Source organism: Mycobacterium sp. (assembly GCF_046330795.1).
Classification (GTDB): Bacteria; Actinomycetota; Actinomycetes; order Mycobacteriales; family Mycobacteriaceae; genus Mycobacterium.
On the sequence record NZ_JAXLSA010000001.1, the window covers coordinates 744586 to 859928 of the forward strand.

Below are 115343 nucleotides of genomic sequence, written 5' to 3' on the forward strand. Positions count from 1 at the left end.
GACATCTCGTAGAGCTTGTCGCCGCGCTCCCGATATCCGATGAGCTCACCGTCGACATAGAGCCGGCCGCCATTGATCTGCTCGAGGTGGTTGATGCACCGCAGGAAGGTCGACTTGCCCGAACCGGACGGCCCGATCAGCACCAGCACCTGGCCGCGGCCGATCTCGAGTGTGACGCCCTTGAGCACCTGAAGCGCGCCGAAGTTCTTGCACACCCCCTCGGCCTTGACCATGGGGACCTTGCCGGTGGCGGAAGCGGTCATACGTGGCCCACCTCTCCGAGCTGTTCGGCCTCGTTGAGCGCCTCGAGCTGCTTGGCGGTCAGCTTGCGCGAGGCGCCGCGGGAGAAGTACTCCTCGAGGTAGTGCTGCCCGACCATCAGGATGCTGGTGACCAGCAGGTACCAGGCGGAGGCGACGATCAGCAGCGGAACGGGTTCGAAGATCACCGCGGAGATGTTTCGCTGGGCACCGAACAGGTCCTTGGTGAACGGCACCGCGGCCACCAGCGAGGTGGTCTTGAGCATGCCGATGAACTCGTTGCCGGTGGGCGGGATGATCACCCGCATCGCCTGCGGCAACACCGTGCGCCGCATGGTCATCCACCACGACATCCCCAGGGCCACCGAGGCTTCGTGCTGCCCCTCGGGCACCGAGGAGATGCCGGCCCGGATGATCTCGGCCAGGTACGCGGCCTCGTTGAGGGCCAGACCGACGACCGCGAGCCAGAAGTACGGTGCCAGGCTCTGGATGTTCAGGTGAAAGAAGTTGGGCCCGAACGGGATTCCGAGCTGGATGTTCTTGTAGATGGTGGGGACCAGGCCCCAGAACACCAGCTGGACCCAGACCGGGGTGCCGCGGAAGATCCACAGATAGACCCACGAAACGGCGCGCAGCACCGGATTCGGCGACAGCCGCATCACCGCGAGCATCACCGCGAGCACGATGGCCAACACCATCGACAACACGGTGAGCTCGAGGGTCACCACGACGCCCTTGACGATGCGCTCGTCGAGGATGTACTTGCCGAATACGGGCCAGCGGTAGGCCGGGTTGGTGGCCGCGCCGTAGAGGAACAGCGCGGCCAGGACCAGCACGACGATCGCCGTCACCCAGCGCCAGGGATGCCGCAGCGGAACCGCATCGATCGCGGCGGGCGTGGCAGGCCCGGTGCCGGGCGGCGGCGAATCGTCGGTGCTCATCGATTACGAAACCGGACTCAGTTGATCGCGCCGTTGATCACCGGTTTGTCGATCATGCCCTTCTCGACGCCCCAGTTGGTGGCGATGGTCTTGTAGTCGCCACTCTCGATGAGATGCTCCAGCGCCTTCTGCATCGCCGCGGCCAGGGCCGAACCCTTCTTCACCGGCCAGCCGTACGGCGCCGAATCGAAGATCTCACCCGCCTGCTCGAGCTTGCCGTTGCTCTGCTTGATCGCGTACAGCGTCACCGGCGAATCGGCCGACATCGCGTCGGCCTGGCCCAGTACCACGGCGTTGGTGGCCTGGTCCTGACCGTCGAACTTGAGGATCTCGATGGCCGGCTTGCCCTCGTCGGTGCACTTCTTGCTGCGGGCCGGCAGTTCTTCGGTCTCCTGGACCGTGGTGGCCTGCACCGCAACCCGCTTGCCGCACGCGGTGTCCGGGGTGATGTCCGCCCCGGCAGGCTTGGCCCACAGCGAGCCGGCCGAGAAGTAGGTGACGAAGTCGACGGTCGCCTCACGTTCCTTGGTGTCGGTGAACGACGACATCCCGACGTTGAAGGTGCCGCCCTGGATGGACGGGATGATCTTGTCGAAGTCCGCCTCGCGGTAATCCGGCGTCAGGCCGAGCGTCGCAGCGATCGCGTTCATCAGATCGACGTCGAATCCGATGATCTTCCCGCTGGGATCCTTGAACTCGTTTGGCGTGTAAGGGACATTCACGCCGACGACCAACTTGCCCGACGACTTGATGTCCTCGGGCACCATGTTCGCGATCGAATCGACCTTCGAAGCCTGGGCCGCGGTGGTCTGCGTGGCCGGAGCCTGGGTATCGGTGTTCTTCGTACATCCCGCGAGCGCCAGCGTTCCCGACAGGGCCACGACGGCGACCGCGCGCAATCCGAGTCCGGACCAACGGCGGACCTGGTTTCCAGCTTCCACTTTGTCTCAACTTTCTGGTCGGGCCGTTTCGTGTGCCCCAAGCAGTGCACGTTAACGACCGTGGAGCCATCTCGCACTGCCGGTAACGGAACAGTAATAAAGCGGCCGCAATCGTGGCAGCAGAACAGGACTTTCCAGCGCAGCGCGGTCTACGCGGGGCCTCGCTGTGCCACACTTTCCGGCATGGAATCCCCTGTGCTCACCGAAGTTCGAAGCCTCGCACCGCACCTTTGGAAGTCCACCCTGCTCTCGGGTGTGCTCGCCGTCATCATGGGTGCACTGATGCTCGCGTGGCCCGGCAAGACTCTGGTCGTCGCGGCCACCCTGTTCGGCGTGTATCTGCTGATCAGCGGTATTGCCCAGGTTTTCTTCGCGTTCTCGCTGCACGTGACCGCCGGCGGCCGGGTGCTGCTGTTCATCAGTGGTGCGGCCTCGCTGGTCCTGGCCGTGCTGGCGTTCCGGCATTTCGGTGAGGGCTATGCGGTTCTGCTGCTCGCCATCTGGATCGCGGTCGGCTTCATCTTCCGGGGCGTCGCGCACACCGTGTCGGCCATCAGCGATCCGGCGCTGCCGGGGCGTGGCTGGGAGATCTTCTTCGGCATCATCAGCCTGATCGCCGGCGTGGTGATGCTGGCCTGGCCGGGCCTGTCGCTGCTGACCCTGTTGATGGTGGTCGGTTGGTACCTGGTGTTCATCGGCGTGTTCGAGATCGTGATGGCCTTCGTCATCCGGAAACAGACCAAAGCCCTGACCTCGTAGCGGGAACACCGGCGATAATCACAGCCGAGGCGTGACCGTCACGCTGGTAATGCCGACTACGAAGTACTACAGTCCGTAGTACTTCGTAGTCGCAGTTCCCCAGCCGGGAGTTGGTGCCAATGGACGCCCTCGATGTTTCACGGTGGCAGTTCGGAATAACGACGGTCTATCACTTCATCTTCGTGCCGCTGACCATCGGCCTGGCGCCGTTGATCGCGGTGATGCAGACCATCTGGCACGTCACCGGTCGCACCGAGTGGTACCGCCTGACCAGGTTTTTCGGGAAGCTGTTCCTGATCAACTTCGCCATCGGGGTGGCCACCGGGATCGTCCAGGAATTCCAGTTCGGAATGAACTGGAGCGAGTACTCCCGGTTCGTCGGCGATATCTTCGGCGCGCCGCTGGCCATGGAGGCCCTGGTCGCGTTCTTCTTCGAATCGACCTTCATCGGCCTGTGGATCTTCGGCTGGACGCGCCTGCCGCGGGCCCTGCACCTGGCCTGTATCTGGATCGTCGCGATCGCGGTCAACCTGTCGGCGTTCTTCATCATCAGCGCCAACTCGTTCATGCAGCATCCGGTGGGCGCGTCCTACAACCCGGCCACCGGCCGGGCCGAATTGCACAGCATCATGGCGCTTTTCACCAACAACACCGGCATCTGGGCCTTCCTGCACGCGGTCACCGCGGCATTCCTGACCGCCGCCACCTTCGTCGCCGGGGTGTGCGCCTGGTGGATGGTGCGCAGCCGTACCCGTGGTGCGCCCGCATCATCGGATTCCGACGCCGCCACCATGTACCGGCCGGCCGCGATCCTCGGTTGCCTCGTCGCGCTGGTCGCCGCGGGCGGGTTGGTGTTCACCGGCGACATCCAGGGCAAGCTGATGTTCCAGCAGCAACCGATGAAGATGGCCTCGGCGGAATCGCTGTGCCACACCGAAACCGACCCGAAGTTCTCCATCCTGACCGTCGGCACCCACAACAACTGCGACGGCATCACCCGTGTCATCGAGGTGCCCTACGTGCTTCCCTTCCTGGCCGAGGGCAAGTTCAGCGGGGTCACTCTGCAGGGTGTCGAGGACCTTCAACAACACGCGGTGGACAAGTTCGGCCCCGGCAACTACCGCCCCAATCTGTTCGTCACCTACTGGTCGTTCCGCGCGATGATCGGATTGTTGCTCGTCCCAGTGCTGTTCGCGCTCACCACGCTGTGGCTGACCCGCCGCGGCCGGACACCCGATCAGCGCTGGTTCGCCCGGTTCGCGTTGTGGACGCTGCCGACACCCTTCCTGGCGTGCTCGGCGGGCTGGGTGTTCACCGAAATGGGCCGCCAGCCCTGGGTGGTGGCCCCCAATCCGACCGGCGACCCGATGGTGCGCCTGACGGTGCAGGACGGGGTGTCGCACCACCACGTCGGGCTGGTCTGGTTCAGCCTCATCGGTTTCACGCTGGTCTATGCGGTGCTCGCGGTCATCTGGTTCTACCTGTTGCGCCGCTACATCAGTGAGGGTCCGCTCGAGCACGACGCCGAACCGGCTCCCCCGGCACCGCCCGATGATGCCGACGTGGCGCCGCTGTCGTTCGCCTACTAGGGAGGTGGTCAACATGGGACTCCAGGAGTTCTGGTTCATCCTCGTCGCGGTGCTGTTCGTCGGCTTCTTCCTCCTGGAGGGCTTCGACTTCGGCGTCGGCATGCTGATGGCACCACTCGGTCGGATGGGCGCCGGGCCTCTTGCTCGCGGAACAACGCCGCTCGCCGAAGCCGGCGTCAAGGAGAAGCACCGGCGGGCGGTGCTGAACACGATCGGCCCGGTGTGGGACGGCAACGAGGTCTGGCTGATCACCGCCGGCGGCGCCATGTTCGCGGCATTCCCCGGCTGGTACGCCACGGTGTTCTCCGGGCTGTACCTACCGCTGTTCGTGATCCTGTTCGCGATGATCCTGCGGGTCGTCGCGATCGAGTGGCGCGGCAAGATCGACGACCCGAAGTGGCGCGCCTGGGCCGACATCGGGATCGCGGTAGGTTCGTGGCTGCCCGCGATCCTCTGGGGCACCGCGTTCGCGATCCTGGTGCGCGGCGTTCCGGTGGACGCCGACAAGCAGATGCAACTCGGATTCACCGATGTGATCAACCCCTACACCCTGCTGGGCGGGTTGGCCACCGCCGGCCTGTTCCTGTTGCACGGTGCGGCTTTCCTCGCCCTGAAGACCGCCGGCGAGGTGCGGACGAACACGCTGGCGTTGGCACGGACGATCGCGCTGCCGGTTCTCGGACTGGTCGCGGCATTCGGGCTGTGGACCGAAGCGCTCCACGGCAAGCCGTGGACATGGGCGGTCTTCGGAGTGGCCGCGGTCAGCCTGGTTACTGCGATCTTGTTGCTGCTGAAGGGGACTCACGACGGGTGGGCGTTCGTCGCGACCACCCTGACCGTCGTCGCGGTGATCGTCATGCTCTTCGGCGATCTCTACCCGAATCTGGTGCCGTCGACCCTGAACCCGGAGTGGAGCCTCACGATCCACAACGCTTCGTCGAGTCCGTACACACTGAAGGTCATGACCTGGGTGGCCGTAGTCACCGCGCCACTGGTGATCGCCTACCAGGCGTGGACCTACTGGGTGTTTCGCGCGCGCATCACCGCCGACCGGATACCGGATCCGATCGGGTTGCCGGGACGCGTGTCCTGACCGGATCCGCGCGCCGGGGACCCATCGACCCGAGACTCTGGCGGGTGTCGGCGTCCACCCGTCGGCACCTGGTTGCCACCGTCGGGTGCAGCGTCGTGATCAGTGTGTGTTCGATCGCCGCGGCGATCGTGCTGGCGCACCTTGTTGCCGGCGTGATCACCGAACCGGCGACGCGTAGCGTGCGGCACTGGGCCGTCTCACTGCTGATCCTGTTGGTGCTCTATCTGTTTCGCGCGCTGGGCACCTGGGTTCAGGCCCGACTCGGCCAGCGCGGCGCCGCGGCGACGATCACCGGGATCGCCGATGGCGTGCTGACCTCGGTGACCGCCGACGATCCCCGCCGGGCCGCGGAATTGCACGACGACGCCGCAGCGGTGCTGTTGCGTGGGCTCGACGGCCTGCGACCGTATTTCACTGCCTATCTGCCGGCGCTGTTCCAGGCGTTGATCCTGACCCCGGCGGCCGTGATCGCGATGGCCTGCTTCGACGTGCGGTCCGCCGTCGTGGTGCTGGTGGCGCTGCCGCTGATCCCGGTATTCATGGTGCTGATCGGACTGGCCACCGCCGATCGTTCGGCGGCGGCCCTGCAGGCGATGTCGACGCTGCAGTCCCGGTTGCTCGACCTCGTCGCCGGCATCCCCACCCTGCGCGCACTGGGCCGCGCCGACGGACCACGCGACCGGATCGCCGAACTCGGTGCGACCCATCGCCGTTCGGCCATGGCCACCCTGCGCATCGCCTTCCTGTCGACGCTCGTGCTCGAATTGATCGCCACCCTGGGCGTGGCGCTGGTGGCCGTCAGCGTCGGCCTGCGGCTGGTCTTCGGCGAGATCACCCTGGCCAATGGGCTCACGGCGCTGCTGCTGGCGCCCGACGTGTTCTGGCCGCTGCGCCGCGTCGGCGTCGAGTTCCACGCCGCGCAGGACGGAAAAGCGGCGGCCGACAAGGCATTTGCGCTCCTCGACCGCGACGGGGGCGTGCCCGCGGCTGGCGGGTCCGCGACCGTCGACGCCCGGGGCGCCACGATCCGGGTCGCCGGACTGTCGGTGGACGGGCGTGACGGACCGGCGCCGGCGGCGCTGACGGTCGACCTCGAGCCCGGCCGGCTGACCGTGCTCACCGGGCCCAACGGCGCCGGCAAATCGACCACCTTCCAGGTGATCACCGGCCTGACCCGGCCGAGTAGTGGAACCGTGCGCGTCGCCGGCGTCGACGTGACCGACCTCGACCTGCGCCGGTGGTGGGCGCAGCTGGCCTGGCTGCCGCAGCGGCCCGTCCTGATCCCGGGGACCATCGCCGAGAATCTCACGCTGTTCGGCGAGCTCGTCGACCTCGAAACCGCCTGCGCGGAGTCAGGTTTCGATGCCGTGATGGCCGGCCTCCCCGACGGTGTGCACACCCGCATCGGGCGCGACGGCGTGGGCCTGTCGCTGGGCCAGCGGCAGCGACTGGGGCTCGCACGGGCCCTCGGTTCCACTGCCCCCGTCCTCCTTCTCGATGAACCCACCGCCCACTTGGATGCCACCACCGAGTCCCGCGTGCTGCGCGCGCTCACCGCCCGTGCCCGCCGCGGCGACACCGTCGTCGTGATCGCCCATCGTCCGTCGGTGCTCGCCGTCGCCGACCACATCAGCGAGGTGGGTCAGCGTGCGCACGTCTGAACCCCTCGTCGCGGCGCTGCGGCTATTGCGGCCCCGGATGTCCCGCCTACTGCTGGCCATCTCGTTCGGCATCGTGTCCCTGGGCAGTGCGCTGGCACTGGCGGCCGTATCCGCCTGGCTGATCACCCGCGCCTGGCAGATGCCGCCGGTGCTCGATCTGTCGATCGCCGCAGTGGCGGTCCGGGCGCTGGCGATCACCCGCGGGGTCATGCACTACTGCGAACGGCTCGCCTCGCACGACACCGCCCTACGGGCAGCATCGAACGCCCGCGCGGAGATCTACGGCCGGCTCGCGGACCAACCAACGGCCCCCGCCGCCCGGCTCTCCGGCGGTGATCTCGCGGGCCGACTCGGCGCCGACGTGGACGAGGTGTCGGACGTCCTGGTGCGCGCGATCCTGCCGATTGCGGTGGCCGCGGTCCTCTCGGTCAGCGCGGTGGCCGGCATCGCGCTGATCTCCGCGCCCCCGGCGGCCGTCCTGGCCGGCTGCCTGCTCGCCGCCGGGGTGGGTGCGCCGTGGTTGTCGGCCCGGGCGGCGACCCGCGACGAACGCGTGGCCCGGCTGCAGCACGCCGGGCGCGACGATGCGACGATGCTGGCCCTCGACCATGCCGCCGAACTCCGGGTCAGCGGCCGGCTCCCGATCGTCATCGCCGAAGCCGCACAGCACCAACGGGATTGGGCCCGGGCGACCGACCGGGCGGCCATTCCCGCGGCATTCGCGGCCGCCGTTCCGGTCGCCGCCGTCGGGATCAGCGTGCTGGGTGCGGCCGTCGCCGGGATCGCGCTGTCCGCCGCGGCCTCCCCCATGACGGTGGCCATCCTGATGCTGCTGCCGCTGTCGGCCTTCGAAGCCACCACGGCGCTGCCGGCGGCGGCCGTCTCCCTGACCCGCGCGCGCATCGCCGCGGCCCGGCTCGTGCCGCTGAGCCTCGAGACGGTGACCCGGAGGCCCTCGGCCGGGCCGGTTCCCGCGCACGCGACCCTGCGGGCCGATCTGCACCCCGGCCCGCCGGTGGAGTTGCCGTCCGGCGCGCGGCTGGCCGTCACCGGCCCCAGTGGGGCCGGGAAGACCACGCTGCTGATGACGCTGGCCGGGCTGATCGCCCCCCGCGCGGGGTCGGTGACCCTCGCCGGGACCCCACTGTCCAGCTACGACGACGCCGCACTGCGGTCCGCGGTCACGTTCTTCGCCGAGGACGCCCACATCTTCGCCACCACCGTGCGCGACAACCTGCTGGTGGTCCGTGGTGACTGCACCGACGCCGAGATCCTCGGCGCGCTGGGCGCCGTCGGGCTGCGGGACTGGCTGGATGCTCTGCCCCACGGTCTGGCGACCGTCCTCACCGGCGGTGCGGCAGCGGTGTCGGCGGGCCAGCGGCGCCGGTTGCTCCTGGCCCGCGCGCTGTTGTCGCGCAGTGCAATCGTCCTGCTCGACGAACCGACCGAGCATCTCGATGCCGACAGCGCCGATGCCATCCTTCGTGAGGTGTTCACCCCTGGGGCGCTCTTCGACGCCGATCGCACCGTCGTGGTCGCCACGCATCACCTGCCGCCCGATCTTGGCTGTCCACGCCTGAACGTCGATCCGGACAGGTACCCTGGCTGCCAATCCGCCGCATCAGGACTGACGGGAGTGTTACGCCATGACTGAACCAAGCGATCCGGCCGCCACGCCGCAAAATCCCACGGAGACTTCGGGTCCTGCGCCGTCGGCGCCATACGGGGCGGGCACGCCACCCCCGGGATACCCGCCGAACTATGCGGCCGGACCGTATCCCGGTGCCTATCCGCCGCCGCCGGCCCCCGGCGGCTACCCGCCCGCACCGCCGCAGCCCTACGCGGGCTACGGGGCCCCCGTGCCGGCCGCTCCGAAGAATGGCCTGGGCATCGCGGCGTTGATCCTGGGCCTGCTGTCGTTGCCCGCCGTCTTCAGCGTCGTCGGCGGTTTCGCCCTCGGACTCCTCGCCGTCATCCTCGGTTTCGTGGGACATCGCCGGGCCCGCTCCGGTGAAGCCACCAACGGTGGGATGGCCATCGCCGGCGTCGTGCTCGGCATCCTCGGCATCGTCGTCAGCGCGGTGATGATCGCGGTCGGCGTCTGGGGCTTCAACAAATTCGGTGGCCGCGACCTGATGGACTGCATGCGCGACGCCGGCAACGACACCTCGGCGCAGCAGCAGTGCCAGGACGAATTCCGCGGCAATCTGGAGAACCAGTTGAGCATCACGCTCACCCCGACGCCATAGCCGGCGCGCCGGCAGATTTCGCCGAGCGCGACGTAATGGCGTGCGCTACTCGATCTTTCGCGCCCAAACGTACGTTTCGGCGTATTCAGCGCTTGGGGAAGTGTTTGACGATGCCCTCTTGGACGGCCGTCGCCAACAACTGACCGGCGGCGTCGAAGAAGTGTCCGGTACCCAGGCCGCGCGAGTCGGCCGCCACCGGTGACGTCGTCGAGTACAGCACCCACTCGTCGAACCGGACCGGGCGATGGAACCACACCGAGTGGTTCACCGTCACCGCGAAGATCCGGTCGTGGCCCCACGAGAGACCGTGCGTGGTGATGATCGAGTCGAGCACCGTGGTGTCCGACGAGTAGACCAGCGCGGCGTTGTGCAGCACCGGATCGTCGGGCATGACGCCCTCGGTGGTCATCCACACCCGGTTGTGCGGCAGCCGCTCCCCCTTGTCCCGCATGATCCAGGCCGGGTCGTTGGTGTAGCGCCATTCGATGGGCCGCAGGGCCTCGACGAACAGCGGCACCGTCTGCTCATAGCCGACCAGCAGGTCGTCGATCTTCGCCAGCCCGTCCGGCGGTGCGACCTGCGGGGCGGGCACCCCGTGTTCGAGGCCCCGGCCGCCCGACAGGTAGGAAATCAATGCCGTGGCCAACAACTGGTCACCCTGGACCACGTCCACGCGGCGGTTGGCGAACCGCCGCTCGTCACGCAACCGGACGACCTGGAACTCGAGGTCCTGGGTCGGATCACCGCCGGCGATGAAATGCACCGACAGCGCACTGGCCGGCAGGCTGGGGGCGACCGTTCGGCTGCCCGCGACCAGCGCCTGGGCCATCATCTGACCGCCGAAGGTCCGAATCGGATTCTTGGACGGATGCGTACCGAAGAAAGTGTTCTCGTCGGCCCGCCGGAGGTCCAGTACGGCCAGCAGCTCCGCGAAGTCCGAAGCTGCCGGCAACATGTCTCCTCTAGTGGTCGTCCTCCCCGATCCGGTGCACATGGATCAGGTTGGTCGAGCCTACTGTGCCCGGCGGAGCGCCCGCGACGATGACCACCAGGTCGCCCCGCTTGTAGCGGCTCATCTGCAGAAGTTCGCGGTCCGCCCGCCGGATCATCTCGTCCGTCGATTGCATTCCGTCCACGATGAAGGTCTCGGTTCCCCAGGTGAGCGCCAACTGGGACCGGACCTCCGGCAGCGCGGTGAACGCCAACAGCGGCAGCGGGGTATGCAGCCGGGCCAGCCGCCGCACAGTGTCGCCGGACTCGGTGAAGGCCACCAGGGCCTTGGCGTCCAGTCGCTCCCCGATATCGCGGGCGGCGTAGGAGATGACCCCGCGCTTGGTGCGCGGCACATGCGTCAACGGCGGTGCGGCGGTGGAGTTCTCCTCCACCGCCGAGATGATGCGCGCCATCGTGCGGACCGCGTCGAGCGGATACTTGCCCACCGAGGTCTCCCCCGACAGCATCACCGCATCGGTGCCGTCCATGACGGCGTTGGCCACGTCGGAGGCCTCGGCCCGGGTGGGCCGCGAGTTCTCGATCATCGACTCCAGCATCTGGGTCGCCACGATCACCGGCTTGGCGTTCTCCCGCGCCATCTGAATGGCGCGCTTCTGGACCAGCGGCACCTCTTCCAGTGGCAGCTCGACGCCCAGATCGCCGCGGGCCACCATGATGCCGTCGAAGGCCAGCACGATCGCCTCGAGGTTCTCCACCGCCTCCGGCTTCTCCAGCTTGGCGATCACCGGCACCCGTCGGCCCACGCGGTCCATCACCTCGTGCACCAGCTCGACATCGCTGGGTGAGCGCACGAACGACAGTGCGACCAGGTCCACACCGAGATTCAGTGCGAACTCGAGGTCCTCGATGTCCTTCTCCGACAAGGCCGGCACCGAGACGTTCATCCCCGGCAACGACAGGCCCTTGTTGTTGCTGACCGGTCCGCCCTCGGTGACCGAGCAGACCACGTCGGATCCGTCGACGTGCTCCACCACCAACGCGACCTTGCCGTCATCGACCAACAGCCGGTCCCCGGGTGCCGCGTCCCGGTTCAGACCCTTGTACGTGGTGCCCACCCGATCGTGGTCGCCGACGACGTCCTCGACGGTGATCCGCACGGTCTCGCCGGTCTGCCACCTGGTGGCTCCCTCGGCAAACCGTCCCAACCGGATCTTGGGCCCCTGCAGATCGGCCAGGATGCCGACTGCCCGGGCGGTGGCGTCGGAGGCCGCACGGACCCTGTCGTAGGCCGCTTTGTGGTCGCTGTAGTCACCGTGGCTCATGTTGAGCCGGGCCACATCCATGCCCGCATCGACCAGTGCACGCACCATCTCATCTGTGCCGACGGCAGGTCCGAGGGTACAAACGATCTTTCCGCGTCTAGTCACGACGCCTCAGCATAGTCGCGGGTCGTAACCATCTCGACCGATACAGTTGCCGGCACGGATTGTCCACATGAAGTTCGCAACGTCGTCGTCTATACGGTCGTCATCTATACGACCGCCAGCGGCAGCGCCGACGGCCGCACCGGTGCCGGAAGGTCGGACTCGCCCATCAGGAACACATCGACGGCGTGCGCCGCACTGCGCCCCTCGGCGATCGCCCAGACCACCAGCGAGGCGCCGCGGTGGGCGTCACCGCAGACGAACACCCCCGGTGCGGTCGTCTGCCAATCCGATCCGCACGCCAGCGCGCCACGCCGGTTGAGTTCCAGGCCCAGACCACCCAGCAGCGGCATGTGTTCGACTCCGTCGAAACCGATGGCCAGCAACGCCAGGTCGCACGGGATCTGCAGCGACTCACCGACCGGCGTGATGGTGCGCCGCCCGGTCCCGGGGTCTCGCGTCACCTGGACCTCGGCGATCTCCATGGCCCGCAGGTTGCCGTCCTCGTCGCCCACGAATCGCTGAACGGCGACCTCGTAGCGCCGATGCCCGCCCTCGGCGTGGGCCGGGGAGGTCCGCAGCACCAGCGGCCACGTCGGCCACGGCGACACCGAATCGTCGCGCAGCTCCGGTGGTTCGGGGTTGTAGTCGAGTTGGGTGACCGACGCCGCACCCTGGCGGTGCGCGGTGCCCAGGCAGTCCGCGCCGGTATCGCCGCCGCCGATGATCACGACGTGCTTGCCGGCGGCGCTGATGGGTGACGGTCCGTCGCCCTCGCATTCCCTGTTCGCCGGCACCAGATGTTCCATCGCCAGATGTACGCCGTGCAGGTTGCGGCCTTCCACGTCGTTGTCCCGGCCGCGCAGCGCACCGACGGCCAGCACCACCGCGTCGAATCGGTTGTGCAACTCCTCCGCCGAAAGATCAACGCCCACTTCGCAATCGGTGACGAACCGGGTACCCTCCGCCCGCATCTGCGCCAGCCGCTGATTCAGCGTCGACTTCTCCAGCTTGTACTCGGGAATGCCGTAGCGGAGCAGACCGCCGAGTCGGTCGTCGCGCTCGTAGACGGTGACGTGGTGCCCCGCGCGGGTGAGTTGTTGTGCCGCAGCCAGTCCGGCCGGGCCCGAACCCACCACCGCGACGCTCTTGCCGGTCGAGATCGCGGCCGGTTGGGGTTCCACGGAGCCGTCGAGCCACGCCTGGTCGACGATGGTCTGTTCGATGCGCTTGATGGTGACGCTGCCGCCGGTCTGCTCCTCGGCGATCGACAGCACGCAGGCCGCCTCGCACGGCGCCGGACACAACCGCCCGGTGAACTCCGGGAAGTTGTTGGTGGCATGCAACCGCTCACTGGCGGCGTCCCATCGCCCGCGCCGAACGAGGTCGTTCCACTCCGGGATCAGATTGCCCAGCGGGCAACCCGCGGTTCCGGAATGGCAGAACGGAATCCCGCAGTCCATGCAACGCCGGGCCTGCTGGCTCACCTCGGCGGCCCGCGCATGCGCGTCCTGCGCCTCGTAGACCTCACGCCAGTCGCCGACGCGTTCGTCGACGGGCCGCTTGTGGGCCTCGACCTTGGTCACCTGAAGAAATCCCTGCGGGTCAGCCACGGGTCGCCTCCATGATCGCTGCGTCGACGTCGCGGCCCTCGGCCCTGGCCATCCGGGTGGCCCGCAGCACCTTCTGGTAGTCGGTCGGCATGATCTTGGTGAACTGCGCACTGCGCCGCGGCCAGTCCGCCAGCACCGATGCCGCCACCGTGCTGTCCGTGAAATGCGCATGGCGCGCGACGATCTCGCGCAGCCACGCCAGGTCCTCGGGTTCGAGGCGCTGCAACTCCACCATCGCCGTGTTCACCTGCTTTGGGTTCAGGCCAAGTACGTACGCGATACCGCCGGACATGCCCGCTGCGATGTTGCGCCCGGTCGGGCCGAGCACGACCACCCGGCCACCGGTCATGTACTCGCAGGCGTGGTCGCCGACGCCTTCGGTCACCGCCAGTGCGCCGGAGTTGCGCGCGCAGAAGCGCTCACCCACCCGGCCGCGCAGATACACCTCGCCGGACGTCGCGCCGTACATCAGGGTGTTCCCGGCAATGACGTTGTCCTCGGGCAGGAACAGCACGTCGTCGGGTGGACGCACCACGATCCGCCCGCCCGAGAGTCCCTTGCCGACATAGTCGTTGGCGTCGCCGACCAGGTCGATGGCTATGCCCGGCGGCAGGAACGCACCCAGTGACTGGCCGGCCGAACCGGTGAGCCTGACGGTGATGGTGTCGGCCGGCAGGCCCTGTGCCCCGTAGCGCCGGGTGACCTCCGAGCCCAGCAGCGTGCCCACGGTCCGGTTGACGTTGCGGACGGGCAGTTCCAGCACCACCGGATGGGCGTCCTCGAGAGCACCCTCGGCCAGCGCCACCAGAGTCTGGTCCAGGGCCTGGTCCAGACCGTGATCCTGCTCGCGGACCCGCCGGCGTTCGGGGTACTTCGCCCCGGGTGCGTCGCCGGGAACGGCGAACAGGCGGCTCAGGTCCAGCCCCTTGCTCTTCCAGTGCGCCACCCCGTCGGCGGTGTCGAGCAACTCGGCGTGCCCGACGGCCTCGTCGATGGTCCGGAACCCCAACTGCGCCAGGTACTTCCGGATGTCCTCGGCGATGAACCGGAAGAAGTTCTCGACGAACTCCGGTTTGCCGTTGAACCGGGCCCGCAACTCGGGGTTCTGCGTGGCCACTCCGACCGGGCAGGTGTCGAGGTGACAGACCCGCATCATGATGCAGCCCGACACGATCAGCGGGGCGGTGGCGAAGCCGTACTCCTCGGCGCCCAGCAGCATCGCGACCATCACGTCGCGCGCGGTGCGCATGCCACCGTCGCACTGGACGGTGATCCGGTCGCGTAATCCGTTGAGCACCAGCGTCTGCTGCGTGTCGGCCAGCCCGATCTCCCATGGCGCGCCGGCATGCTTGAGCGAGGTCAGCGGGGCTGCGCCCGTGCCGCCGTCGTAGCCGCTGATCAGCACCACGTCCGCGTGCGCCTTGGACACCCCGGTGGCCACGGTGCCGACACCCACCGAACTGACCAGCTTGACGTGGATGCGCGCATCGGCGTTGGCGTTCTTCAGATCGTGGATCAGCTGAGCCAGATCCTCGATCGAATAGATGTCGTGGTGCGGCGGCGGTGAGATCAGACCCACACCCGGGGTCGAATGCCGGGTCTTGGCGATGCTCGGGTAAACCTTGTAGCCCGGAAGCTGGCCGCCCTCACCGGGTTTGGCACCCTGGGCCATCTTGATCTGAATGTCGGTGGCATTCACCAGGTAGTCGCTGGTGACGCCGAACCGCCCGGAGGCCACCTGCTTGACCGCACTGCGCAGCCGCGGATCGTAGAGGCGTTCCACGTCCTCGCCACCCTCACCGCTGTTGGACCGCCCGCCCAGGTTGTTCATCGCGATAGCCATCGTCTCGTGCGCCTCGGCCGAGATCGAGCCGTAGCTCATCGCGCCGGTGTTGAATCGGGTACAGATCGCATCGACCGACTCGACCTCGTCGAGCGGAACCGGTTCACGGACACCGGTCCGGAATCCGAACAGGCCACGCAGCGTGCCGCCCTCGCGCGACAACCGATCGACCTCGTCGGTGTAGTTCGCGAACACGTCCGCACGCCCGGTGCGGGTCGAATGTTGCAGCAGGAACACCGTTTCGGGGGTGAACAGGTGCAGCTCACCGTCGCGGCGGAACTGGTACTCCCCGCCGACGGACAGCCGGCGGTGCGCCCGCTCGGTCGGGTTCTCCGGATAGGCGCGGCGATGCCGGAACCTGACCTCGTCGGCCAGCACGTCCAGGCCCACGCCGCCGAGTTGGCTGACGGTACCCTCCAAGTACTCGTCGACCATCGCCTGGTCCAGGCCGATCGCCTCGAAAGCCTGTGCGCCGGTGTAGGAACCGACGGTGGAGATGCCCATCTTGCTCATCACCTTCATCACGCCCTTGCCGAGCGCCTTGAGGTAATTGCGCACCGCCGCAGCGGGCTCGATGCCGGTCAGCTCACCCTCGCGGATCAGGTCCTCGATCGACTCGAATGCCAGATATGGGTTGACCGCCGCGGCACCGTAGCCGATCAGCAGGGCCATGTGATGCACTTCGCGGGCGTCACCGGTCTCCACCACCAGCGCGACCTTGGTGCGCTCCTTGGTCCGCACGAGATGGTGATGAACGGCCGCCACCGCCAGCAGCGACGGGATGGGCGCCAGCGTGTGGTCGGAGTCCCGGTCGGAGATCACCAGCGTGCGAGCGCCTCTGGCGATGGATTCCGATGCCCGCAGCCGCAGATCCTCGAGCGCCTCGGACAGACCGGTCCCACCGCGCTCGACGTCGTAGAGGCCCTTGAGCACCGCCGTTCGCAGCCCGGGGTGGTCGTCGTCGTCGTTGATGTGGACGATCTTGTTCAGTTCGTCGTTGTCGAGAATCGGCCAGGGCACGTGGATCTGCCGGCAGGAGGCCGCGGTGGGGTTGAGCAGATTCTGCTCCGGTCCCATTACGCGCGCCATCGAGGTGACGATCTCCTCCCGGATGGCGTCCAGCGGCGGATTGGTCACCTGGGCGAACAGTTCGATGAAGTAGTCGTAGAACAGCCGCGAGCGCTGCGACAGCACCGCGGTCGGGGTGTCGGTGCCCATCGATCCGAGAGGCTCGGCGCCGGATGCCGCCATGGGCGCCAGCATGATTCGCAGATCTTCCTCGGTGTAGCCGAAGGCGATCTGGCGTCGGACCACCGATTCGTGGTTGGGATGCACCCGCGCACGCTCGGGCAGCGACTCGAGGGTCAGCAGTCCGGCGTCCAGCCACTCGCCGTAGGGTTCGGCTGCGGCCAGTTCATCCTTGATCTCCTCGTCGGGCACCAGCCGGCCCGCTGACGTATCGACCAGGAACATCCGTCCCGGCTCGAGCCGGCCCTTGGCGACCACCTCGGCCGACGGCACATCGAGCACCCCGGCCTCACTGGCGAGGATGATCCGGTCGTCGATGGTGCGCCACCACCGGCCCGGCCGTAATCCGTTGCGGTCCAACACTGCTCCCACGACGGTGCCGTCGGTGAAGGTGACGCAGGCCGGCCCGTCCCAAGGCTCCATGATGGAGGCGTTGAACTGGCAGAAGGCCCGCCGTTGCGGGCTGATGGTGGCGTTGTTCTCCCAGGCCTCCGGGATCATCATCATCACCGCGTGCGGCAGACTGCGACCGCCGAGGTGCAACAGTTCCAATGTCTGGTCGAACGATGCCGAGTCCGACGCATCGGGGGTGCAGATCGGCGAGAGCCGCGACAGATCGCCACGGATGTGCGCGCTGGCGAGCATCGCCTCACGGGCGTGCATCCGGTTCCGGTTCCCGCGAACGGTGTTGATCTCGCCGTTGTGGGCGACGAAGCGGAACGGGTGGGCCAGGGGCCACGACGGGAAGGTGTTGGTGGAGAACCGGCTGTGCACGATGGCGATGGCACTGGTACACCGCTCGTCGGCCAGGTCCGGGAAGAAGTGCGACATCTGTGGCGCCGTCAGCATGCCCTTGTAGGTGATGGTCCGACTGGACAGCGACGCGAAGTAGACGCCCGTGCCGGCGGCCGCGACGTCCGGGGTGACATGACCGGCGCGCTTGCGCACCGGGTACACCAGCCGGTCGAGCGCCAGCCCCGCCGGGCGCACGCCGTCGCGTTCCGGTGCGGCCACGAACAACTGGGCGAAATGGGGCATGCAACCCAGCGCGGTGGGTCCGATGTCGGCGCCCTCGGCGTCCACGGGCACCGTGCGCCAGCCGAGCACCTCGATGCCCTCGTCGGCCGCGATCGCCTCCACTCGCGCCATCGCCGCGGTTTGGGCGTCCGGGTCCTGCGGCAGGAAGCAGATGCCCGCGGCGAAGGTGTTCGCGTCCCCGATCGGCGTCGGAAGTTCGAAATCGACCACGGCGCGCAGCAGCTCGACAGGCAGCTGCAGCAGGATGCCGGCACCGTCACCGCTGTTGGGTTCGGCGCCCGCGGCCCCACGGTGTTCGAGGTGTTCGAGGGCCTTCAGGCCGTCGGCGACGATGCTGTGCGAGCGGCGACCCTTGATATCGGTGACCATCGCCACACCGCATGAGTCGCGCTCACGCTCGGGATGGTAGAGACCCTGGGCCTCAGGCAGCGCCGAGAACAGCATGTACACGCACCTCCGCAGCATGACCGCGGTAGCGAGAGTTGTTGTGCTGAAGGGCTTCTTGTCCTCAGGCAGGTCCGCAGTCGGTGTATCGATACGGGACTGCGTCGGCCCGCGAGCGACGTGGGCGAGCACCGTGGGTGCTGCGAACGCCGTGTTCAGAGTGTATCAGCGGGACGACCCGGCTACCCGTCGAGAATTGTCGGCACCAGCGGGAAGCCTGGCAGGTTCCGCATGACGGTCCACACGACGGTCAGCGCGACCAATACGGTCACCGTCACCGGACCGAACACCGCCCGCCCCTGCCGCATCCTCAGCAACACCCAGAACGCCAGACTGGGCAGCCCGACCAGCAGGAAGACGTTGTCGACGACGGCAGCAGAGAGGTCACCGTGCAGCAGATCGTGCACCATTCGGAGGCCCCCGCAGCCCGGGCAGTTCCAGCCGGTGGCCAGCTTGAACGGGCAGCCCGGGAATGCCGATCCGGGGCGGTGCGGGTCCACCACACCGACGTAGGTCAGGGCGCCCAGCAGCACACCGCCGGAGCCCAGCGTCGTATAGAGCTGGGCTCTATTCAGCACAAGGTGGGCTTTATGCGCCATTGCGCAATGGACGCCCTTGAGCGTCGCGGACACTACCGCCGAAAATCATGATGGCGTCCACGATGCCCCAGATCACCGGGACAAGCGCTGACAAGCCACATGTCAGCCAGGACAACAGCCAAGTACAAACCAATCCGACAACCAGTTGCATAACGCCGGTAGTTGTTTGGCCGACGTAGAGCCGCCCGAATCCCAGGAGCCCGAACAGCCCGATGAGCTGAAGCAGGCCCGCGATCACCTTGGACTTGTCCGAGAACGGTTCGCCGGTTATCGGATCCCGGCCGAACGGTGCGGCCGGATCGAAGTAGACGCCCGGCGGTGGCGCGAACGCGTACGGATCCTGCGGCGGCGGATAGTAGGGCCCGGGCTGCGGTGGCGGCGGCGGATATCCCGGAGGCGGGGGTGGGGGGAACCCGTCGGAGGGGTTCGCACCGTAGTTCGGATCCGTCATGGCATCAGCATGCCAGACCGGCCGCCCGGCCCAGGGACGTCAGCGCCGCCGACGGAACAGACCCCGGCGCCGGGGCGCAACGGGTTCCTCGGTCTGCTCGACCTCGGGTTCCGGCTGTTCTGCTTCGGGCTCGGCATCGGCGTCCGGCGCAACCTCGGGTTCCGGGGTGTCCTCGGCCTCGGTGACCGATTCCTCGGCGCCCTCCACCTCACCGGCAGGCTCCGCGGCATCCTCAGGGACCGGAGCGTCTTCAGGCGCAGCTTCCGGTGCGTCCTCGGGTTCCGGGGTGTCCTCGGCCTCGGTGACCGATTCCGCGGCGCCCTCGGGTTCCGGTGCGTCCTGGGATTCCGCAACGTCGTCGGCCTCGGTGACCGATTCCTCCGGATCCTCCGCGTCAGCTTCGGCAGGCGTTTCGTATGCAGCTTCGGCCGTGTCAGTTCCCGTATCGGCGGCCTCGTCCGAGGCATCCTCGATCACGGTCGATGGGTCGGCGGAGTCTGCCTCGGCTGCCGCGTCGTCCTCGTCCGCCACCTCGTCCTCGAGCAACTCCTCCTGCTCGGACACTGGCGCCGCCACCGCAACATCGTCCGACAGACCTTCGAGTTCTTCTTCGCTGATCGGGTCGTGGTCCTCGTCGATGACGTCGTCCTCGGCGTCGTCGGCGGACTCCACCTCGACACCCGGGGCGATTACCTCGGTCTCGACCACGGCTTCGTCCTCGGCGTCGGGCTCGACATCGTCCGCATCCTCGCCGACGAAATCCTCGGCGGCGAACTCGTCCTCTGCCTCGGACGCGCCCGAATCATCGAGCGCCTCGAATTCGTCGACCGACTCCGATTCGTCCGCGGAGTCGAGCAGGTCCAGATCGGCGTCCTCGTCGCGGGCCGTGACATCGAGCGCCCCGCTGTCCTCGAGATCGAAGTCCTCGGCCTCCTCGGACGCGTCGTCCGCGTCCCCGGCGGCGTCCGGGTCGGCAGCCTCCTCGTCCTCGGCGCCCGCGACGGTCGCCGCGGCCACCACGCCGGTCCCCGCTGCGACCGCGGCCAGCTCCGCGGCCAGCGCCGGGGCCAGCTCCGGCTCGTCGTCGAACTCGTCCGCGTCATGCCGGCCGCCCAAGCTGCTCGGGTCTTCCCGGCCCTTCTTGGCGAGGATCAGGTACACCACCGCGCCGAGGAAGACGAAGGTCGATGTGAACGAGTTGATCCGGATTCCGGCGATGTGTGTCGCGGTGTCGTCGCGCAGCAGTTCCACCACGAACCGGCCCACGCAATACAGCGCCACATAGAGGGCGAACAGCCGGCCATGACCCATCTTGAACCGGCGATCGACGAGGAGCAGGACCACGAAAACCAGGAGGTTCCAGAGCAATTCGTACAAGAAGGTCGGGTGGACCACCGCGGCCACCTGACCGGTCGACACCCCGTTGAGCGAGTGCACGTCGATGATCCCGGAGGGATCCTGCCGGTAGAAGATCTGCATCCCCCACGGAACCGTGGTCTCGCGGCCGTAGAGCTCCTGGTTGAAGTAATTGCCGACCCGGCCGATCGCCTGCGCAAGGATTATCCCCGGCGCGATCGCATCTCCGAACGCGGGCAGCGGGATTCCGCGGCGCCGGCAGGCGATCCACGCCCCGACGCCGCCGAGCGCCACCGCGCCCCAGATGCCCAGGCCGCCGTCCCAGATCCGCAACGCGGCCATCGGGCCGGCGCCGCCCGGACCGAAGTAGGTCCTCCAGTCCGTCATCACGTGATAGAGCCGGCCGCCGATCAGACCGAACGGCACGGCCCACAACGCGATGTCGTAGATGACGCCCCGCTCACCGCCCCGGGCGACCCAACGCCGATCGCCGACCAGCAGCGCCGCGATGATGCCGACGATGATGCACACCGCGTAGGCCCGAATGGGAACGGGACCCAGGTGCCAGACGCCCTGTGCGGGGCTGGGGAAATAGGCCAGGGTTGTCGTCGTCACGCGCTCACCCGCTGTCGCACTCCTTGCGCAAGTTCCGCCGTCAGGGCGCTCACTGCGTCGACGCCGCCGTCCAACGCGGACACCAGCGCCGAGCCCACGATCACGCCGTCAGCATAGGACCCGATCTCGGCAGCCTGCTCGCGCGACCGCACGCCCAGGCCCACCCCGACCGGAATGTCGGAGATCGCCCGGACCCGTGCGACGAGTTCGGGCGCCGCGTTGGACACCGCGGCGCGGGCGCCCGTCACACCCATGGTGGAGGCGGCGTAGACGAACCCGCGCGAGGCGGCAACGGTCATCGCCAGCCGCTCCGGGGTGGACGACGGGGCCACCAGGAAGACCCGGTCCAATTGGTGGTGATCGGAGGCGGCCAGCCAGGTATCGGCCTCGTCCGGAATCAGATCGGGCGTGATCAGACCCAGCCCGCCGGCGCCGGCCAGGTCCCGCGCGAACGCGTCGACGCCGTAGCGCAGCACCGGGTTCCAGTACGTCATGACCACGGCGTGACCGCCGGCCGCGGTGATCGCCTCGACCGCGCGCAGGGCATCCCGAACCCGGACACCGCGGCTCAATGCCGTCTCGGTGGCGCGCGCGATGGTGGGACCGTCCATCCCCGGATCCGAGTACGCGATGCCGACTTCGATGATGTCGCAACCGGACCGGACCAAGGCGACCATGGCGTCGATCGAGGTGTCCACGTCGGGATATCCGGTGGGCAGGTAGCCGATCAGCGCGGCACGATTCTCTTCTCGGCAGGCAGCGAAGATTGGTGCCACACCGCGGGTTTCACTCATCGGTGCCGCCGTCGAGCAGACCGAACCACTTTGCCGCCGTCGCCACGTCCTTGTCGCCCCGGCCGGACAGGTTCACCACGATCACCGCGTTCTCGCCCAGCTCGGTGCCGAGTTGGAGCGCACCGGCGACGGCGTGGGCCGACTCGATCGCCGGAATGATTCCCTCGGTGCGGCACAACAGACGGAAGGCCTCCATCGCTTCGCTGTCGGTCACCGGCCGGTACTCCGCGCGGCCGATGTCCTTGAGGTAGGCATGCTCGGGGCCGACGCCGGGGTAGTCCAAACCCGCTGAGATCGAATGCGATTCGATGGTCTGGCCGTCCTCGTCCTGCAGCAGGTAGGAGTACGACCCCTGGAAGGCTCCCGGCGATCCGCCGGTGAAGGTCGCCGCGTGCCGGCCGGTCTCCACGCCGTCGCCGGCGGCCTCGAAGCCCACCAGTCGAACACCCGGGTCGTCGATGAAGGCGTGGAAGATGCCGATCGCGTTCGATCCGCCGCCCACGCAGGCGGTTACGGCGTCGGGCAGTCGATGGACGCGCTCCTGGATCTGGACCCGGGCTTCGAGGCCGATGACGCGCTGGAAGTCGCGCACCATCATCGGGAACGGATGCGGCCCGGCGGCGGTGCCGAAACAGTAGTAGGTGGAGTCCGCGTTGGTCACCCAGTCCCGGAACGCCTCGGTGATCGCGTCCTTGAGGGTTGCCGACCCGGTGTCGACCGACACCACCTCGGCGCCGAGCAGTCGCATGCGGGCCACGTTGAGGGCCTGACGGGCGGTGTCGACGGCGCCCATGTAGATGACGCACTCGAGATCGAGCAAGGCACACGCGGTGGCAGTGGCCACGCCGTGCTGACCCGCGCCGGTCTCGGCGATCACGCGCTTCTTGCCCATCTGGCGCGCCAACAACGCCTGCCCGAGCACATTGTTGATCTTGTGAGATCCGGTGTGGTTGAGGTCTTCTCGCTTGAGGAACAGTCGAGCCCCGCCGGCGTGCGCGGAGAGCCGGGTGGCCTCGTACAGCGGCGACGGGCGACCGGCATAGTTGGCCTGCAGCTCGTCCAGGGTGTCGAGGAACTCCTGATCGGCACGCGCCTTCTCGTAGGCAGCGGTGACCTCCTCGATCACCGCCATCAACGCCTCGGCGACGAACCGCCCGCCGTACGCACCGAAGTGCCCGCCCGAATCGGGTTCATGACCGCTGGGCTCCACGATGCCCGCACTGGCGGGCGGGAGACCGGGGTTCTTCGGTTCGGCCACCGGGCTAGCGGGCCGGCTTGGGGCAGGACGGATGGGTGCCCGCGGTGACCAGATCCGCCACCGCGCTGCGGGGATCACCACTGGTGACCAGACCTTCACCCACCAGGACCGCATCGGCCCCGGCGCCGGCGTAGGCCAGCAGGTCGCCGGTGCCGCGCACCCCCGACTCGGCCACGCGGATCACGTTGGAGGGCAGCCCCGGCGCGATGCGCGCAAAGCAGTCCCGGTCGACTTCGAGGGTCTTGAGATCACGCGCGTTCACGCCGATGACCTTGGCGCCGGCCTGCAGCGCGCGGTCGGCCTCTTCCTCGGTGTGCACCTCGACGAGTGCGGTCATCCCCAGCGACTCGGTGCGATCCAGCATCGACTCGAGGGCCGACTGCTCGAGCGCGGCGACAATCAGCAGCAGCATGTCGGCGCCATGGGCACGGGCCTCGTGGATCTGGTAGGGCCGAATCACAAAGTCCTTGCGCAGCACCGGAATCGACACGGCGGCGCGCACCGCGTCCAGGTCGTCCAGCGAGCCGTTGAACCGGCGCTCCTCGGTGAGCACGCTGATGATCCGGGCGCCCCCGCTCTGATACGCGCGTGCCAGGTCGGCGGGATCGGGGATGTTGGCCAACTGACCACGGGACGGGCTCGCGCGCTTGACCTCGGCGATGACGGCGATCCCGGGCTGGCGCAGCGCCGCGACCACGTCGCGGGGCGGTGGCGCCGCGTGTGCCGCGGCCTTCACGTCCGCCATGCTCACGACGGCTTCCCGGGCGGCGACGTCTGCGCGGACTCCTTCGATGATGGAGTCGAGAACCGTCGCCGAACTCATGCCCGCCGCCCCTTTCGCTCGTGGCCCTCGCTGATCGTGATGTCGAAGAATCGCCGAGATTTCCGTTTACAAAGGGTAGCCGCCGTGGCGGGCTGCCCCGTCACCGACCCTCTGCAGTCGGATCCTGCCCGTCGTCGAGCGCATCCCACAGTCGGCGCTCCGACACCTCGGACGCGTCGGTGGCGTCGTCGGCCTGCGCCGGGGCCGAAGCGGACCGGGCGGCCGACCGTCGCGCCGACGGTGTCACGTACTTGTCGGAGGTCACGGCACCCCCGCGGGCGCGCGCGGCGGCGCGCATCAAGATGGCCGCGGCAACCAGCGCCAGCACCGCGGCGATCAACGCCAGCACCGCGCCGCCGTACCGGCGTTCGCTGCCCACCAGGAACATCACCGGTATCCCCGCCAACTCGGCCGCCCGCGCCGACACATCGGGAACCACCCACTGGGCGATCGCCAGATAGCCCGCCGCGGCACTGGCCAGCGCCACCAGCAGCGCCAGCACCCGCAGCGGCCAGCCCCGGATCGCCAGTCCGGCAACCGCGGCGGCCACCAGCAGCAGCGCGAGCGGGATCAACGCCGTCGACCAGGTACCGCCGCTCAACGTCGTGGTCCTGGGCTGCCCCAGCCCGTCGAAGGTCGTGATCGACACCCAGGGCAGCCGGGCGGCCCCCCACAGTCCGAGTCCGGCGAGCACCAAGAGCAGCTGGGCGGTCCGGATGAGCCGCCGCGCCTTGTCAGTCATCGGATTCCCGAGCCGCGCCCGCGGCCGTCAGCGTCTGGGCCGCCGCGACGGCAGCGAGCACCGCCTTGGCCTTGTTGGTGGCCTCGTTGTACTCGTAGGGCCCGTTCGAATCGGCGACCACGCCGCCACCGGCCTGCACATAGGCCGTGCCGTCGCGCATCAGCGCGGTACGGATCGCGATGGCGAAGTCGGCGTCGCCGGCGAAATCCAGGTACCCGACGACACCGCCGTAGAGGCCGCGGCGGGTCTTCTCGACCTCTTCGATGAGTTCCATGGCCCGCACCTTCGGGGCGCCCGAGAGCGTCCCGGCCGGGAAGCAGGCCGTCACGGCGTCCAGTGCGGTGCGGCCGTCGGCGAGCATTCCCGTGACGGTGGAAACCAGGTGCATGACGTGGCTGTAGCGCTCGATGTGGCTGTAGTCCTCGACGCGCACGGTTCCCGGGACGCAGACCCGGCCCAGATCGTTGCGGCCCAGATCGACCAGCATCAGGTGCTCGGCGCGCTCCTTCTCGTCCTCCAGCAGGTCCTTGCCGAGCAGCTGATCCTCCTCCTCGGTGGCGCCGCGCCAGCGGGTGCCGGCGATCGGATGCGTGGTGGCCCAGCCATCCTTGACCTGGACCAGCGCCTCGGGGCTGGACCCGACGATCGAAAAAGCCGTCTCCCCAACATCATTGGGAATATTGAGCAGATACATGTACGGGCTCGGATTGGACACCCGCAACATCCGGTACACGTCGATCGGATCGACGTCGGTGTCCATCTCGAAACGCTGGGACGGCACCACCTGGAAGGCCTCGCCGGCCTCGATGTCGCCGACGAGCTTCTCGACGATGGCGGTGTACTCCTCGACCGTGCGCTGCGAGCGGTGCACCGCGGCCGGTCGGGTGAACGTCGCCACCGTCGACGGCAGCGGCTGACCCAGCGCATTGGTCATGGTGTCCAGGCGCCGGATCGCATCGTCGTAGGCCTCGTCCACGTGTGCGTCGGTGCCGTTCCAGTTCACCGCGTTGGCGATCAGGGTGATGGTGCCCTCATGGTGATCCACCGCAGCGATGTCGGTGGCCAGCAGCATCACCATGTCCGGCAGCTGCAGGTCATCCACGGCGAGTTCGGGCAGGCGCTCGAGTCGGCGCACCAGGTCATAGGCGAAGTAGCCGACCATCCCACCCGACAGCGGCGGCAGATCCGGCAGCCCGGCCGTGGCCAGCAGGTCCAGCGAGTCACGCAACGCCTGCAGGGGATCACCGCCGGCGGGCGCGCCCTGCGGGGTGCTGCCCAGCCACACCGCCTCGCCGTCGCGCACGGTCAGCGCCGACGGGGCGCCCGCACCGATGAACGACCAGCGCGACCACGACCGTCCGTTCTCGGCCGATTCGAGCAGGAAGGTGCCCGGACGGCTATCGGCCAGCTTGCGGTAGGCCGACAACGGGGTCTCGCTGTCGGCGAGCACCTTGCGGATCACGGGGACCACGCGGTGCTCGGCCGCCAGGGCGCGGAAGTCGGCCCGCGTGGTGGTGATGTCCTCTAACACCCGGTCATTCTCCCAGACCGGCCCGCGAGGTCATCCTCGTCGCCCGGTTCCCCCGCGGGGCCTGCGCATGACGCCGGGCCTCGCACTCGCGGAACGACACCGCTCGCCGAACCCGGCGGGCGCATCACGCCGGGCCTCGCACTCGCGGAACAACACCGCTCGCCGAACCCGGCGTAGCGTGACCCACCATGAAACGAGGCGATCGTGTCGACGACTTTGTGCTGCCCGACCAGACCGGCACCGACCGGCGATTCAGCGAGATTCTTGCCGGTGGGCCCGTGGTGCTGTTCTTCTACCCCGCCGCGATGACACCGGGCTGCACGAAGGAGGCCTGTCATTTCCGTGACCTGGCCGGCGAGTTCGCCGCCGTGGGCGCCCAGCGGGTCGGAATCAGCATGGACAGCGTCGACAAGCAGGCGCAGTTCGCCGACAAGCAGCGCTTCGACTACCCGCTGCTCTCGGACGCCGACGGCCGCATCGCCGACCGGTTCGGGGTCAAGCGCGGATTGCTGGGCAAGCTCATCCCGGTCAAGCGGGTCACGTTCGTGATCGACACCGATGCCACGGTTCTCGACGTGATCGCCAGCGAGACCTCGATGGACAGCCACGCCGACAAGGCGCTCGAAACACTGCGTGCGCGAAAGTCCGCCTGATGGTTCGCATCCACGTCGAACGCACCATCGCGGCGCCACCGGACCAGGTGTTCGCCTGGTTGGCCGACCCGGCCAATCTCACCGCGGCGCGGTTGATGCTGAAAGCCGGCTGGCGTGCGGACGCGCCGGGCCCGCGGGTGGGCGCCGTCCGGGAGGCCTTCGCGGCCGGGATGTGGTTCAACGAGGAGATCACGGCCTACGACCCGCCGCACAGCTACTCCTATCTGATCGTGAAAGTCTTTCCGCCGCTGGATCATCAGGGCGGCACGATGACCTTCACGCCGTCGGGCACCGGCACCCACGTCGACTGGGAAACCACCTATACCCATCCTGCAGTGGCGGGCGGCCGATTCACCGAGGCATTGACATCACGGGTCCTGCGCCAGGGATTCGAACAGATCCTGGCCGGTTGCGCGAAGGCGCTCGAGACCTAGCGGAATCATGATGACCGAACCCGTCCTGCGTCTGTCGGACGTGACCTTCCGCCGCGACGGCAAACAGATCATCGACGGCATCTCACTGACGGTGCAGCCCGGTGAGCACTGGGCACTGCTCGGACCGAACGGGGCCGGCAAGAGCACGCTGCTGGGTTTCTGTGCGGCCGTGACCTTTCCGACCAGCGGCACGGTGCAGGTACTCGGCGAGCAGATGGGGAAGACCGACCTGGCCCGGCTGCGGCACTCGATCGGTCACGTGAATCCGCGGCACAAGCTGCACAGTGCGCTGACGGTCCGGGAAGTGGTGCTGACCGGGATAACTGCGACCATCGACATCCCGATGCGTTGGACGCCCTCGCCGGACGAGCTGGCCCGGGCCGACGCCATGATCGCCACCGTCGGGATGACCGCACGTGCCGACGACACCTGGCCCACCCTGTCCCAGGGCGAGCGCGGACGCAGTCTCATTGCGCGAGCACTGATTTCGGCGCCCGAGCTGTTGTTGCTCGACGAGCCCACGACGGGGCTGGATGTCGCGGCGCGTGAACAACTGCTCGAGACCGTCGACTCCATGGGCGATGCGCACCCGGAGATGGCGTCCATCCTGGTGACCCATCACCTGGAAGAGTTGCCGACGTCCACCACACACGCGCTGCTGATCGCCAACGGCCGCACGGTGGCCAGCGGCGCCGCCGTCGACACCGTCACCACCGCAAACGTGACCGCGGCATTCGACCACCCGATCGACGTCAGCTACACCGACGGCCGCTGGGGCGCCCGCACCAAGGCCACCCGCATCGAGGTCTGACGACAGCCAGCGAGCGTCCGCGTTTGTACACCACACACGGCGGCGGTTTCAAGCGGTCTATGCAACAAGGGGTGGTTGGGACAGTAGTTCGTTGAGTGCTTCGGCGGGTGTTTTCCAGTTCAGTGTTTGGCGGGGGCGGCCGTTGAGTTCGGCTGCGACGTAGTCGAGGTAGTGCGTGCTGTAGATCCTGAGGTCGGTGCCTTTCGGAAAGTATTGGCGTAACAGGCCGTTGGTGTTCTCGTTGGTTCCGCGTTGCCAGGGCGAGTGCGGATCGCAGAAGTAGATGTCGAGTTCTGCGGCTTTGGCGATCGCTTTGTGGTTGGCCATTTCGATGCCCTGATCCCAGGTCAGTGAGCGCCGCAGGTGCGCGGGCAACTGAGTGATCTTGTCGATGATGGCCTCCTGAACGGCCAGCGCACCGTGATCAGCCGGCAGGTGCAGCAGCATCACGAACCGGGTCTGCCGCTCCACCAGGGTGCCGATCGCCGAGGCCGAGGCCGTGCTGCCCAGGATCAGATCACCCTCCCAATGCCCAGGCACGGCACGGTCAGCGACGGTCGGCGGTCGGTCGGCGATGTTGATCATGTCCGGGATCCGGGTACGCCGGGTGCCCTGCTGATGCTGCGGTCGGCGCACCGCACGTCCGCTGCGCAGACACTGATGCAACTCGCGGCGCAACGCGCCCCTGCCCTGCACGTAAATCGCCTGATAGATCGCCTCAGGGGACACCCACATCTCCGGCTCGTCGGGGAAATCACGGCGCAGCCGCTCCGAGATCTGCCGGGGACTGTGCCGCTGTTCCAGCCGAGTCTGCACCTGCTCACGCAGCCTGTCACTGCCGGCCAGCTTGCGGTCCTTGGGCCGGCTGGCCCGCCGCGCCGCCGCGTCGTGGGCGGCCACCGCGTCGTAGCGCACGGTGGCGCTGTTGCCACTCTGACGGGCCCCGAAGGCCTCCTTGCGCCGATACCCCGACCCGCGGCCGTCATTGTGGTGGCGAGCATTGACATCGAGCTCGTGCTTGATCGTCGAGGCGTGCCGACCCAGGCGTCGGCCGATCGAACGCATCGACTCGTTGCGGCCCACACCGACCTGGATCTGGATACGTTCCTCGAGAGTCAGCCGGGGCCGGGGCCCATCGCTCTTGGGTTTGCCCACATACGGTTTCACCCCACCAGCGTCACGGAACCAGCGCCGCCCGGTATGACCCGACACACCGGCAGCCACCCCAGCTTCAGCGGGCGTCAACCCCGAGCGAACCAACTCCCAGAACTGCCTACGCTTCACACTCGACAGAACTCCAGCCACCGACAACACTCCTCAAACAGAAGGGGTGTTGCAAAGATCCCTGGAAATCGCAGGCGCGTCACCGTACAAACACGGGCGCTCGTGGGGATGGTGGGATTACTCGGGGGCGAGCAGCTGGTCTGCGTCGAAGCAGCTGTGGTCGCCGGTGTGACATGCCCCACCCACTTGATCGACCTCCAGGAGCACCGCGTCGCCGTCACAATCCAGCCGGACCGAATGCACGCGCTGGGTGTGCCCCGACGTCAGGCCCTTGACCCACTGTTCGTTGCGGGAGCGCGAAAAATAGGTTGCCTCACGGGTTTCCAACGTTCGGGCCAGGGCGTCTTCGTCCATCCACGCCACCATCAACACGTCACCGCTGCCGCGCTCCTGCACGACGGCGGTGAACAGGCCGTCGGCATTGTGCTTGAGTCGAGCCGCGATCGCCGGATCCAGACTCCGTTCGTTCATCGGACCGTGATCCCTTGCGCGCGCATCGCCGCCTTCACCTCACCAATGCTCAGCTCACGGAAATGGAACACGCTCGCGGCCAGCACCGCATCGGCCCCGGCCAGGACCGCCGGGGCGAAGTGTTCGACCGCGCCCGCACCGCCGCTGGCGATCACCGGGACGGTCACCGCGGCGCGCACGGCCCGCAACATCGGCAGGTCGAACCCGGCCTTGGTGCCGTCAGCGTCCATCGAGTTCAACAGGATTTCACCCACCCCGAGTTCGGCTCCGCGCCTTGCCCATTCGACGGCGTCGATGCCGGTCCCACGGCGACCGCCGTGAGTGGTTACCTCCCAGCCCGATTCGGTGGGGGCCGATCCGGCGGGCACGGTACGGGCGTCGACCGACAGCACGATGCACTGCGAGCCGAACTGCCGCGCCATCTCCGCCAGCAGGTCTGGTCGGGCGATGGCGGCCGTGTTCACCGACACCTTGTCCGCCCCGGCGCGCAACAGAACGTCGACGTCCTCGACGGCGCGCACTCCCCCGCCGACAGTCAGGGGGATGAACACCTGCTCGGCGGTGCGCCGCACCACCTCGAGCATCGTGGCCCGGCCCGACGAGGACGCGGTGACGTCCAGGAATGTCAGTTCGTCGGCCCCCTCGGCGTCATAGGCCGCGGCCAACTCGACCGGATCCCCGGCATCGCGCAGGTTCTCGAAGTTGACGCCCTTGACCACTCGGCCGGCATCGACGTCCAGGCACGGAATCACCCGGGTGGCGACATCGCTGGTGGTCATCGGTAATCCTCCGGTACGCCTGCAGATTCCACGATCTCGAGCATCTGTGCGTGCACTCCGGGCGCGCCCGCCAGGGCCGAACTCGACGCCGGCGTCCACTGCTCGCCGGTCAGGTCGGTGACCACCCCGCCGGCCGCGCGGATCAGAGCCACCCCGGCGGCATGATCCCAGACATGGTGGCCGAAACTGATTGCACCGCCCAATATTCCGGCAGCCACATAGGCCAGGTCGATGCCGGTGGCGCCGTGCATGCGCACCCGCGAGCACCGCCGGCTGAGCTTCTCGAGCACCGTGGCGCGATAACGGCCGGGGAACACTCCCCGGGACTCCACGTTGAACGTGCCGATGCCGACGATGGACTGGGCCAGCGCGGATTCGGACAGCGGTGCGAGCAGTTTCCCGTTATTGCGGACCGGGCCACCGGGCAACGACGTGAACCGCTGCCCGACGAACGGCACCCAGGTCAGTCCGAGCACCGGCGTGCCGTTCCACAGCAGGGCGAGCAACGTGGCCGCCATCGGTGAGCCTGCCGCATAGTTGAAGGTGCCATCGATGGGATCGAGCACCCAGACCAGTTCGGACTCGACCGGCTCGCCACCGAATTCCTCCCCGTGTACGCCGATGCCGGTGCGTTCGGTCAGCTCGGCGACCACGCGCCGTTCGATGGCCAGATCGATCTCGGTGGCGAAGTCGTTGCCCTTCTTGGTCACCGCCGAGTCGGCCCGGTGCCCGGCGATGAACTGTCCCGAGACACCATCGAGGATCTGGGCAGCGGTCTGCAGCCAGGTGGCCAGCTGCTCAGGAGACGGTGTCATCGGCGCTACTTGCTGACCGCCGCGAGCGCCTCGGGCAAGGTGAATCGATTGGCGTACAGCGCTTTTCCGACGATGGCACCCTCCACGCCGCGCTCGGCCAGGGTGGCGATCGCGCTCAGATCGTCCAGGCTGGACACTCCGCCCGAAGCGATCACCGGGGCGCTGGTGCGGTCGGCCACCGCGCCCAGCAGATCCAGGTTCGGACCCGCCAGCGTGCCGTCCTTGCTGACGTCGGTGACCACGTAGCGCGAACACCCTTCGCGATCAAGGCGTTCCAGCACATCCCACAGATCGCCGCCGTCGGTCTCCCAGCCGCGGCCGCGCAGCCGGTACTGCCCGTTCTCGAGCTGGGCATCCAGCCCGACGGCCACCTTGTCGCCGTACTCGGCGATGGCGGCGGCGCACCACTGTGGATTCTCCAGTGCGGCGGTGCCGATGTTGACCCGCGCGCAACCGGTGGCCAGCGCGGCCTCCAGCGATTCGTCGTCACGGATTCCACCGGACAGCTCGACGGCCACATCCAGCTGACCGACCACCTCGGCGAGCAGTTCACGGTTGGTGCCGCGTCCGAAGGCCGCGTCCAGGTCCACCAGGTGGATCCACTCGGCGCCGTCGCGCTGCCAGGTCTGCGCGGCCTCCAGTGCCGATCCGTAGTCGGTCTCGCTGCCGGCCTTGCCCTGCACCAGGCGGACCGCCTTGCCGTCGACCACGTCCACGGCCGGCAACAGGATCAGTTTGTTCGTCAACGTCAAAGTCCCTCAACCCAATTCGCGAGCAGCGCCGCACCGGCGTCGCCACTCTTCTCCGGATGAAACTGTGTGGCCGCCAGGACGCCGTCCTCGACGGCGGCCAGGAACGGCACGTGATGCGTCGCCCAGGTCAGCAACGCATCGGGATTGCCCTCCCACGCCTGGGCGGCGTAGGAATGCACGAAATAGAACCGGGTGTCGGCGTCCAACCCCTTGAACAGCGCACTGCCGGGAGCCGCCTGCACGACGTTCCAGCCCATGTGCGGGATCACGGGCGCGTCGAGGCGGGTGACCGCGCCGGGCCACTGACCGCACCCGACGGATGCGACCCCGAATTCCACGCCGCGGGCGAACAGGATCTGCATGCCGACGCATACACCGAGCACCGGACGGCCGGCGGCCACCCGTTCGGCGATGATCTTCTCCCCGCCGATGCCACGCAGCCCCGTCATGCAGGCTTCGAAGGCACCGACGCCGGGGACCACCAGACCGTCGGCATTCGCAGCAGCATCGGCGTCGGCAGTGACCTCGACATCGGCACCGACGCGTTCCAGTGCCCGCTGCGCCGAGCGCAGGTTCCCCGACCCGTAGTCCAGGACAACAACTTTCACAGGCTGCCTTTGGTGGAGGGCACCCCGGAGACCCGCGGGTCGGGCTCGACGGCCTGCCGCAGCGCGCGGGCGACCGCCTTGTACTGCGCCTCGGTGATGTGGTGCGGGTCGCGGCCGTACAGCGTGCGCACATGCAGGGCGATGCGGGCGTTGAACGCCAGCGACTCGAACACGTGCCGGTTGATCACTGTGTGATATGGCGTGGAGCCGGGCCTAGCCGAACCCGCGATGGTGAAGTCCACCATGTAGTCGGGCTCACCGGTGTGCACGAAGTACGGCCGGCCGGAGACGTCGACGGCGGCGTGCGCCAGCGTCTCGTCCATCGGGATGTAGGCATCGCCGAACCGGCGGATCCCCATCTTGTCTCCGAGCGCCTGGCCCAGTGCCTGGCCCAGCACGATCGCGGTGTCCTCGATGGTGTGGTGACCCTCGATCTCGATGTCGCCCTTGGCCTTCACGGTCAGGTCGAAGCTGGCGTGGCTACCCAGGGAGGTGAGCATGTGATCGAAGAACGGCACGCCGGTGTCGATGTCGGTCCGGCCGGCGCCGTCGAGGTCGATCTCCACGACGATGTCGGACTCCTTGGTCCTACGTTCGACCTTGGCGACCCGGTTGCTCATGATGCTCCTACCGTCGAGGCCAGCTGGGCGCTGGCGGCCAGAAATGCGTCGTTCTCGGCGGCCAGCCCGATGGTGGTCCGCAGGTACCGGGGGATGCCGACGTCGCGGATCAGCACCCCGGCGTCCAGATATCGCTCCCAGGTGGCCGCGGCGTCCTCGAACTCGCCGAACAGGACGAAATTCGCGTCGCTGTGAATGACCCGGAAACCCATGTCGGACAACGACTTCGATACCCGATCACGTTCGGCCGCCAGCGTTGCGACACTGGCGAGCGTGTCGTCCGCGTGGCGCAGCGCCGCCCGTGCCGCCGCCTGCGTCAGCATCGACAGGTGATACGGCAGTCGCACCAGCAGCAGGGCATCGATCACAGCGGGCGCAGCGATCAGATACCCCAACCGGCCGCCGGCGAACGCGAAGGCCTTGCTCATGGTCCGGCTCACGATCAGCCTGGCCGGATACTCGTCGATCAGGGCGACCGCGCTGGGCTGCGACGAGAATTCGCCGTACGCCTCGTCGACGATCAGGATGCCGCCGGTCATCGCGGCCAGGATCCGCCGCAGATCATCGAGTGGGACGCTCTGCCCGGTCGGATTGTTCGGGCTGGTGACGAAGACGATGTCGGGTCGCTGCTCGGCGATCGCAGCGACCGCGACATCGACGTCCAGCCCGAAATCAGAAGCCCGGGCGGCCTGCAACCATCGGGTCTGGGTGCCGTCGGAGATGATCGGATGCATCGAGTACGACGGCACGAAGCCGATGGCCGAGCGCCCCGGACCGCCGAAGGCCTGCAGAAGTTGTTGCAGGATCTCGTTGGAACCGTTTGCCGCCCAGAGGTTCTCGACGCCGAGCTGCACACCGGTTGCCCTCGTCATATAGGCCGCCAGATCCGTACGCAGCGCAACGGCGTCGCGATCGGGATAGCGGTGCAGTTCGGCGGACACCTGCCGCACGGATTCCACGACGTCGTCGACCAGGGCGCGGGTCGGCGGATGCGGGTTCTCGTTGGTGTTCAGCCGCACCGGCACATCGAGTTGTGGTGCCCCGTAGGGGGATTTGCCCCGAAGGTCCTCGCGCAGCGGAAGATCGGCCAGCGTGATCCGATCGGCGCTCACCGTTCGAACCTCCGGCGGACAGCCTCACCGTGCGCGGGCAGGTTCTCGGCCTTGGCGAGCACGATCACGTCGCCGGCCACGTCCTTGAGCGCCGCCTCGTCGTAGTCGACGATGTGGATTCCCTTGAGGAACGTCTGCACCGACAGTCCGCTCGAGTGGCGCGCACAGCCCGCGGTCGGCAACACGTGATTGGAGCCCGCGCAGTAGTCGCCGAGGCTCACCGGCGAATACGCACCGACGAAAATCGCTCCGGCCGAACGGATCTGCAATGCAACGGCGGCGGCGTCGTCGGTCTGGATCTCGAGGTGCTCGGCCGCGTACGCGTTGACCACCCGGACGCCCTGCTCGACGTCATCGACCAGGACCGTGGCCGACTGCTTGCCGGACAGCGCGGCGGTGACGCGCGCGCGGTGCGTGGTGGTCTGCAATTGATCGGCGACCTCGATATCAACGGCGTCCGCCAGTGCGGTGCTGTCGGTGACCAGGACGCTGGCGGCCATCTCGTCGTGCTCCGCCTGGCTGATCAGGTCGGCGGCCACGTGCGCCGGATCGGCGGTGTGGTCGGCCAGGATGGCGATCTCGGTGGGCCCGGCCTCGGCGTCGATCCCGATGAGCGAGCGGCAGATGCGCTTGGCGGCGGTGACGTAGATGTTGCCGGGGCCGGTGATCATGTCGACGGGCGCCAGCTCGGCACCGTCGGTATCGGTGCCGCCGTAGGTCAGCAGCGCCACCGCCTGCGCCCCGCCGACGGCCCACACCTCGTCGACGCCGAGCAGCGCCGCTGCGGCCAAGATGGTCGGGTGCGGCAACCCCCCGAAATCGGCCTGCGGCGGGCTGGCGATCACCAGCGAATCCACCTCCGCGGTCTGGGCCGGCACCACGTTCATCACCACGCTGGACGGATAGACGGCGTTGCCGCCCGGCACATAGAGGCCGACCCGTTCGACGGGCACCCAACGCTCGGTCACGGTGGCGCCGGGAGCCAGTTGGGTGACGGTGTCGGTGCGGCGCTGATCGGCATGCACGGTCCGGGTGCGGGTGATCGCGACCTCGAGGGCGGCCCGCACCGCCGGATCCAGCTCGGCCAGGGCGCCGGCCAGTGCAGCCGCGGGAACGCGGACAGATCCGGGGCGCACGCCGTCGAAGGACTCACCGAATTCCAGGGCCGCCACCGCACCGCGTTCGGCGACGGCCTCGACGATCGGCCGGACCTTGGGCAGTACGGCGTCGACGTCCACGCCCCCTCGCGGCAGCGCGGCACGCAGCTGCGCCGCCGTCAGCACACGGCCACGCAGATCGATCCGGGTCATCTCGAAACCAGCCATCTCGGTAATTGTCCCTGATCGGTCCAGCCGATAAAAATCGTTTGAGCTGCACGGCTCGACGTTGCGACACTGCTCCAATGGAACTGGGGTTGTGGTTGGCGTTCATGGGTGCCTCGTTCGCCATCAGCCTGTCGCCCGGAGCGGGCGCAATCTTCTCGATGGCCAACGGTCTCAACCTGGGTCTGCGTCGCAGCTACTGGGGCATCGCGGGCCTACAGGTCGGGCTGATGACACAGCTGGCCCTGGTCGCCGTCGGCCTCGGTGCCATCCTCGCGGGCTCGGCACTGGCGTTCACCATCGTCAAGTGGCTCGGCGTCCTCTATCTGATCTACCTGGCCATCGCGCAGTGGCGCAGCGCCGGCCTGGACCTGACCGCAGACCTGGACAGTCGCGATGCCGGTCGCGTTGCACTGCTGGTACGTGGCGCACTGGTCAACCTGACCAATCCGAAAGGTCTGGTGTTCCTGCTGGCGGTGCTGCCGCAGTTCGTGGTCCCGACCGCGCCACTGCCACCGCAGTACCTGGCGATCGGCGCCACCATGACTGTCGTCGACGTGATCGTGATGAGCGGCTATGCGGGGCTGGCCGCCAGACTGCTGCGCTGGTTGCGCACCCCGCGTCAGCAGACCGCGCTGGGCCGGACGTTCTCCGGACTGTTCGCGACCGCCGCGGTGGTGCTGTCGTTGGTGCGCCGGATGACCCCGGCGTAACTGCGTGCCGGCAATCACGTTGCTGGGCAACTTCATCGAGGATGCGCGCCGGTCGGGGGTTCCGCCGCGCAGGCATCGAAACTAGAGTGGCATTCAGCTGTTGGATACGGGGGTATCGACATGACAACTGCAGCAATTCCGCCTGTTCCGTTGCGCTGTCCGGATCGGCTCTACATCGACGGCGACTGGGTGGCCCCGGCCGGTGATTCGATGTTCGACGTGATCGATTCGCATTCCGAACAGCTCTACTTCCGGGTGGCCGAGGCGCAGCCGGCCGATATGGACCTGGCGGTCGGGGCCGCGCGGCGCGCATTCGATCACGGCCCGTGGCCGCGACTGCCCCACGCCGAACGTGCCGAATTCCTGCGGGCGATCGCCGACCGGTTGGAGGCCCGCGCGGAAGCGTACGGGCAGATGTGGCCACGCGAATCCGGAGTTGTCCTCGGCACTGCGCAGATGCTCGGGCCGTTGGACGCCGCGACCGTGCGGTACTACGCAGATCTGGCCGATACCTTCCCCTTCGAGGAGGCGGTGACGCCCACTCCGAGCGCGTTCGGCGCCGCCTTCGGCCTTCGGGTCCGCGAACCCGTGGGCGTGGCCGGTCTCATCGTGCCCTGGAACGCGCCGTCGACCCTGCTGGTCAGCAAGCTCGCACCCGCGCTGCTGGCCGGCTGCACGGTGGTCGCCAAGATGTCGCCGGAAGCTCCGAGCGCCGGCTACCTGATGGCGGAGATCGCCGACGAGGTCGGGCTCCCGCCCGGTGTGTTCAACATGCTGACGGGCGATCGCGAGGTATCGGAACTGCTGGTCCGCGATCCACGCGTGGACAAGATCAGTTTCACCGGATCGACCGCGGCAGGACGGCGCATTGCCGGCATCTGTGGCGAGCGCATCGCCCGCTGCACATTGGAGCTGGGCGGCAAGTCAGCGGCGGTCGTCCTCGACGACGCCGATCTCGGATTCGCGGCCACCATGATCGCGGCGGCCGAATGCTTCCTCAGCGGTCAGGTGTGCGCATCCCTGACCCGCATCGTGGTGCCGCGCAGCCGCCACGACGAGTTCACCGACGCGCTCGCGGCCACCTTCTCCGCGATGCCGGTGGGTGACCCGTTCGACCCCGGCACCGCGCTCGGGCCGCTGGCGATGGCCCGTCAGGTCGACCGGGTGCAGGGCTACATCGCCAAGGGCATCGAGGAGGGCGCGACGCTGCGGACCGGCGGCGGGCGACCCAAGCACCTCGATCGCGGCTACTACGTCGAACCGACGGTGTTCGCCGACGTCGACAACAAGCACATCATCGCCCAGGAGGAGATCTTCGGGCCCGTGCTGTCGGTGATCCCGGCCGATAACGAGGAGCACGCCATCGACATCGCCAACGACACCATCTACGGCCTCAACGCCGCCGTGTTCACCCCGGATGTCGCGCACGCCCGGGAGGTCGCCGGCCGGCTGCGCTCGGGGACGGTGGGACACAACGGTTTCAAGGTCGACTACGCGATCGGGTTCGGCGGGTACAAACAATCCGGCATCGGGCGCGAGGGCGGTACCGAAGGCCTGCTGCCCTATCTGGAACACAAGACCGTCCTGCTCGACGGGCTGCCGCCGGGCTACTGACGCTGCGCCCGACTCACATATCCAGGCCGATGTCGAGCACCCGGACCGAATGGGTCAGCGCCCCGACGGCCAGATAGTCGACACCGGTGTTGGCATAGGCGGCCGCGTTCTCGAGTTCCAGGCCGCCCGAGGATTCGAGTTTGACCCGCGGAGCGCGGGTGTCACGGCGCTGGACCGCGATCTGGGTTTCCCAGACCGCGAAGTTGTCGAGCAGGATCAGGCCCGGCTCCCCGAGATCCTCGGCGAGCACCTGGTCGAGCTGCTCGAGCGAATCGACCTCCACCTCGCACGGCAGGTCCGGTGCCGCGGCCCGCACGGCGCGTAGCGCGGCCAGTACCGACCCGGCCGCCGCCACATGGTTGTCCTTGATCAGAGCGGCATCGCCCAGACCCATCCGGTGGTTGAGTCCGCCGCCGACGCGGACCGCGTATTTCTGCAGGGCCCGCAGGCCGGGCAGGGTCTTGCGGGTATCGCGGATGCGGGCCCGGGTGCCGTCCACGGCATCGGCCCACCGGGCGGTGGCCGTCGCGATACCCGACAGGTGGCACACCAGGTTGAGCATGGTGCGCTCAGCAGTCAGCAGCCCGCGGGTATCGGCCTCCAGCGTGAGCAGCGCGTCGCCACGCCGCAGCCGGTCGCCGTCGTCGGCGCGGCCCAGCACCCGGTAGCCGTCGGCGCCGAGCACCTCGTCGAGAGTCAGGAGCGCGATGTCGATCCCGGCCGCCACCCCGTCGGCGCGGCTGACCAGTGCCGCAGTGGTGACGGCATCGGCCGGCACCGTCGCGATGGTGGTGATGTCGGGGCCGTAGCGCAGGTCCTCGTCGAGACCCTTCCGGACCGTGGAGCGGGCCTCCACGAGTTCGTCGTGTGTCAACCGCATCAGCACAGCACCGCCGGGACGTCGGTGACAACGCGATCCTCGACGCTGCGCACGACGGTGCTGCGGGCCTGGGCCGGATCGGTGTCGGGAAAGTCCGAACGATGGTGGCAGCCGCGGCTTTCCGTGCGGATGGTCGCCGCAGCGACCAGCGCGCCGGCTGTTGCGGTCAGCGCGACATCTTCGAACGCGCGTCGGGTGCTGGGCTCGGTCATGGTTGTGGCAGTGAGTGTTTCACTGAGTTTGGCCAGACCGGACGCGTCCCGCATCACCGAAGCATGTTCGGACATCGCGGTCTGCAACGTCTTTCGGTCGAGTACCGGGAAGGTGCGACGCTCGGGCAGTACGGCGCGAACGGCACCGCTGTCGGCGGCGTGGGTGGCGGCCAGTCGGCCGGACCGTTGCCCCACGACCAGGCCTTCCAGCAGGCTGTTGGACGCCAGCCGGTTCGCGCCGTGCATGCCGGTCCGTGCGACCTCCCCCGCGGCGAACAGGCCGGGAAGCTCGGTCCGGCCGTGGACGTCGGTGCGGACGCCGCCGCAGCTGTAGTGCGCGCCGGGAACCACCGGAATGGGCTGGCGGGTCGGGTCGATGCCGGCGGCCCGGCACACCGCGGTCACGGTCGGGAATCGAACTTCGAACCCGGCGATGCCGCGGGCGTCGAGATACACGCAGTTGTCCCCCGTCTGCTGCAGACGGGTGTCGACCGCCGCCGCCACCACGTCGCGGGGCGCCAGGTCGCCCATCGGATGTACACCATCGGTCACTGAAACACCTTGGGAATCAACCAGTTTGGCGCCCTCGCCGCGAACGGCTTCGGTGATCAGCGGGCGCCTCCCACCACCGGTACCGGCATACAGCATCGTCGGATGGAACTGGACGAACTCGATGTCGCTGACGGCCAGGCCGGCCCACAGCGCCAGGGCGATGCCGTCACCGGTCGAGCCCTCTGGGTTGGTGGTCGCGCGGTACAGGTGGCCCAGTCCGCCAGTGGCCAGGATCACCGATGGGGCGTGCAGGACACCCGGCCCCTCGGGGCTGTGCACAAACACCCCGGTGACCCGTCCCTCATCGTGGAGCACCTGCGTGGCGACGTGCCCGCGCCTGATGTCCAGCAGCGCCGCCGCCCGGTCCAGCGCCCGTTGCACCTCGGCGCCCGTGGCGTCGCCGCCGGCGTGGACGATCCGGCGCCGGGAGTGGCCGCCCTCGCGGGTCAACGCCCAGTGGCCCGGGGCGGACTCGTCGAATCGGGCTCCGTCGGAAACCAGGTCGGCCACCGCGGCGTAGCCGTCGGCGACGATCGAGCGAACGGCCTCGGGGTCGCAGAGCCCACCGCCGGCCGCCAGGGTGTCACGGACATGCGCGTCGACCGAGTCGTCGGTTTCGGGCAGGACGACGGCGATGCCGCCCTGCGCATAGAACGTGGCCGTAGCACCCTCGGCCTCCGACGCCTTGGACAGCAACACCACCCTGCTGCCGCTGCGATGCGCGGCCAGCGCTGCCGCCAGACCCGCGACGCCCGTACCGATCACGACGACGTCGGCGCGCTGCTGCCAGACACCCGAACCCCCGCAGCCGGGCCCGGTGCTCATTCGCTCACTCCTCCGCCGGGCTCGTGCCTCGCCCGGCATCGTCGATTCGCGGTGCTCATTCGCCGCCGCCGGGTTGTCCGATCTCGATCATCCGCTGCACGCTGGCGCGGGCCAGGTCGGCGGTGGCGCGGTCGACGTGCACCTCGTCGGCCCCCTCGATCAGACAGCGCAGCAGGGCGGCCGGGGTGATCATCTTCATGTACCGGCACGACGCCCGGTCGTTGACCGCCTGGAAGTCGATTCCTGGTGCCGCGCGGCGCAATTGGTGCAACATGCCGACCTCGGTGGCCACCAGCACCTGCTTGGCGTGTGACTCCCGGGCCGCGTCCAGCATGCCGCCGGTGGACAGGATCTTGACCCGCTCCTCGGGGAAGGCGCCTTCGCCGGCCAGGTACAGAGCCGACGTGGCGCAACCGCATTCGGGGTGGACGAACAGCTCGGCGTCGGGATGTGTGCGGGCCTGCTCGGCCAGCTCGTCACCATTGATGCCGGCGTGCACGTGGCATTCGCCGGCCCAGATGTGCAGGTTCTTGCGGCCGGTCATCCGGCGCACGTGGGCGCCCAGGAACTGGTCCGGGCAGAACAGCACCTCACGGTCGGCGGGGATGGACGCGACCACCTCGACGGCATTCGAGGAGGTGCAGCAGATGTCGGTGAGTGCTTTGACAGCAGCGGTGGTGTTGACGTAGGAGACGACGACAGCGCCCGGGTGGTCATCCTTCCAGGCGCGCAGTTCGTCGGCGGTGATCGAATCCGCCAGGGAACACCCGGCCCGCTGGTCCGGGATCAGTACGGTCTTGTCCGGCGAGAGGATCTTGGCGGTCTCGGCCATGAAGTGCACGCCGCAGAACACGATGGTGTCCTCGGGCGCCTCGGCAGCGATGCGGGACAGTGCCAGTGAGTCACCGACGTGATCGGCGACGTCCTGGATGGCCGGCAGCTGGTAATTGTGCGCCAGCAGCGTCGCGCCGCGCAGGGTGGCCAGCCGGCGGACCTCGGCGGCCCATTCCTCGTCCCCGATGATCCCGGTGTAGCCGGCGGAGCTGTCGATGATGTGCGTTGCCAGCGGACTGTGGGTTTCCAGTCGGTCCAGAACTGTCATGTCCGGTCCTTTCCGGGCTGAGGTTTTCGACTTATGATCGAAAACATGGTCAATCCTAGCACCGCACACGAAGTGCTGGCCGTCCTATTCCAGGTGCGTCACCTGACGACCCCGAAGCCGCAGCTCAGCGTGCTGCTGTGGGAGCGTGCGATGGATCCCCAGCAAGGCGCCTGGGCACTTCCCGGCGGCCGGCTCCGGCACGACGAGGACATCGCCAGTTCAGTCCGGCGCCAACTCGCCGAGAAGGTGGACCTCCGTGAGATTGCCCACCTCGAGCAGCTGGCGGTGTTCTCCGACCCACATCGGGTGCCCGGTGACCGCACCATCGCCACCACGTTCCTGGGCCTGGTGCCCTCTCCCGCCAAACCCGAGCTGCCGCCCGACACCCGCTGGCACCCCGTGGACGCGCTGCCGCCGATGGCCTTCGACCACTCCCCGATGGTGGCCCACGCGCACGCCCGTCTCGTGGCCAAACTGTCCTACACGAACCTCGGTTTCGCCCTGGCGCCAAAAGAATTCGCACTCTCGACACTGCGGGACATCTATAGCGCGGCGCTGGACCACCAGGTGGATGCCACCAACCTGCAGCGAGTGCTCGCCCGTCGCGGCGTGATCACCCGCACGGGCACCACCGCACAATCCGGTCGCAGCGGCGGCCGCCCGGCGGCTCTGTACCGATTCACCGATTCACTCCTGCGTGTCACTGACGAGTTCGCGGCCCTGCGTCCGCCAAGCTGACCGGATTGGTCTTTTAAGGGATTGGTAAGACACAATCGGTCGCAACGGCGCCGAAGGGAGTCGCACATGGAAGCCGGTAACGCCGCGCGGCTGGTCGAGCCGCAGTGGATCGGCCGGGTGCCTCATGAGCCGCTGGAGCCTGGGACCAAGCCCCTGGTTCCCGATCGTGACCCGTTCTACCTGGCCCCAGCGGGCTACGAGCACGCCGAACCGGGCACCGTGCTGCGCTCCCGGGACGTCGAGCTGGGCTTCCTCGGACTGATCCGCCAGCGCGCGAAGGCCATTCAGCTGCTCTACCGCACCACCAACATGCATGGTGCTCCGGAAGCCGCGGTCACCACCGTGATCGTGCCGGCCGAGCGCTCCCCGCATCACCCGCGCCCCGTCATCTCCTACCAGTGCGCCATCGACGCGGTCACTGCGCGGTGCTTCCCGTCCTATGCGATGCGCAAGGGTGCCCATGCGCTGGGGTCATTCGCCCAGCTGGAATACCTGCTGGTGGCCGCCGCGCTCGCCGAGGGCTGGGCGGTGTCGGTTCCCGACCACGAGGGCACCCACGGCCTGTGGGGCGCCCCGCACGAGCCCGGATACCGGGCCCTCGACGGCCTGCGGGCGGCGCTCGGGTACGACCGGGTCGGCCTGTCGCCGGAGGCACCGATCGGGCTCTGGGGATACTCCGGCGGCGGCCTGGCCACGGCGTGGACGGCCGAGGAGCACGGCACCTACGCTCCCGAGCTGAATATCGTGGGCGCCGTCCTGGGGTCGCCCATCGCCGACCTGGGCTCCACGTTCCGGCGGCTCAACGGCAGCATCTACGCCGGCCTGCCGGGCGCGGTCGTCGCCGCGCTGACCCACATCTACCCGCAGCTGGATCGCCTCCTGCAGGAGCACACGACCGACCAGGGCAAGAACATGCTCGCCAGCATCCAGCGGATGACCACCCTGCATGCGATCGCGCGATTCGCCGGAACCGACATGGGCAACATGATCGATCGTCCGCTGACCGAACTGCTGGACCTCCCGCAGGTCGAAGAGATCCTCGCCGAGATCAAGTTGGGCTCGTCGGTCCCGACGCCGCCCGTCCTGATCGTGCAGGCGGTGCACGACCAGATCGGCTCGGTGGCCGATATCGACGCACTGGCCGAGGCCTACGTCGCGGGCGGGGCGAATGTGACCTACCACCGCGACCGCTTCTGTGACCACATCCTGTTGCATCCGCTGTCGGCGCCGATGGCGTTGCGCTGGCTGATCGACCGCTTCGAGGGCCGCCCCCTCGACGAACACATCGTCCGCACCACCTGGCCCACCCTGCTCAACCCGATGACCTACCTGGGCATGTGGCGGCTCGGAAAGGTCGCGGCCCGCGTGCTCACCAGTCGAGGGATTGGCCGGAACCCCTTGTGATCGGCACCGGATCGGACTGCGTCACCGGCGGGTAGGCCCCGAGGTCGTCGCGCGCGGTCGCGATGGCCAGCAGCGCGTACACCAGCGCCGCGGTCATGGCCGGGATCAGCAGTCCGGTCGCCATCTGGATCGCGTTGTGGCCGAAGAACACCGACGGCGCCTCGGTGAAGTAGTGGAATCGGTTGTCCGGCGTCACCGGCGCAGCATCGATGTCGAGTTTCCCGTAGTGCCAGCGCGCCAGGGCCGTGCCGACGCCGGCGGCAGCCAGGGCACCGAGCGTGCAGCCGACGGTCAGCGCGACCGCCATGACGGGCCCCCGATGGGCGCGCCACTGCCAGACGGCCACCGCGGCCACGACGGCCAGCACGGTGAGCATGCCGAGCAGCATCGTGGCCGCCACGAAGAAATTGTCGGCCTCGTTGCCGAGATAGGCGTGCACCCGCTCACCGCTCTTGCTGAGCGCTACCACTCCGTGGGCCGGTGGGGCGACCAGCACCCAGAGCGCCCCGACGACGGCACCCGCGCCGGTCAGCCCGAGGACCACCCGGACCGCCGCCGAACCGCGGCTCGTACGAGGTTGGGCGACAACCGAATTCATCGCCGATCCTCGAGGTCGGTCGAGTCCACCAAGCCGTGTCGCGAGCACTTGGCCCACCAGCCGTCGGGCCGGACCTGAACGATCATCCGGCGGCCGCAGGCCGCACAGAACCGGGGCGGCTCCAGCCCGAGCTGGGCGGCCGTCGGCAGCACCGCACCGACCGCCAGATCCACTGCGACACCGGTGTAGACGTTGTAGGTGCCCGCCCCGACCGGCAGAGGTAGCTCGGTCACCATCACAAGCTGGCGTTGAGGGCCTTGATCGGCATCTGCAGGTCGTCGAGCAACTCGAGATCCGCCTCCGCCGGCCGGCCCAGCGTGGTCAGGTAGTTGCCTACGATCACGGCGTTGATGCCACCCAGGATGCCCTGCTTGGCCCCGAGATCTCCCAGGGTGATCTCACGCCCGCCGGCGAAGCGCAGCATGGTGCGCGGCAACGCGAGCCGGAACGCGGCGACGGCCTTGAGCGCCTCGGACGCGGGCAGTACCTCGAGCTCGCCGAACGGGGTTCCCGGGCGCGGATTGAGGAAGTTCAGCGGCACCTCATGCGGATCGAGCTCGGCCAGGTTGGCGGCGAATTCGGCGCGCTGTTCGAGGGTCTCCCCCATTCCGAGGATGCCGCCGCAGCACACCTCCATGCCGGCTTCGCGCACCATTTCCAGTGTGCCCCAACGCTCTTCCCAGGAGTGCGTGGTCACCACGTTGGGGAAGTAGGACTGCGCGGTCTCGAGGTTGTGGTTGTAGCGGTGCACGCCCATGGCCTTGAGTCGGTCGACCTGCTCCTGGTTGAGCATGCCGAGCGAGCACGCGATCTGGATGTCGACCTCGTTACGGATGGCCTCGATACCGGCTGCGACCTGGGCCAGCAGGCGCTCATCGGGGCCGCGGACCGCGGCCACGATGCAGAACTCGGTGGCGCCGGACTTCGCGGTCTGCTTGGCCGCCTCCACCAGACTCGGGATGTCCAGCCACGCGCTGCGCACCGGCGACGCGAAAAGGCCTGACTGCGAACAGAAATGGCAGTCCTCGGGGCAGCCGCCGGTCTTGAGGCTGATGATGCCCTCCACCTCGACCTCGGGACCACACCACTTCATCCGGACCTCGTGCGCCAACGCCAGCAGGTCCTCGAGGCTGTCGTCGGGAAGCTGCAGGACCTGCAGCACCTGATCGCGGTCCAGACCCTCCCCACGGTCCAGCACCTGCTCGCGGGCCAGGCCCAGAATGTCGACGGCGGCCTGCGTCATCGGGAAAACTCCTCCTCGGTGCGGACTTGAACAGCGTTCAGGTTATGGTAGCGGCGTGCAGCTGCACAAACCCGACCTGGTGGCCAAAGCGCTCGCGATCCTCGACGACTACGGGGTCGCCGACCTCACCATGCGCCGGTTGGCCCGGGAGCTGGCGGTCAGCCCCGGGGCGCTGTACTGGCATTTCGCCAACAAGCAGGAGCTGCTCGGCGCGGTGGCCGACGAGATGCTCGCTCCGCTGGCGACGCTGGACGCCGACGCCGCCTGGCGCTCCCGTATCGTCGCCACCTGCGCCACTCTGCGCGATGCGCTGCTGTCGCACACCGACGGCGCCGAGCTGGTCTCGGCCAGTTTCGCGGCCGGGCGCTCCGAGATGATGGGCCGCGTGGTCGAGGGTCTGGCACGTGCCGCCGCCGAGGCGGGGCTGGATCGCGGGGACCAGGCCGGACTGGCCGCCCGCACCGTCATCTATTACGTCCTGGGCTTCACCGCGGACGAACAGTCCCGCCTGCAGTGGGACGCCGCGGGTGCCGAGCTGGCCGACGGGCAGTCGGTGCTGACCGACGATTCGGGTGCCCGGTTCGCCTTCGGGCTGCAGCTGTTGATCGACGGGATCGGCGCGCATCGGCTCAGCCGGAAGCCGGCGGCTGCAGGCATACCGCCTGCTTGACGTCCCCGTGCCAGTGCCGCAGGCCGGCGAATGATCCGGCGACGTCGCGACCGCCGATCACCGCCAACGCCGCCCCGATGTCCGCCGGCGCGAGCCGCCGGCACAGTGTGACGTGCGGCGTCCACTGATCGGGCCGGCTGTTCGGCATGAGCCCGGGCTGCGCGTGCGGCAGGCACTCGGCGACGACGGCCCGATGCAGCGTCAGCAGTGCGGCGGTGGGCACGATGAGGCGGACGAGGGTCGGCGTCCGGGAGCCGAACAGCATCGGCGCCCCGACCCCGCAGTCCAGCGGCAGACCCGCGAGGGACCGCAGGCCCGCATCGGCGTCGGGGTCGATACGTTCGGCGACTGCCAGGGTGACGTGGGGCCGGTTGGTCGGTGACGGGTTCTGGGCCGCACTCGGCAGACCGGCGGCGGCCAGGGCATCCCACTGTCGGCGGATCTCCGCTTCGGTATCCGCGTCGAACAACAGCTCGATCGAATGCACCACGTCAACGCACCAGGTCGCCGACCCAGCCCGGGTCGAACGCGTCCCGGGCCAGCTCGGCGAAGTTCGCGGGGTCCAGGGCACCGGCGCCGGCGGGCAGCACCGCGCGGACCGGGGCGAGTTCGGCCAGCGCACCACGGTTGGATCTCTCTGCGGGTCCCGGATCCGCGGGCCAGCTCCCGATGACCAGCCCGGCGCATGAAAGACCTTTGGCGGCAAGGGCTTCCAGGGTGAGAGCGGTGTGGTTGAGAGTGCCCAGCCCGGGTGCGGTGACCACCAGCACCGGGGCGCCGAGTTCAACGGCGAGGTCGCGCAGCGTCACCCCGTCGGCACCGAGCTCGACCAGCAGGCCCCCGGCGCCCTCCACCAGGGTGAGCTGGCCCGGCCCGTCGGCGCCGCGGATGCCGGCGAGCAACTCCCCCGCCGTGCACAGTGGCATCCCGGCCTGGCGCGCCGCGGCGACCGGACCCAGAGGTTGCGGGTAGCGCGCCCCGCCGACCAGTGCCGTGACCCCGGTCAGCCGGCCGATCTCGGCCAGGTCGTCATCGCCGTCCGCGGTTCCGGTCTGGGCCGGCTTGCACACCGCGACCCGCAGTCCGGACAGCCGGGCATGGCAGGCCAGGGCCGCCGTGCTGACGGTCTTACCGACCCCGGTGTCGGTCCCGGTGACGAACAGGGCGCTCACGGGCGCGCCGTGCCCAGCACTTCCGTGAGAACCCGGCGCGCCAGGACCATCTCGTCGCCGGTCAGGGAGGCGCGGGCGGTCAACCGCAACCGCGACGTTCCGGCCGGCACCGTCGGCGGGCGGAAACAACCCACCCGCAGGCCGCGTTCGGCGCAGGCCTGCGCCGCGGCCAGGGCCGGCTCGGGTCCGCCCAGAATGACGGAGACCACGGCCGATGCCGGCTTCTCGGCGACATCACACACATCGGCCAACTGCTCGGCGTGCCGGCGAACGGCGGCTGCCCGCTCGGGTTCGGCGCGCAACACCCGCAGCGCCGCGGCGGCCGCACCGACGGCAGCCGGCGCCAGCCCGGTGTCGAAGATGAACGTGCGGGCGGTGTCGATCAGGTGGTCGCGCACCGCGGCCGTACCCAGGACCGCACCGCCCTGGCTGCCCAGCGATTTCGACAGCGTGGTGGTCATCACGATGTCGGGCGCGTCGGCCAGACCCGTCTCGGCGAGCAGTCCGCGGCCACCGGCCCCGCGCACTCCGAGCCCGTGGGCCTCGTCGACCAGCAGCACCGCACCGTGGCGGCGGCAGACGTCGTGCAGTTCGGGCAGCGGCGCCAGTGCCCCGTCGGTGGAGAAGACGGACTCGGTCACCACCAGGGCGCGGTCTTCCGTACGTGCGGCCAGGGCCGCCTCGATCGCGTCGACGTCGTTGTGCGGGGTGACCGCCACCCGCGCCCGGGACAGCCGACAGGCGTCGACCAGGGACGCGTGCGAAAAGGCGTCGGACACGATCAGCGAACCGGGTCCCGACAGTGCAACCACTGCCCCGATGTTCGCGGCGTAACCCGAGGAGAACACCAGAGCGCTTGGCGCGCCGACGAATTCGGCGAGCTCGTCCTCGAACTGCTCGTGCAGATCGGTGTCGCCGGTGACCAGTCGCGAACCCGTCGAACCGGCGCCCCAGGTCCGCAACGCCGCCACGCCGCCCTCGATGACATCGGGGTGCCCGCTGAGGCCGAGGTAGTCGTTGGACGCCAGATCGACGACCGCGTCGGCGGCCGACCGCGGACGCAGCGACCGGCGCAGGCCGGCGGCGCGGCGGTCCGACTCGTTGCGGTCCAGCCAGGACAGCGGCTGGGTCACACTGCGGGTCACCGACATCTCACCATCGCCTCCGAACGGAATTGAACACCGTTCAGGTTAGCGCGGTGCCATTTCTGAGGCCACCGCGACCATGGCCGCGGTGATCTGATCGACCTCGGCGGTGGTGCAGATGAACGGCGGCATCACGTAGATCAGATTGCGGAACGGCCGCAACCAGACACCGTGATCGAGCGCCACCGGGGTGGCCACCGCCAGGTCGACGGGCTCGGACATCTCCACGACGCCGATGGCGCCCCGCACCCGCACATCGGCCACCCCGGGCAGCGTCGCGGCGGCCCGCAGCCCGTCGCGCAGTCCGGCGGAGATCTCTGCGACCCGGGTCCGCCAGTCCTGCCCGAGCAGGACCTCGACGCTGGCCACCGACACCGCACACGCCAGCGCGTTGGCCATGAACGTCGGCCCGTGCATCAGGGCACCCGGCTCGGCTGTGCTGATGACATGTGCGATCTCGGCAGTGCACAACGTGGCCGCCAGGGTCAGGTACCCGCCCGTCAGCGCCTTGCCCACGCACATGATGTCCGGGCTGACACCGGCGTGGTCGGCCGCGAACAGTTCACCGGTGCGGCCGAAGCCGGTCGCGATCTCGTCGAAGATCAACAGCACATCGTGCCGATCGCAGATGGTGCGCAGGTCGTTCAGATACCGCGGGTCGTGGAACCGCATGCCGCCGGCGCCCTGCACCACCGGCTCGACGATCACCGCCGCCAGTTCGTCGGCGTGGTGTGCCAGCTGATCCTCGAACGCCGCACTGTAGGCCGGGTCGTATTCGGTCGGAACCTGCGGCGCGAAGACCTGCTGGGCCAGGATCCCGGTCCACAACGAGTGCATGCCGCCCTCGGGGTCGCACACGCTCATCGGGGTGAAGGTGTCGCCGTGATAGCCGCCGCGCCAGGTCATCAGCCGGTGCCGACCGGGACGGCCGCGGCTGATCTGGTACTGCAGTGCCATCTTGATGGCGACCTCCACCGACACCGACCCGGAATCGGAGAAGAAGACGGTATCCAGGCCCGGCGGAGTGATCTCGACGAGCAACTGCGCCAGCCGGGCCGCCGGTTCGTGGGTGAGACCGCCGAACATGACGTGGTTGAGCACCGCCAGCTGATCCCGCAACGCGGCGTCGAGCACTGGGTGCCCGTGCCCGTGCACCGCCGTCCACCACGACGCCATCGCGTCCAGGACCGGGACTTCGCGGCCGTCGCGCACCACCGTGAGCCACGCACCCTTCGCACGCACGGTCACCAGGGGCGGCATCCCTTCCGGCGGGCCGGGTGCGCCGATCGTGCTGTAGGGGTGCCAGACATGCGCGGCGTCGACCGCACTGACAGTTCGAGGATCAAGGCGGGGGCGCTCCGGCACGGACAACCACACTAATTCTGCGTGAACAGCGGATGAGCGAGTACCCAGCCGGATTAGGTAGATTGTCTGTCGACCATGACGCTCACCACACCCCTCGAGCCGGCGTCAGCAATCAGTCCCGTCCCGGATGTCGCGCCGCCCCGCGCCGCCGCCCCGGTGCCGAACGACGCGCGCAGGACCGGCTTCTACCGACACGACCTCGACGGCCTCCGCGGGGTGGCGATCCTCATGGTCGCCGTGTTCCACATCTGGTTCGGCCGGGTCTCCGGCGGCGTCGACGTCTTCCTGGCCCTGTCCGGCTTCTTCTTCGGCAGCAAACTGCTGCGCAACGCCCTGAGCCCACAGCCGTCGCTGAAGCCGGGGCGCGAACTCGTCCGGCTGATCCGCCGCCTGTTGCCGGCGCTGGTCGTGGTGCTGGCCGCCGGCGCGGTGCTGACCATCCTGGTCCAGCCGCAGACCAGGTGGGAGACCTACGCCGACCAGAGCCTGGCCAGCCTGGGCTACTACCAGAACTGGGAGCTCATCCGGACCGTCTCGGATTACCTGCGGGCCGGCGAGACCGTCAGCCCCCTGCAGCACATCTGGTCCATGTCGGTGCAGGGCCAGTTCTACGTGACGTTCCTGTTCCTGGTGTTCGGATGTGCCGCCCTGCTGCGCCGGCCGCTGGGCGCGCGGCTGCGGCCGTTCTTCCTGCTGCTGCTGGGCGCGCTGACCGTCGCATCCTTCGTCTATGCCATCTTCGCCCATCAGGCCGACCAGGCCACGGCCTACTTCAACAGCTTCGCGCGCGGCTGGGAACTGCTCGCCGGAGCACTGGCCGGAGCATTGGTCAGCCACATCCGCCTGCCCATGTGGGTGCGGACGACCATGGCGACGATCGGGCTGGCCGCCGTCCTGGCCTGCGGCTGGGTCATCGACGGGGTCAAGGAGTTCCCCGGGCCCTGGACGCTGGTGCCCATCGGCGCGACCATCCTGATGGTGCTGGCCGGGGCCAACCTCAGCGCCGATCCACGTACCCACGGCAAGCAGCCGCTGCCGAACCGGGTGCTGGCGACCCGGCCGCTGGTCCGGCTGGGATCGATGGCCTACTCGCTGTACCTGTGGCACTGGCTGCTGCTGATCTTCTGGCTGGTCCATTCGGGGCACAGCCACGCCACCGTCCTCGACGGCGCCGGCGTGCTGGCCGTCTCGGGGGTGTTGGCCTACCTGACAATGCGGTTCGTCGAGGAACCGCTGCGCGAACGCGGCCGGGCCCAGCGCTCGGCCGGCCAGATCGAACAGGTCCGGGTGCCGCTGTGGACCCGCCTGCGCCGGCCCACCATCGCGCTCGGTTCGACCGTCGCCCTGCTCGGCGTGGCGCTGACCGCCACGTCGTTCACCTGGCGCGAGCACGTCACCATCCAGCGGGCCGCGGGCCTGGAACTGCAGGGCCTCAACAGCCGGGACTTCCCCGGCGCGCGGGCACTGCTCGACCACGTGACCGTGCCGAAGTTGCCGATGCGGCCCACCGTGCTCGAGGCCGCCAAGGATCTCCCGGTCACCACGTTGCAGGGCTGCATCAGCGATTTCCGCAACGGCGACGTCGTCAACTGCACCTACGGCGACCCGAGCGCCGACCGAACCATCGCGCTGGCCGGGGGTTCGCACGCCGAACACTGGATCACTGCCCTGGACGCCCTGGGCAAGCAGCACCACTTCAAGGTGGTCACGTATCTGAAGATGGGCTGCGCGTTGTCCACGGATCCGAAGCCACTGGTGATGGGGAACAACGATCCCTACCCACAGTGCTACACGTGGGTGCAGAAGGCCATGGACAAACTGGTCGCCGATCACCCCGACTTCGTGTTCACCACCTCGACGCGGCCGTGGAACACCAAACCCGGCGACGTCATGCCGGGCACCTATGTCGGAATCTGGAAGACGTTCGCCGACAACAAGATTCCGGTTCTGGCGATGCGAGACACCCCGTGGCTGGTCGAGGACGGCAAGCCGTTCATCCCGGCCGACTGTCTGGCCCAGGGCGGCGACGCGGTGTCCTGCGGCCGGAAGCGGTCCGAGGTACTGTCGGCCCGCAACCCGACGCTGGACTTCGTGAGCCGGTTCCCCAATCTCGAGCCACTGGATATGAGCGATGCCGTGTGCCGGCCGGACTTCTGCCGGGCGGTGGAGGGAAATGTGTTGGTCTACCGTGATTCTCACCACTTCACGGCCACCTACATGCGCACGATGATCCCGGAACTGGGCCGTCAGATGGGCCGGGCGACCGGCTGGTGGTGACGTCCGGCAATCCCTGTCGTCCCGACAGTGACGCGGGCTCGGCCGTCCGCCGATAAGGTCGAACGGTGTCCGTCAGTGAGTCACCCAGCGAGCCGCCCACCGTGTCGATGGTGTGGCCCGGCAGCTCGTACCCGCTGGGCTCGTCCTACGACGGCGCCGGAACCAACTTCTCGCTGTTCTCCGAGGTTGCCGACCGGGTCGAGCTGTGCCTGATCGGGCGTGACGGCGCTGAATCCCGGATCGAACTCGACGAGGTCGACGGCTACGTCTGGCATGCCTATCTACCGACCATCAGCCCCGGACAGCGCTACGGCTTCCGCGTCCACGGCCCGTGGGATCCCGCGGCCGGACATCGCTGCGATCCGTCCAAGCTGTTGCTCGACCCGTACGGCAAGTCGTTCCACGGCGACGTGGAATTCTCCCAGGCCGTCTACTCCTACGACCTGCACGCCGACGATCTCGCCACCGGCGGCACACCCCCGATGATCGATTCCCTGGGCCACACCATGACCAGTGTGGTGATCAACCCGTACTTCGACTGGGGGTACGACCGGGCGCCCCGCACGCCGTATCACGAGACGATCATCTACGAGGCGCACGTCAAGGGCATGACGCAGACCCATCCGGGCATCCCCGACGAGCTGCGCGGCACCTATGCGGGCCTGGGCCATCCGGCCATCATCGAGCACCTCGTGTCGCTGAACGTCACCGCCATCGAGCTCATGCCCGTCCACCAGTTCCTGCACGATCACCGACTGATCGATCTCGGATTGCGTAATTACTGGGGGTACAACACGGTCGGATTCTTCGCGCCGCACTTCCAGTACGCCGCGACGCGGGCCGCCGGCAGCGAGGTGGCGGAATTCAAGTACATGGTGAAGGCCTTCCACGAGGCGGGCATCGAAGTGATCCTCGACGTGGTCTACAACCACACCGCCGAGGGCAATCACCTCGGGCCCACGCTGAACTTCCGGGGCATCGACAATGCCGCCTACTACCGCCTGCTCGACGGCGATCTGCGCCACTACAAGGACTTCACCGGCACCGGCAACAGTCTCAACGCCCGCAATCCGCACACGCTCCAGCTGATCATGGATTCGTTGCGGTACTGGGTGCTCGAGATGCACGTCGACGGATTCCGGTTCGACCTGGCCTCGACACTGGCCCGCGAGTTCTACGACGTGGACCGGCTCTCGGCGTTCTTCGATCTGGTGCAACAGGATCCGGTGGTGAGTCAGGTGAAGCTGATCGCCGAACCGTGGGACATCGGCGAGGGCGGCTACCAGGTCGGCAATTTCCCGGGTTTGTGGACCGAGTGGAACGGGAAATACCGCGACACTGTGCGTGACTACTGGCGGGGCGAGCCCGCAACCCTGGGCGAGTTCGCGTCCCGGCTCACCGGGTCGTCGGATCTGTACGAGACCAGTTGCCGCCGCCCCAGCGCGAGCATCAACTTCGTCACCGCACACGACGGCTTCACCCTCGCAGATCTGGTGTCCTACAACGAAAAACACAACATGGCAAACGGGGAGGACAATCGCGACGGCGAGAGCCACAACCGGTCCTGGAACTGCGGTGTGGAGGGCCCCACCGACGATCCGGAGATCCTGTCATTGCGCGCCAAGCAGATGCGCAACATCCTGGCGACGCTCATGCTCTCGCAGGGCACCCCGATGATCAGTCACGGTGACGAGATCGGGCGGACCCAGTCGGGCAACAACAACGTCTACTGCCAGGACTCGGCCCTGTCGTGGATGGACTGGTCGATGCTGGAGACCAATGCGGACCTGCTGAGCTTCGCGCGCAGTGTGACCTCCCTCCGCAAGGCGCACCCGGTGTTCCGGCGCCGCCGGTTCTTCGAGGGTGAGTCGATCCTGACCGGCCAGATCGAGCGCGATATCGCCTGGCTGACCAAGGGCGGTGTGGAGATGACCGCCGAGGACTGGAACTCCGGATTCAAGTCGGTGGCGGTGTTCCTCAACGGCCAGGCGATCCCGGAGCCGAACGCGCGGGGCGAACGGGTGGTCGACGACTCGTTCCTGTTGTGCTTCAACGCGCACAAGGCTCCGGTCGAATTCTTCACCCCCGACGGCGATTACGCGACGGAGTGGACAGCGGACCTGGACACCTCGGCAGCCACCGGCGCCGTCGACCTGGTGGTCAAGGCCGGCGAAGCGGTGACGTTGCCCGGACGTTCGGTGCTGGTGTTCCGCAAGACGGCGTGATTCCCGTGAACCAGCCGGCCGCTGTACTCGCGACGTACCGTCTGCAGATGCGCGGCCCCGCCAGTGGGACGTCGTTCACCTTTGCCGATGCCGAGTCGATCCTCGACTACCTTGCCGCACTCGGTGTTTCGCACCTGTACCTCTCGCCGATCCTCACCGCGGCACCGGGCTCGTCCCACGGCTACGACGTGACCGATCCGACCACCGTCTCGGCGGAACTCGGCGGGGCCGAGGGTCTGGCCCGCCTCGCCACGGCGGCCAGGTCCCGCGGTCTGGGCCTCATCGTCGACATCGTGCCCAATCACGTGGGCGTCGAATTCCCCCAGCACAATCCGTGGTGGTGGGACGTGCTCAGGCTCGGCCGGGACTCCGCCCACAGCTCCTACTTCGATATCGACTGGGACCTGGACCCGGACGCCCGGATCGTGCTGCCGGTGCTGGGATCCGACGACGATATCGATCATCTGGAAGTCGACGGCGAGGTATTCCGACTGGGAGACAAGGAGTTTCCCCTGGCCCCCGGTACCGCGACGGGCACCCCGCGGGAGATCCACGACCGCCAGCACTACCGCCTCACGGGATGGCGCACGGCCACCTGCGGCTACCGCCGGTTCTTCTCGGTCACCTCGCTGGCCGCGCTGCGCCAGGAGGATCCCGCGGTGTTCGCGGCGAGTCACCGGGAAGTGGCCCGGTGGTTCTCGGAGGGCCTGGTCGACGGCGTGCGTATCGACCATCCCGACGGGCTGGCCGACCCGGTCGGCTATCTGCGGCGCCTCCGTGAGCTCACCGGCCCGGATGCGTACATCGTCATCGAGAAGATCCTGGCACCCGACGAGGCGCTCGACGCCTGCCTGCCGGTGAACGGGACCACGGGCTACGACGCCCTGCGGGAGATCGGCGGGCTTTTCGTCGACCCCGCCGGGGGCGTCCCGCTGCGGGATCTCGCCGCCGCGGCCGGCTTCACCCAGAGCCCATGTCGGGCAAGGGAACTCAAGGCCGCTGCGGCCACGGACACACTCGGCAGTGAACTGGCCCGGGCCCACCGCGCGGTGGTCAGCGCCACCGGCGTCGACCATCCCGCCCTGCCCGATGCAATCACCGGCTTGCTGACCCACGTCGACGTCTACCGCTGCGACTATCCGGCCCTGGCGGCGACGATGTCCACCGCCATCGCCGAAACGGTCGCCGCCCGGCCCGAGCTCGCTGCCCCCTTGACCGCCGTCGCCGCCGCACTCGAGCACCGCGAGCCGGCCGCCCGGATCCAACAGCTGTGCGGCGCGGTGACCGCGAAGGCCATCGAGGACCGGCTGTTCTACCGGGATCCGACCCTGGTGTCGCTCAACGAGGTCGGCGGCGAACCGGACCGCTTCGGCGTCAGTGCCGCCGAATTCCACCACAGTGCCGCGGTCCGGGCCTACCGCTGGCCCTCGTCGATGACGGCGCTGACCACTCACGACACCAAACGGGGTGAGGATGTCCGCGCCCGCATCGGGGTGCTGTCCCAGGTACCCGGACTCTGGTCGCAACTGGTCGCCGACTGGCAGGCGCTGTGCCCGCCACCGGATCCGGCCACCGGCTTGTTCCTGTGGCAGAACATGTTCGGCGTATGGCCGAGGTCCGGGCAGGTCGACCAGAGCCTGCGCGATCGGCTGCATGCGTACGCCGCGAAAGTCGTCCGCGAGGCCCACCTGCACACCTCATGGATCGATCCGGACGATGCCTTCGAGACGGCCGTGCACACGTGGGTCGATACGGTGCTCGACGGCCCGGTGGCGACCGGACTGACCGGGCTGCTCCACGCGCTGGCCGTCCACGCCGACAGTGACGCCCTGGGACAGAAACTGTTGGCTCTCACCGCCCCTGGCATTCCCGACATCTATCAGGGCACCGAACTCTGGGAGGACAACCTCGTCGATCCGGACAACCGCCGCCCGGTCGACTTCGCCGCGCGCCGGGACGCCCTCGACGCACTCGAGCACCCGAAGCTCCGGGTGGTCCGGGCGGCGTTGCGGCTGCGCCGCGCGCGTCTGGACACCTTCCGCTCCGGCGGCTACACCGCGTTACCGGCCGACGGCGAGCGGGCCGAGCATGCCGTCGCCTTCGGGCGCGGCGCGGACGTGGTGGTCGCGGTCAGCCGATGGACGGTCGAATTGTCCGAAACCGGCTGGGGATCAACCACACTCACACTCCCCGCCGGCACCTGGCGGGACTGCCTGACGGATGTGGATCACCGCGGGACCGTGGCCGCCAGCACCCTGTTCGGCGCGTTGCCCGTGGCACTGTTGGAGCGCACGGATGGCTGAACACGAGTTCGCCGTATGGGCGCCGAATCCCGGGCTGGTCCGGCTCGAGGTGGACGGCACCGTACACCCGATGAGTCCGTCACCCTCGGGTGACGGCTGGTGGCGCGCGACCGTCGCCGCGTCCGACGACGCCCGCTACGGCTTCCTGTTGGACGACGACCCCACGGTGCTGCCGGACCCCCGCTCACCGCGCCAGCCCGACGGTGTGCACGAACGCTCCCAGCTGTGGAACGCCGGCGCCGCACAGTGGACCGACGCCGATTGGGCGGGGCGATCCGTCGCGGGCTCGGTCATCTACGAGCTGCACATCGGAACATTCACTGCGGCGGGAACATTGGACTCCGCAATCGAGAAGCTGGGTGCCCTCGTCGAACTCGGCGTCGACTTCGTCGAGCTGATGCCGGTGAACGCCTTCGCCGGCACCCACGGCTGGGGCTATGACGGCGTGCTGTGGTACGCCGTGCACGAACCGTACGGCGGACCGGACGCGCTGGTGCGATTCGTGGACGCCTGCCATCGCCGCGGACTCGGAGTCCTGCTCGACGTCGTCTTCAACCATCTCGGACCGTCGGGCAACTACCTGCCGCGGTTCGGCCCCTACCTGTCCAAGGGCACCAATCCCTGGGGTGAGGGCATCAACATCGCCGACGATCTTTCCGATGCGGTGCGCGACCACATCATCGGGTGCGCGCTACGCTGGATGCGCGATTTCCACATCGACGGACTGCGCCTGGATGCCGTTCACGCGCTGGTCGACACCACTGCCATCCATATCCTCGAGGAGCTGTCGCTCGAAACCGATTCGTTGGCAACGCAACTGGGCCGGCCGCTGTCGCTGATCGCCGAGAGTGACCGCAACGACCCGCGGTTCATCACACCCCGCAGCGAGCTGGGCTACGGCCTGACCGCACAGTGGGACGACGATATCCATCACGCGCTGCACACCGCGGTATCCGGTGAACAGCACGGCTACTACTCCGATTTCGGCTCGATCGAGACGCTGGCCGAGACGCTGAAGTCCGGGTACTTCCACGCCGGCACCTTCTCGTCGTTCCGCAAACGCCGCCACGGCCGTCCGCTCGACACCGCGACCATTCCCGGGTCACGCCTGATGGCGTATACCTGCACGCACGATCAGATCGGCAACCGCGCCGCCGGGGACCGGCCGACCGCCTACCTGACACCGGGGCAGTTGGCGGTCAGCGCCGCCCTGGCTCTGCTGACGCCGTTCACGGCAATGGTGTTCATGGGTGAGGAGTGGGCGGCGTCCACTCCGTTCCAGTTCTTCACCTCGCATCCGGAACCACATCTGGCCGACGCCACCCGCGAGGGTCGCAAGGCCGAGTTCGCCGACCACGGCTGGGACCCCGCTACCGTGCCCGACCCGCAGGACGAGGCGACCTTCGCGCGCTCGAAGCTGGACTGGGCAGAACGCGAATCCGACGGCCACGCCAGCATGTTGAGCGTGTATCGGGATCTGATTACTTTGCGCCGCAACGAGCCCGATCTCGGCGACTTCTGGCTGGACCATATGGAGGTCGATTTCGACGAGGCCGCGCGCTGGATCGTGCTGTACCGCGGAACACTCGCGATCGCCTGCAACCTGGGGCCGGATGCGGTCGCCGTTCCTGCCACCGGTGACGTGGTGTACGCCTGGGGCGCCCCGCGTGCCGGTGCGGCCGGCACTGCGCTCGACGGGCACTCGTTCGCCGTCCTGCGCCGGCGCTGAGGTCGCCCGAACCTCCCGCCGAGCGGCCGGATTTGTACACGACACGCGGCGTGGCGCCGTACAGACACGGCCGCTCGCGGGAAGGGGTGCCGCCGCCCCTGGGACTTTTAGGTCAGGTAGCGGTACGTCGGCGAGCCCGGCTCGAGCAGTTCGATGTGACTCTCCGAGGTCTGCATCCGCTCCATCAGACCCTCCAGGTCGGCCGCCGAGCCCAGCTGGATACCGACGAGGGCCTCGCCGGTCTCGCGGTTGTTGCGCTTGACGTACTCGAACAGGGTGATGTCGTCGTTGGGGCCGAGCACCTCGTCGAGGAACCGGCGCAATGCGCCGGGCTCCTGCGGGAAATCGACCAGGAAGTAGTGCTTGAGCCCGAGGTGCACCAGCGAACGCTCCAGCACCTCGCCGTACCGCGACACGTCGTTGTTGCCGCCGGAGATCAGGCACACCACCGTGGACCCGGGCTCGATGTCGGCCTCGAGCAGACCCGCGACCGACAGCGCCCCGGCCGGCTCGGCGATGATGCCCTCGTTCTGATACAGGTCCAGCATCGCCGTGCACACGGCACCCTCGTCGACCGTGGTCACCGACACCATGTCGCCGGCGGCCGAGAGCACCCCGAACGGCATTTGGCCGGCGCGCGCCACCGCGGCGCCGTCGACGAACTGGTCGACATGTTCCAGCGTCACCGGTTCACCGGCGGCCAGCGCCGCGGACATGGACGCCGCACCCGCCGGTTCGATCCCGAGAACTGAAGTGGCCGTTGTCTTTTCGGCCAGATACGTCGTCATCCCGCTGATGCAGCCGCCACCGCCGACGGGCACCACCACCAGGTCGGGTTCCCCGTCGAGCTGATCGAGGATCTCCACGGCGATGGTGCCCTGCCCGGCCATGGTGCGCACGTCGTCGTAGGGCGGCACCAGGGTGGCTCCGGTGCGCGCGACGTCGTCCAGCGCCGCCTGGGCGGCCAGGTCATAGGTCTTGCCGCCGACGATCAGCTCGATGAACTCGCCACCGTGGTAGCGGATCCGGTCCCGCTTCTGTTTCGGCGTCTTCGCCGGGACGTAGACCCGGCCGTGGATGCCCATCGATCGACACGCCAGCGCGAAACCCTGTGCGTGATTGCCCGCCGACGAGCACACCACGCCGGCGGCCTTCTCCTCGGGAGTGAGCTGCATCAGCAGGTTGTAGGCGCCCCGCAGCTTGTAGGACCGGACCACCTGAAGGTCTTCGCGCTTGAGATAGACCAGCGCCCCGGTCAATTGCGACAGCCGGTCGCTGAACTGCAGCGGAGTGGGTGTCACCACGCCGGAAATTCGCTGGGCCGCCGCCTCGACATCGGCCGCGCACAGCGGCGACACCCGGGCACTCTGGCTCACTTCAGCGGACACCGATCAATGGTGCCACGCGGCCTTTCCAAACGCCCAAACGCCCGTTCCGGCGCAAAAGCGCGGGTGGGACCGACCAGAACGTCGAATTCCGGGATCAGTTGGACGGCGTCAGGACGAACACCGGGATCTGGCGGTCGGTCTTCGTCTGGTAGTCCGCGTAGTCGGGGTAGGCGGCGACCGCCCGCTCCCACCAGTCGGCCTTCTCGTCGCCGAACACCTCGCGCGCCTCGTAATCGCCCGAAACGGTGCCGTCCTGCAATTCGACGTGTGGGTGCGCCTTGACGTTGTAGTACCAGACCGGGTTCTTGGGCGCTCCGCCCAGCGATGCGACGATGGCGTACTGCCCGTCGTGCTCGACGCGCATGAGCGGTGTTTTACGGATCTTGCCGCTCTTGGCGCCGACGGTGGTCAGCAGGATGACCGGCATGCCGCGCATCTCCATGCCCTTGGTGCCGCCGGACGCCATGATCTCTTCGGCGTTTTCGCGCGCCCAATCCAACGTGCTGGGTTCATAATCTCCAGATAGAGGCATGTAGTCAGCCTAGCGAAATCGGCCTTCCACATCCGGTGTTTCGGCTTCCCGAAATCATGATTACGGACTATCGTCACCGATATGACCAGCGCCGAACAGTTCCGCTCCGCAATCGCGCACCCCGCCTCCCGCGAGGTGTCGATCGCCGGAGTGCCCTGGCCGGTTTACAAGCTGTTCGCCCTGATCACGGGCATCGCGGTCTTCGCGGTAGTGGCCGCCACCAGTGTCGAGGCCGGGAGTGCTCTGCTGATGGGAGCCGCCGTGACCACCCTGCTGTGGCTCACCCTCGGACTGCAGCACACCCGCCGCTGACGTCGCCGGGGGCCAACCTGTCGATTCGATGTGAATTCGCAGAAACCCCCGAGCGCCCGACGCCGCGGGCTGACACTGGGACGCCCGATGTGTCAGCCATGGAAGGTCGCGACATGAGATTCAGCCCAGCCCTTGCCGCGGTCGCGGCGGCCACCGGATTGACGCTGGCACCCCTGGCCGTTGCACCCACCGCGGGTGCGGACGTCTGCGGTGATGTCGGCGGACGGCACGTCAGCGTCGGTGGTTGCACCAACATCGCCGGCGACGTCGCCGCCGGGGCCGTCCTGGCCGGTGCCGACGAGGAGGCCGGGCAGATCGCCGCCGGCCTGCCACCGTGCTACACCCCCGCAGGCGTTCCGTTCCGGACGCCCAACGGGGTGCCCTGCCCCTAGTTACCGCGCGACGGCAGTGTGCGCCGGGCCTGCCACACCAGGCCGGGAGCCGTTGCAGCCAGGTCGGGCCGGCTCCCAGCGTGATATCGCATGGCCCGGTAGAACGACCACACCTGCCGCGGGGTGGGCACCTTCGGCACCCACGCCAGTTCCCAGTGGATCCCGTTGATCGGGTCGTCGAAGAACACCCCGTAGTACCCGGGCCAGTACTGCGGGTACTCCGTGGGCTCGTCGGTGACCGGCAATCCGCGCTGGACCAGGAAGTCGCGGTGGAACCGGTCGACCTCCCGCCGACTGCGCGCCCACATGGCTATGTGGTTGATCCCGACCGCCTGATCGGGATGGGTCAGCTTCTCCCCCGATCGCGCGGGCTGGATGCCGATGTAGCTGTGCGGGTTGAGGTACCGGGTCATGTAGTAGACCGACTGATATTCCATGTTCAGCGAGGAGAAGCTGCTGTAGCCCAGCCAGCCGAACATGGCGTCGTAGAAGGCGATCGATTCGTCATAGTCCAGCACCGCGAATTCCACGTGACTGACACCGCGCCACCGCATGGGACCCTCCCTCGCCGTCGACTACTACAGAACGTAGTAATCATCCGGCCCGGTGTAAAGACCTAGCCGCCCAGACAGCCCGGCCCGAGCAGCGCCTTCAGATCGCCCATCAGCGCCGACGACGGCGTCACCCGCAGCGACTGGTCGAGCTCGAGGGTGGTGATCCGGTCGCCGCTGATCAGCCGGAGGTGCACCTGCGCGGTGCCGGGATGCCGGGCGAGCACCTGCTTGAGCGCACTGACCTTGTCGATGGTGCACTGCCGGGTCGGCAGGCTGACCGCGATCGGCCGGTTGGGCTGCGCGTTGGAGAAGTCCGGCACCGCCAGGTCGTGCACGATCAGCGAGCGCCGGTCGTCACGCACCGACACCTTGGCCCGGAGTACCACCACCGCGTCGTCGGCGATCTCCGCACCGTGCATCGAATATGTCTGCGGGAAGAACAGGACCTCGATGCCGCCGGTCAGATCTTCCAATTGGGCCGAGGCCCAAGGCAACCCGTTCTTGTTCACCCGGCGGTTGACCGCGGTGAGGATGCCGCCGACCTGAACCTGCGCATCGTTGGCGACGTCGCCGTCGAGAATGGCCGGGAGCTGGGTGTCCACCTGGGTGCTCAGCAGATGCGCCACGCCGTCGAGCGGATGACCGGACACGTACAGGCCGAGCATCTCGCGTTCGAGGGCCAGCTTGTGCTTGTCCTCCCACTCCTCGTCGGGCACCTTGATGGTGAATACCGAGTCGGTGCCGCCTTCTTCATCACCCCCGCCGAACAGGTCGAACTGCCCCATCGCCTCGGCCTTCTTGGTGCCCAGCACGGAATCCACCGCGTCGGTGTGCACCAGGAACAGTCCCTTGCGGGCGTGTTTGAGCGAGTCGAACGCGCCGGCCTTGATCAGCGACTCGGTGACCTTCTTGTTGCAGGCGGTCACCTCGATCTTGTTCAGATAGTCCGAGAAATCCGTGAAGGCGCCCTTGTCGGCGCGGGTCTTGATGAGCGACGCGACGACGTTGGCTCCGACGTTGCGCACGGCACCCAGGCCGAACCGGATGTCCTCGCCGACGGAGGCGAAGTTCTGCACCGACTCGTTGACATCCGGTGGCAGCACCGTGATGCCGAGCCGGCGGCAGTCGGCCAGGTAGACCGCGGCCTTGTCCTTGTCGTCGCCCACCGAGGTGAGCAGACCGGCCATGTACTCCGACTGGTAGTTGGCCTTGAGATAGGCCGTCCAGTACGACACCAGCCCGTAGCCGGCCGCGTGCGACTTGTTGAACGCGTAACCGGCGAACGGAAGGATGGTGTCCCACAAGGCTTTCACGGCCTTCTCGGAGAAGCCGTTGGCGGTCATGCCCTCCTTGAAGCCCTGATACTCGGCCTCGAGCACCTCGATCTTCTTCTTGCCCATCGCTTTTCGCAGCGCATCGGCCTTACCCATGGTGTAGGAGGCCACCTTCTGGGCGATGAACATGATCTGCTCTTGGTAGACGATCAGGCCGTAGGTCTCGGCCAGGATGTCGGCCAACGGCTCCTCGAGCTCGGGGTGGATCGGCTTGATGGGCTGCCGGGCATTCTTGCGGTCGGCGTAGTCGTTGTGCGCGTTCATGCCCATCGGGCCCGGCCGGTACAGCGCGAGAACCGCCACGATGTCATTGAATTCGGTGGGCTGCATGCGGCGCAGCAGGTCGCGCATCGGGCCGCCGTCGAGCTGGAACACGCCCAGGGTGTCGCCGCGGGAGAGCAGCTCGTAGGTGGCCGGGTCGTCCAGGGGCACCGACTCGAGATCCAGATCGATGCCGCGGTTGGCCTTGATGTTCTCCAGCGCGTCGCCGATGATCGTGAGGTTTCGCAGCCCCAGGAAGTCCATCTTCAGCAGGCCGATGGCCTCGCAGGACGGGTAGTCCCAGCCGGTGATGATCGCGCCGTCCTGCGGCCGCTTCCACAGTGGGATGGCGTCGATCAGCGGCTCGGAGCTCATGATCACCGCGCACGCGTGCACACCGGCATTGCGGACCAGGCCCTCGAGACCCCGGGCCGTCTCGTAGATGGTGCGCACGTCGGAGTCCGTGTCGATCAGCGTGCGGACCTCGGCGGCCTCCTTGTACCGCTCGTGGTTGGGATCGGTGATCCCCGAGAGCGGGATGTCCTTGGCCATGATCGGCGGCGGCAGGGCCTTGGTGATCCGATCAGCGATGGCGAAGCCGGGCTGGCCGTAGTGGACCCGGGCCGAATCCTTCAGTGCCGCTTTGGTCTTGATGGTTCCGAAGGTGATGACCTGGGCCACCCGGTCGCTGCCCCACTTGTCGGCGGCGTAGCGCACCATCTCGCCGCGACGACGGTCGTCGAAGTCGATGTCGATATCGGGCGCCGACGGCCGCTCGGGGTTGAGGAACCGCTCGAAGAGCAGCCCGTGCGGGATCGGGTCGATGTTGGTGATGCCCAGCGCGTAGGCCACCAGTGAGCCGGCGGCCGATCCGCGGCCCGGCCCCACCCGGATGTCGATGGACCGCGCGTAGGTGATCAGGTCGGCCACGATGAGGAAGTACGACGGGAAACCCTTGCCGCAGATGACGTTGATCTCGTACTCGGCGCGCTCGGTGTACTCCGTGGGAACCGCCCCGCCGGGAAAACTCGAGCAGCGGCGGGACAACCCCGCGTGCACCTCGTGACGCAACCAGGAACCCTGATCGTGACCCTCGGGCACGGGGAACACCGGCATCCGGTCCCGCTCGGCCCACACGTCGGCGTACGGCTGCACCCGCTCGGCGATCAACAGGGTGGAATCACAGGCGCCGGGCACCTCGGCATCCCAGATCCTGCGCATGTCCGCCGCGGACTTCAGGTAGTAGCCGTCGCCGTCGAACTTGAACCGCGTGGGATCCGAGAGCGTCTTGCCCGTCTGCACACACAGCAGCGCCTCGTGGTTCTGGGAGGCCTCCCGGGTCACGTAGTGGCAGTCGTTGGTGGCCAGCGGCGGGATGCCGAGCTTGCGGCCCACCTCGAGCAGTCCCTCGCGGACCCGGGTCTCGATGGACAGCCCGTGGTCCATCAGTTCCAGGAAGAAGTTGTCGGGCCCGAAGATCTCACGCCACTTGGCGGCGGCCTCGAGCGCTTCCCGCTCGTGGCCCAGGCGCAGCCGGGTCTGCACCTCCCCCGACGGGCAGCCCGTGGTGGCGATGATGCCGGCCGCGTGTTCGGCGATGATCTCCGCGTCCATCCGCGGCCACTTGCCCAGCTGACCCTCGAAGGAGGCCAGCGAGGACAGCTTGAACAGGTTGCGCAGGCCGGTCGCGTTCTCGGCCACCATCGTCATGTGCAGATAGGCGCCGCTGGCGGAGACGTCGTCGGACTTCTGGCTGGGGTCGCCCCAGGTGATGCGCTTGGTATCGAACCGCGAACCGGGCGCGATGTAGGCCTCGATGCCGATGATGGGTGTGATGTCGGCCTTGACGGCGGCGTTGTAGAACTCGCTGGCGCCGAACATGTTGCCGTGGTCGGTCATGCCGATGGCGGGCATCTCCAGGCGCTTGGCCTCGGCCAGCATGGGAGCGACCTTCGCGGCACCGTCGAGCATCGAGTATTCGGTGTGGTTGTGCAGATGCACGAAGGAGTCGCTGGTACCCATAGGCCCGTCAGTCTAGGACGCCGGACCGACAGCTCCGGGCGTGTCGCGACGGGCGTTCACGGCGTGTCAAAGTTCGGCCGCGGCGCCACGCCGGGACCGGGCCACCGCGTCGACGGTGAACACCGCCAGTGCCACCCAGATCAGGGCGAAACCCAGCCACCGGGCCGGGGGCATCGGTTCGTGCCCGACGACCACACCCCAGGTCATCTGCATGGCCGGGGTCAGGTACTGCAGCAGGCCCAACGTGACCAGCGGCAGGCGCTGCGCCGCCCCGGCGAACAGCAGCAGTGGGATCGCGGTGAGGGGTCCGCACAGCACCGTCAGCGCGACGTGTCCGGCGCCCTGCCCCAGAAAATGGCCGTGCCCACCCACCGCCGCGACCACGATGTAGGCCAGCGCGAAGGGCGCCGCCAGCGCCGATTCCACGCCGACGCTGACCCGCGGATCGGTCGGGACGATCTTCTTGACCAATCCGTACAGCCCGAACGAGAACGCCAGCCCGAACGCGATCCACGGCGGGGCACCGACCTCGACGGCGAGCACCACCACCGCGATCGTCGCGACGGCCAGGGCCAAACCCTGTGCCCTGTTGAGCCTTTCACCGAAGATGACCACTCCGAGCGCGACGCTGACCAACGGGTTGATGAAATACCCGAGCGCGGCGTCGACGACGTGGCCGTTGTTGACGGCGAAGATGTAGATCACCCAGTTCGCCGACACCAGGGCGGACGCCGCCGCCAGCAGCAACCAGGTGCGTCCGTCGATGCGGCGCAGCTCCCGGCCGAGCCCCGCGACCAGCAGCACGCCGACCATGAAGACCAGCGTCCACACGATCCGGTGGGCCAGCACCTCGAACGCGCCGGCCGGTTTGAGCAGCGGGAAGAAGGCCGGGAACAGTCCCCAGGACCCGTAGGCGCCCAGGCCGAACAGCAGACCGGTGCGCGCCGCGGAGCGCCTCATGCGTGCTGCTGGAGAACATCCAGGGCGTGCTGAAGATCCTGCGGATACGGCGCGGTGAACTCCACCCACCGCCCGTCGGCCGGATGTACGAAGGCCAGCGACCGGGCGTGCAGCCATTGCCGTTGCAGCCCAAGCTTTTTCGCCAGCGTCGGATCGGCCCCGTAGGTCAGGTCGCCGCAGCACGGATGGTGCAGCGCCGAGAAGTGCACCCGGATCTGGTGGGTGCGTCCGGTCTCGAGGTGGATGTCGAGCAGGCTGGCCGACACGAAAGCCTCGATGGTGTCGTAATGCGTGATGCTGTGCCGGCCGCCCTCGACGACCGCGAACTTCCAGTCGTGACCACGATGCCGGCCGATCGGGGCGTCGATGGTGCCACTGGACGGGTCGGGATGACCCTGGACCAGCGCGTGATAGCGCTTCTCGACGGTGCGGGCCTTGAAGGCCCGCTTGAGCACGGTGTAGGCGCGTTCCGACAGCGCCACCACCATCACCCCGGACGTTCCGACGTCCAGGCGGTGCACGATGCCCTGCCGCTCGTGGATACCCGACGTGCTGATGCGGAACCCCGCGGCCGCCAGCCCACCCAGCACGGTCGGACCGTGCCAGCCGACCGTCGCGTGCGCGGCCACCCCCGGCGGTTTGTCGACCACGACGATGTCCTCGTCGGAGTAGAGCACCGCCATGCCCTCGATGTGTTCGGGAACGTTCTCCACCGGCGGCGGCGCGTCGGGCAACCGCACCTCCAGCCAGGCGCCCCCGACGAGCCGGTCGGACTTGCCCACCCGGGCACCGTCGAGCTCGACCCCGCCGTCCTCGGCCAGGTCGGCCGCCGCCGTTCGCGACAGTCCCAGCAGCCGCGCCAGACCCGCGTCGACCCGCATACCGGCCAGCCCCTCGGGCACCGGCAACGACCGATCCGCCATCAGTCCGTCTCGGCCGGATCGGCCGCGCCGACGGCACGGGCCTTGCCGGATTCGGTGCTCCGGCCCACGGTGTCGTAGTCGAAACCGAACAGCGACAACACCACCAACAGCATGGCCCCGCCGACGACAGCCGGGTCGGCCACGTTGAACACCGGCCACCAGCCGATGGACAGGAAATCGACCACGTGTCCGCGCAACGGCCCCGGCGAGCGGAAGAACCGGTCGACCAGGTTGCCCAGCGCACCGCCGAGGATCATCCCCAGCCCGAGTGCCCACCAGGGCGAGACCAGTCGGCGGCCCATGATGATGATGCCGACCACCACCGCGGTGGCCACCAGTGTCAGCCCCCAGGTGTAGCCGGTGGCCATCGAGAACGCGGCCCCCGGATTGCGCACCAGCGTCCATGTCACGGTGTCCCCGATGATCGACACCGGTTGACCCGGGGTGAGGAACCGCACCGCGAGCACCTTGGTGAGGACGTCCAGGGCCAGCACCACGGCGGCGACGGTGAGCAGCATCCGCAACCGGCGGCGCGGCCGCGGCGCGCCGGCCGCGGGCGGGTCCGTGGTCTCGACGCGCCCCTCGGCGTTCTCCGCCTGCTCGGCGGGCTCGGTCGCGTCGGTCACGCCCCCCATCATCCCTCGAGGCGTGACCAACGGGTGGCCGCGGGGGTATCGGGCATGATCAGCGCATGAGGCGCCTCACGGTCATTGCGACCGGCGGAACGATCGCCACCGGGATCGGGGCCGACGGGGTCCTGCGACCCAACCGCTCAGGCGCCGACCTGATCGACGGCCTGGCCGGCGGGGCCGCCGACGTGCAGGTGTCGGCGGTGGAGCTGATGGCGGTCGACAGTTCGCAGCTGACTCCGGCCGACTGGGACACGATCCGGCTGGCCGCCGAGCGGGCGTCTGCCGACGGGGCCGACGGTGTCGTGGTGACCCACGGGACCGACACCCTCGAGGAGACGGCGCTGTGGCTGGCGTTGACCTACACCGGCGCGGCGCCGCTGGTGCTGACCGGCGCGATGCGCAGCGCCGACGCCCCGGATGCCGACGGGCCGGGCAACCTGCGCAACGCCCTGACCCTGGCCGCCGGGCCCGCGACCCGCGGTGTGCTGGTGGCGTTCGGCGGGCGGGCGCTGTCCCCCGTCGGCCTGCGCAAGACGGCGACCGGGTTCGACGGGCCACCGGCATCCGAATCGCATTCCGCAGCAACATTCTTGGCCGACGTCCTGGCCGCTACGGCGCCCCGGGTGGATATTGTCGCCGTGTACGCGGGCAGCGACGCGGTGGCGCTGGACGCCTGCGTGGCGGCGGGCGCACGCGGGATCGTGCTCGAGGCGCTGGGTTCGGGCAACGCCGGGGCCGCGGTGGTCGACACCGTCGCACGGCACTGCGCGGCCGGCGTCACGGTCGCGGTGTCCAGCCGGGTGCCCGGCGCCGGGGTGCACCCGGACTACGGCCCGGGCCGCGCGATGTTCGACGCGGGCGCGCTGGTGGTGTCGCACCTGGGCCCGCCCCAGGCCCGGGTGCTGCTGATGGCGGCGCTGGCCGCCGGTCTCCCACCCGGCGAGGTCATCCACCGACTTGGTTGACCGCCGCCGGGTTCGGCGAGCGGCGTGGTTCCGCGAGCACGAGGCCCGGCGACAACTGACCCCGCCGGTCACTCCTCGGCGAGCCCGCTGACGTAGTCCGGCCAGTCCAGGCTGTCCACCGGGTTCGCCCTGCCGACCTCGGGGTCGTCGACCCCGAACGTGCGGGTCGGTCCCGGCCCGCTGCCGCGGGTCTCGAACCGCACCGTCATCACCCCGTGCCCGGCGCCCTGCACCCAGCCGTGGCCCAGAACCGGGTGTGTCACGTCGTCACCGACGCGCCAGCCGCCGGACTGCGGCTCCGCCGGCGAGCCCGGCAGTCGCGTGTCGCCCAGTTCGGCCTCCTGCTGCTCCAATTCCGGGAACAACGACTCCTGGAGTACATCGGATAGGCCCGAAAACCCAACGCCCAGAAGGCGAATCGGCCCCACCTCGACGGGATCGAGCAACAGTCTGCGGGCGGTGGCGATCAGGGTGGCGGCCTCCCCGGTTGCGTACGGCAGGGTGGCCGACCGCGTCAACGTCGACATGTCGGCCTTCTTGAGTTTGACGGTGACGGTGCGCGCGCCCCGGCCGTCCCGCATCAGCCGACGGTGGGCGTGCTCACCGATCGGCCCCACCGCGTCGCGGAGCTGGTCGAGTGTGGTCAGGTCCGCCGGGAACGTCGATTCGGCGCTGATCTGCTTGGCCTCGGCCCGCTCGACCACCGGGCGGTCGTCGATGCCCCGGGCCAGCCGGTGCAGCGCCGGACCGACGGTCGCCCCCAGGATCCCGGCGACCTCGGCCTCCGCCAGCGCGGCGAGCTGCCCGACGGTTTCGATGCCGAGCCGGTGCAGCTTGTCCTCCGCCACCGGGCCGATCCCCCACAACCGACGAACCGGCAGCGCGTCGAGCAGGGGCCGTTCCTCGGCGCGGGTGATCACCCGGATCCCGTTCGGCTTGGCCAGCCCGGAGCCGATCTTGGCGATCTGCTTGCCCGAGCCCGCGCCCACCGATGCCACCAGCCCGGTGTCGTGTTCGACCCGAGTCCGCAACGCCTCGCAGTACGCCTCGACGTCCGCGGCGCCGGCGCCCCGCAACTCGGCGGGCTCACCGAAGGCCTCGTCGAACGACAGCTGTTCGAGGACGCCCAGCATCGACCGGACGGTCTCGAACACCCGTCGACTGGCCACCCCGTAGACCACACCGCGCGGCGGCAGCACCACCGCCTGGGCCCCCACCAGCCGACGGGCCTGGTGCATTGGCATCGCCGAGCGCGCACCGAACACCCGCGACTCGTAGCTCGCGCCGGCCACCACACCGCGCCCGCCCAGCCCTCCGACGAGCACCGGGCGGCCCCGCAGGGTCGGACGGGTCAGTTGCTCGACGGACGCGAAGAACGCGTCCATGTCGAGGTGCAGGACCCAGCGATCCACGTCGCAGATACTAAGCGGCTACCGTCTGGACCATGGACCCCGTGACGGACGTGCCGATTCGCGACGAGTCGATCCGGCTCGGCCAGTTCCTCAAACTGGCCGGCCTGATCGACAGCGGATCGGAGGCCAAGGCGGTGATCGCCGACGGGCTGATCACGGTCAACGGCGAGGCCGAGACCCGCCGGGGCCGCCAGTTGTCCGGCGGCGACGTGGTGGAGTTCCAGGGCAGGGCCGCCCGCGTCACCCGCTGATCGGGCTCACGCCCGGACGATCGACACCCGTACCCCGTCACCGATGTCCGAACCGTCCGGCAGCGCATCCGGCCCGACGAACTCGAAGCTGGTCGCCAGGATCTCACCGGCGATCAGGTCGCGATGGGTGCGGGCCCACTGTGCCCTGGCGCTGCCGTCGTCCGGCACCGACATCAGCACCACGACCCGGTCCGAGACGTCCAGCCCGGTGTTCTTGCGCAGTTCCTGCAGTTCGCGGATGCGGTCCTTGGCCCAGCCCTCGGCCTCGAGTTCCGGTGTCACGGCTCCGTCGAGCACCACCAGACCGGCACCGTCCGGCAGCGCCGCCGTCCATTCGGGGTCGGCGGCAACGAGTTTCGAGCTGAACTCGGCCGGCAGGAGCACGGCCGGGCCGGCGCTCAGGGTGCCGTCGGCGTTGAGAACGCCCTCGCCGGCCTTCACCGCCTTGATCGCCGCCTGCACATCCTTGCCGATCCGCGGGCCCGCTTCGCGCGCGTTCACTGTCAGTTCGAACCGGCCGTAGGCCGCGATGTCGTCGGTCAGGTCGACCGCCTTGACGTTGAGCTCGTCGGCGATGAGGTTGACGAACGGTTCCAGCTGAGCCGGGTTCTGCACCGCCACCGTCAGTTTGGGCAACGGCAGCCGAACCCGAAGCTTCTTGGCCTTGCGCAGCGACGAACCGGTCGAGCACACCTCGCGAACCTGGTCCATCGCCGCCACCAGATCCGGATCGGCCGGCATCACACCGGCCCCGGGCCAGTCGGTCAGGTGCACCGAGCGACCGCCGGTGACGCCGCGCCAGATCACCTCGGTGGCCATCGGCAACAGCGGGGCGGCCAGCCGGGCGGTCACCTCGAGGACCGTGTGCAAGGTGTCGATGGCGTCGGCATCCTCCTCCCAGAACCGGTTACGCGACCGCCGCACGTACCAGTTGGTCAGCGCCTCGGTGAACTGGCGCAGCTGTTCGCAGGCCCCGGAGATGTCACAGACGTCCAGCGCCGCCGTCAGTTCGTCGCGCAGCACGGCCAGCTTGGCCAGGATGTAGCGATCCAGCACATTGGCCGAATCCGTGCGCCACACACCGGCTTTCGGCGCATACAGCGTCAGGAAGGTGTAGGCGTTCCACAACGGCAGCAAGACCTGCCGCACGCCGTCCCGGATGCCCTGCTCGGTGACAACCAGGTTCCCCCCACGCAGGATGGGCGACGCCATCAGGAACCAGCGCATGGCGTCCGAGCCGTCGCGGTCGAAGACCTCCGACACGTCGGGGTAGTTGCGCAGCGACTTGCTCATCTTCTGGCCGTCATTGCCCAGCACGATGCCGTGTGCCACACAGGTTTTGAACGCCGGCTTGTCGAACAGCGCGGTGGCCAGCACGTGCATGGTGTAGAACCAGCCGCGGGTCTGGCCGATGTACTCGACGATGAAATCGCCGGGGAAATGGGTCTGGAACCATTCCTGGTTCTCGAACGGGTAATGCACCTGGGCGAACGGCATGGACCCGGAGTCGAACCAGACGTCGAAGATGTCCTCGATGCGGCGCATCGTGGAGTTCCCGGTCGGGTCGTCGGGGTTGGGCCTGGTCAGCTGATCGATGAACGGGCGGTGCAGGTTGTCCGGGCGTACCCCGAAGTCACGCTCGAGTTCGTCGAGACTGCCGTACACGTCGATCCGTGGATAGGCCGGATCGTCGGACTTCCACACCGGAATGGGGCTGCCCCAGTAGCGGTTTCGCGAGATCGACCAGTCCCTGGCGTTCTCCAGCCACTTGCCGAACTGGCCGTCCTTGACGTGTTCGGGGTACCAGGTGATCTGCTGGTTGAGTTCGACCATGCGGTCCCGGAATTCGGTCACCTTGACGAACCACGAGGACACCGCGCGGTAGATCAGCGGATTCCGGCAGCGCCAGCAGTGCGGGTAGGAGTGCTCGTAGGTCTCGTGACGCAGCAGCACCGCGCCGTTCTGCGCCGCGGCCCCCGTGCCGTTCTTCAGGTCCCGGATGATGTTCGGGTTGGCCTCGAAGACCTGCTGGCCCTGGTAGTCGGGCACCGACGCGTCGAACCGGCCCTTGGAGTCCACCGGTTGGGCCGGCACGATGCCGACGGTATCGGTGGTGGCCTTGTCGTCCTCGCCGTAGGCCGGGGCCATGTGCACGATGCCCGTGCCGTCCTCGGTGGTGACGAAATCGCCGCGCAGCACCTGAAAAGCGTTGCGGGCGCTCTCCGAATCCATGAAGTACGGGAACGGCGGCAGGTACTTCATGCCGAGCAGCTCGGCACCCGAATAGGTCCCCCGCACCTCGGGCTCCTCACCGAGTTCCCGGGCGTAGGCCGCCAGACGGGCCTGCGCGAGCACGTACCGGTTGCCGTCGGGCGCGGTGACCTCGACGTAGGTGACATCGGGATTGACCGCGACGGCCTGGTTGGACGGCAACGTCCATGGCGTGGTGGTCCACACCAGCAGGTGCGATCCGGTCAGCGGATTGTCCGGGCCCCCTTCGACGCGTACGCCGACGGTGATGGCCGGGTCCTGGCGGCTCTGATAGACGTCGTCGTCCATGCGCAGTTCGTGGTTGGACAGCGGCGTCTCGTCGTTCCAGCAGTACGGCAGCACCCGGACGCCCTCGTAGGCCAGGCCCTTGTCCCACAACTGCTTGAACGCCCAGATCACCGACTCCATGAACGTCAGGTCCAAGGTCTTGTAGTCGTTGTCGAAGTCGACCCACCGGGCCTGCCGGGTGACGTACTCGCGCCACTCCTCGGTATAGGTGAGCACCGATTCCCGGCATGCCTCGTTGAATTCGCCGATGCCCATCTTCTCGATCTGGGCCTTGTCGGTGATGCCGAGTTGGCGCTGCACCTCGAGTTCGGCCGGCAGGCCGTGGGTGTCCCACCCGAATCGGCGCTCGACCTTGTAGCCCCGCATGGTCCGGTAGCGCGGGACGATGTCCTTGACGTAGCCGGTCAACAGATGACCGTAGTGCGGCAGACCGTTGGCGAAGGGCGGCCCGTCGTAGAAGACGTACTCGGGTGCGTCGTCGCGGCGGGCGACGCTCGCCCGGAAGGTGTCGTCGCCGTCCCAGTATTCGAGGACGTCGATTTCCAGCGCCGGGAAATTCGGGGTACCGGAACCCGGCCTCGGATAGGTCCTGTCCGTGCCGTTCGCGTCGCTCACGCCGTCTCCTGTGCCTCTACTCCTGGCACGGGGACGACGGCCGCGCGGAATGCGCGAGCGCCGCGGTACCACCCCGCTTGCGTGCACCGGGCACGCCGCTCGATCACAGGCTGTGACGGGCCGTCCCGTTCGGGTCTAGTCGGCCGGGCGCTGACCCGGCGTTTCTTCCGAAGGCTCCCCGGTGATGGCCGGATCGAAACCGTTGGGTCGATTCTATTAGCCCGTGCAAATCAACCGCCGACCCGGCGCCGGAACCCCTACGTTTGACGGCATGACCCCGCCTTCTCGCGGCGCCGGTGGCCGCGACCCGGACTACCGGTTCACGCTGGCCAACGAGCGCACCTTCCTGGCCTGGATGCGGACCGCACTGGCGCTGATCGCCGGCGGGGTGGGCCTGATGCAGCTGGTGCCGTCCTTCGGCATCCCGGGCGTCAAGCACGGCCTGAGCGTGGTGCTGGTGCTGATCGGCGGAATGCTGGCGACGCTGTCGGTACGCCGGTGGAAGCAGGTCCAGGATGCGATGCGCGACGAGGCGGAGCTTCCGATCAGCCGGTTGCCGGTGCTGCTCGCGATCGCCCTGCTGGGCGTCACCGCCTGCCTCCTGGTCCTGATCATCTTCGAACCGAATACGCCCTGAGATGGCCGACACCGCGGATCCCAAGCCGGGCCTGCAGATCGAAAGGACCCATCTGGCGTGGGAACGAACCGCGTTCGGCTATCTGGCCGTCAGCGCGGTGCTGCTGTTCCCCAGCCACGGTCCGGTGTCGCACGGCCGCGTCGTACTGGCCGCCCTGAGCATCGTCCTGTCGCTGACGGTCGTGGCGATCGCTCGATCGCGGGGCCGCATCACGGCCGAGAACGACGCCGACGGTTCACCGACGGTTCGGAGCCCGGCGTTTGCCGTCACGGTAACCGGTTGGACCACAACGGTTCTGGCGATGCTGATCGTACTGGCGGCGATGCTGCCGGGATTGTGATCAGCCCCAGCCGGGCGGCGGCGGCACCAGTACCTCGGTCACGTTGCCGTTGACGCTGACCTGATTGGCCGGGTCGTCCAGGTTGACCTTGGTGTAATCGATGTGCAGCTCGGTCTGCCCGCGCTTGGAGCGCTCGTCACCGGGGATCCAGTAGCACCAGCCGTCCCACTGCCGGCACACGTCGACGACGTGGTACGGCGTGTTGGCCGGGATGCCGAAGCCCTGGGCCCGGCGGTAGTCGTACATGGCCTGGTTGGGGCCGTTGTAGATGTAGCCGGTGGGCTGATGCTCGGGGGTGCCCATCGTGATGAAGCTCAGCTCGCTGGGCGGCGGCGCCGACGGATCGTTGGAATGCTTGCGCAGCCAGCTGTAGATGACCGAGGCGCCCAGGGAGTGACCCATCGCGATCTTCTTGCCCGGCGTGTTCGCGATCCACTGCTCGAGTTTGGCCAGTCCGTCATCCATGCTCCTGACCGCCAGGTCGTTGCCCAGGAATTCGGCGGTGTTCATGTAGGGGATCCCGACGCAGCGGTTGGGCGGCGCACACGGCTTGCCCTGCAGGAACGGGAATTCCATCTCGGGCAGCCCGAACGCCCCGGGCAGCACACCCACCGTGGCACCCGATCCCACCCCGTAGTCGATATCGGCATGCGCGATGCCCGGCGACGTGCCGAACGCCGTCAACAGGGCCAGCGCGATCATGGCCAGTCGCTTCGTCACCACATACTCCCTTGCACAGACCGTTGAACCGGGGACGAGTATTACATCGGGGTGGGCCCGAAAGTGTTACCCACCTGCGCCCCGTCCCACACCGACTGTACGGCCAGCGGACGGACGCGACCTTGCCCGGCACTCAGAAGCGGTAGCGCAGCACCACTGTCGTCATCAGTCTGGACAGCAGCGCGCTCCGGGCGGCGACGCGGAATGCCCACCGCGGCCCGCGCGGCAGCCCGGCCACCTGCGAAGTGCGGGTGAGCAGGATCTCGTCGACCAGGTGCAGGCCGTCGACCAGCTTCTCGAGCTTCCTGGGATTGTTCAGACCGGGACTGGCGATGTCACCCGCGATCGGCGCCATCGCCCGGGAGCGCTTGAACGTCCACATCGCATACGAGGTGTAGGCGTTGAGGATCACTTCACCGCTCGGGAAGTGTGTCGTCAGCCGCCGCAGGATCGACACCAAGTCATCCTGGGTGAGGAACAGCATCAGGCCGTCGGCGATGATCGACGCGGGCCGGTCGCCGGGGATGTCGCGAAGCCAGTCCGGCCCCGTCAGATCTGCACCGACATCATGTGCATTTGCCAAGTGCGGCAACACTTTTCGGCGAAGATCGATGACCTCCGGATAGTCGATGTCATACCAGTCAACGCTGGGCGGCGGATCGACCCGCGCGCATCTGCAGTCCAGTCCGGCACCAAGATCGAGCACGACGGCGCGCGGTTCGCGGTGCACGAAGTCGCGCACCATCTGGTCCATCAGCTTGGTGCGCACGGCCACGTCGAACACCTTCGACCGTTGGTCGAGGGCCGCGGTGGCCAACTGCGGGAATCTGTCGAGCTGATATCCCGTTCTGGCGACGGTCTCGTCCGAGAGCGTGTCACCCAGGAAGGGTTCGGGCAGCCGACTGTCGAGCGCCCTGCTGCCCAGGGTCAGGAACAGGCTTTCCTGCGCCGGCGTGAGACCTGGCGGTACCAGGCTCACGGCCGCTCGACCTTCCCTACCAGTGGATTCAGCGTGATCCGCGGATCACTTGTCGCTGCTGCTGGAACCGGAATCCGAGCTGCTGCTGGAAGCCGAGCTACCACCAGAACCCGAACCGCTGCCGGCAGCCGAGCCGCTGCCCGAGCCCGAACCGCTGCCGCTCTCCGAACCCGAGTCGGTGGACGAGGAGCTGGAGCCGGTCGAGGATGAACCCTTGTCGCTCGAGTCCTTGTCATCGGTGCTGCTGCCCGAATCGTCATCGTCATCGCCGGCGGTGCTCGTCGAGGAACCGGTCGATCCCGTGGACGTACCGGTCGACCCCGTCGAGGTGCCCGTCGACTCGGTGGACGTTCCCGTCGATTCGGTGCTGGTGTCCGTCGACTCCGTGGACGTACCGGTCGACTCCGTGGACGTGCTCGTCGGCTCGGTGCTGGTCCCTGTCGACTCCGTGGACGTACTCGTCGGCTCGGTGCTGGTACCACTCGTGCTGTCCGCCGAATCCGTGCTGGCGGTCGATCCGGTCGAGTCCGTGGACGTGCTACCGCCGTCGCCGGTTGCCAGCGAGGTGCTCACGGACTTCGCCGCGGCGAGCATCGACGTGCCCACCGAGGATGACCCCAGGTTGCTCTGAGAAGGAGTCTCGACCTGCGGACCGCCGACGCCGTACGCACCGTTGGCCGCCCCCGACGTGGTGTCAGGCCTGGTGGTCCCGAACACCCGGCCCATCCCGACGGCCTCGAAGCCGTTGTCCAGGCCGGTGAGGATGGCGGTCGGGATGCTGCTGAACAGCAGCTTGCCCAGATCCGGCACGTAGAAGAAGTTGGCGGCCGTCGGGTCGCCCGGGTTCTTGGTCCGGTCATAGCCGGACTCGACCAGCACACGGGTGACCGGATCGAGCATGTCGACCAATGTGCTGCCGACGAACGGGATCAGGTTCAGCGGCGACAGCAGCGGCATGGTGCTGCTGGGGGTCAGGTAGTAGTCCGTGTCGCCAAAGCTGCCCTGGTACAGGGAATCGGCCTTCGGGTCCGCCGAGTCCGAGTACTTGTAGTGGTTGCCGATCGCCAGGAGCGAGTTCAGCAGCGAGAACGGGTTGAGCAGGTTGGTCGGCATATCCGCCCACGGGTCGTACTGGTAGGCGATGTCCGTCGTGGTGATGCCGTTCGAACCGGTGGTGGTGGTAGGCGTGGCTACGCTGTACGGCTTGCCCAGACCGGACGCATCGAACAGGTCGAGGCGGGTGGACAGGCCACCGTTCGGCCGGGTGATGTTACCGGTCAGCACGAACTTCGGCGTGATGCCGGCCTCGGGGTCGTAGTTGTCGTTGAACCAGCGCTTCCAGTTGCTGGCGATCAGTGCGCCCTTGTCGAAGCCGTAGATGGTGGGGGTCTTGTCCTCACCGATGGTCTTGTTCACCGACCAGATGCCGACCTGATCCGACGGCTCCCACCAGATGGTGTTGACGACCTGTCCGGGCGCCGGCGGCGTCAGGAAGGATCCGACGTAATCGGTCGCCTGCGCGACGTTCTGCTGGTCGGTCTCGAGGATCAGGAAGATCGGGATCTCCTGGCCCTTCAGGGCGTACACGCCGCCCTGCAGGCCGGCATCCTTGACGTAGGAGCTGTCGACCTCGAGGGGCGGCGGCGTCAGGCCCAGCGACGTCCAGAACGCGTGGAAGAACTGGGCAAGATCACTCGGGTTACCCCCGTAGTTGATGTTTTCGTCGTCCACCAGTGGGTTGCCGAAGCTCCACATGTTGAAGAACGCGTTGCGCCACAGATTGATGTTGTGGTCGATGTAGTCGTCCGACGGCATGTTCGACGTGCCGGCCTTGTAATTGGCGAGCCACGACTGCAGGGAGGTGTTGCCCGGCCACATGTTCTCGATGAACTGGACGATGGCGGGCGACGCCTGGTCCTGCGACATGTAGGCGCAGAATCCCGGGCAGAGCGAGCTGCCGGGGGTGAACGGGTTGAACGCCACGATCAGACCCGCGAGGAAGGTCTGTAGGGTCCGGCCGAAATCCTCCAGGCTGGGCAGTTTGATCGGGTTGTTCGCCGGATCGTCGGTCAGATGGTTGAACCAGTTGACGAGGGGTCCGACCAGGTCCAGCTTGAACTCGGTGTTCGACCATGGCATCAGCCAGGTGGTGCCGTCCTCGGAGAGCACCGTGCCCGGGATGCCCAACTCTTCGTAGATCTGGCCGTCGTAGCTGGGCTGCTCACCGAAGCTGTGGCCAGTGAGCAGGCTAAGAGTGAGCTGCAAGTCGAACAGGTTGTTTATAACGTTGCCGATAACGGGGAATTTGACCTTCCCGAGCAGCATCATCAGGGTCCAGATGGAGGTGTCGATGCCGGCGATCCCGGTGATGGGGCTGACGGGGGTGTTCGGCACGCACTGGAGTGCGGTGCAGGTCGGGTCGACGGGCCACTCCGCCGCCAGGAGTTTCGCGAACTGGTTCGCGAAACCGTTGTTGGAGATCATCTCGTCGGCCTGGACCGACCAGTCCGTGCTGGTGCTGAACCCGGACAGGGCCGGGATCGGGATGAGCGTCGCGGCCAAGGCGTAGAACCGGGCGAAGTCCGCCGGATCCTCACCCCAGACGTTGGCCGGGCTGGTGACCGCCCACGGGCCGCTGAACAGGAACGCGCGCCCCTCGACATCGAGGGCCTGCTGCTCGTAGTACGGGATGTTGATGAGGTCGATCAACAGGTTGATCGGGATGTTCAGCAGCGAACCGGCCAGCTGGACGTCCTGGTTGACCACCCGGATGTCGGCCTTGGGCTGCACCGGGGTGCCCGCCATATCGAGCACCATGGCGTTGGCGCCCATGAGGGCCACACCCGCCGTGACGTAGGGAAGAACTGCTGTAGTGAGCGCTCCGGCACCCCCGCGCCGGGCGAGCTCATGGCCGACGACTGCCTTGTTCTGGTTACGGCCTGCCGCGCCGGTGTCCCGCTGGCTCTTGGTGCCGCGGTGTCGTCCCTGTTGGCGCAAGGCCCTCCCCAATCGTCCAAACGTTGCTCGGTCGGATGCAGAGCCTACCCTAGCTAACGACTATACGGAAGTTGTCGGAACCGGCTGGCTAAGGAAGTGGCGGCCGCCGAGGTGCGAAAAGTGCAGCTCTGCGTAATTCTGGCAACGCGACAAGGTGATCGGGCGCGCGTGTCGGCAAAGAGAATCCGCGACCATCACCGAACCGTTACAAAGATTGCCCACGTCACCGTTGACCGGTACGGCCGATACCCGATACCGATGGTTCGAAATCCAGCGGCTGACGGGCAAACTCGTTCGACGATAGATCGAGTGGCTTGGTCGTCGCAACATCACCGTTTTCGGCGGCGACGTGCTGCGCGTCCGACAGGCCATCCACCGGACCGGCATCGACGACGCGGCCGACCGACCCGGCCCGATGTTTGGCGCGGGAGGGGCGGGTGCGCACGTTCTGCGGCCACCAGAACCAGCGGCCGAGCATCGCGGCCGCCGACGGCATCATGAACGACCGCACGACCAGGGTGTCGAACAGCAGGCCGAGGCCGATGGTGGTACCGACCTGACCCACCACCAGCAGATCGCTGACGATCATCGACGCCATGGTGAAGGCGAACACCAGACCCGCCAGAGTGACGATCTTCCCGGTGCCGCCCATCGCGCGGATCATTCCGGTCTTCAGGCCTGCGTGTCTTTCTTCCTTGAACCGGGATACCAGCAGCAGGTTGTAGTCGGCGCCGACCGCCAACAGGATGATGACCGACATCAGCATCACCATCCAGTGCAGGTTGACGCCGATGATGTACTGCCACAGCAGCACGGACAATCCGAACGAGGCACCGAGCGAGAGCACCACCGTGCCCACGATCACCAGCGACGCCACGATGCTCCGGGTGATGAGCAGCATGATCACCAGGACGATGCAGATCGACGCGATACCCGCGATCAGGATGTCGTAGTTCCAGGCATCCTGCAGGTCCTTGAGGATGGACGCGGTACCCGACACATAGATCGTCGAGTTCACCAGCGGCGTGCCCTTCAGCGACTCCTCGGCGGCCGTCCTGATGTGGTCGATCCGGTCGATGCCGTCCTTGGAGGCGGGATTGTCCCGGTGCGCGATGATGAACCGCGCCGACTTGCCGTCGGGCGACACGAACAGCTTCACAACGCGCTGGAAATCAGGGTTGTTGAACGCCTCGCGCGGCAGGTAGAAGGAATCCGCCGTCTTCGCGGCGTCGAAGTCCTCCCCCATGGCGCTGGCATCGGCGCCCAACGCTTCGGACTGCCCGACGATGCCGGACATCGTGCTGTACGCGGTCAGCATCAGGCTCTGCACGCTGCGCAGCGCCTCGATCTGCGGTGGCAGCAGCTGCATCAGCTCCGGCGCGATGGAGTCCACATTCTGGAGGTCGGGCTGCAACTCGTCGAGCTTGGCGGTGATCTGGTTGAAGCCGTCCTGAGCACGCAACCCGGCCGCGCGACCGTCGCGTGCCGCGACACAGGTGTCGACGTTGTTGCAGCCTTCCCGGCTGAAGTACTGGTCGGCCCTGTCGAACGAGTCATTGATCGCGGTGACGTCGTCGCGGATCTGCTTGGTGATGTCGGTCATCTGCGCGGTGACGTTGACCATGCTGTGCGTCTTCGCGGTGAGGTCCTGCATCAGCGAGTACGCGCGCTCCATCGAATCGATGGTCCCCGACAGGTCGTTGGCCTGGGTGCGCATCTCGTCGAGCCGGCTCTTCATGAACTCGACGTTCTGTTGCTGACCGGCCGACTGCATGCTCAGCAGGGCCGGGATCGACGTGTTCGCCAGCGGTGAGCCCTCGGGCCGGGTCACACCCTGGACCTGCGCGACGCCCGGAACCCGGAAGATGTCCTCGGCCAGCTTGTTGAGCACCAGGAAGTCCGCCGAGTTGCGCATGTCGTGATCGCCCTCGATCATGACGACCTCGGGCATCATCCGCGCGGGCGGGAAGTGCCGGTCCGCGGCGTCCCACCCGATCATCGCGGGGGTGTTCTTGGGCATGTACGGCCGGTCCTCGTAGCTGACCTTGTAGCCGGGCAGTGCGAGCAGGCCGATCAGGGCGACAGCGCAGGACGCCACGAAGATCGGCGCGGGCCAGCGCACGATGGCGGTCCCGATCTTGCGCCAGCCGCGCGCCGACATGTTGCGCTTCGGTTCGAGCAGCCGACCGAACCGGCTGGCCACGGTGATCACCGCAGGCACCAGGGTGAGTGCGGCGGCGATGGCGACCAGCATGCCGACCGCGCAGGGCACGCCCATGGTCTGGAAGAACGGCAACCGGGTGAAGCTGAGGCAGAACGTGGCCCCGGCGATGGTCAGACCGGAGGCCAGGATCACGTGCGAGACACTGCGATTGGCGGTGTAGTAGGCCGTCTCGCGGTCCTCGCCGGCGTTGCGGGCCTCGTGATAGCGCCCGATGAGGAAGATGGCGTAGTCGGTGACGGCAGCGATGGCCAGCGCCACGAGAATGCTGATCGAGAAGCTGGTCAGGCCGATCAGGCCGAAGTGCGCCAGCGCGGCCACCGTCCCACGCACCGACGACAGGCCGACACCCATCATCATCATCACCAGGATGACCGTGGTGATCGACCGGTAGACCAGCAGCAGCATGATCGAGATGACCACCACGGTCACCGCGGTGATCTTGATGGCGGCGTGGTCACCGGTGTAGGCCAGGTCGGTCGCCATCGGCGTGGTACCGGTGAGGAAGACCTTCAGTCCGTCCGGCGGCGGCGTCTTCGCGATGATGTTGCGGACCGCGTCGACCGACTGGTTGGACAGCACCTCCCCCTGGCTGCCGGCCAGGTTCAGTTGCACGTAGGCCGACTTGCCGTCGGCGCTCTGCACCGCCTGCGCGGTGAGCGGGTCACCCCAGAAGTTCTGGATATACTGGACGTGCTTGGGATCGGCCGCCAGCTGCCGGATCAGGTTGTCGTAGTACTGGTGTGCAACCTCCCCGAGCGGCTGATCGCTCTCCAGCACGACCATGGCCGAACTCTGGTTGTCCGGCTCGTGGAACACCGCGGCGATGTGCTTCTGCGCGATGATCGACGGCGCCTCCTTGACGCTCATCGACACCGCGCGTTCCTTGGCGACCTGTTCCAGCGGCGGCACGGCGAGGGTAACCAGTGCGGTGAACGCCACCCACGCCAGGATGATCAGGACCGCGAACCGCCGGACGACCCGCGCCAGCCACGGCCCCTGCTTGGCCGGTGTCTCCATCGTGGGCGTTCTCATGCGCCTTTTACCAAGCAGCTGGTAAAGGCGTGGGCTTCGTTGGAAACTTTCTCGTCCTTAATTTCGCCATTCACCGAAATGCGGCATCCAATGGAGTAACTGTCGCCCTGGGCGACCACGCTGCCAACCACGGCCGGCGAATCCGAAGTGACCGTCACCGTCCAGGGCAACGCCGCTCCGGTGATCTGCTGGGGTTGGGCCTGGGCATCGAAGTAACTGATATCGGCGACGGTGCCCTCGGGACCGAACACCTCATATACCAGCTGCTTCTGGTTGACCGGCTTGGTATCCGTCTGGGGGCCCGAGGCATACGTCGGGTATTTCTCGGAACCGAAGACACCGTGCAGTCTCACCACGGCGTACCCTCCTAACCCGAGCACCAGCAAAATGACGAGCGGCAACCAGATACGACCCAGCAGTTTCACCGCCGTCATCTCCAGCACCCGCCCGAACTCGCCTCAACTTTCCCAATGAGTGTACGGGTGACCACTAACGGTCTCGCGACTTCGGCGTCACGAAATTGCGTAATCCGATAAAGGGAACCGGTCCTGGGCCCGGACGGCGTTGCGGACCGACGTCGGCCGGAACAGCGCGGGCTCACCGCTGGGGCTGAACCAGTACGACCGCGACGAGGCGCAGTCGCCGAGCACGAACACCGAACTCTCCAGACGTTGCTGCACGTCCTGCAGGAACCGCTTGCTCGCGTCGTCGGTGACCTCGAAGGTGGTTGCGCCGCGGCTCTGCAGTGCACCGAAGAGCCGGCGCATGTGCCGCATCTGGTATTCGACGGTGTTGAACCAGGACAACCCGACCCAGGCGTACGGGCTCGCCATGGTCAGGAAGTTCGGGAACTGGGGCACCGAGATGCCCTCATAGGCCTGGAAGCCCGCTTCCCGCCACCACTTCCCGAGGTTGCGGCCGTCCCGGCCGATGACCTCGACAGCCGGCAGGTTGCTCTCCCACACGTCGTACCCGGTGGCCAGGACCAGCGCGTCGATGGTGCGCTTGGTGCCGTCGGACGCCACGATGCCGTCCGGCTCGATGCGCTCGATACCGCTGGTCTCGAGGTGCACATTGGGCCGCGTGAAGGTGCGGTAGTAGTCGTTGGAGATCGACGGGCGCTTGCAGCCGAACTCGTACGGCGGATCGAGCTTCTGGGACAGGTCCTTGCTGCGCACCGCGAGCCGCCGCTGCACCCGGGACCCCAGCGTGATGGCCTTGTTGGCCACCTTGAAGTGCTTGTAGTTCCACATCGTGATGATGTTCGCGATGTCCAGGAAAGTGTCCGTGCCGAACCGCAGGATCCGCTGGGTGAGCGGAACCTTGGCGAACAGCTGCTGGATGAACTTCGGGAAGACGATATCGGCCTTCCCCATCACCCAGATCGGGGTGCGCTGGTAGACCGTGAGCTCCGACGCCTGCTTGGCGAGTTCGGGGATGACCTGGATGCCGGTGGAGCCGGTGCCGATGACCGCCGCGCGACGACCGTCGAACGAGTACGACGGGTCCCACGTGGCCGTGTGGATGACGCGGCCGGCAAAGCTCTCGATCCCCGGAATGTCAGGCATCTTCGGCTGGCACAGGAAGCCGGTCGCGGCGATCAGGAACTGCGAACTGACCGCGTCGCCGCCCGCCAGGGCGACCCGCCAGACGTGCGCGTCCTCGTCCCAGTGCGCACCCTCGACCGTGGTGCTGAAGCGCATGTGCCGGCGCACGTCGTACTTGTCGGCGACGTGCTCGGCGTAACCCTTCATCTCCGCGCCGGTGGGAAATAGCCGTGACCAGTACGGATTCGGCTCGAACCAGTACGAATACGTGGTGGCCGGCTGGTCCACGGCGATGCCGGGATACCGGTTGACATGCCAGGTGCCACCCAGATCATCCTCGCGGTCGACGATGAGGATGTTCTGATAGCCCAGGCTCTTCATCTCGATGGCGGCTCCCATGCCGCCGAAACCCGCCCCGATGATGATGACGTCGTAGTGCTGCTCACCCATAGTTACTACACAGTACCTTTCCGCTGCGAAGCGCTCTCGGCAAACTGACCGGTTGGAACTCGAGCTTCACGCGGTGGGCGCATGTCGTCTCAGACCTTCGTGTCCATCTTAGGCATCATGCGACCGGTGAGCGGACCGAAGATCCGCTCATAGCCCGAACCGGTGGCGCGCACGACGACGTCGAACGTGCGGGCGCCCGGACCGACGAGCACCTTCGCCTTGTTCTTGCGCACGCCCGCGAGGATGGTCCGGGCCGCGGCCTCGGGACTGCCCTTGGCCAGCTTGTTGTCGAACAGGTCCGCCAGTTCCTTGACGTCGAGCCCCTGCGCACCGGTGGCCGTGCGCGCGATCGCGGTCCTGACCCCGCTGGGGTACACCGCCGTCACCCCCACCCGATGGTGCGCCAACTTCATCTCCTGGCGCAGCGCCTCGGTGAAACCGCGCACCGCGAACTTCGAGGAGTTGTAGGCGGATTGACCCGGCACCGCGAAGATCCCCCAGATGCTCGAGACGTTGACGACATGTCCGGCGCCGGACGCGATCACATGCGGCAGAAAGGCTTTGGTGCCGTTGACGACACCCCAGTAGTTGACGTTCATGACCCGTTCGAAATCGGTGAACTCGCTGTTCTCGATCTCGCCGAAGAAGGCCACGCCCGCGTTGTTGTAGATCTGGTTCACCACCCCGAAGTGGTCACGGACCTCGTCGGCATAGGTCAGGACGGCGGCCCGGTCGCTGACGTCGAGCCGATCCGCCCGGGCCGGGCAGCCGATCGCCTTCAGGCGCTCTTCGGTGGCCGCCAGACCGGCGAGGTTCACATCACTGATCGCCACCTTGGCGCCCGCGCGCGCGAGTGCCACGGCGAGCTCCGCTCCGATGCCCGACCCCGCGCCGGTAACCACGGCGACCTTTCCGGCAAACCCGTCACCGGTCATATTGCACCGCCTCCTCGACTCAGACGCTGATGGTGATTTCAGACGCTGACAATGTCCGACCCGCTCAGAGCGTAGTCGCTCAGCGGGAATTGACTCTGCGAGTGCACCGAGTCACGCGTTGACGTGGCACGCACATAGGTCTCGCCGTCCGGGGCGAAGTAGTACGACCGCGAATTGGCGCACTCCCCGAGATAGAACACCGTGTTGCGCTGCAGTTCGCCGAATCTGGCGCAGAACCTGTCGGTGGCTTCCTCGGTGACCTCGAACCTGGTGGCGTGGCGCCGGCGCACCTCACCGAACAGGCGCTCCATGTGTCGCATCTGATAGTCGATCATGTCGAAGAAGTTCAGACTGACCGCGTAGGCGCTGTTCAGGTTGAGCAGGTTCGGGAAGTTGGGGGTGGTCATACCTTCATAGGCCCGGAATCCGTTGGCGCGCCACAACTTTCCCAGATTGCAGCCATCCCGGCCGATGATCTCGATGGCGGGGATGTTCTTCTCCCACATATCGAAACCGGTGGCCAGCACCAGGGTGTCGATCTGCGCCTTCGTCCCGTCCAGCGCGACGATGCCGTCCGGTTCGATCCGGTCGATGCCCGACGTCTGCAGTGTGACATTCGGCTTGGCGAAGGTGGAGTAGTACGTGTTGGAGTACGTGGGGCGCTTACATCCCAGGGTGTAGGCCGGGGTCAGCTGGCGCCGCAGCTTCTTGTCCCGGATCGACACGAACCGCAACAGCTGGGAGGCCCGTTCGGCCGCGCTGTTCACCCACCAGAATCGCTGGTACTTCAGCACCGCCAGCACGAACCCGACCTCGTAGGTGGCGTCGGTCATCGACCGCATCACCCGCTGCGCGAGCGGCACCCGCGCGAATGCCCTCCGCACGAAACGGGGAACGGTGAAGTCCGATTTCGGCAGCACGTGGATCGGGGTGCGCTGGTACACCGTCAACTCGGCGACGTCCTTCGCCAGTTCCGGGATCAACTGCACCGCGGTTGCGCCGGTGCCGATGAGCGCGACGCGGCGGCCCGCCATGGCGTAATCGTCGTCCCACGCCGTGGTGTGGATGATGCGACCGGCGAACTCGTGGATGCCGGGGATCTCCGGGTAGTACGGCTGGGAGAGCACGCCGGTGGCCGCGATCAGGAAGCGGGCGCTCAGTGTGCCGCCGTCGGCCAGGGCCACGTCCCAGCATTCGGCGTCCTCGTTCCAGCACGCGCCGGTCACTGCGATTCCGAAGCGCATGTGGCGTCGCACGTCGTACTTGTCGGCGACGTATTCGGCGTACTTCTTGATCTCGGCGCCGGGGGCGTACAACCGGGACCAGTACGGATACGGCTCGAAACGGTACGAATAGGTGTTCGAGGGCACGTCGCACGCCAGCCCCGGATAGCGGTTGACGTGCCAGGTCCCGCCCAGATCGTCTTCACGATCCAGGATGAGCAGGTTCTCGTAACCCAACTTCTTCAGCTGGATCGCGGTACCGATCCCTCCGAAACCGGCACCCACGATGATGGCGTCGAGTTGCTGGTCACTCATGGGCGTGAAGGCTACCCTACCCACATATGCGCGACGAAAAGCATTGTCCCCCAGCAATTTAGCGCAATATCGTGATCCATGGCGGCCCTCAGCGAATCGGTTTCATGAACAGGCGGCCCACTCGCGGGACCACCCACTGGTAGCCCGAGCCTGTCATACGCACCAGGAAATCCAGCACCTTGGTGTCCGGGCCGACCATGATCCGGGAGCGCTTCTTGCGAACACCCTGCAGGATCACCTGCGCCGCCTTCTCCGGCGGAGTGGACCACAGCGGCTTGTTGAACGTGCTGGCGGTGTCGAATTCTGGCAGTTCCTCGGCCAGGGTGAGGTTACTGACGAACGAGCTCGGCACCCCACCGGGGAACACCGTGGAAACCCGGACGGGCTGGCGGGCCAGCGTCATCTCCTGGTTGAGGGCCTCGGTGAAGCCCCGGACCGCGAACTTGGCGGAGTTGTAGGCAGCCTGCCCGGGCACCGCGAACAACCCGAACGCGCTGGACACGTTCACCACATGGCCGTCGCCGGAGGCGATCAGGTACGGCAGGAACGCCTTGGTTCCGTGCACCACACCCCAGTAGTCGACGTCCATGACCCGTTTGATCTCGTCGAGGCGGGTGATCTCGACGTCCCCGTAGAAGCCCATGCCGGCGTTGTTGTAGATCTGGTTGACCTTGCCGAAATGCTCGTTGACCGATTCGGCGTACGCGGCGAACGCCGCACCGTCGGACACATCGAGCCGGTCGGCCTTGACGTCCGCACCGATCGCACGCAACCGTTCCGCGGTGATCGCCAGCCCTTCCGGGTTGACGTCGCTGATCGCTACCTTGGCTCCCGATCGTGCCAGCTCGACGGCCAGCGCCTGGCCGATACCCGACCCGGCGCCGGTGACCACTGCGACCTTTCCGGCGAAACCTTCCATTTCTGGCTCCCGTTCCCTCTCCAGGCCTACCGGCCGGACATCTTCTTGTAGAAGTTGCCCATGATCGGGATCAGCACACGGCGCGGGGCATAAAGGCTGACCAGGTTCATCGCCTTGGCGGGGAATCCGGGCACCACCCGGGCCTTGTTCTGTTGCAGCCCGTCCAGGGAATCCTTGGCGCAGTGCTCCGCGGTGACCCAGGAATAGTCCGGGACCATCTTGTCGACCAGCGCGGCGTCCACCTCGTCCGGCTGACCCGTGCGCACGGGACCCGGCGCCAGCAACGTCACGGAAACGCCGGTGTTCCGCAGTTCCCAGCGCAGGCCCTCGCTGAACGCGTTCAGGAACGCCTTGCTGGCCGAGTAGGAGGTGTTGTTGGGGATCGGTGAGTTCCCGGCGGCCGAACCGGAGATCAGGATGCCGCCGGCCCTGCGCTCGATCATTCCCGGCAGGACGGCCAGCACGAGATCGTGCACGGCAACGACATTGAGCTGCACCAGCGCCCGCTCCGCGGCCGGGTCCAGCTCCGCCACCGGACCGAGCGAGGCGACCCCGGCGTTGGCGCACAGGATGGAGATCTTCCGGGTGGCCAGCTCCTCGGCGAGCTTGGCCCGCTGCGCCGCATCGCCCAGGTCGCCCGGCCGTACCTCGACGGTGACCCCGTAGCGGTCGGTCAGCCGGGCCGCGAGCGCATCGAGGAGCGCCTCGCGACGGGCGGTGATGATCAGGTTGTGGCCGCGCGCAGCCAGATCGATTGCCAGCGCTTCGCCGATGCCGTTGGAGGCTCCGGTGACGACGGCACGGAAGTCAGGACTGGGGGCAGGTAGCGGCACGCGGCGATCATACAGCCCAGCAACGTCCGATTGCCGCGTGACTGCGGCACCCCGATCAGCCGCCCCGGGGCGTCAGAGCCCGCGGCCACCCAGCCAGGTGTGGATACGTTCGGCGACCATCTCCCAGCCCGGTTCCAGCATCATGTCGTGGCCCATCCGCGGAAAGAACTCGGCCTCGGTGTGGTAGGCGCGCGCCGTCGCCAGGATCTCGGCCCGGGTGTGGGCGCCGTCCTCGTCGGCACCGAGGACCAGCAACGGTGTAGTGACACGCTTGGGCCTCGGCAGGCTGAGGATCAGGCAGTCGACGGCGAGCCGGGCACTGCCCTCCTGCAGCAGCGCGGCGTACTTCACCACATCGGCCTCGGGTGTGCCGGCCGAGAAGAACTTGTCGCGCGCCGCTGCCGGGGTGCTGATGTACGGCAACGACCGGCCCTTGATCGCGATCTTGACGAATTGCACCGGGTGCTCGCGCAGCCAGCGCAACGTGGCCCCGAGATTCCCTTGGGGCGGCATGGAACTCATCAGCACGCCCGCGGGACAGTGGTGCGTCTCCAGATAACGCTGGACGAACAGTCCGCCCATCGAATGACCGATGATCACCGGCGGCGTGGGCAGGCCGTCGGCGACCGAGGCGATGTCCTCGACGAAATCGGCAACCGAACAGGCCCGTAACGGTTTGTCGGTGGGACTGTTGCCGTGACCCCGCAGGTTGAGCGCCACAGCGCGATAGCCCTTGTCCGCGAAGAAGCTCAGGAAGTGCTCGTCCCAGCACCAGGCCGCGTGCCAGGCCCCGTGCACGAACAGCAAAGGGACCGGATGAGCATCACTGATGCTCCCCTTGTCGATCACCTCGAGCACGTGGAAGTCTCCCCTCCCCGACGAAGGCCTTGGAGCACCGGCAAAAGCTATCACGGGTATCTGTCGGCCGTGGTTCACCTGGTGCGGGCCCGGGCAGCCCCGCTACCCGACTCGCTACCATTGCCCGGCACGAACCCGGGGCCGCCCGAGCGGTGCGCTATCCATCTTCCGACCCATCCTCCGAGAGGCGGCACGACCCGATGAGTCCCCAGAAGGTTGCGCTGGTCACGGGCGCGACGAGCGGTATCGGCCAGGCCACCGCGCACCGGCTGCACACCCGCGGCCACCTCGTGTACGCGGCCGGCCGCAACCCCGAGGCGCTCGACGCCCTCCGGGCCCGCGGCCTGCGGGCGCGGTCGCTGGACGTCACCGACGAGGCCGCCGTGACCCGCCTGGTCGCCGAGATCGACGCCGAGCACGGCGCGGTGGACACCCTGGTGAACAGTGCGGGAATCCCCGACCGCGGGGTGCTCGAACAGAAGACGCCCAGCGAGGTCCGGACCCTGTTCGAAGCGCATGTCGTTGCGCCACTCCAGCTGTCGCAAGCGGTGCTGCCGGGGATGCGGGCCCGTGGCGCGGGCACCATCGTCAACATCGGGAGCGTCGCGGGCCGCGTGGTCGGTCCGGCCGGGGGCGCGTACCACATCGTCAAGTCCGGGTTGGAGGCGCTCTCGCTGGGGCTGCGCGCCGAGGTGGCGCAGTTCGGGGTACGGGTCGTGCAGGTCGATCCGACCGGAGTGCGCACGCCGTTCTTCGAGGGCGAGTTCGCCGAGGTCTGGGAGTACGCCGACGACGACCCGTACGGGGAGTTCATGAGCCGCCGCGACGCGTCGGTACGCAAACTGTCGAAGCTGCCCGGCGCGGCCATCAGCGCCGAGACCGTCGCACGCACCGTGGTGCGGGCGATCGAGTCCGGCAATCCCCGGCCCCGCTACGTCGTCGGGGCGTCCGGCAAGGCCAGCGTGCTCCTGCGGGCCCTGGTCACCGATCGCATGCTGCAACGAATCTTGTTGTCGGGCATGGGTTCCTGATTCAGATCGGCCGTTCGTAGCTGTCCAGCCACACTCGGTTGCCGAACACATCGCGGTGCGCCACCTCGTCGACCGGCTTGCGGGTGGTCGGCCCGTACCGGCCGCGCGGCCAGCCCATCGGAACGATGCAGATCGGGTGAACGGCGCCGGGCAGACCCAGGATGGCCCGCGCCGACGCCTGGCTCCACAGCGGCAGGGTGATCAGCGATGCCCCCAGTCCCATGGCCCGCGCGGCCAGCAACATGTTCTGCACACTGGGATAGATCGACCCCCAGTAGGCCGATTCGGCGGCGTACTGCATCCGCACCACCGGCAGCCGGCCGTCCCGGGCACCGAGCCGCAGGCACGCCACCACCAGCACCGGGATCTCGGCGAAATGATCGATCTGCCACTGGATCGAGCCGACGATCTTGGCCATCGACTCGCTCTCGGCAATGGCACGGCGCAGCACCACATCACGCTGCAGCACCCAGGCCTGGCGATAGCGCTGGGCGAGCTTCTCCTTGACCGCGACATCCTTGACGACCACGAATTCCCAGTTCTGCCCGTCGTTCCCGGTCGGCGCGTGCAGCCCCAGATCGATGCACTTGAGCACCAGCGCGTCGTCGACGGGGTCCGGCAGGAGCCGACGGATCGCCCGCTGGCTCATCATCGCCGACTCCAGCGGCATGTCGAGCCGGGCCAGCGCCTCGGCGGTGCTGGGAATCGCCTGGCGCGCAGCTTCGACCTTGCTGATCTTGCTGATCTCTGCGTTGTCAGGCACGACCGGTGATCCACTCGGTGGTGAACCGGTTGATATCGGCGAATCCGTCGATGAACTGCCCGGCCACGAAGCTCTCGATCCGCCCGCCCACCAACGGGACCCGGAACTCCACCAGGCCCGCCAGGTCCAGCTGCGAACCCTGCGCCGCCGGACCGAGCAGGGCCCGGCCCGAACCGGAACCCGGGGCGCCGATCACCTTCACGTCGATGTCGCCGTGCACCCGCCCGTCTGCGGTGGGCCGCCAGGTCTCGGTGCTGAGGATGTTCAGGTCGCCGCGATACAGCTTGGCCAGGATGCCCGGCAGGGCGCCGTGCCGCAGGTCCTCGGCAACGACGACCGTGATCGTGCCGTCCTCGCCAACGGTCAACTCCTCCAACGACTTCGCACCGCCGAAGTGCGTCAACCGGTCCACCCAGTAGTCGCGGTCACCGAACGCGCCGTGCACCTGGTCGACCGTGGCCGGGGATTCCATCGTGACCTCGAACGGGCGGGGCACGCTCAGTTGCTCCCGGTGCCGAACAGCCGGTCCGCCAGGCCGGCGGCGAACGTCCGGGCCTGGGTCAGCTGTTCGGGCTGCACGTTGGTGGGCGGGATGGGCACACCCAGGTAGCGCTTGCGGTACTCCCCCGAGCCCAGGAAGCTGGTGAGCGCCATCATCGACCGGACCGTGTCACCCGGGTAGGTGAAGTGAATCTCGTCGACGAATTTGCCGCCCTGTTCCTGCGCCAGCTCCCGCACCGCGGTGAGATTCTCCAGCCAGTACTGCCGGCAGACGACGAAGACCGCAAAAGGCTTGTTGGACAACAGCTTCTTGGCCTCGGGCGACTTCAGGAACGTACGCATCGGCATGCTGACCGTTTTCCACCAGGTCGGCGAGCCGATGCAGATCAGGTCGTACTCACCGTCGGTGACCGCGTCCGGGATCCGGATGCCGCCGAGCTCGCCCCGGCCCTGGGCCTTGAGGACGCTGAGCATATCGGGCCACACCCGCTGCAGCGGGAACCGTGAGAACGGTTCGGAGTACTGGGGATCGGTGAACTCGATGGCCGCCGGGACCACCTCGTAACCGCGCTCCCGGAACACCTCGCCGGCCGTCTCGAGCACCTTCTTGGACTGACCCGAGTAGGAGTAGTACAGCAGCAGCACGCGCGGCGACCCGACCGGCTCATCACCGTGCCCCGTGTTGGACAGATCCGTCACCGCACCTCCTGAGACGCCCGAATAACCTCGTGCGTCAGTATCGTATAGGCGTCCGGCCCCGGCTCTCCCGCGAGGCTGGGCCGCGCCCGGATGGTTGCCAGCCGATGGTCGCCCCGATAACCCATTCGGACCGTGCGCCCACTAAGCTCACAGGCGTGACCGACTTGGTGCGCGTTGACCTCACCGGACCTGCGCAGACGATGCTGTCGACCCTGTACTGCAAGGCCCTCGACGCCGGATTCAGCCAACCCATCCTGGGCGATACGTTTGCCAGACAGGCCGTGGACCGCATCGATTTCGACTGGTCGTCCCTCAAGATCGCCGACCTGTGGACCCCGTTGGTCACCGTCCGCACCGCGCAGTACGACATCTGGGCGGCCCAATTCCTGGCCGCGCACCCGCACGCCACGGTGATCCACCTGGGTTGCGGTCTGGACAGCCGGGTGTTCCGGTTGAACCCGGGCCCCGACGTGCAGTGGTACGACGTCGACTATCCGGACGTGATCGACCTGCGCAAGAAGGTCTACCCCAGCCGGGAGAACTACCACCTGGTGGCCACCTCGGCCACCGACCCGTCCTGGCTGGACGAGATCCCCGCCGACCGGCCCACCCTGCTGCTGGCCGAGGGCATCAGCATGTACCTGACGCCGCAGGACGGCGCCGAACTGCTCCAGCACGTCGTCGACCGGTTCCCGTCCGGCGAGCTCCAGATCGACTTCTACAACTGGGTCACCGTGCGTACCCAGAAGATCCAGCGGCTGCAGCGCCAGTCCGGCTCAACGCTGTACTGGGCCGTCAACAGCCCCGAGGATGTCCTGAAGAATGTCAACGGGATTCGGCTGCTGGACGCCGTCACGTTCTTCGACGCGTCGACCTTCCAGCGGACCTCCGCCGCGTTCCGGGCGGCCGCCCGGGCGATCCGGCCGATCCGGCCGCTGCGCGGCATGCTGCAGTACCACCGGTACGCATTCGGGCCACTGCAGCTGACCTGAGACCGGCCGCAGCCGGTCTAGGCGTACTTCTCGGCGACCTCGCGCAGCAACGTCTCGATGATCTCCACCGACTTCTCCGGATCCGGTGCGAACGAGTGGTATTCGACGTTCAGCTGGCCCGAATAGATCTGCGTGAAATAGATCTCGATACCGGAGCTCACCGCGAAGTACAGCTCGCCGTGCGTGCTGATCACCTCGAGACCCGGAGGCGTGCGCACCGGCGGCACCAGGCCGTTGTCGGAGAGCAGCACCACGTCGGGCAGACCGGGTGCGTTGCCGGAGTACTGCGGGCTGAAATGCAGCCGGGACTGCTGGATCGTGCCGTCGGCCAGATCGGCCTTGAAGGTCTCCGCGATCGCCCGGCCGAGCTCCACCACATCGGTCCTGCGGTCGACGTCGGCCAGGAACGTGGTCAGCGCAATGGGATTGGTGCAGCCGGTCGCCGACACCGGCGGGGTCAGGAAGTATCGCAGGTCGACCGTGTAGATCAGCGGGATCGGGATGTTCGCCGATCCCCGGATCCGCCACTCCGCCAGCAGCAGGATGGCGGCGACCATGGCCGTCAGGCCGATGCTCTCCTTGCGGCACAGGGCCACGATGCTGTCGGTGTGCTGCTCGCTGAGCCGGCACGACACCATCGGAACCTTCACCGGGAACGGCGGTTTGTCGCCGGTGACGGCGCGGCGCGACGGCGGCAGGTCGTAGGTGAAGATCGCGGGCATGAACCGCTCGATGCCCGACCGGGGCCCCTTCTGGATGCCGCGGTCGGCCAGGATCGCCTCGATGGACTCCGGCACGGGCTGTACGGGCCCGCGCCGGATCTTCCCGTTGGTGACCAGATCGGTGTAGTAGGACAGCAATTCCTCGATGAGGCTGTACATGTGGTGGCCGTCGGCCAGCGCGTGATGCACATACAGCGTGGGCTGGGCCTGCCCGTCGCGAATCGTGACGCGAAGATGCACCAGCGACTCGTTCTGGTTGAAGTACAGCGGCGGGTCCTCGTCCGCCGGGTCGTCGAGCTCGACCACCTCGATCCCCTCGGGAACCAGATCGTCGGCGACCAGTTGGTGCCGGCCGTCGGGGCCGCGTTCGATCCGGGTGGTCAGGTACGGCCGCGTCTCCAACAGCGCGTCGTAGGCCGTCTCGAGCTGGTCGATGTCGATGGGGCCCTTGACGTCCGCGGCCAGCCCGACGAAATTCTCCGTCTCGGCGAGCATCTCTTCACTGTTGGCCAGCTTGCGAATGACCGACGATGGAAACACTTCTCATACTCCCAAACTCGAGCCGGACATCAGTCGAACTCGACGAGCGTCAGCTCGTCATTCGCCGAATCCAGTTCTTCTTCGATGGCGGCCTCGGCGACCAGTCCTGACAGTTCCGTACCGAAGGCCGTGGCCAGGGCCTGCGCCGCGGCTGCGTCGATGCGGCGCGCGTCGTACCACCAGTCGACGTGCAGCTGTCCGCGGGACCGGTACACGCGCAGTTCCAAGGCATGTCCCAGACCCGGGACCGCCTCGCGCACCGGCGATTCCGCGTCGGTGTCAAACTGCACCGGGGCTTCGTCGGAGGCGAACGCCGACATGTCGGGGATGGTGCCCGCGTAGGTGAACGCGATGTCGGAGGATCGGACCGTGCCGAACGACCGTGCGGTCGGCGCGTGCAGGTAACGCAACAGCCCATAGCCGATGCCGTGGTGCGGAACCCCGGTGACGGTCTCGTGCACCGCGTCCAGCAGTTCCTGGGCGCCCAGCTCGGCACTCGGCGCGCACCGCAGCGCGACGGGGTACACGGTGGTGAACGAACCCACCGTCCGGCCCAGATCGACATCGGGCCGCAGCACCGAACGCCCCGGCCCGCCCAGATCGACCGCGGCGACGCCGGACCCGGCGACGCCGGCCAGCGTGCGACCGAGCGCCGCCAGCAGCACCTCCTCGACCGCCACCCCGCGATTGCGCCGCGCCTCGTCGACCTCGCCGGTCTCGGCAACGCTCAACACCGACGACAGCCGGACCAGATCGCCCGCAGCAGGACCGTCGGCCGCGTCGGCGACCGGCAGGCGCAGATCGGCCGCGGTCGCGTTGGCCAGCCAGTAGTCCCGGCTCTCCAGCACCGCCGGGTGCGTGGCCAGCCCGGCGCAGCGCTGCGACCACTCGCCCCACTGCGCCGAAACCGGCTGCAGCGTGATGTCCTGGCCGTTCATCCGCTGCCCGAACGCGGTGAAGATGTCGGTCACCAGGATCTCGCGGGACGCCTCGTCGGCAACCATGCCGTGCACGGCGAGGGCCAGATAGGACGGGCCGCCCGATGCGCCGGTGACGAGTGTGGCCACCAGCGGGGGCGCCGTCAGATCCTGGCCGGCGATCAGCTGCTCGAGGATTTCGAACACCGCGGCGCGCTCCTGCTCGCTGCCCGGCTCGAGGCCGCCCGGCAGCGAATCCTGCGCCACCTCAACGGATTCGAGCTGTTCACCGATGTGCTGCTCCCAGATACCCGCCCGCTCCGCGAGTTGCAGCCGCAACGCCTCGTGATGGTTGGTGACGGCGGTGAGCACCGCGCGGACGTCGTCGATCGCGACGTCCGGGCGCAACCGCAGGATCAGCGGGATGCGCCACCGGCCCCGGTCGGCCAACCCCTGTTCGAGGAAGAAGTCCAGGTTCGGTGGGACCGGCGGATGCTCGACCTCGGTGAACGAGTGCCGGGCCAGACCGCCCGCGGCGTAGCGCGCGGTCAGCGCCCTGGTCAACGCAGCGACCGTCGGGTTGTCGTACAGATCCTGTGGGGTCAGCTCGAGCCCCTGGTGCGACGCCGACATCGCGACGCTGATCGCCACCAGTGAGTCGCCGCCGATGTCGAAGAAGTTGGCGTTCCGATCGACCGTCGCGACGCCCAGGCACTGCGTCCAGATCCGCGTCAGCGTGGCCTCCAGCGGTGACCGGCCACCGGCGCCACCCTGCGCGGCGGCCGTCGCGGCCGCCGGCAACTCGGTGCCATTGACCCCGCCCGCCCCGGCAGCCCCGGCACCGTCGGCCGCACGCCCTTCGAACGGCTTGTGCTCGACCCAATGCCGTTCGCGGGCAAAGCGATACCCCGGCAGCGACACCAGGTGCGGCTCGGCACCGGCGTTCAGCGGCGACCAGTCGACGTCCACCCCGGCGGACCAGAGTTGACCCAGGCCCAGCAGGAACGCGTCCCGGTCGTTGCGGCTCTGCGCGTGGTGGCGCATCAGCCGGACCGCGCGGTGCCGCTCCGACCACTTCGGATGCCGCATCGCCGAGGCGGTCAGCGTGCCACCGGGACCGACCTCGACGAACACCTGGTTCGGGTCGGCCAGCAGCACGCCGAGCTCGTCGGCGAACCGGACGGTGGCCCGGATCTGGCGGGCCCAGGTCGCCGGGTTGGTCGCCTCCCCCGCGCTCAGCCAGGTGCCGGTCAGGTTCGACAACAGCGGAATCTGCGGCTCCCGCAGGGTGATCCGGGACAGGAACCCGGTGAACTCCGGCAGCACCGGATCCATCAGCCGCGAGTGGAACGCATGGGACGTCCGGACCTTGCGTGCGGTGATGCCCGCCTCGGCCAGCCGCGCCTGGAATGCCCGGATGCCTTCCTCGGTACCCGCCACGACGCAGCCGCCCGGATCGTTGACCGTGGCCAGATCCACGTCGTCGGAAAGGTATTGGGCGATCGCCTCCGGCCCGAGGGCGACCGCCACCATCACGCCGCGGGGCGCGGTGTGCATCAGCCGGGCCCGCATCGCGACGACCTTGATGGCCGTCGGGAGGTCGAAGACACCCGCGATGGTCGCGGCGGCGTACTCGCCGATGCTGTGCCCGGCCATGGCCGCCGGCACGATGCCGTAGCTCTCCAGCAGTTTCGCCAGGGCGTACTGCACGGTGAACAGCGCGGGCTGAGTGCGGTCGGTGCGCTCGAGATCCCGTGCGCTGCCGTCGAAGATGGCCGCCTTCAGGTCGGTACCCAGCTCGGCGTCGAAGCCCGCCACACACTCGTCGAAGTGCCGGGCGAACTCGGGCTCCGAGTCGTACAGATCGCGGGCCATCCCGATGTGCTGGGCGCCCTGGCCCGGGAACAGGAACACCACGCGCTCTGCGCTGGCGCTGGCGACGGTTCCGTCGATCGCCTCACCGATGAACACGTTGTCGTGCTCCTCGGCGGTCAGCACCTTCGACGCGTTCTCCCGGTCGGCGACCACCGCGGCCATCCGGACCTTGTCCGCACGGCGGCGTTCGAGGGTATGGGCCACGTCGGCCAGCGCGGGCGCGCCGGGACGGACCAGATCCGCGGCCAGCTCGGCCCGGGCCTCGGTCAACGCCTCCGGGGTGCGCGCCGACAGCAGCAGCACCTTGGGGCCGGCCACATCGACGGTCGGAGTGACGGCCGGAGCCTCCTCGAGGACGACGTGGGCGTTGGTGCCGCCCACCCCGAACGCGCTGACACCGGCGCGCAGAACACCGTCCCACTCCCAGTCGCCGTACTCGTTGCGCACGACGAAGGGGCCCTTGTCGATGTGCAACTCGGGATTCGGGCTGGTGTAGTGCAACGTGGCCGGGATGGCCTTGTGCTTCAGGCACATGATCGTCTTGATCAGCGCCGCCATGCCGGCCGCCGACTCCAGGTGGCCGATGTTGGACTTGACCGAGCCGATGTAGCACGGACCCGGCCGGGTCTCCTCCGAGATCTCGAAAGCCTGTCGCAGCGCCTCGATCTCGATCGGGTCGCCCAGCGGCGTGCCCGTGCCATGGGTCTCGACATAGCTGATGCTGGCGGCGTCGACCTCGGCGACCGCGTGCGCCTCGGCGACGACGTCGGCCTGGCCGGCCACCGTCGGCGCGGCGTACGTCATCTTGGTCGAACCGTCGTTGTTGAGCGCCGAACCGCGGATCACCGCATGGATGCGGTCACCGTCGTCGATCGCGTCCTGCAACGCCTTGAGCACCACGACGCCCACGCCGCTGGAGAAGATGGTGCCGTCGGAGCGAACGTCGAACGGCCGGCAGTGCCCGGTGGCCGACACCATCGAGCCCGGGTCGTGCCAGTAGCCGACGCGGTGCGGGACGCGCAGCGACGCGGCCCCGGCCAGCGCCATGTCCGACTCGCCGTTGAGGATGCTCTGGCAGGCCAGGTGCACCGCGACCAGCGACGAGGAGCAGGCGGTCTGGACCGACAGCGCCGGCCCGCTCAGGTTGAACTGGTAGGCCACCCGGGTGGCCAGGTAGTCCTTGTCGTTGGACATCGACAGGTTGACCATGTCGAAGGTGATGCCCTCGCCCATGACCGACTCGGGGTCGTAGTGCGACATCAGGTTGTGCAGCAGGTAGCCGCCGGTGGTGCTGGTCGCGAAAACACCGACCGTGGCATCGATCTTCGGCGGGGTGTAACCGGCGTCCTCGAGCGCGTGGTAGGCCTCCTGCAGGAACAGCCGGTGCTGGGGGTCCATCGTGCGCGCGGCCTGCGGCGTGAAGCCGAAGAAGCCGGCGTCGAATTCGTCGATGCCGCGCATCAGTCCGGCGCGCCGCACGTAGGAATGGTTGGCCAGCGCCCTGGGGCTGACGCCCTCGGCCAGCAGATCGTCCTCCGAGAGGGTGACGATCGTTTCCCTGCCCTCACGCAGGTTGTCCCAGAACTCCGTCACCGAATCGGCGCCGGGGAATCTGCCGGCCATGCCGATGACGGCAATCGCGTTGTCCGGCAACGAATCTGCCGAATTGTCGGTGTTGCTGGTCACGCTCGATCTCCTACTTTTCGCCGTGCGGCGGCACGCTGGCGGGCCGCGGCGCGCTTGTTCGCGCGGTCACGGACGCCGTCCGTGGCCTCGGTGGTCTGCTGACCCTCCAGCCCCAGCTGGCGGGTCAGGTCGGTGGTCAGGTCGGTCAGCGAGGCGCCCTGCAGCAGCAGCGCAACCGGCGGCTCGACGCCGAAGTCGGCGCGGACCGTGTTGCGGATCCGCACGGCCATCAACGAGTCCAGACCCAGCTCGGTCAGCGGCTGATCGACGGCCAGGGTGCTGCCCTTGGCGTGACCCATGATCGCCAGGATGCGCTGTGCCAGCCGCGCGGTGACGACGCGGTTCGCCTCGGCGGGATCCATCTCCCGCAGCGCCTCCGGGCCGGCCCAGTCGTCGTCGGCCGCGTCGACGTCGAGCTCCTCGGCCAGGACTGCGAAGAACCCGATCTGCTGGATCTCCGGGAACGCCGCGGCCGCGCGATCCAACCGCAAGCGGGCCACCCCGACCCGCGGCAGGGTGTTGGCCACGATCGCCGTGAAGGCCTCCATGCCTTCGTCGGGACTGATGGGATCCAGTGCGCTGAAGGTCAATTCACGCGCGAGGCCGATATCCGACCACTGGCCCCAGTTGATGGTGGTGGCCGGCAGACCGCTGGCCCTGCGCCAATCGACCAGGCCGTCCAGCCACGAGCTGGCGGCGGCGTAGGCCGCCTGCCCGGGCGAACCCAGCAGCGAGGACGTCGAGGAGAAACCGATCCACCAGTCGAGCTCCTTGCCCGCGGTGGCCTCGTTGAGCCGCAGGGCGCCGATCGCCTTGGGCGCCCAGACCTTTTCCAGGCTGTCGCGGCTCAGGGCGGCGACGATCTGGTCCTCGAGCACCGCGGCGCTGTGCACGACGCCGCGCAGCGTCAGACCGGTGCCCTCGGCGGCGGCGACCAGGCGTTCGGCCACGCCGGCGTCGGCGATGTCGCCGTTGACGACCTCGATCTGCGCCTTCTCGCCGAGTTCGGCCAGGATCGCCTGGGCCTCCTCGGACGGCTGCGAACGCGCGTTGAGGATGATGCGGCCGGCGCCGTGCTCGACGAGCCAGCGCGTCACCAACAGACCGATACCGCTCAGCCCGCCCGTGACGACGTACGCGCCGTCGGGCCGGACCACCGGATCCTTGGTGGTGTCCAGGTTCGCCCGACCGAGGCGTTCGGCGAACCGGGTTCCATCGCGCCAGGCCACGACATCATCCGTGGTGCCTGTGCCGCCCGACTCGAGTTCGATGATCACCGGCGCGAGCACATCCGCGGCGGCGCCGTCGATGTCGACGAGCGTGGTGTGCAGATCCGGGTGCTCGTAGGCCAGCGTCCGGATCAGGCCCTTGAGGCCGCCGATCGCCGGATCGCCACCCTCGGAACCGTTGACCGCCAAACCGTTTCGCGAGACCACCCACAGTTTCGGCGGCTTGCCGTGCCAACCCCCGATGACCGCACGCACGGTGGCCGCGATGGACCAGGCCAACTCGCGGCCACGGGTCAGCGCGTCACCGGCGGCCGTGCCGTCGAACGACCGGCTGCCGGCGAACACGATCACCCCGGCCGGCGGCAGCGCCGGATCATCGGCCGTGCTGGCGAAGGCCGCCAGCACCTCGGACTCCTTCGAGATGTCCGCGGTGATCAATCGCCGTGTCGCCGAGCCGAATCGGCCGACGAACTCGGTCGCGGGCCCCTCGGTGTCGGTGCCGTCGGTCAGCACCAGCCAGCTGCCGGTGGGTGATTCGGCGGCCGGCCGGGCTGCGGACTCGACCCAGCTGGTGTCGAACACCTTCTGCGACAACGGTAGTGGCACGGTGCGCCGCTGCACGCGCTGCATGTAGATGCCGGTGATCTCGGCGGTGGGATTGCCCGCGTCGTCGGTGACCACCACGCGGCCCTGCAGACCGGCGGCCTCGGGATCGACGGTGTTCAGCTCGGCCCGTGCCTTGGCGCGGCGCCCGACGTCGCCGAACACCCGGATGGCCTCGAACGAGATCGGCAGGTAGGTCGATTCGCTGGAGCCGGCCAGCATCTCGTCCGGGATGGCGGCGGCCAGCGCCTGCAGGGCCGCGTCGAACATCACCGGGTGGATGCGGTAACTGCGGTGTGCGGTTGCTTCGTCGGGCAGGACGATCTCGACCTCGGAGACGCCGCCGGGCAGCCGGACGATGCGGGTGAGCGCGGCAAAGGCCTGGGCGTGGTGCAGCCCGGTCCGGCGCAGGCCGGCGTACAGATCCGCCGGTGCCACGACGGTGCCGTCCGCTGAGCTGGCAGCGACGACCCGGGCCGGCGGGGTGGCCGGGGCGATCGCTTCGACCGTCGCGACCGCGTGCCGGCGCCAGTTGCCGTCCGCGGCGCGCGAATGGATCTCGACGCGTTTCTCCCCAGCCGAACCGAGCAGCTGGGTGGTGACCGGGGTGGACCCGTCGAGGCGGAGCATCTGCTCGACCTCGACGCGGTTGACGGCCACCCGCTCGGGCGGCAGGCCGAGTGCCTCGCAGCCGGCGGCCAGCGCGATCTCCGCGAAACCGGTGGCCGGCATCACGGCCTGGCCGTGCACGATGTGGTCCACCATGTACGGGACGGCATCGGTGCCGACGTCGCCCTGCCACACGTGGTCGCCGGTCGGCATCTCGACATGCTGACCCAGCAGCGGATGGGCGTGGGCCGGCTGACGGGCCGCGGCCGACGCCGACGTCCAGTACCTGACGTGCTGCCACGGCGTGGGCGGCAGATCGATGAAACTCCGTGCACCACCATCGGTTTCGGACCCCGGCGCCGACTTCGCCGACGACCCGAGGTCCGCGAGCTGGGTGTGGAACGAGAGCGTCTCGGGGTTGTCTCGGTACAGTGTCCCGCCGACCTGGACGTCGCCCCGGGGGCGCGCCGACTCCAGGGTGCCGTTGATGGCGTGGGTGAGCAGCGGGTGCGGGCTGACCTCCACGAACGTGGCGTGGTTGGCGGCGGCCTCGGTGACGGCCCGGCTGAACCGGACCGGCTTGCGCAGATTGTCCACCCAGTAGGCGGCATCAAAGGCGGGCACCACGCCCTCGTCCACGACGGTGGTCAGCAGCGGGATCTTCGGCGCCCGCGGCGCCAGATCGGCCAGCTCGCTACGCAATTCGCCCAGGATCGGGTCGACGGTGGGATGGTGCGAGGCGACGTCCACCTCGACGCGGCGGGCCAGCTTGCCCTGCGCGTCGACCACGGCGACCACCGCATCCACCTGGTCGGGCGGGCCGGCGATCACCGTCTGGTTGGGTGCCGCGTACACCGCGACCGTCAGATCCGGATGGTCGGCCAGCAACGCCTCGGCACCGTCGGCGTCCAGTTCCAGTAGCGCCATCGCACCCTGGCCGGACAGTCGCTTCATCAGCCGGGACCGGGTGGCGATGACCTTGAGGCCGTCGGCGGCCGACAGCGCGCCCGACACGACCGCCGCGGCCACCTCGCCCATCGAATGTCCGATCACCGCATCGGGTTCCACGCCGTAGGACCGCCACAGCGCGGTCAGCGCCAGCTGCATGCCCACCAGCACCGGCTGGATCCGGTCGATACCGACCACCGGCTCGCCGGATTCGAGGACATCGCGCAGCGAGAAGCCCACCTGCGCAACGAAGTCGGGTTCGAGCTCGTCGACCGCCGCGGCGAAGGCCGGTTCGGTGGTCAGCAGTTCACGGCCCATACCGGCCCACTGCGAGCCCTGACCCGAGTAGAGGAACACCGTGCCCGGGCCGGTGACCGGCTGATGCGGAGCCACCACGCCCGGGGTGGGGCGGGCCTCGGCCAGGGCCCGTAGCCCGGCGACCGCCTCGCCGCGATCGCGCGCGCACACCGCCGCCACCCGGGCCTGCCGGGGACGATGGCCGAGCGCCTGGGCGACGTCGGCCAACGGCACTTCGGCGCCCGGCCCCTCGAGCCAGTCGCCGAGCGTCTTCGCCCAGGTCGCGACACGCTCATCGGTCTTGCCCGAGAGCGTCAGCGTGGTGACGGCGGATGCCGGTGCGGCGGCCGGGACGGGCTCGGGCCCCTGCTCGAGCACCACGTGCGCGTTCGTGCCGCCGAGGCCGAACGACGACACCGCGGCGCGACGCGGGCCCTCGGTCTGGGGCCAGTCCGTGAGCTCGGTGGGCACGTACAGCCGGGTGGGCGCCGGGTCGATCGCCGGATTCCACTTGGTGAAGTTCAGGTTGGGCGGGATCTGGCCGTGCTGGACCGACAACGCCGCCTTGATGAAGCCGGCGATCCCGGCCGCCGCCTCCAGATGCCCGATGTTGGTCTTGACCGCACCCAGCGCGCACGGACCCTCACCGCGCCCGTAGGTCCCGGCCAGCGCCTCGAACTCGATCGGATCGCCCAGCGCGGTGCCGGTGCCGTGTGCCTCGATCAGGTTCACCGAATTGCCGGCGACGTCGGCGCTGCGCAGCGCACGGGTGATGACGTCGACCTGCGCCTGGGTGTTGGGCGCGGTCAGCCCGTTGGACCGGCCGTCCTGGTTGATCGCCGAACCGCGGATCACCGCGTACACCTGGTTGCCGTCGCGGATCGCATCGGTGAGCCGCTTGAGCACCACGATGCCCGCACCCTCGCCGCGGACGAATCCGTCGGCGCCGGCGTCGAAACTGTGGCACTTGCCGCGCGGGGACAGCATGCCCCACTTGGACATCGCGATCTGGGTCTCCGGGCGCAGGATCAGGCTGACGCCGCCGGCCAGGGCCAGATCGCTCTCGCGCAGCCGCAGACTCTGGCAGGCCAGGTGAATGGTCACCAGGGACGACGAGCACGCCGAGTCGATCGCGACCGCGGGACCGCGCAACCCGAGCAGGTACGCGATGCGGCCCACCGCGACCGCGTGCGCGTTCCCGGTGGCCGAGTAGGCATCGATGTGGTCGGGGTTCGCAGCCGAAATACCTTGGTATTCCGTGTAATACACACCCATCATGACGGCGGCCCGCAGACCCGAGAGCTCCTCCGGGGAGACGCCGGCGTGTTCGAGCGCCTCGAAGGCGACCTCGAGCATCACCCGCTGCTGGGGGTCCATCGCCTCGGCCTCACGCGGGGAGATCCCGAAGAACTCCGCGTCGAACCCGGCGACGTCATCGACGAAGCCACCCCACTTCGAGGCCATCCGACCCGGGGCGAAGGTGTCCGGGTCGTAGTACTCGTCGGCATTCCAGCGGTCCGCCGGGATCTCACCGATCGCGTCCTCACCAGCGGTCAGGAACTTCCAGTACGACTCGGGGCCCACCACCCCGCCCGGCAGGCGGCAGCCGATGCCGACCACGGCGATCGGCTCGGCGGTCGCGATGCGCGACGCCTTGGTGAACTGCTCGTCCAGCGCCGTCTGCTGCTCGGCCGACATGGCCGACACGCGGTTGAAAATCGTCTTGATCACAAGCTGCTGCTCTCACTACGGCCGGGAGCGGATTCCACGCTCTCGAACAGTTCGTCCAACACCCCGCCGCCGAGGCTGTCGGCGTCGTCGTTGGAATCTTGCAGGGGGCTGACCGGCTCTTCGTCCGGTTCCAAGAGTTCGGCCAAGTGGTTCGCCAACTGCGCAATCGTGGGGTGATTCCACAACATCGACGCCGACAGGTCGATCCCGGCCAATTGCTGGGTCTGCTTGAGGACCGTCATCGCCATCATCGAATCGAGCCCCATTTCGGGGAACGGCTGCTCGACGTCGACCGACCGCGCGGGCATCCGCAGCTCATGGCCCAGGATGGCCTGCAGGCCGGCCTTCAGCCCGTCGCGCCGCTGGTCCCCGGTCATCGCCGACCAATCCTCGACCGGCGCGACGGATCCGTCGCCGTCCTCGGCGGCCGGGCCGTCGGCGGACTGCCGGGTGTCGGCCTCGGCAACCACGGCCTCGAAGTAACCGAGGTCGCGGAATTCGGGCGTGGCGGTCAGCGCGCGATCCAGGCGCAGCCGGGCGACACCCACGTGGGCCGGGTGCTGACCCAGCAGCGTCTGCAGGGCGTCCACCCCCTCGGCCGGCGAGATCGGGTCCAGGACGCTCAGCGTCATCGAGGCGCCGATACCGACGTCGGACCACTGCCCCCAGCTGACCGCGGTGGCGGGCCGACCCGCCGCCCGCAGCCAGGTGACGAAGCCGTCGAGCCAGGCGTTGGCGGTGGCGTAGGACAACTGCCCCGGCAGGCCCAGCAGCGCGGCCATCGACGAGAAGCCGACCCACCAGTCCAGCGGCCGGTCGGCGGTGGCCAGATGCATCCGCATCGCACCGGTCGCCTTGGCCGCCCACACGCGTTCCAGCCCGTCGGCGGTGACCGCGGAGACCAGACTCTCGTCGAGCACGCCGGCGGAATGCAGCACACCACGCAGCAACCGGCCGGTCTCCTCGGCCGCGGCGACGAGGCGCTGGGCCACGTCCGGCGCGGCGAGATCGCCACGGAGATAAGCGATCTCGGTACCGGTGGCTCCCAGCTGGTCGAGCCGGCGCTGCTCATCCGCGGACGGTTCACGCCGACCGCTGAGCACGATGCGCCCGGCGCCGCGCTCGGCCAGCCACGTCGCGAAGACCAGGCCCAGGCCGCCGAGGCCGCCGGTGATGATGTAGGCGCCGTCCGGCCGGACGGCGGCGTCCTGGGCACCCGCGGCGACAGCCGCCCGAGTCAGCCGTTCGGCGTACCGGACCCCGGCCCGGCGGGCGATCACGTCGTCGCGAACCGGCGAGGCCAGTTCGTCCAGAACGGCGGTGACCACATCGGCGTCCTCGCCGTCCAGATCCACGAGCGTGGCGCCCAGATCGGGCTCCTCGGCCAGGGTGCGGGCCAATTCGCCCGGGAATCGCCAGGTTCGGATGACACCACGCAGGGCGCCGGCGGTCGGGTCGCCCGACTCGCCGTCCCGAACCGCCAGGCCGTCACGGGTGATCAACCACAGCCGTGCCGAGTTGCCCTGCCAGCCGGCAGCGGCCGCGCGAGCCGCCTGCGACAGCGCGACGATCAGTTCGCGGGACCGCCGCAGCGTGCCGTCCGGGTCGGTCGCGTCGAACCCGCCCCGGTCGATGAACGCGATCATGCCGGCTGCCGGGAGGTCCGGGTCCGCCGCCGCCTTCGCGACGGCAGCGGCCACGGCCGCGTCGTCGGTCAGGTCCGCGGTGATCAGCCGTCGGGTCGATGACTCGAACCGGGCGGCGAAGGTGGCCACCAGTGCCTTCGTCCCGGCGTCGCCGTCGGCCAGCAGCACCCAGCTGCCCGGGGCGGCCTGACCGGCGGCCAGCGGGGCCTCCACCCACTCGGTGGTGAAGGTCATCTGGTCGAGCGAGGTGGGCAGCGAGCCGGGATCCACCGCGGCGAACTCGATGCCGCTGAGTTCCGCGGTGGCGGCCCCGGCGTCGTCGACCAGCAGGATCCGGCCCGGCTCGATGCGGCAGCGGGCCCGCCGGCCCACGTGGCCGAACACCCGAACGGTGGCCAGAGTCGTTGGCAGCTGGACGGTTCCGTCCTGATCGGCCGAAATGGCCGCGGCCAGCGCCTGCAACGCCGACGCCAGCAGGGCCGGATGGACGGCGTACTGCGCGTCGCCGGGGACGTCGTCGGGCAGCGCGATGTCGGTCTCGGTCCAGCCCGCACCCGGTTCGGCCGGCACCGCCGGAACCGGACCCGGGGTGGCGAGCACGGTCGCCACCACGTGCCGGCGCCAACCGGCGGCGGCCTTGGCGTGGATCTCGACGCGGTAGCCGGTGTCGGCGGGCGCGAACCGGGTGGTGACGCGCGTCGGCTGGTCGAGGACGAGCGGTTGCTCGATCTGCAGGTCGGTGACCTCGATCCCCTCCACCGGTAGTCCCAGAGCGGTACGGCCGGCGGACAGCACCATGTCGGCGATACCCGCGGCCGAGAGAACCGGCTGACCCTGGATTCGGTCGGCCAGCCACGGCAGCGCCCGGGCGTCGAGTTCCGTCTGCCAGATGTGCTCGCCGCCGGTGAGCATCTCGACGTGCGGCCCGAGCAGCGGATGCAGATCGGCCACCCGGCGCTGCTGCGAATGGTCCTCGACCCAGTAGCTGGTGTCGTGTTGCCACGGTGACGGGGGCAGCTGGACCGGTCGGCCACTCCCGGCCGGCCGGCCGGGTGCGCCGAGCGTGGCGAGTTGGGTGTGAAAGTACACGGTTTCGTCGTCCACCCGGCGCAGCGCGGAGCTGACGGTGACATTGTCGCCGGATCCGGTGGCTTCGAGGGTGTCGCCGATGTTGTAGGTCAGCAGCGGGTGCGGGCTGACCTCGAGGAACGTGCCGTAGTCCGCCGCGGCGGCGGTGACGGCCTGGCTGACCCGGGCCGGCTGGCGGACGTTGGCCACCCAGTAGTCGGCGTCCAGACGTGGTGCGCTGGAGTCCTCGGTGACCGTCGAGATGAACGGAATGGCAGGGGCGCTGGGCACCAGATCGGCCAGGGCCGAACGCAATTCGGGCAGGATCGGATCCATGAAGGCGGTGTGTGACGCGACCTCCATGTTGACCCGGCGCGCGAAGCGGTCCTGGGCGGCAACAGCGGCGATCACCGCGTCCACCTGGTCCGGCGGGCCGGCGATCACGGTCTGGCGCGGCGACAGGTAGCCGGCGATGCTCACCCCGGAATGTCCGGCGATGAGCGCTTCGGTGGCCTCGGCGTCCAGTTCGACCAGCGCCACCGCGCCCTGCCCGGCCATCTTCGACATCAGCTTGGACCGGAACCCGATGACCTTCAGGCCGTCGGGAACCGTCAGCGCACCGGAGACGACGGCCGCCGTCACCTCGCCCATCGAGTGACCGATCACCGCCGCGGGTTCGACGCCGTAGGAGCGCAGCAGCGTGGTGAGCGCGAGTTGCAGGCCCATGATGACGGGCTGGACCTGGGCGTCGCCGCTGATCTCGGTGCCCTCGGTCAGGATCTGCTTCAGCGAGAACCCGACGTGCTCGGCGAACACCGGCTCGAGCTCGTCGACCGCCGCGGCGAACACCGGCTCATCGGCCAACAGCTGCCGGCCCATGCCCGGCCAGTGCGAGCCCTGACCGGAGTAGACGAATACCCGGCCACCGGCGATGGGCCGCAGGTGCGGGTCGACGACGCCGGGCGCGGAATCTCCGGTGGCCAGGGCCTTCAGGCCGGCGATCGCACCGGCCCGATCCCGCGCACAGACCCCCGCCACCGTCTTGAACCGACTCCGATGATGCGCCAACGTATGCGCGACATCCGCCAGTGCCGTGTCGGATCCGGCCCCGTCGAGCCACTCCGCCAACACGCCCGCCTGTGCCGCGACCCGGGCCGCCGACTTCCCCGAAAGAACCAACGACGACACCACCGGCGCCGCAGCAGCCGGCGCAACCTCCGCGTCCGGCGCCTGCTCCACGATCACGTGCGCATTCGTGCCGCTGACGCCAAAGGACGACACCCCGGCCCGACGCACCCGATCCACCGCCGGCCACGCCAGCTCCTGCGCTGCAATGGTGAACTTCGCCGCGCCCGGACCCGCATGCGGCGTCAGGGCGTCGAAGTACAGATGCTTCGGGATCACGCCGCGCTGCACGCTGAGCACTGTCTTGATGAACCCGGCCACCCCGGCCGCCGACTCGAGGTGGCCGATATTGGTCTTCACCGATCCCAGCACCAACGGTGCCGAGTCGCCACGATCACCGAAAACCGCTGCCAGCGCGTCCAATTCGATCGGATCACCCAGCTGGGTACCCGTCCCGTGCGCCTCGACGTAATCGACCTCGGCCGGCGTTACGCGCGCCGCGGCCAGTGCCGACCGCATCACCGCCTGCTGCGCCGGACCCGACGGAACCGTCTGCCCACTGCTGGGACCGTCCTGGTTGACCGCGGTTCCGCGCACCACGGCCCAGATGTTGTCGCCGTCGGCCACCGCGTCACGCAGCCGCTTGAGCACCACCACCCCGGCGCCCTCACTACGCACATACCCGTCGGCGGCCGCATCGAAGGTCTTGCAAAGACCGTCCGGCGCCAACATGCCCCACTGGGAGCACGCGATGAAGTTGTCGGGCAGGAGATTCAGGTTCACGCCCGCGGCGATCGCCCGATCGGTCTCACGCCGACGCAGGCTCTGCACCGCCAGGTGAATCGTCACCAACGACGACGAACACGCCGTATCCACCACCACCGCGGGACCCTGCGCGCCCAGGAAGTACGACAACCGGCCCGCCGCGAAGTTGGAGGCGTTGCCGAAGGTGATGTAGGGGTTGACGTCCTCGGGGCCGCCTTTTCGCTCGTAGCCGAGCGCGATGTAGTCGGTGGTGGTGAGCCCGACGAACACGCCGGTCTGCGAACCGCGGATCTGCGTCGCGGTCACCCCCGCGTTCTCCAGCGCCTCCCAGGTGACCTCCATCAGCAGTCGCTGCTGCGGATCCATCCCGATGGCTTCCCGCGGCGAGATGCCGAAGAACTCCGCGTCGAACTCGTCGGGCTGCCACGACGTCAGGAACCCGCCCTCGCGCGTGCACATGGTGCCCGGGACGGGCTGCTCCGCCGAATAGAATTCCTCGACATCCCAACGGTTTTCGGGAACCCGCACCACACCGCTGGCACCGTCGCGCAGCAACTGCCAGTACTGCTCGGGGTCGTTGACGCCGCCGGGCAGGCGACAACCGATGCCGACCACCGCGATCGGCTCGGTGTCCCCCTCCTCCGCGATCTGCAGACGCTCGGTCAGGTCATCGATCTTGCGCAGCGCATCGGCAATGATCGATCGACGATCCGGGGCTGCACTCGACATCGCGCTCAACTCAACCTTTCCGAGAGCTGCGCCAGCAGCTCGTCGTCACTGAGGTCGTCGTACTCGTCGGCGTCGTCGACCTCCGAAGCCTCGACCAGTTCGGGCAGCACGCCGCTCAGGTAACCGGTCAGGGCCTCCACACTCGGGTAGTCGAAGATCACCGAGGTCGGCAACTGCTCGCCGAGGCTCTCGCTGAGCGACCGTTGCAGGGTGACGCTCATCAGCGAGTCCATCCCGGACTGGAAGAATCCCGCGGTCGGCTCCAGCGCCTGCCGGGGCCCCAGCCCCATCGCCGCCGAAACCTGTTCGCTGACATGGGCGGCCAGGATGCCCTGCCGCTCGCCCGGCTCCGCCTCGCCCAACCCCGAACGGAACTTCGTGTTGACCGAGCCCGTCGAGGCGCCCACGACGGGGCCGGCGTCGAGCAGATCGTCCACGATGTGCAGCGCAGCCCGGGTGCGGTAGGCGGTGGCCAACAACGGCCAGTCGGCCTCGACCACGACCGAACGCACCGGCGCACCGGCGCCGCCCACCCAGCGCAGCGCGGCGATGGCGACGTCGTCGGCCATCGGCATCAGACCGGAGTCGATGCTGACCTGCGCCTCCTCGTCGGACTGGTTGGCGGACAACGCCTTCCACAGACCCCAGTTCACGGTGGTCACCGGCAGACCGGCCGCCCGCCGCGCGTAGGCGAAGGTGTCCAGGAACGTGCTGGTGGCGGTGTAGTGCGCCAGCCAGCGCGACCCGGTGAGCCCCGAGATCGAGGAGAACAGCACGAACTGCCGCACCGGATGCTCCACCGAGAGCGGGTGCACCACGGCGAGCGCGTCGAGCTTCGGGGCGAACATGGCCGTCACGTCGTCGTCGGTCATATCGGCCAGCGTCACCGGGCCGCCACCGAACGCCGCCAGATAGACGCCGTGCAGCGGCGGCAGGTCGGCACCGAAGCGGGCGAACAGTTCGGCCATCGCCGACGGATCGGTGCTGTCGGCGGCCACCGTCACCAACGTGGTGCCGGACTTCGCGAGTTCGGCCGTCAGGTCATCGAGCCGCGAGCCGGGGTTACGGGAAACCGCGACGACGGTGCGCGCCCCCATCTTCGCGAGCTGGCGGATGAGGTGCGGCCCGATGTTGCCGGTGGCACCGATCACCAGCTGGCAGCCCGAAGTGTCCTCGGCGAGATCGACCGGCGCGCTGGCGACCGGGACGCCATACTGCAGCCGCGGCACCCGCCGCAGACCCGCGTGGTAGACCACCTGATCTTCGGTGTCGGCGCCGAGCGACTCCGCCAGGAGGTACTTGGCGGCCAGTCCGGCGGGCACCGATTCATCGACGTCGACGACGCGGCCCCAGAATTCGGGATGCTCGAGGGCCAGGGTGCGCCCCAGCCCCCACAGCACCGCATGCACGGCGTTGGCGCGGTCGCCCTCGTTCACGGGCTGGGCGTTACGGGTCAGCAGGAACAACCTCGGCGCGCCCGCGGCCCCGCCCGCCAACCCGGCCAGCGCGGCCGACAGCCGCCGGCCCGCATGGAACAGGTCGTAACCCGCGGTCGCTGACAGCGCGTCGGCCGCCAGCGCCGGAGCGAACAGCACCCGGTCGACCCCACCGAGGGCCTCGACCAGCGCTGACCGGCCCGCGTCATCGGCCAGCACCGAGGGCGCCAGTGCCGTCACGCGCGCCGGGTCGCCGACCACGCGGCCGAGCGCGCTCGCCAGGCCGGGATCACCGATCACCAGCCAGCGACCACCGTCGGTGCCAGCGTCGGCCGGCGCCTCCGGCAGGTCGACCACGGGCCAGTTCAGCTGGCAGTACCAGTCCTGCGGCACCACGTCGTCCTGGTCGGTCCAGGCTCCGCGGGGCTGCGCCGGACCCGCCGTGCGGCCGGCCCGCGTGACCTCCACCCAGTGCCGGTCGTGCAACCAGGGGGTGGAGGGCAGCACGGGATGCGGCTCGGGCAGATGCGGCGTGTCCGGCGGACGGTTGGTGTGCGTGGCGTTGAGGCTGGTGTGGAACCGCACGGTGTCGTCCCCGTCGCGCCACAGCGTCCCGATGGTGTGGTGATGCCCCAGCGGTTCGAGCGTCTCCCCCATCGCGTGGGTCAGGATCGGATGGGCACTCACCTCGATGAAGGTGGTGTTCTCCGCGGCGGCCGCGGTGACCGCCTGCATGAGCCGCGCCGGGTTGCGCACGTTGGCGGCCCAGTAGTCGGCGTCGAGCAGGGCCGGGTCGTCGACCGCGGTCGACAGGAACGGGACCGAGGGCTTGCGCGGCGTGATATCGGCCAGCGCAGAACGCAATTCGGCCAGGATCGGGTCCATCAGGGCGGTGTGCGACGCCACCTCCATGTTGACCCGCCGGGCGAACTTGTTCTGCGCGCTGACCGCGGCGATGAGTGCGTCGACGGGCTCCACCGGCCCGGCGATCACGGTCTGGCGCGGGGACAGATATCCCGCAACCTCAACGCCGGGATGGTCGGCGATCAGGGCGTCGACCGCGTCGGCGTCCAGGTTCAGCAGCGCGACGGCGCCCTGCCCGGCCATCCGCGACATCAGCCGGGACCGCACGCCGATGACCTTCAGGCCGTCGGCGACCGACAGCGCACCGGACACCACCGCGGCGGTCACCTCACCCATCGAATGGCCGATGACCGCGTCGGGATGGACGCCGTAGGACCGCCACAGATCGGTGAGCCCCAGCTGCAGACCCATCAGCACCGGCTGCACCTGGGCGTCGCCGTTGATCGCCTTGCTGCCGGACAGGATGTCCCACAGCGAGTAGCCGACCTGCTCGACGAACACGGGCTCGAGCTCGGCGATCGAGCGGGCGAACACCGGTTCGTCGTCGAGGAGCTTGCGCGCCATGCCGGCCCAGTGCGAGCCCTGACCGGAGTACACGAACACGGTGCCCGAACCGCACGATCCCTCGTGCGGTCCGACCACGCCGACGCCGTCCGCGGTGCGCTGCTCGGCGATCGCGCGCAGACCGGCGACCGCCTCCTCGCTGCGGCGGGCGCACACGGTGGCGAACTGGCCGTGCACGGCCCGGTGGTGATTCAGGGTGTGCGCGACGTCGGCCAGTCCCACATTCTTGCCGTCACCCTCGAGCCAGTCCGCCAGCGAGGCAGCGGTGGCGGCGATGCGCTCGGGCGTGGCCCCGGTGACCACCAGGGTGCTGACGGCCGGATCGGGCCCGCGCTCGGCGGACTTGATCGGCGACGCCTGTTCGATGACGACGTGCGCGTTGGTCCCACCGAAGCCGAACGACGACACCCCGGCCCGGCGCGGCCGGCCCGTCTCGGGCCACTTCTGTTCAGCGGCAACGACTTTCACGCGCAGCTGGTCGAACGGGATGTGCGGGTTGGGGTTCTGGAAGTGCAGATTGCCCGGGATGATCCCCCGGTTCACGGCCAGCACGGTCTTGATGAAGCCCGAAATTCCGGCGGCGGCCTCGAGATGTCCGATGTTGGTCTTCAGCGCGCCCAGCAGCAGCGGGGCGTCCTGGGCGCGGCCGCGGCCCAGGACGCTACCCAGGGCCCGCACCTCGATCGGGTCGCCGAGCAGCGTTCCGGTGCCGTGCGCCTCGACGTAGTCGACCTCCTGCGGCGGCACACCGGCGTTGCCGTAGGCCGAGCGCAGCACCGCCATCTGGGCGGCCGGGTTGGGCGCGAGCATCCCGTTGGAGCGGCCGTCCTGGTTCACCGCGGAACCGCGGATCAACGCCAGTGGCTGATTGCCGTCGCGCAACGCGTCCGAGAGACGCTTGAGCACCACGACGCCACACCCCTCACCGCGGACGAATCCATCGGCGTCGGCGTCGAACGAATGGCAGGCGCCGGTCTTCGACAGCGCACCGGACTGGTCGAAACCACGGAACACCGCCGGTGACAGCAGCAGGTTCACGCCGCCGGCGACGGCGACGTCGCAGTCCTGGGTGCGCAGGCTCTGGCAGGCCAGGTGCAGCGCGACCAGCGACGACGAACACGCGGTGTCCACCGTGACCGACGGACCGCGCAGATCGAGCAGGTAGGACAGCCGGTTGGCGATGATGCTCAGTGCGCCGCCGGAGTTGCTCCAGGCATCGACCGATGTCAGGTCCGTGGAGGCCAGATAGGCGTACTCGCTCAGGCTGGCGCCGACGAAGACGCCGGTCTGCGAGCGACGCAGCGTGGTGGCCGGGATGCCGGCGTTCTCCAGTGCCTCCCAGGCGACCTCGAGCAGGATGCGCTGCTGCGGGTCCATCTTGGCGGCCTCGCGCAGCGAGATCTCGAAGAAGTCGGCGTCGAAGGTGTCGATCTCCTCGAGGAACGACCCCCACCGCGTGGTGGCGGACATCGCGGCGGCGGTTTCGGCGGTGCCGTCGTCGAAGGCCGCCCAGCGCTCGGCGGGCACCTCACCCACGGTGTTGCCGCCGTCGGCGAGCAACTGCCACAACGCTTCCGGGCCCGCGATCCCGCCGGGCAGTCGGCAACCCAGGCCGATGACCGCGATCGGCTCGTTCAGGGTGCCGACCGACGGCACGTACACCGTTCCGTCGTCACTGTCGGATTCGGCGCCGGTGAGGAATTTCGCCAGCGAGTCGATCGTCGGGTGCTGCCAGAACTCCACCGGCGACACCGGGCGTCCGAGCAACTCCGACAACTCACCGGAGAGCACCACGGCGTCACGCGAACCGACGCCCAGGTCGTTCATCGACGCCTCGACGTCGACTTCCTCCGGATTGCAGCCGACATTGGTGACCAGGTAGTCGACCAACCAGTTGCGCAGTGCCGCTTCGTCCATCGGCTCGGTCATCAAACTCCTCTTTCGCCGACAGCGGTCGATTCCACGCTGCCGAACAACTCGTCGAGCACACTTCCGTCAGATTCGGTCACCAACTGGTCATCGTCCGAACCCTGTTCGGGAACCAGCTTGTCCGCCAGGAACACGGTCAACGCGGTGATCGTGGGGTGATTCCACAGCATCGTTGCCGACAACTCAATCCCGAGCAACCTCTCGGCATCGCGCCGGATCGACATCGCCATCACCGAGTTCAGACCCATCTCGGCGAACGGCAGAGTGACGTCGATGTCTGCCTCCGGCAGGCCGAGCTC

General features: G+C 68.4%; 89 protein-coding genes (2 of these 89 only partly in view). 26 read left to right on the forward strand and 63 right to left on the reverse strand.

Going from position 1 to position 115343, the window contains the following annotated elements; genetic code table 11:
• The 3 genes in view from U0R18_RS03625 to U0R18_RS03635 are tightly spaced (at most 26 nt apart) and all read right to left on the reverse strand, a layout consistent with a single transcriptional unit that may run on beyond the window.
• Positions 1-233: the start of an amino acid ABC transporter ATP-binding protein gene (locus tag U0R18_RS03625; protein ID WP_526367396.1), read on the reverse strand. The gene continues 520 nt to the left of window position 1, outside the view; the window shows 233 of its 753 coding nt (coding positions 1-233); its start codon is at positions 231-233; the stop codon falls past the left edge of the window.
• Positions 234-259: 26 nt separating this feature from the next.
• Complete coding sequence (locus tag U0R18_RS03630) at positions 260-1201, reverse strand: amino acid ABC transporter permease (protein ID WP_526366018.1); 942 nt, start codon at positions 1199-1201, stop codon at positions 260-262.
• A 17-nt stretch (positions 1202-1218) separates the two neighbouring features.
• The gene (locus U0R18_RS03635) at positions 1219-2142 is read right to left on the reverse strand and encodes an ABC transporter substrate-binding protein (RefSeq protein ID WP_526366020.1); all 924 of its coding nucleotides are present in this window, start codon (positions 2140-2142) and stop codon (positions 1219-1221) included.
• Positions 2143-2325: 183 nt separating this feature from the next.
• On the opposite strand from U0R18_RS03635, the gene U0R18_RS03640 reads away from it, so the two are divergent.
• The 6 genes from U0R18_RS03640 to U0R18_RS03665 all read left to right on the forward strand — a co-directional run bounded on the left by U0R18_RS03640 (position 2326) and on the right by U0R18_RS03665 (position 9493).
• Complete coding sequence (locus tag U0R18_RS03640; protein ID WP_526366022.1) at positions 2326-2901, forward strand: HdeD family acid-resistance protein; 576 nt, start codon at positions 2326-2328, stop codon at positions 2899-2901.
• Positions 2902-3020: 119 nt separating this feature from the next.
• Positions 3021-4490: a cytochrome ubiquinol oxidase subunit I gene (locus U0R18_RS03645; protein ID WP_526366024.1), complete on the forward strand. Its 1470-nt coding sequence runs from the start codon at positions 3021-3023 to the stop codon at positions 4488-4490.
• A 13-nt stretch (positions 4491-4503) separates the two neighbouring features.
• On the forward strand, positions 4504-5583 hold the full coding sequence (gene cydB, locus U0R18_RS03650; protein WP_526366026.1) for a cytochrome d ubiquinol oxidase subunit II: 1080 nt from the start codon (positions 4504-4506) through the stop codon (positions 5581-5583).
• A 44-nt stretch (positions 5584-5627) separates the two neighbouring features.
• Positions 5628-7244, forward strand: a complete 1617-nt coding sequence (gene cydD, locus U0R18_RS03655) for a thiol reductant ABC exporter subunit CydD (RefSeq protein WP_526366028.1) — start codon at positions 5628-5630, stop codon at positions 7242-7244.
• Positions 7231-8898, forward strand: coding sequence for a thiol reductant ABC exporter subunit CydC (gene cydC, locus U0R18_RS03660; RefSeq protein ID WP_526366030.1), 1668 nt, complete (start codon positions 7231-7233; stop codon positions 8896-8898). Before cydD ends, cydC begins: the two co-directional genes overlap by 14 nt.
• Positions 8891-9493 carry a DUF4190 domain-containing protein gene (locus tag U0R18_RS03665; protein ID WP_526366032.1) on the forward strand — a complete coding sequence of 201 codons (603 nt, stop codon included), beginning with the start codon at positions 8891-8893 and terminating at the stop codon, positions 9491-9493. Before cydC ends, U0R18_RS03665 begins: the two co-directional genes overlap by 8 nt.
• A gap of 85 nt (positions 9494-9578) precedes the next feature.
• Here the strand turns inward: U0R18_RS03665 and U0R18_RS03670 are convergent, their stop codons facing one another.
• The 12 genes from U0R18_RS03670 to U0R18_RS03725 form a co-directional block, all read right to left on the reverse strand.
• Entirely contained in the window at positions 9579-10445 is an 867-nt protein-coding gene (locus tag U0R18_RS03670; protein WP_526366034.1) for an acyl-CoA thioesterase II, read from the reverse strand.
• A 10-nt stretch (positions 10446-10455) separates the two neighbouring features.
• Positions 10456-11874 carry a pyruvate kinase gene (gene pyk, locus U0R18_RS03675; protein ID WP_526366036.1) on the reverse strand — a complete coding sequence of 473 codons (1419 nt, stop codon included), beginning with the start codon at positions 11872-11874 and terminating at the stop codon, positions 10456-10458.
• Positions 11875-11978: 104 nt separating this feature from the next.
• Positions 11979-13484: a glutamate synthase small subunit gene (gltD, locus tag U0R18_RS03680; RefSeq protein WP_526366038.1), complete on the reverse strand. Its 1506-nt coding sequence runs from the start codon at positions 13482-13484 to the stop codon at positions 11979-11981.
• Positions 13477-18057 (reverse strand): glutamate synthase large subunit, encoded by a 4581-nt coding sequence (gene gltB, locus U0R18_RS03685; RefSeq protein WP_526366040.1) that lies wholly within the window; start codon positions 18055-18057, stop codon positions 13477-13479. Before gltB ends, gltD begins: the two co-directional genes overlap by 8 nt.
• Before the next feature lie 182 nt (positions 18058-18239).
• On the reverse strand, positions 18240-18656 hold the full coding sequence (locus tag U0R18_RS03690; protein WP_526366042.1) for a DUF2752 domain-containing protein: 417 nt from the start codon (positions 18654-18656) through the stop codon (positions 18240-18242).
• Positions 18646-19107, reverse strand: coding sequence for a hypothetical protein (locus U0R18_RS03695; protein WP_526366044.1), 462 nt, complete (start codon positions 19105-19107; stop codon positions 18646-18648). The genes U0R18_RS03690 and U0R18_RS03695 overlap by 11 nt, the downstream gene beginning before the upstream one ends.
• Before the next feature lie 39 nt (positions 19108-19146).
• Positions 19147-21078 (reverse strand): prolipoprotein diacylglyceryl transferase, encoded by a 1932-nt coding sequence (gene lgt / locus U0R18_RS03700; RefSeq protein WP_526366046.1) that lies wholly within the window; start codon positions 21076-21078, stop codon positions 19147-19149.
• Entirely contained in the window at positions 21075-21872 is a 798-nt protein-coding gene (trpA, locus tag U0R18_RS03705) for a tryptophan synthase subunit alpha (RefSeq protein ID WP_526366048.1), read from the reverse strand. The genes lgt and trpA overlap by 4 nt, the downstream gene beginning before the upstream one ends.
• Complete coding sequence (trpB, locus tag U0R18_RS03710; protein ID WP_526366050.1) at positions 21865-23130, reverse strand: tryptophan synthase subunit beta; 1266 nt, start codon at positions 23128-23130, stop codon at positions 21865-21867. Before trpB ends, trpA begins: the two co-directional genes overlap by 8 nt.
• 4 nt (positions 23131-23134) lie before the next feature.
• Positions 23135-23953, reverse strand: coding sequence for an indole-3-glycerol phosphate synthase TrpC (trpC, locus tag U0R18_RS03715; RefSeq protein WP_526366052.1), 819 nt, complete (start codon positions 23951-23953; stop codon positions 23135-23137).
• Between the two features lie 100 nt (positions 23954-24053).
• Entirely contained in the window at positions 24054-24695 is a 642-nt protein-coding gene (locus U0R18_RS03720; RefSeq protein WP_526366054.1) for a TIGR02234 family membrane protein, read from the reverse strand.
• Positions 24688-26226, reverse strand: a complete 1539-nt coding sequence (locus U0R18_RS03725; RefSeq protein WP_526366056.1) for an anthranilate synthase component I — start codon at positions 26224-26226, stop codon at positions 24688-24690. The genes U0R18_RS03720 and U0R18_RS03725 overlap by 8 nt, the downstream gene beginning before the upstream one ends.
• A 188-nt stretch (positions 26227-26414) precedes the next feature.
• On the opposite strand from U0R18_RS03725, the gene U0R18_RS03730 reads away from it, so the two are divergent.
• Genes U0R18_RS03730 through U0R18_RS03740 form a run of 3 tightly spaced genes read left to right on the forward strand, consistent with a single transcriptional unit; the run spans position 26415 to position 28124 of the window.
• Positions 26415-26879 carry a peroxiredoxin gene (locus U0R18_RS03730; RefSeq protein WP_526366058.1) on the forward strand — a complete coding sequence of 155 codons (465 nt, stop codon included), beginning with the start codon at positions 26415-26417 and terminating at the stop codon, positions 26877-26879.
• On the forward strand, positions 26879-27313 hold the full coding sequence (locus tag U0R18_RS03735; protein WP_526366060.1) for an SRPBCC family protein: 435 nt from the start codon (positions 26879-26881) through the stop codon (positions 27311-27313). Before U0R18_RS03730 ends, U0R18_RS03735 begins: the two co-directional genes overlap by 1 nt.
• Positions 27314-27323: 10 nt before the next feature.
• Positions 27324-28124: an ABC transporter ATP-binding protein gene (locus U0R18_RS03740; protein ID WP_526366062.1), complete on the forward strand. Its 801-nt coding sequence runs from the start codon at positions 27324-27326 to the stop codon at positions 28122-28124.
• A 57-nt stretch (positions 28125-28181) separates the two neighbouring features.
• Here U0R18_RS03740 and U0R18_RS03745 read toward each other — a convergent pair whose 3' ends face one another.
• The 9 genes from U0R18_RS03745 to hisD form a co-directional block, all read right to left on the reverse strand.
• A complete protein-coding gene (locus U0R18_RS03745; protein ID WP_526366064.1) occupies positions 28182-29429 on the reverse strand; it encodes an IS30 family transposase in 1248 nt (415 codons plus the stop codon).
• Between the two features lie 96 nt (positions 29430-29525).
• On the reverse strand, positions 29526-29879 hold the full coding sequence (gene hisI / locus U0R18_RS03750; RefSeq protein ID WP_526366066.1) for a phosphoribosyl-AMP cyclohydrolase: 354 nt from the start codon (positions 29877-29879) through the stop codon (positions 29526-29528).
• Positions 29876-30658 (reverse strand): imidazole glycerol phosphate synthase subunit HisF, encoded by a 783-nt coding sequence (gene hisF / locus U0R18_RS03755; protein WP_526366068.1) that lies wholly within the window; start codon positions 30656-30658, stop codon positions 29876-29878. Before hisF ends, hisI begins: the two co-directional genes overlap by 4 nt.
• Positions 30655-31473: an inositol monophosphatase family protein gene (locus U0R18_RS03760; RefSeq protein WP_526366070.1), complete on the reverse strand. Its 819-nt coding sequence runs from the start codon at positions 31471-31473 to the stop codon at positions 30655-30657. The genes hisF and U0R18_RS03760 overlap by 4 nt, the downstream gene beginning before the upstream one ends.
• A gap of 5 nt (positions 31474-31478) precedes the next feature.
• Entirely contained in the window at positions 31479-32207 is a 729-nt protein-coding gene (gene priA, locus U0R18_RS03765; protein ID WP_526367398.1) for a bifunctional 1-(5-phosphoribosyl)-5-((5-phosphoribosylamino)methylideneamino)imidazole-4-carboxamide isomerase/phosphoribosylanthranilate isomerase PriA, read from the reverse strand.
• Between the two features lie 14 nt (positions 32208-32221).
• Entirely contained in the window at positions 32222-32833 is a 612-nt protein-coding gene (gene hisH, locus U0R18_RS03770) for an imidazole glycerol phosphate synthase subunit HisH (protein WP_526366072.1), read from the reverse strand.
• Positions 32830-33453, reverse strand: coding sequence for an imidazoleglycerol-phosphate dehydratase HisB (hisB, locus tag U0R18_RS03775; RefSeq protein ID WP_526366074.1), 624 nt, complete (start codon positions 33451-33453; stop codon positions 32830-32832). The genes hisH and hisB overlap by 4 nt, the downstream gene beginning before the upstream one ends.
• Positions 33450-34565: a histidinol-phosphate transaminase gene (locus U0R18_RS03780; protein WP_526366076.1), complete on the reverse strand. Its 1116-nt coding sequence runs from the start codon at positions 34563-34565 to the stop codon at positions 33450-33452. Before U0R18_RS03780 ends, hisB begins: the two co-directional genes overlap by 4 nt.
• Complete coding sequence (gene hisD, locus U0R18_RS03785) at positions 34562-35890, reverse strand: histidinol dehydrogenase (protein ID WP_526366078.1); 1329 nt, start codon at positions 35888-35890, stop codon at positions 34562-34564. Before hisD ends, U0R18_RS03780 begins: the two co-directional genes overlap by 4 nt.
• A gap of 77 nt (positions 35891-35967) precedes the next feature.
• Here hisD and U0R18_RS03790 point away from each other — a divergent pair, with 77 nt between their 5' ends.
• Together U0R18_RS03790 and U0R18_RS03795 are read left to right on the forward strand one after the other, a co-directional pair.
• Positions 35968-36600, forward strand: a complete 633-nt coding sequence (locus U0R18_RS03790; protein ID WP_526366080.1) for a LysE family translocator — start codon at positions 35968-35970, stop codon at positions 36598-36600.
• Between the two features lie 120 nt (positions 36601-36720).
• Entirely contained in the window at positions 36721-38214 is a 1494-nt protein-coding gene (locus U0R18_RS03795; RefSeq protein ID WP_526366082.1) for an aldehyde dehydrogenase, read from the forward strand.
• 13 nt (positions 38215-38227) lie between these two features.
• Here the strand turns inward: U0R18_RS03795 and nadC are convergent, their stop codons facing one another.
• The 3 genes from nadC to nadA are packed head-to-tail and all read right to left on the reverse strand — an operon-like array spanning position 38228 to position 41785.
• Positions 38228-39094, reverse strand: a complete 867-nt coding sequence (gene nadC / locus U0R18_RS03800; RefSeq protein ID WP_526366084.1) for a carboxylating nicotinate-nucleotide diphosphorylase — start codon at positions 39092-39094, stop codon at positions 38228-38230.
• A complete protein-coding gene (locus tag U0R18_RS03805; RefSeq protein WP_526366086.1) occupies positions 39094-40683 on the reverse strand; it encodes an L-aspartate oxidase in 1590 nt (529 codons plus the stop codon). Before U0R18_RS03805 ends, nadC begins: the two co-directional genes overlap by 1 nt.
• A 55-nt stretch (positions 40684-40738) precedes the next feature.
• Positions 40739-41785 carry a quinolinate synthase NadA gene (gene nadA, locus U0R18_RS03810; protein WP_526366088.1) on the reverse strand — a complete coding sequence of 349 codons (1047 nt, stop codon included), beginning with the start codon at positions 41783-41785 and terminating at the stop codon, positions 40739-40741.
• A gap of 45 nt (positions 41786-41830) precedes the next feature.
• Between nadA and U0R18_RS03815 the strand changes: the two genes are divergently transcribed.
• Both U0R18_RS03815 and U0R18_RS03820 read left to right on the forward strand, forming a co-directional pair.
• On the forward strand, positions 41831-42523 hold the full coding sequence (locus U0R18_RS03815; RefSeq protein WP_526366090.1) for an NUDIX domain-containing protein: 693 nt from the start codon (positions 41831-41833) through the stop codon (positions 42521-42523).
• A 66-nt stretch (positions 42524-42589) separates the two neighbouring features.
• On the forward strand, positions 42590-43927 hold the full coding sequence (locus tag U0R18_RS03820; protein WP_526366092.1) for a lipase family protein: 1338 nt from the start codon (positions 42590-42592) through the stop codon (positions 43925-43927).
• On the opposite strand, the gene U0R18_RS03825 is transcribed toward U0R18_RS03820, so the two are convergent.
• The 3 genes from U0R18_RS03825 to bioB are packed head-to-tail and all read right to left on the reverse strand — an operon-like array spanning position 43893 to position 45768.
• Entirely contained in the window at positions 43893-44525 is a 633-nt protein-coding gene (locus U0R18_RS03825) for a DUF2567 domain-containing protein (protein WP_526366094.1), read from the reverse strand. The two genes, U0R18_RS03820 and U0R18_RS03825, sit on opposite strands and share 35 nt — an antisense overlap.
• Positions 44522-44761, reverse strand: coding sequence for a biotin synthase auxiliary protein BsaP (gene bsaP / locus U0R18_RS03830; protein WP_526366096.1), 240 nt, complete (start codon positions 44759-44761; stop codon positions 44522-44524). The genes U0R18_RS03825 and bsaP overlap by 4 nt, the downstream gene beginning before the upstream one ends.
• Positions 44761-45768 carry a biotin synthase BioB gene (bioB, locus tag U0R18_RS03835; RefSeq protein WP_526366098.1) on the reverse strand — a complete coding sequence of 336 codons (1008 nt, stop codon included), beginning with the start codon at positions 45766-45768 and terminating at the stop codon, positions 44761-44763. The genes bsaP and bioB overlap by 1 nt, the downstream gene beginning before the upstream one ends.
• A 55-nt stretch (positions 45769-45823) precedes the next feature.
• Here bioB and U0R18_RS03840 point away from each other — a divergent pair, with 55 nt between their 5' ends.
• Positions 45824-46438 (forward strand): TetR/AcrR family transcriptional regulator, encoded by a 615-nt coding sequence (locus U0R18_RS03840; RefSeq protein WP_526366100.1) that lies wholly within the window; start codon positions 45824-45826, stop codon positions 46436-46438.
• On the opposite strand, the gene U0R18_RS03845 is transcribed toward U0R18_RS03840, so the two are convergent.
• The 4 genes from U0R18_RS03845 to bioA are packed head-to-tail and all read right to left on the reverse strand — an operon-like array spanning position 46398 to position 50120.
• The gene (locus U0R18_RS03845) at positions 46398-46928 is read right to left on the reverse strand and encodes a 2'-5' RNA ligase family protein (RefSeq protein WP_526366102.1); all 531 of its coding nucleotides are present in this window, start codon (positions 46926-46928) and stop codon (positions 46398-46400) included. The genes U0R18_RS03840 and U0R18_RS03845 overlap by 41 nt on opposite strands.
• Before the next feature lies 1 nt (position 46929).
• A complete protein-coding gene (gene bioD / locus U0R18_RS03850) occupies positions 46930-47610 on the reverse strand; it encodes a dethiobiotin synthase (protein WP_526366104.1) in 681 nt (226 codons plus the stop codon).
• A complete protein-coding gene (bioF, locus tag U0R18_RS03855; RefSeq protein ID WP_526366106.1) occupies positions 47607-48761 on the reverse strand; it encodes an 8-amino-7-oxononanoate synthase in 1155 nt (384 codons plus the stop codon). Before bioF ends, bioD begins: the two co-directional genes overlap by 4 nt.
• 39 nt (positions 48762-48800) lie before the next feature.
• Positions 48801-50120, reverse strand: coding sequence for an adenosylmethionine--8-amino-7-oxononanoate transaminase (gene bioA, locus U0R18_RS03860; protein ID WP_526366108.1), 1320 nt, complete (start codon positions 50118-50120; stop codon positions 48801-48803).
• A 75-nt stretch (positions 50121-50195) separates the two neighbouring features.
• On the opposite strand from bioA, the gene sucT reads away from it, so the two are divergent.
• The 4 genes from sucT (at position 50196) to treZ (ending at position 58654) form a co-directional block, all read left to right on the forward strand.
• Positions 50196-52397 (forward strand): acetyltransferase SucT, encoded by a 2202-nt coding sequence (sucT, locus tag U0R18_RS03865; RefSeq protein ID WP_526366110.1) that lies wholly within the window; start codon positions 50196-50198, stop codon positions 52395-52397.
• A 107-nt stretch (positions 52398-52504) separates the two neighbouring features.
• On the forward strand, positions 52505-54622 hold the full coding sequence (glgX, locus tag U0R18_RS03870) for a glycogen debranching protein GlgX (protein WP_526367400.1): 2118 nt from the start codon (positions 52505-52507) through the stop codon (positions 54620-54622).
• A 47-nt stretch (positions 54623-54669) separates the two neighbouring features.
• On the forward strand, positions 54670-56925 hold the full coding sequence (gene treY / locus U0R18_RS03875) for a malto-oligosyltrehalose synthase (RefSeq protein ID WP_526366112.1): 2256 nt from the start codon (positions 54670-54672) through the stop codon (positions 56923-56925).
• Positions 56918-58654 (forward strand): malto-oligosyltrehalose trehalohydrolase, encoded by a 1737-nt coding sequence (treZ, locus tag U0R18_RS03880; RefSeq protein ID WP_526366114.1) that lies wholly within the window; start codon positions 56918-56920, stop codon positions 58652-58654. The genes treY and treZ overlap by 8 nt, the downstream gene beginning before the upstream one ends.
• Positions 58655-58761: 107 nt before the next feature.
• Here the strand turns inward: treZ and ilvA are convergent, their stop codons facing one another.
• Positions 58762-60042, reverse strand: a complete 1281-nt coding sequence (gene ilvA, locus U0R18_RS03885; RefSeq protein ID WP_526366116.1) for a threonine ammonia-lyase IlvA — start codon at positions 60040-60042, stop codon at positions 58762-58764.
• Positions 60043-60136: 94 nt separating this feature from the next.
• Positions 60137-60574: a nitroreductase family deazaflavin-dependent oxidoreductase gene (locus tag U0R18_RS03890; protein ID WP_526366118.1), complete on the reverse strand. Its 438-nt coding sequence runs from the start codon at positions 60572-60574 to the stop codon at positions 60137-60139.
• An 81-nt stretch (positions 60575-60655) separates the two neighbouring features.
• Here U0R18_RS03890 and U0R18_RS03895 point away from each other — a divergent pair, with 81 nt between their 5' ends.
• Positions 60656-60886 carry a hypothetical protein gene (locus U0R18_RS03895; protein ID WP_526366120.1) on the forward strand — a complete coding sequence of 77 codons (231 nt, stop codon included), beginning with the start codon at positions 60656-60658 and terminating at the stop codon, positions 60884-60886.
• Positions 60887-60999: 113 nt separating this feature from the next.
• Positions 61000-61278, forward strand: a complete 279-nt coding sequence (locus tag U0R18_RS03900) for a hypothetical protein (protein WP_526366122.1) — start codon at positions 61000-61002, stop codon at positions 61276-61278.
• Here U0R18_RS03900 and U0R18_RS03905 read toward each other — a convergent pair.
• The 5 genes from U0R18_RS03905 to lspA all read right to left on the reverse strand — a co-directional run bounded on the left by U0R18_RS03905 (position 61275) and on the right by lspA (position 67958).
• Entirely contained in the window at positions 61275-61832 is a 558-nt protein-coding gene (locus U0R18_RS03905; protein WP_526366124.1) for a VOC family protein, read from the reverse strand. The genes U0R18_RS03900 and U0R18_RS03905 overlap by 4 nt on opposite strands.
• A 62-nt stretch (positions 61833-61894) precedes the next feature.
• The gene (gene dnaE / locus U0R18_RS03910) at positions 61895-65449 is read right to left on the reverse strand and encodes a DNA polymerase III subunit alpha (RefSeq protein WP_526366126.1); all 3555 of its coding nucleotides are present in this window, start codon (positions 65447-65449) and stop codon (positions 61895-61897) included.
• A 66-nt stretch (positions 65450-65515) separates the two neighbouring features.
• Positions 65516-66409, reverse strand: a complete 894-nt coding sequence (rarD, locus tag U0R18_RS03915) for an EamA family transporter RarD (RefSeq protein ID WP_526366128.1) — start codon at positions 66407-66409, stop codon at positions 65516-65518.
• Positions 66406-67332: an RluA family pseudouridine synthase gene (locus U0R18_RS03920; RefSeq protein ID WP_526366130.1), complete on the reverse strand. Its 927-nt coding sequence runs from the start codon at positions 67330-67332 to the stop codon at positions 66406-66408. The genes rarD and U0R18_RS03920 overlap by 4 nt, the downstream gene beginning before the upstream one ends.
• A complete protein-coding gene (lspA, locus tag U0R18_RS03925) occupies positions 67332-67958 on the reverse strand; it encodes a signal peptidase II (RefSeq protein ID WP_526366132.1) in 627 nt (208 codons plus the stop codon). The genes U0R18_RS03920 and lspA overlap by 1 nt, the downstream gene beginning before the upstream one ends.
• A gap of 65 nt (positions 67959-68023) precedes the next feature.
• Here lspA and U0R18_RS03930 point away from each other — a divergent pair, with 65 nt between their 5' ends.
• The gene (locus U0R18_RS03930; protein WP_526366134.1) at positions 68024-68929 is read left to right on the forward strand and encodes an asparaginase; all 906 of its coding nucleotides are present in this window, start codon (positions 68024-68026) and stop codon (positions 68927-68929) included.
• A gap of 68 nt (positions 68930-68997) precedes the next feature.
• Here U0R18_RS03930 and U0R18_RS03935 read toward each other — a convergent pair whose 3' ends face one another.
• On the reverse strand, positions 68998-70314 hold the full coding sequence (locus U0R18_RS03935) for a DNA polymerase IV (protein WP_526367402.1): 1317 nt from the start codon (positions 70312-70314) through the stop codon (positions 68998-69000).
• Positions 70315-70373: 59 nt separating this feature from the next.
• Between U0R18_RS03935 and U0R18_RS03940 the strand changes: the two genes are divergently transcribed.
• Entirely contained in the window at positions 70374-70592 is a 219-nt protein-coding gene (locus U0R18_RS03940) for an RNA-binding S4 domain-containing protein (RefSeq protein WP_526366136.1), read from the forward strand.
• Between the two features lie 6 nt (positions 70593-70598).
• Here U0R18_RS03940 and ileS read toward each other — a convergent pair whose 3' ends face one another.
• The gene (gene ileS, locus U0R18_RS03945) at positions 70599-73766 is read right to left on the reverse strand and encodes an isoleucine--tRNA ligase (RefSeq protein ID WP_526366138.1); all 3168 of its coding nucleotides are present in this window, start codon (positions 73764-73766) and stop codon (positions 70599-70601) included.
• A gap of 271 nt (positions 73767-74037) precedes the next feature.
• On the opposite strand from ileS, the gene U0R18_RS03950 reads away from it, so the two are divergent.
• Complete coding sequence (locus U0R18_RS03950) at positions 74038-74403, forward strand: DUF202 domain-containing protein (RefSeq protein WP_526366140.1); 366 nt, start codon at positions 74038-74040, stop codon at positions 74401-74403.
• 1 nt (position 74404) lies between these two features.
• Positions 74405-74743 (forward strand): DUF202 domain-containing protein, encoded by a 339-nt coding sequence (locus U0R18_RS03955; protein WP_526366142.1) that lies wholly within the window; start codon positions 74405-74407, stop codon positions 74741-74743.
• Here the strand turns inward: U0R18_RS03955 and U0R18_RS03960 are convergent, their stop codons facing one another.
• The 11 genes from U0R18_RS03960 to U0R18_RS04010 all read right to left on the reverse strand — a co-directional run bounded on the left by U0R18_RS03960 (position 74744) and on the right by U0R18_RS04010 (position 89775).
• Positions 74744-75463 carry a PE-PPE domain-containing protein gene (locus tag U0R18_RS03960; protein WP_526366144.1) on the reverse strand — a complete coding sequence of 240 codons (720 nt, stop codon included), beginning with the start codon at positions 75461-75463 and terminating at the stop codon, positions 74744-74746.
• Between the two features lie 133 nt (positions 75464-75596).
• Positions 75597-76442: a class I SAM-dependent methyltransferase gene (locus tag U0R18_RS03965; RefSeq protein WP_526366146.1), complete on the reverse strand. Its 846-nt coding sequence runs from the start codon at positions 76440-76442 to the stop codon at positions 75597-75599.
• Positions 76443-76487: 45 nt separating this feature from the next.
• On the reverse strand, positions 76488-79439 hold the full coding sequence (locus U0R18_RS03970; RefSeq protein WP_526366148.1) for a PE-PPE domain-containing protein: 2952 nt from the start codon (positions 79437-79439) through the stop codon (positions 76488-76490).
• Between the two features lie 223 nt (positions 79440-79662).
• Positions 79663-82695: an MMPL/RND family transporter gene (locus U0R18_RS03975; RefSeq protein ID WP_526366150.1), complete on the reverse strand. Its 3033-nt coding sequence runs from the start codon at positions 82693-82695 to the stop codon at positions 79663-79665.
• Positions 82692-83129, reverse strand: a complete 438-nt coding sequence (locus tag U0R18_RS03980) for an MmpS family transport accessory protein (protein ID WP_526367404.1) — start codon at positions 83127-83129, stop codon at positions 82692-82694. The genes U0R18_RS03975 and U0R18_RS03980 overlap by 4 nt, the downstream gene beginning before the upstream one ends.
• Before the next feature lie 78 nt (positions 83130-83207).
• Positions 83208-84692 (reverse strand): flavin-containing monooxygenase, encoded by a 1485-nt coding sequence (locus tag U0R18_RS03985; RefSeq protein WP_526366152.1) that lies wholly within the window; start codon positions 84690-84692, stop codon positions 83208-83210.
• Positions 84693-84781: 89 nt separating this feature from the next.
• Complete coding sequence (locus tag U0R18_RS03990) at positions 84782-85627, reverse strand: SDR family NAD(P)-dependent oxidoreductase (protein ID WP_526366154.1); 846 nt, start codon at positions 85625-85627, stop codon at positions 84782-84784.
• Positions 85628-85665: 38 nt separating this feature from the next.
• A complete protein-coding gene (locus tag U0R18_RS03995) occupies positions 85666-87165 on the reverse strand; it encodes a flavin-containing monooxygenase (protein WP_526366156.1) in 1500 nt (499 codons plus the stop codon).
• 88 nt (positions 87166-87253) lie between these two features.
• On the reverse strand, positions 87254-88084 hold the full coding sequence (locus U0R18_RS04000; protein WP_526366158.1) for an SDR family NAD(P)-dependent oxidoreductase: 831 nt from the start codon (positions 88082-88084) through the stop codon (positions 87254-87256).
• A 26-nt stretch (positions 88085-88110) separates the two neighbouring features.
• The gene (cmrA, locus tag U0R18_RS04005; protein WP_526366160.1) at positions 88111-88917 is read right to left on the reverse strand and encodes a mycolate reductase; all 807 of its coding nucleotides are present in this window, start codon (positions 88915-88917) and stop codon (positions 88111-88113) included.
• Positions 88918-88989: 72 nt separating this feature from the next.
• On the reverse strand, positions 88990-89775 hold the full coding sequence (locus U0R18_RS04010) for an alpha/beta hydrolase (RefSeq protein WP_526366162.1): 786 nt from the start codon (positions 89773-89775) through the stop codon (positions 88990-88992).
• Positions 89776-89975: 200 nt separating this feature from the next.
• Between U0R18_RS04010 and U0R18_RS04015 the strand changes: the two genes are divergently transcribed.
• Positions 89976-90806 (forward strand): SDR family oxidoreductase, encoded by an 831-nt coding sequence (locus U0R18_RS04015; protein ID WP_526366164.1) that lies wholly within the window; start codon positions 89976-89978, stop codon positions 90804-90806.
• A 1-nt stretch (position 90807) separates the two neighbouring features.
• Here the strand turns inward: U0R18_RS04015 and U0R18_RS04020 are convergent, their stop codons facing one another.
• The 3 genes from U0R18_RS04020 to U0R18_RS04030 all read right to left on the reverse strand — a co-directional run bounded on the left by U0R18_RS04020 (position 90808) and on the right by U0R18_RS04030 (position 92769).
• Positions 90808-91476: a nitroreductase family protein gene (locus tag U0R18_RS04020; protein WP_526367406.1), complete on the reverse strand. Its 669-nt coding sequence runs from the start codon at positions 91474-91476 to the stop codon at positions 90808-90810.
• An 85-nt stretch (positions 91477-91561) separates the two neighbouring features.
• Positions 91562-92065 (reverse strand): DUF2505 family protein, encoded by a 504-nt coding sequence (locus tag U0R18_RS04025; RefSeq protein ID WP_526366166.1) that lies wholly within the window; start codon positions 92063-92065, stop codon positions 91562-91564.
• Positions 92066-92067: 2 nt separating this feature from the next.
• Positions 92068-92769 carry a flavodoxin family protein gene (locus U0R18_RS04030; protein ID WP_526366168.1) on the reverse strand — a complete coding sequence of 234 codons (702 nt, stop codon included), beginning with the start codon at positions 92767-92769 and terminating at the stop codon, positions 92068-92070.
• A gap of 155 nt (positions 92770-92924) precedes the next feature.
• On the opposite strand from U0R18_RS04030, the gene U0R18_RS04035 reads away from it, so the two are divergent.
• Positions 92925-93761, forward strand: a complete 837-nt coding sequence (locus U0R18_RS04035) for a class I SAM-dependent methyltransferase (protein ID WP_526366170.1) — start codon at positions 92925-92927, stop codon at positions 93759-93761.
• A 17-nt stretch (positions 93762-93778) separates the two neighbouring features.
• Here U0R18_RS04035 and U0R18_RS04040 read toward each other — a convergent pair whose 3' ends face one another.
• The 6 genes in view from U0R18_RS04040 to U0R18_RS04065 are tightly spaced (at most 29 nt apart) and all read right to left on the reverse strand, a layout consistent with a single transcriptional unit that may run on beyond the window.
• A complete protein-coding gene (locus tag U0R18_RS04040; RefSeq protein WP_526366172.1) occupies positions 93779-95023 on the reverse strand; it encodes a phthiocerol/phthiodiolone dimycocerosyl transferase family protein in 1245 nt (414 codons plus the stop codon).
• 29 nt (positions 95024-95052) lie between these two features.
• The gene (locus U0R18_RS04045; protein ID WP_526366174.1) at positions 95053-99501 is read right to left on the reverse strand and encodes a type I polyketide synthase; all 4449 of its coding nucleotides are present in this window, start codon (positions 99499-99501) and stop codon (positions 95053-95055) included.
• On the reverse strand, positions 99498-104915 hold the full coding sequence (locus U0R18_RS04050; RefSeq protein ID WP_526367408.1) for a type I polyketide synthase: 5418 nt from the start codon (positions 104913-104915) through the stop codon (positions 99498-99500). The genes U0R18_RS04045 and U0R18_RS04050 overlap by 4 nt, the downstream gene beginning before the upstream one ends.
• Entirely contained in the window at positions 104915-110251 is a 5337-nt protein-coding gene (locus tag U0R18_RS04055; protein WP_526366176.1) for a type I polyketide synthase, read from the reverse strand. Before U0R18_RS04055 ends, U0R18_RS04050 begins: the two co-directional genes overlap by 1 nt.
• A gap of 5 nt (positions 110252-110256) precedes the next feature.
• Entirely contained in the window at positions 110257-115044 is a 4788-nt protein-coding gene (locus U0R18_RS04060) for an SDR family NAD(P)-dependent oxidoreductase (protein WP_526366178.1), read from the reverse strand.
• On the reverse strand, positions 115044-115343 hold the final stretch of the coding sequence (locus U0R18_RS04065) for a type I polyketide synthase (RefSeq protein ID WP_526366180.1). It continues 5028 nt past the right edge of the window; 300 of the gene's 5328 nt are visible here — the last part of the coding sequence; its start codon lies beyond the right edge, outside the window; the stop codon is at positions 115044-115046. The genes U0R18_RS04060 and U0R18_RS04065 overlap by 1 nt, the downstream gene beginning before the upstream one ends.

Coding starts and splice junctions, on each gene's coding strand:
- U0R18_RS03630 (WP_526366018.1), bottom strand. CDS start 1,201: ATGAGCACCGACGATTCGCCGCCGCCCGGCACCGGGCCTGCCACGCCC.
- U0R18_RS03640 (WP_526366022.1), top strand. CDS start 2,326: ATGGAATCCCCTGTGCTCACCGAAGTTCGAAGCCTCGCACCGCACCTT.
- U0R18_RS03645 (WP_526366024.1), top strand. CDS start 3,021: ATGGACGCCCTCGATGTTTCACGGTGGCAGTTCGGAATAACGACGGTC.
- cydB (WP_526366026.1), top strand. CDS start 4,504: ATGGGACTCCAGGAGTTCTGGTTCATCCTCGTCGCGGTGCTGTTCGTC.
- U0R18_RS03665 (WP_526366032.1), top strand. CDS start 8,891: ATGACTGAACCAAGCGATCCGGCCGCCACGCCGCAAAATCCCACGGAG.
- gltB (WP_526366040.1), bottom strand. CDS start 18,057: ATGCTGTTCTCGGCGCTGCCTGAGGCCCAGGGTCTCTACCATCCCGAG.
- U0R18_RS03690 (WP_526366042.1), bottom strand. CDS start 18,656: ATGGCGCATAAAGCCCACCTTGTGCTGAATAGAGCCCAGCTCTATACG.
- U0R18_RS03695 (WP_526366044.1), bottom strand. CDS start 19,107: ATGACGGATCCGAACTACGGTGCGAACCCCTCCGACGGGTTCCCCCCA.
- trpA (WP_526366048.1), bottom strand. CDS start 21,872: ATGAGTGAAACCCGCGGTGTGGCACCAATCTTCGCTGCCTGCCGAGAA.
- trpC (WP_526366052.1), bottom strand. CDS start 23,953: ATGAGTTCGGCGACGGTTCTCGACTCCATCATCGAAGGAGTCCGCGCA.
- U0R18_RS03720 (WP_526366054.1), bottom strand. CDS start 24,695: ATGACTGACAAGGCGCGGCGGCTCATCCGGACCGCCCAGCTGCTCTTG.
- U0R18_RS03730 (WP_526366058.1), top strand. CDS start 26,415: ATGAAACGAGGCGATCGTGTCGACGACTTTGTGCTGCCCGACCAGACC.
- U0R18_RS03735 (WP_526366060.1), top strand. CDS start 26,879: ATGGTTCGCATCCACGTCGAACGCACCATCGCGGCGCCACCGGACCAG.
- U0R18_RS03740 (WP_526366062.1), top strand. CDS start 27,324: ATGACCGAACCCGTCCTGCGTCTGTCGGACGTGACCTTCCGCCGCGAC.
- hisI (WP_526366066.1), bottom strand. CDS start 29,879: ATGAACGAACGGAGTCTGGATCCGGCGATCGCGGCTCGACTCAAGCAC.
- hisF (WP_526366068.1), bottom strand. CDS start 30,658: ATGACCACCAGCGATGTCGCCACCCGGGTGATTCCGTGCCTGGACGTC.
- U0R18_RS03760 (WP_526366070.1), bottom strand. CDS start 31,473: ATGACACCGTCTCCTGAGCAGCTGGCCACCTGGCTGCAGACCGCTGCC.
- hisB (WP_526366074.1), bottom strand. CDS start 33,453: ATGAGCAACCGGGTCGCCAAGGTCGAACGTAGGACCAAGGAGTCCGAC.
- hisD (WP_526366078.1), bottom strand. CDS start 35,890: ATGGCTGGTTTCGAGATGACCCGGATCGATCTGCGTGGCCGTGTGCTG.
- U0R18_RS03790 (WP_526366080.1), top strand. CDS start 35,968: ATGGAACTGGGGTTGTGGTTGGCGTTCATGGGTGCCTCGTTCGCCATC.
- U0R18_RS03795 (WP_526366082.1), top strand. CDS start 36,721: ATGACAACTGCAGCAATTCCGCCTGTTCCGTTGCGCTGTCCGGATCGG.
- nadC (WP_526366084.1), bottom strand. CDS start 39,094: ATGCGGTTGACACACGACGAACTCGTGGAGGCCCGCTCCACGGTCCGG.
- U0R18_RS03805 (WP_526366086.1), bottom strand. CDS start 40,683: ATGAGCACCGGGCCCGGCTGCGGGGGTTCGGGTGTCTGGCAGCAGCGC.
- nadA (WP_526366088.1), bottom strand. CDS start 41,785: ATGACAGTTCTGGACCGACTGGAAACCCACAGTCCGCTGGCAACGCAC.
- U0R18_RS03815 (WP_526366090.1), top strand. CDS start 41,831: ATGGTCAATCCTAGCACCGCACACGAAGTGCTGGCCGTCCTATTCCAG.
- U0R18_RS03820 (WP_526366092.1), top strand. CDS start 42,590: ATGGAAGCCGGTAACGCCGCGCGGCTGGTCGAGCCGCAGTGGATCGGC.
- U0R18_RS03825 (WP_526366094.1), bottom strand. CDS start 44,525: ATGAATTCGGTTGTCGCCCAACCTCGTACGAGCCGCGGTTCGGCGGCG.
- bsaP (WP_526366096.1), bottom strand. CDS start 44,761: ATGGTGACCGAGCTACCTCTGCCGGTCGGGGCGGGCACCTACAACGTC.
- bioB (WP_526366098.1), bottom strand. CDS start 45,768: ATGACGCAGGCCGCCGTCGACATTCTGGGCCTGGCCCGCGAGCAGGTG.
- bioF (WP_526366106.1), bottom strand. CDS start 48,761: ATGTCGGTGACCCGCAGTGTGACCCAGCCGCTGTCCTGGCTGGACCGC.
- sucT (WP_526366110.1), top strand. CDS start 50,196: ATGACGCTCACCACACCCCTCGAGCCGGCGTCAGCAATCAGTCCCGTC.
- glgX (WP_526367400.1), top strand. CDS start 52,505: ATGGTGTGGCCCGGCAGCTCGTACCCGCTGGGCTCGTCCTACGACGGC.
- treY (WP_526366112.1), top strand. CDS start 54,670: ATGCGCGGCCCCGCCAGTGGGACGTCGTTCACCTTTGCCGATGCCGAG.
- treZ (WP_526366114.1), top strand. CDS start 56,918: ATGGCTGAACACGAGTTCGCCGTATGGGCGCCGAATCCCGGGCTGGTC.
- U0R18_RS03890 (WP_526366118.1), bottom strand. CDS start 60,574: ATGCCTCTATCTGGAGATTATGAACCCAGCACGTTGGATTGGGCGCGC.
- U0R18_RS03895 (WP_526366120.1), top strand. CDS start 60,656: ATGACCAGCGCCGAACAGTTCCGCTCCGCAATCGCGCACCCCGCCTCC.
- U0R18_RS03900 (WP_526366122.1), top strand. CDS start 61,000: ATGAGATTCAGCCCAGCCCTTGCCGCGGTCGCGGCGGCCACCGGATTG.
- U0R18_RS03905 (WP_526366124.1), bottom strand. CDS start 61,832: ATGCGGTGGCGCGGTGTCAGTCACGTGGAATTCGCGGTGCTGGACTAT.
- dnaE (WP_526366126.1), bottom strand. CDS start 65,449: ATGGGTACCAGCGACTCCTTCGTGCATCTGCACAACCACACCGAATAC.
- rarD (WP_526366128.1), bottom strand. CDS start 66,409: ATGAGGCGCTCCGCGGCGCGCACCGGTCTGCTGTTCGGCCTGGGCGCC.
- U0R18_RS03920 (WP_526366130.1), bottom strand. CDS start 67,332: ATGGCGGATCGGTCGTTGCCGGTGCCCGAGGGGCTGGCCGGTATGCGG.
- U0R18_RS03930 (WP_526366134.1), top strand. CDS start 68,024: ATGAGGCGCCTCACGGTCATTGCGACCGGCGGAACGATCGCCACCGGG.
- U0R18_RS03935 (WP_526367402.1), bottom strand. CDS start 70,314: ATGGACGCGTTCTTCGCGTCCGTCGAGCAACTGACCCGTCCGACCCTG.
- U0R18_RS03940 (WP_526366136.1), top strand. CDS start 70,374: ATGGACCCCGTGACGGACGTGCCGATTCGCGACGAGTCGATCCGGCTC.
- U0R18_RS03950 (WP_526366140.1), top strand. CDS start 74,038: ATGACCCCGCCTTCTCGCGGCGCCGGTGGCCGCGACCCGGACTACCGG.
- U0R18_RS03955 (WP_526366142.1), top strand. CDS start 74,405: ATGGCCGACACCGCGGATCCCAAGCCGGGCCTGCAGATCGAAAGGACC.
- U0R18_RS03975 (WP_526366150.1), bottom strand. CDS start 82,695: ATGAGAACGCCCACGATGGAGACACCGGCCAAGCAGGGGCCGTGGCTG.
- U0R18_RS03980 (WP_526367404.1), bottom strand. CDS start 83,129: ATGACGGCGGTGAAACTGCTGGGTCGTATCTGGTTGCCGCTCGTCATT.
- U0R18_RS03985 (WP_526366152.1), bottom strand. CDS start 84,692: ATGGGTGAGCAGCACTACGACGTCATCATCATCGGGGCGGGTTTCGGC.
- U0R18_RS03990 (WP_526366154.1), bottom strand. CDS start 85,627: ATGACCGGTGACGGGTTTGCCGGAAAGGTCGCCGTGGTTACCGGCGCG.
- U0R18_RS03995 (WP_526366156.1), bottom strand. CDS start 87,165: ATGAGTGACCAGCAACTCGACGCCATCATCGTGGGTGCCGGTTTCGGA.
- U0R18_RS04000 (WP_526366158.1), bottom strand. CDS start 88,084: ATGGAAGGTTTCGCCGGAAAGGTCGCAGTGGTCACCGGCGCCGGGTCG.
- U0R18_RS04015 (WP_526366164.1), top strand. CDS start 89,976: ATGAGTCCCCAGAAGGTTGCGCTGGTCACGGGCGCGACGAGCGGTATC.
- U0R18_RS04020 (WP_526367406.1), bottom strand. CDS start 91,476: ATGCCGCTGGAGTCGGCGATGATGAGCCAGCGGGCGATCCGTCGGCTC.
- U0R18_RS04055 (WP_526366176.1), bottom strand. CDS start 110,251: ATGTCGAGTGCAGCCCCGGATCGTCGATCGATCATTGCCGATGCGCTG.
- U0R18_RS04060 (WP_526366178.1), bottom strand. CDS start 115,044: ATGACCGAGCCGATGGACGAAGCGGCACTGCGCAACTGGTTGGTCGAC.